The organism is Sorangium sp. So ce406 (assembly GCF_051474675.1).
Taxonomy (GTDB): Bacteria; Myxococcota_A; Polyangia; order Polyangiales; family Polyangiaceae; genus Sorangium; species Sorangium cellulosum_G.
The window spans coordinates 1,038,088-1,153,430 of the sequence record NZ_CP150340.1 but is presented as its reverse complement, the minus strand read 5'-3'; the positions used below and the strand labels follow the sequence as shown (position 1 = coordinate 1,153,430).

87 protein-coding genes are annotated in these 115,343 nt (G+C 71.9%); 41 read left to right on the top strand and 46 right to left on the bottom strand.

Going from position 1 to position 115,343, the window contains the following annotated elements:
• Nucleotides 1–230: 230 nt before the first annotated feature.
• Entirely contained in the window at nt 231–1,082 is an 852-nt protein-coding gene (locus WME96_RS04285) for a hypothetical protein (protein WP_437288903.1), read from the bottom strand.
• Nucleotides 1,083–1,595: 513 nt separating this feature from the next.
• Here WME96_RS04285 and WME96_RS04280 point away from each other — a divergent pair.
• A complete protein-coding gene (locus WME96_RS04280; protein WP_437288902.1) occupies nt 1,596–2,018 on the top strand; it encodes a hypothetical protein in 423 nt (140 codons plus the stop codon).
• Between the two features lie 96 nt (nt 2,019–2,114).
• On the opposite strand, the gene WME96_RS04275 is transcribed toward WME96_RS04280, so the two are convergent.
• Entirely contained in the window at nt 2,115–4,358 is a 2,244-nt protein-coding gene (locus WME96_RS04275; protein WP_437288901.1) for a trypsin-like peptidase domain-containing protein, read from the bottom strand.
• Between the two features lie 718 nt (nt 4,359–5,076).
• Here WME96_RS04275 and WME96_RS04270 point away from each other — a divergent pair.
• The 3 genes from WME96_RS04270 (at nt 5,077) to WME96_RS04260 (ending at nt 8,776) form a co-directional block, all read left to right on the top strand.
• Nucleotides 5,077–6,087 carry a hypothetical protein gene (locus tag WME96_RS04270; protein ID WP_437288900.1) on the top strand — a complete coding sequence of 337 codons (1,011 nt, stop codon included), beginning with the start codon at nt 5,077–5,079 and terminating at the stop codon, nt 6,085–6,087.
• Nucleotides 6,074–7,555 carry a hypothetical protein gene (locus WME96_RS04265; protein WP_437288899.1) on the top strand — a complete coding sequence of 494 codons (1,482 nt, stop codon included), beginning with the start codon at nt 6,074–6,076 and terminating at the stop codon, nt 7,553–7,555. The genes WME96_RS04270 and WME96_RS04265 overlap by 14 nt, the downstream gene beginning before the upstream one ends.
• A 957-nt stretch (nt 7,556–8,512) precedes the next feature.
• A complete protein-coding gene (locus tag WME96_RS04260; protein ID WP_437288898.1) occupies nt 8,513–8,776 on the top strand; it encodes a hypothetical protein in 264 nt (87 codons plus the stop codon).
• Between the two features lie 357 nt (nt 8,777–9,133).
• Here WME96_RS04260 and WME96_RS04255 read toward each other — a convergent pair whose 3' ends face one another.
• Together WME96_RS04255 and WME96_RS04250 are read right to left on the bottom strand one after the other, a co-directional pair.
• Nucleotides 9,134–10,216: a hypothetical protein gene (locus tag WME96_RS04255; protein ID WP_437288897.1), complete on the bottom strand. Its 1,083-nt coding sequence runs from the start codon at nt 10,214–10,216 to the stop codon at nt 9,134–9,136.
• Between the two features lie 158 nt (nt 10,217–10,374).
• Nucleotides 10,375–12,021 (bottom strand): protein kinase domain-containing protein, encoded by a 1,647-nt coding sequence (locus WME96_RS04250; protein WP_437288896.1) that lies wholly within the window; start codon nt 12,019–12,021, stop codon nt 10,375–10,377.
• A 245-nt stretch (nt 12,022–12,266) separates the two neighbouring features.
• On the opposite strand from WME96_RS04250, the gene WME96_RS04245 reads away from it, so the two are divergent.
• Together WME96_RS04245 and WME96_RS04240 are read left to right on the top strand one after the other, a co-directional pair.
• A complete protein-coding gene (locus tag WME96_RS04245) occupies nt 12,267–12,713 on the top strand; it encodes a hypothetical protein (protein ID WP_437288895.1) in 447 nt (148 codons plus the stop codon).
• Between the two features lie 46 nt (nt 12,714–12,759).
• On the top strand, nt 12,760–14,802 hold the full coding sequence (locus WME96_RS04240; RefSeq protein WP_437288894.1) for a DEAD/DEAH box helicase: 2,043 nt from the start codon (nt 12,760–12,762) through the stop codon (nt 14,800–14,802).
• Between the two features lie 120 nt (nt 14,803–14,922).
• Here WME96_RS04240 and darG read toward each other — a convergent pair whose 3' ends face one another.
• The 9 genes from darG to WME96_RS04195 form a co-directional block, all read right to left on the bottom strand.
• Entirely contained in the window at nt 14,923–15,984 is a 1,062-nt protein-coding gene (gene darG / locus WME96_RS04235) for a type II toxin-antitoxin system antitoxin DNA ADP-ribosyl glycohydrolase DarG (RefSeq protein WP_437288893.1), read from the bottom strand.
• 23 nt (nt 15,985–16,007) lie between these two features.
• Nucleotides 16,008–16,658 (bottom strand): type II toxin-antitoxin system toxin DNA ADP-ribosyl transferase DarT, encoded by a 651-nt coding sequence (gene darT, locus WME96_RS04230; protein ID WP_437288892.1) that lies wholly within the window; start codon nt 16,656–16,658, stop codon nt 16,008–16,010.
• Between the two features lie 158 nt (nt 16,659–16,816).
• Nucleotides 16,817–17,653 (bottom strand): acyl-CoA desaturase, encoded by an 837-nt coding sequence (locus tag WME96_RS04225; RefSeq protein ID WP_437288891.1) that lies wholly within the window; start codon nt 17,651–17,653, stop codon nt 16,817–16,819.
• A gap of 17 nt (nt 17,654–17,670) precedes the next feature.
• Nucleotides 17,671–19,164 (bottom strand): B12-binding domain-containing radical SAM protein, encoded by a 1,494-nt coding sequence (locus WME96_RS04220; RefSeq protein WP_437288890.1) that lies wholly within the window; start codon nt 19,162–19,164, stop codon nt 17,671–17,673.
• A 16-nt stretch (nt 19,165–19,180) separates the two neighbouring features.
• The gene (locus tag WME96_RS04215) at nt 19,181–19,912 is read right to left on the bottom strand and encodes a CPBP family intramembrane glutamic endopeptidase (RefSeq protein WP_437288889.1); all 732 of its coding nucleotides are present in this window, start codon (nt 19,910–19,912) and stop codon (nt 19,181–19,183) included.
• A gap of 673 nt (nt 19,913–20,585) precedes the next feature.
• Nucleotides 20,586–21,146, bottom strand: a complete 561-nt coding sequence (locus tag WME96_RS04210; RefSeq protein ID WP_437288888.1) for a hypothetical protein — start codon at nt 21,144–21,146, stop codon at nt 20,586–20,588.
• A gap of 358 nt (nt 21,147–21,504) precedes the next feature.
• Entirely contained in the window at nt 21,505–21,747 is a 243-nt protein-coding gene (locus tag WME96_RS04205) for an anti-sigma factor family protein (RefSeq protein WP_437288887.1), read from the bottom strand.
• Between the two features lie 6 nt (nt 21,748–21,753).
• Nucleotides 21,754–22,530, bottom strand: a complete 777-nt coding sequence (locus WME96_RS04200; RefSeq protein ID WP_437288886.1) for an RNA polymerase sigma factor — start codon at nt 22,528–22,530, stop codon at nt 21,754–21,756.
• A gap of 98 nt (nt 22,531–22,628) precedes the next feature.
• Nucleotides 22,629–23,480, bottom strand: a complete 852-nt coding sequence (locus tag WME96_RS04195) for an alpha/beta fold hydrolase (protein WP_437288885.1) — start codon at nt 23,478–23,480, stop codon at nt 22,629–22,631.
• A 424-nt stretch (nt 23,481–23,904) separates the two neighbouring features.
• Here WME96_RS04195 and WME96_RS04190 point away from each other — a divergent pair, with 424 nt between their 5' ends.
• Nucleotides 23,905–24,555: a 7-cyano-7-deazaguanine synthase gene (locus tag WME96_RS04190; protein ID WP_437288884.1), complete on the top strand. Its 651-nt coding sequence runs from the start codon at nt 23,905–23,907 to the stop codon at nt 24,553–24,555.
• A 4-nt stretch (nt 24,556–24,559) separates the two neighbouring features.
• On the top strand, nt 24,560–25,840 hold the full coding sequence (gene bioA / locus WME96_RS04185) for an adenosylmethionine--8-amino-7-oxononanoate transaminase (protein ID WP_437288883.1): 1,281 nt from the start codon (nt 24,560–24,562) through the stop codon (nt 25,838–25,840).
• Between the two features lie 91 nt (nt 25,841–25,931).
• On the opposite strand, the gene WME96_RS04180 is transcribed toward bioA, so the two are convergent.
• Nucleotides 25,932–26,861 carry a LysR substrate-binding domain-containing protein gene (locus tag WME96_RS04180; RefSeq protein ID WP_437288882.1) on the bottom strand — a complete coding sequence of 310 codons (930 nt, stop codon included), beginning with the start codon at nt 26,859–26,861 and terminating at the stop codon, nt 25,932–25,934.
• 240 nt (nt 26,862–27,101) lie between these two features.
• Between WME96_RS04180 and WME96_RS04175 the strand changes: the two genes are divergently transcribed.
• A complete protein-coding gene (locus WME96_RS04175; protein WP_437292270.1) occupies nt 27,102–27,476 on the top strand; it encodes a VOC family protein in 375 nt (124 codons plus the stop codon).
• Between the two features lie 125 nt (nt 27,477–27,601).
• Here WME96_RS04175 and WME96_RS04170 read toward each other — a convergent pair whose 3' ends face one another.
• A complete protein-coding gene (locus WME96_RS04170; RefSeq protein WP_437288881.1) occupies nt 27,602–28,801 on the bottom strand; it encodes an aromatic amino acid transaminase in 1,200 nt (399 codons plus the stop codon).
• A gap of 311 nt (nt 28,802–29,112) precedes the next feature.
• Here WME96_RS04170 and WME96_RS04165 point away from each other — a divergent pair, with 311 nt between their 5' ends.
• Nucleotides 29,113–29,958: a GFA family protein gene (locus WME96_RS04165; RefSeq protein WP_437288880.1), complete on the top strand. Its 846-nt coding sequence runs from the start codon at nt 29,113–29,115 to the stop codon at nt 29,956–29,958.
• Between the two features lie 180 nt (nt 29,959–30,138).
• Here WME96_RS04165 and WME96_RS04160 read toward each other — a convergent pair whose 3' ends face one another.
• Complete coding sequence (locus WME96_RS04160) at nt 30,139–30,609, bottom strand: hypothetical protein (protein ID WP_437288879.1); 471 nt, start codon at nt 30,607–30,609, stop codon at nt 30,139–30,141.
• A gap of 112 nt (nt 30,610–30,721) precedes the next feature.
• Between WME96_RS04160 and WME96_RS04155 the strand changes: the two genes are divergently transcribed.
• The 5 genes from WME96_RS04155 (at nt 30,722) to WME96_RS04135 (ending at nt 36,525) form a co-directional block, all read left to right on the top strand.
• Nucleotides 30,722–32,206 (top strand): sigma 54-interacting transcriptional regulator, encoded by a 1,485-nt coding sequence (locus tag WME96_RS04155; RefSeq protein ID WP_437288878.1) that lies wholly within the window; start codon nt 30,722–30,724, stop codon nt 32,204–32,206.
• A 197-nt stretch (nt 32,207–32,403) separates the two neighbouring features.
• Nucleotides 32,404–33,330, top strand: a complete 927-nt coding sequence (locus tag WME96_RS04150; protein WP_437288877.1) for an alpha/beta fold hydrolase — start codon at nt 32,404–32,406, stop codon at nt 33,328–33,330.
• Nucleotides 33,331–34,245: 915 nt separating this feature from the next.
• Nucleotides 34,246–34,632 (top strand): hypothetical protein, encoded by a 387-nt coding sequence (locus WME96_RS04145; protein WP_437288876.1) that lies wholly within the window; start codon nt 34,246–34,248, stop codon nt 34,630–34,632.
• A gap of 113 nt (nt 34,633–34,745) precedes the next feature.
• The gene (locus WME96_RS04140) at nt 34,746–35,534 is read left to right on the top strand and encodes a DUF5819 family protein (RefSeq protein WP_437288875.1); all 789 of its coding nucleotides are present in this window, start codon (nt 34,746–34,748) and stop codon (nt 35,532–35,534) included.
• Between the two features lie 4 nt (nt 35,535–35,538).
• Nucleotides 35,539–36,525 carry an HTTM domain-containing protein gene (locus WME96_RS04135; RefSeq protein ID WP_437288874.1) on the top strand — a complete coding sequence of 329 codons (987 nt, stop codon included), beginning with the start codon at nt 35,539–35,541 and terminating at the stop codon, nt 36,523–36,525.
• Between the two features lie 74 nt (nt 36,526–36,599).
• Here WME96_RS04135 and WME96_RS04130 read toward each other — a convergent pair whose 3' ends face one another.
• On the bottom strand, nt 36,600–36,989 hold the full coding sequence (locus tag WME96_RS04130; protein WP_437288873.1) for a hypothetical protein: 390 nt from the start codon (nt 36,987–36,989) through the stop codon (nt 36,600–36,602).
• A 580-nt stretch (nt 36,990–37,569) separates the two neighbouring features.
• Here WME96_RS04130 and WME96_RS04125 point away from each other — a divergent pair.
• On the top strand, nt 37,570–38,433 hold the full coding sequence (locus WME96_RS04125; protein WP_437288872.1) for a hypothetical protein: 864 nt from the start codon (nt 37,570–37,572) through the stop codon (nt 38,431–38,433).
• Between the two features lie 78 nt (nt 38,434–38,511).
• Here WME96_RS04125 and WME96_RS04120 read toward each other — a convergent pair whose 3' ends face one another.
• A complete protein-coding gene (locus WME96_RS04120; protein WP_437288871.1) occupies nt 38,512–41,094 on the bottom strand; it encodes a bifunctional serine/threonine-protein kinase/formylglycine-generating enzyme family protein in 2,583 nt (860 codons plus the stop codon).
• Nucleotides 41,095–41,577: 483 nt separating this feature from the next.
• Between WME96_RS04120 and WME96_RS04115 the strand changes: the two genes are divergently transcribed.
• The 3 genes from WME96_RS04115 to WME96_RS04105 all read left to right on the top strand — a co-directional run bounded on the left by WME96_RS04115 (nt 41,578) and on the right by WME96_RS04105 (nt 46,554).
• Entirely contained in the window at nt 41,578–42,729 is a 1,152-nt protein-coding gene (locus tag WME96_RS04115) for an STAS domain-containing protein (RefSeq protein WP_437288870.1), read from the top strand.
• A gap of 401 nt (nt 42,730–43,130) precedes the next feature.
• Complete coding sequence (locus WME96_RS04110) at nt 43,131–43,739, top strand: nuclear transport factor 2 family protein (protein WP_437288869.1); 609 nt, start codon at nt 43,131–43,133, stop codon at nt 43,737–43,739.
• Nucleotides 43,740–44,208: 469 nt separating this feature from the next.
• A complete protein-coding gene (locus WME96_RS04105; RefSeq protein ID WP_437288868.1) occupies nt 44,209–46,554 on the top strand; it encodes a trypsin-like serine peptidase in 2,346 nt (781 codons plus the stop codon).
• Here WME96_RS04105 and WME96_RS04100 read toward each other — a convergent pair.
• The 3 genes from WME96_RS04100 to WME96_RS04090 form a co-directional block, all read right to left on the bottom strand.
• Nucleotides 46,551–46,826: a PRC-barrel domain-containing protein gene (locus tag WME96_RS04100; protein WP_433933479.1), complete on the bottom strand. Its 276-nt coding sequence runs from the start codon at nt 46,824–46,826 to the stop codon at nt 46,551–46,553. The genes WME96_RS04105 and WME96_RS04100 overlap by 4 nt on opposite strands.
• Nucleotides 46,827–46,920: 94 nt before the next feature.
• The gene (locus WME96_RS04095; RefSeq protein WP_437288867.1) at nt 46,921–48,075 is read right to left on the bottom strand and encodes a PAS domain-containing sensor histidine kinase; all 1,155 of its coding nucleotides are present in this window, start codon (nt 48,073–48,075) and stop codon (nt 46,921–46,923) included.
• A gap of 182 nt (nt 48,076–48,257) precedes the next feature.
• Nucleotides 48,258–49,736: a hypothetical protein gene (locus WME96_RS04090; RefSeq protein ID WP_437288866.1), complete on the bottom strand. Its 1,479-nt coding sequence runs from the start codon at nt 49,734–49,736 to the stop codon at nt 48,258–48,260.
• Between the two features lie 650 nt (nt 49,737–50,386).
• On the opposite strand from WME96_RS04090, the gene astD reads away from it, so the two are divergent.
• On the top strand, nt 50,387–51,859 hold the full coding sequence (astD, locus tag WME96_RS04085) for a succinylglutamate-semialdehyde dehydrogenase (RefSeq protein ID WP_437288865.1): 1,473 nt from the start codon (nt 50,387–50,389) through the stop codon (nt 51,857–51,859).
• On the opposite strand, the gene WME96_RS04080 is transcribed toward astD, so the two are convergent.
• Nucleotides 51,846–52,373 carry a DUF6326 family protein gene (locus WME96_RS04080; protein WP_437288864.1) on the bottom strand — a complete coding sequence of 176 codons (528 nt, stop codon included), beginning with the start codon at nt 52,371–52,373 and terminating at the stop codon, nt 51,846–51,848. The two genes, astD and WME96_RS04080, sit on opposite strands and share 14 nt — an antisense overlap.
• Before the next feature lie 43 nt (nt 52,374–52,416).
• On the opposite strand from WME96_RS04080, the gene WME96_RS04075 reads away from it, so the two are divergent.
• A complete protein-coding gene (locus tag WME96_RS04075) occupies nt 52,417–53,304 on the top strand; it encodes a LysR family transcriptional regulator (RefSeq protein WP_437288863.1) in 888 nt (295 codons plus the stop codon).
• Nucleotides 53,305–53,381: 77 nt separating this feature from the next.
• On the opposite strand, the gene WME96_RS04070 is transcribed toward WME96_RS04075, so the two are convergent.
• The 5 genes from WME96_RS04070 to WME96_RS04050 form a co-directional block, all read right to left on the bottom strand.
• Complete coding sequence (locus WME96_RS04070; protein WP_437288862.1) at nt 53,382–54,671, bottom strand: cytochrome P450; 1,290 nt, start codon at nt 54,669–54,671, stop codon at nt 53,382–53,384.
• 112 nt (nt 54,672–54,783) lie between these two features.
• A complete protein-coding gene (locus WME96_RS04065) occupies nt 54,784–55,476 on the bottom strand; it encodes an ROK family protein (RefSeq protein ID WP_061615177.1) in 693 nt (230 codons plus the stop codon).
• Between the two features lie 236 nt (nt 55,477–55,712).
• Nucleotides 55,713–56,819 carry a pectin acetylesterase-family hydrolase gene (locus tag WME96_RS04060; protein ID WP_437288861.1) on the bottom strand — a complete coding sequence of 369 codons (1,107 nt, stop codon included), beginning with the start codon at nt 56,817–56,819 and terminating at the stop codon, nt 55,713–55,715.
• A 74-nt stretch (nt 56,820–56,893) separates the two neighbouring features.
• Nucleotides 56,894–57,499 carry a hypothetical protein gene (locus WME96_RS04055; RefSeq protein ID WP_437288860.1) on the bottom strand — a complete coding sequence of 202 codons (606 nt, stop codon included), beginning with the start codon at nt 57,497–57,499 and terminating at the stop codon, nt 56,894–56,896.
• Nucleotides 57,500–57,884: 385 nt separating this feature from the next.
• Nucleotides 57,885–61,082 (bottom strand): DNRLRE domain-containing protein, encoded by a 3,198-nt coding sequence (locus tag WME96_RS04050; RefSeq protein WP_437288859.1) that lies wholly within the window; start codon nt 61,080–61,082, stop codon nt 57,885–57,887.
• Between the two features lie 335 nt (nt 61,083–61,417).
• On the opposite strand from WME96_RS04050, the gene WME96_RS04045 reads away from it, so the two are divergent.
• The 8 genes from WME96_RS04045 (at nt 61,418) to WME96_RS04010 (ending at nt 75,431) form a co-directional block, all read left to right on the top strand.
• The gene (locus WME96_RS04045) at nt 61,418–64,960 is read left to right on the top strand and encodes a kelch repeat-containing protein (protein ID WP_437288858.1); all 3,543 of its coding nucleotides are present in this window, start codon (nt 61,418–61,420) and stop codon (nt 64,958–64,960) included.
• Between the two features lie 76 nt (nt 64,961–65,036).
• On the top strand, nt 65,037–65,987 hold the full coding sequence (locus tag WME96_RS04040; protein WP_437288857.1) for an aldo/keto reductase: 951 nt from the start codon (nt 65,037–65,039) through the stop codon (nt 65,985–65,987).
• Nucleotides 65,984–66,829 carry a 3'(2'),5'-bisphosphate nucleotidase CysQ family protein gene (locus tag WME96_RS04035; protein ID WP_437288856.1) on the top strand — a complete coding sequence of 282 codons (846 nt, stop codon included), beginning with the start codon at nt 65,984–65,986 and terminating at the stop codon, nt 66,827–66,829. The genes WME96_RS04040 and WME96_RS04035 overlap by 4 nt, the downstream gene beginning before the upstream one ends.
• Before the next feature lie 6 nt (nt 66,830–66,835).
• Nucleotides 66,836–67,984, top strand: coding sequence for an NAD(P)/FAD-dependent oxidoreductase (locus WME96_RS04030; protein WP_437288855.1), 1,149 nt, complete (start codon nt 66,836–66,838; stop codon nt 67,982–67,984).
• A gap of 84 nt (nt 67,985–68,068) precedes the next feature.
• On the top strand, nt 68,069–68,911 hold the full coding sequence (locus WME96_RS04025) for an SDR family NAD(P)-dependent oxidoreductase (RefSeq protein WP_437288854.1): 843 nt from the start codon (nt 68,069–68,071) through the stop codon (nt 68,909–68,911).
• A 222-nt stretch (nt 68,912–69,133) separates the two neighbouring features.
• Nucleotides 69,134–70,888 carry a hypothetical protein gene (locus WME96_RS04020; protein WP_437288853.1) on the top strand — a complete coding sequence of 585 codons (1,755 nt, stop codon included), beginning with the start codon at nt 69,134–69,136 and terminating at the stop codon, nt 70,886–70,888.
• 210 nt (nt 70,889–71,098) lie between these two features.
• Complete coding sequence (locus WME96_RS04015) at nt 71,099–73,039, top strand: sigma 54-interacting transcriptional regulator (RefSeq protein WP_437288852.1); 1,941 nt, start codon at nt 71,099–71,101, stop codon at nt 73,037–73,039.
• A 298-nt stretch (nt 73,040–73,337) separates the two neighbouring features.
• Nucleotides 73,338–75,431: a hypothetical protein gene (locus tag WME96_RS04010; protein WP_437288851.1), complete on the top strand. Its 2,094-nt coding sequence runs from the start codon at nt 73,338–73,340 to the stop codon at nt 75,429–75,431.
• Between the two features lie 240 nt (nt 75,432–75,671).
• Here WME96_RS04010 and WME96_RS04005 read toward each other — a convergent pair whose 3' ends face one another.
• Nucleotides 75,672–77,165, bottom strand: coding sequence for a hypothetical protein (locus WME96_RS04005; protein ID WP_437288850.1), 1,494 nt, complete (start codon nt 77,163–77,165; stop codon nt 75,672–75,674).
• Between the two features lie 624 nt (nt 77,166–77,789).
• Between WME96_RS04005 and WME96_RS04000 the strand changes: the two genes are divergently transcribed.
• Nucleotides 77,790–78,191: a DUF7793 family protein gene (locus tag WME96_RS04000; RefSeq protein ID WP_437288849.1), complete on the top strand. Its 402-nt coding sequence runs from the start codon at nt 77,790–77,792 to the stop codon at nt 78,189–78,191.
• Nucleotides 78,192–78,244: 53 nt separating this feature from the next.
• Nucleotides 78,245–79,312: a PAS domain S-box protein gene (locus WME96_RS03995; protein ID WP_437288848.1), complete on the top strand. Its 1,068-nt coding sequence runs from the start codon at nt 78,245–78,247 to the stop codon at nt 79,310–79,312.
• A gap of 176 nt (nt 79,313–79,488) precedes the next feature.
• Here the strand turns inward: WME96_RS03995 and rsgA are convergent, their stop codons facing one another.
• Nucleotides 79,489–80,601: a ribosome small subunit-dependent GTPase A gene (gene rsgA, locus WME96_RS03990; protein ID WP_437288847.1), complete on the bottom strand. Its 1,113-nt coding sequence runs from the start codon at nt 80,599–80,601 to the stop codon at nt 79,489–79,491.
• A gap of 547 nt (nt 80,602–81,148) precedes the next feature.
• Between rsgA and uvrB the strand changes: the two genes are divergently transcribed.
• From uvrB to WME96_RS03970, 4 genes are all read left to right on the top strand, one after another.
• The gene (uvrB, locus tag WME96_RS03985) at nt 81,149–83,356 is read left to right on the top strand and encodes an excinuclease ABC subunit UvrB (protein ID WP_437288846.1); all 2,208 of its coding nucleotides are present in this window, start codon (nt 81,149–81,151) and stop codon (nt 83,354–83,356) included.
• 181 nt (nt 83,357–83,537) lie between these two features.
• Nucleotides 83,538–84,722, top strand: a complete 1,185-nt coding sequence (serB, locus tag WME96_RS03980) for a phosphoserine phosphatase SerB (RefSeq protein ID WP_437288845.1) — start codon at nt 83,538–83,540, stop codon at nt 84,720–84,722.
• A gap of 412 nt (nt 84,723–85,134) precedes the next feature.
• Nucleotides 85,135–86,154: a LacI family DNA-binding transcriptional regulator gene (locus WME96_RS03975; RefSeq protein ID WP_437288844.1), complete on the top strand. Its 1,020-nt coding sequence runs from the start codon at nt 85,135–85,137 to the stop codon at nt 86,152–86,154.
• 120 nt (nt 86,155–86,274) lie between these two features.
• Nucleotides 86,275–88,206 carry a glycoside hydrolase 5 family protein gene (locus WME96_RS03970; protein ID WP_437288843.1) on the top strand — a complete coding sequence of 644 codons (1,932 nt, stop codon included), beginning with the start codon at nt 86,275–86,277 and terminating at the stop codon, nt 88,204–88,206.
• Nucleotides 88,207–88,211: 5 nt separating this feature from the next.
• Here the strand turns inward: WME96_RS03970 and WME96_RS03965 are convergent, their stop codons facing one another.
• From WME96_RS03965 to WME96_RS03955, 3 genes are all read right to left on the bottom strand, one after another.
• The gene (locus tag WME96_RS03965; protein WP_437288842.1) at nt 88,212–89,120 is read right to left on the bottom strand and encodes an extensin-like domain-containing protein; all 909 of its coding nucleotides are present in this window, start codon (nt 89,118–89,120) and stop codon (nt 88,212–88,214) included.
• Between the two features lie 93 nt (nt 89,121–89,213).
• Nucleotides 89,214–91,379, bottom strand: a complete 2,166-nt coding sequence (locus WME96_RS03960; protein ID WP_437288841.1) for an ABC transporter permease subunit/CPBP intramembrane protease — start codon at nt 91,377–91,379, stop codon at nt 89,214–89,216.
• Nucleotides 91,376–92,170 (bottom strand): ABC transporter ATP-binding protein, encoded by a 795-nt coding sequence (locus WME96_RS03955; protein ID WP_437288840.1) that lies wholly within the window; start codon nt 92,168–92,170, stop codon nt 91,376–91,378. The genes WME96_RS03960 and WME96_RS03955 overlap by 4 nt, the downstream gene beginning before the upstream one ends.
• 212 nt (nt 92,171–92,382) lie before the next feature.
• Here WME96_RS03955 and WME96_RS03950 point away from each other — a divergent pair, with 212 nt between their 5' ends.
• From WME96_RS03950 to WME96_RS03940, 3 genes are all read left to right on the top strand, one after another.
• Entirely contained in the window at nt 92,383–92,607 is a 225-nt protein-coding gene (locus tag WME96_RS03950) for a hypothetical protein (RefSeq protein WP_061620973.1), read from the top strand.
• Nucleotides 92,608–92,670: 63 nt separating this feature from the next.
• A complete protein-coding gene (gene thiD / locus WME96_RS03945; RefSeq protein WP_437288839.1) occupies nt 92,671–93,498 on the top strand; it encodes a bifunctional hydroxymethylpyrimidine kinase/phosphomethylpyrimidine kinase in 828 nt (275 codons plus the stop codon).
• Between the two features lie 277 nt (nt 93,499–93,775).
• The gene (locus WME96_RS03940; protein ID WP_434045518.1) at nt 93,776–95,461 is read left to right on the top strand and encodes a protein kinase domain-containing protein; all 1,686 of its coding nucleotides are present in this window, start codon (nt 93,776–93,778) and stop codon (nt 95,459–95,461) included.
• 126 nt (nt 95,462–95,587) lie between these two features.
• Here the strand turns inward: WME96_RS03940 and WME96_RS03935 are convergent, their stop codons facing one another.
• The 7 genes from WME96_RS03935 to WME96_RS03905 form a co-directional block, all read right to left on the bottom strand.
• A complete protein-coding gene (locus WME96_RS03935; RefSeq protein ID WP_437288838.1) occupies nt 95,588–96,097 on the bottom strand; it encodes a hypothetical protein in 510 nt (169 codons plus the stop codon).
• Between the two features lie 407 nt (nt 96,098–96,504).
• Complete coding sequence (locus WME96_RS03930) at nt 96,505–97,077, bottom strand: hypothetical protein (protein WP_437288837.1); 573 nt, start codon at nt 97,075–97,077, stop codon at nt 96,505–96,507.
• Between the two features lie 468 nt (nt 97,078–97,545).
• Nucleotides 97,546–98,913 carry a tolB protein gene (locus WME96_RS03925; protein ID WP_437288836.1) on the bottom strand — a complete coding sequence of 456 codons (1,368 nt, stop codon included), beginning with the start codon at nt 98,911–98,913 and terminating at the stop codon, nt 97,546–97,548.
• Nucleotides 98,904–99,728: a TonB C-terminal domain-containing protein gene (locus tag WME96_RS03920; protein ID WP_437288835.1), complete on the bottom strand. Its 825-nt coding sequence runs from the start codon at nt 99,726–99,728 to the stop codon at nt 98,904–98,906. The genes WME96_RS03925 and WME96_RS03920 overlap by 10 nt, the downstream gene beginning before the upstream one ends.
• A 32-nt stretch (nt 99,729–99,760) precedes the next feature.
• Nucleotides 99,761–100,261 (bottom strand): biopolymer transporter ExbD, encoded by a 501-nt coding sequence (locus tag WME96_RS03915; protein WP_437288834.1) that lies wholly within the window; start codon nt 100,259–100,261, stop codon nt 99,761–99,763.
• A 15-nt stretch (nt 100,262–100,276) separates the two neighbouring features.
• On the bottom strand, nt 100,277–101,023 hold the full coding sequence (locus WME96_RS03910; RefSeq protein WP_437288833.1) for a MotA/TolQ/ExbB proton channel family protein: 747 nt from the start codon (nt 101,021–101,023) through the stop codon (nt 100,277–100,279).
• Between the two features lie 170 nt (nt 101,024–101,193).
• Nucleotides 101,194–101,739, bottom strand: coding sequence for an OmpA family protein (locus WME96_RS03905; protein WP_433933413.1), 546 nt, complete (start codon nt 101,737–101,739; stop codon nt 101,194–101,196).
• Between the two features lie 190 nt (nt 101,740–101,929).
• Here WME96_RS03905 and WME96_RS03900 point away from each other — a divergent pair, with 190 nt between their 5' ends.
• Nucleotides 101,930–104,497 carry a glycoside hydrolase family 15 protein gene (locus WME96_RS03900; RefSeq protein ID WP_437288832.1) on the top strand — a complete coding sequence of 856 codons (2,568 nt, stop codon included), beginning with the start codon at nt 101,930–101,932 and terminating at the stop codon, nt 104,495–104,497.
• A gap of 114 nt (nt 104,498–104,611) precedes the next feature.
• Here the strand turns inward: WME96_RS03900 and WME96_RS03895 are convergent, their stop codons facing one another.
• On the bottom strand, nt 104,612–105,619 hold the full coding sequence (locus WME96_RS03895) for a hypothetical protein (RefSeq protein ID WP_437288831.1): 1,008 nt from the start codon (nt 105,617–105,619) through the stop codon (nt 104,612–104,614).
• 384 nt (nt 105,620–106,003) lie between these two features.
• On the opposite strand from WME96_RS03895, the gene WME96_RS03890 reads away from it, so the two are divergent.
• Nucleotides 106,004–106,438, top strand: coding sequence for a DUF6918 family protein (locus WME96_RS03890; RefSeq protein WP_433933407.1), 435 nt, complete (start codon nt 106,004–106,006; stop codon nt 106,436–106,438).
• A gap of 201 nt (nt 106,439–106,639) precedes the next feature.
• Here the strand turns inward: WME96_RS03890 and WME96_RS03885 are convergent, their stop codons facing one another.
• From WME96_RS03885 to WME96_RS03875, 3 genes are all read right to left on the bottom strand, one after another.
• Entirely contained in the window at nt 106,640–107,956 is a 1,317-nt protein-coding gene (locus WME96_RS03885; protein ID WP_437288830.1) for a hypothetical protein, read from the bottom strand.
• Nucleotides 107,957–107,966: 10 nt separating this feature from the next.
• Nucleotides 107,967–110,054 (bottom strand): elongation factor G, encoded by a 2,088-nt coding sequence (gene fusA, locus WME96_RS03880; RefSeq protein ID WP_437288829.1) that lies wholly within the window; start codon nt 110,052–110,054, stop codon nt 107,967–107,969.
• A gap of 176 nt (nt 110,055–110,230) precedes the next feature.
• Nucleotides 110,231–110,698 (bottom strand): Tudor-knot domain-containing protein, encoded by a 468-nt coding sequence (locus WME96_RS03875; protein ID WP_061619282.1) that lies wholly within the window; start codon nt 110,696–110,698, stop codon nt 110,231–110,233.
• Nucleotides 110,699–110,846: 148 nt separating this feature from the next.
• Here WME96_RS03875 and WME96_RS03870 point away from each other — a divergent pair, with 148 nt between their 5' ends.
• Nucleotides 110,847–111,347 carry a YchJ family protein gene (locus WME96_RS03870; RefSeq protein WP_437288828.1) on the top strand — a complete coding sequence of 167 codons (501 nt, stop codon included), beginning with the start codon at nt 110,847–110,849 and terminating at the stop codon, nt 111,345–111,347.
• A gap of 26 nt (nt 111,348–111,373) precedes the next feature.
• Here the strand turns inward: WME96_RS03870 and WME96_RS03865 are convergent, their stop codons facing one another.
• From WME96_RS03865 to WME96_RS03855, 3 genes are all read right to left on the bottom strand, one after another.
• On the bottom strand, nt 111,374–112,621 hold the full coding sequence (locus tag WME96_RS03865) for a patatin-like phospholipase family protein (protein ID WP_437288827.1): 1,248 nt from the start codon (nt 112,619–112,621) through the stop codon (nt 111,374–111,376).
• Nucleotides 112,618–113,457 carry a CPBP family intramembrane glutamic endopeptidase gene (locus WME96_RS03860; RefSeq protein WP_437288826.1) on the bottom strand — a complete coding sequence of 280 codons (840 nt, stop codon included), beginning with the start codon at nt 113,455–113,457 and terminating at the stop codon, nt 112,618–112,620. The genes WME96_RS03865 and WME96_RS03860 overlap by 4 nt, the downstream gene beginning before the upstream one ends.
• Nucleotides 113,458–113,543: 86 nt before the next feature.
• Entirely contained in the window at nt 113,544–115,226 is a 1,683-nt protein-coding gene (locus tag WME96_RS03855; RefSeq protein WP_437288825.1) for an L-aspartate oxidase, read from the bottom strand.
• Nucleotides 115,227–115,343 lie beyond the last annotated feature (117 nt).

The window sequence follows — 115,343 nt, the reverse complement described above, 5'->3', positions numbered from 1 at the left end:
CCGGACGGCGATGCACCAGGAAGTGGAGGGAAGATCGTCGAGCACTGGCGCGTCACCGACGGGCTCGGGCTGATGCGCCAGCTCGGAATCGTCCAGTAAGCGCGGGGAAGCGACGGATGCACGAGCGCTGCGCCGGTGGCGAGGCTCGAGCGCACCCACAGCCTCGCCCCGTCCTCAGCCCTGCGCCGTGGGCCACACAACGACGCTGCCGACATCGCGGCCGTCGACGTTCACCTGCCGTCGCAGACCGGCTCGTCGTCCGTCGGCTCGGGCTCCGGCTCGGCCGGCGCGCAGGTGAAGGTCTCCGGATCGCAGTCGAGGCTCTTGCACTCGCCGGAGAAGGAGCACTCCGCGCCGTCCTCCCGCTGCGCCACGCAGACGCTGTGAAGATCGCAGTAGCGGCTCGCGCACTCGTAGTTGCCCGCGCACGCCTCCCCATCGGGCTTCGATCCGGGCTTGACGCACTGCGGTCCGTTCTCGACGTACTCACATACCAGGCCCTCCTGGCAGTTTTCGGTGAGGTAGCAAGGCTGCCCCTCCGCCGCGGGCGGCGCGGGCGGCGTGCAGACGTCGTCCACGCATACCGAGCCCGCACCGCTGCAATCGTCGTGCTCGGTGCACGCGTCGCCATCGGCTACCTTGCCCACGAACATCGTGGAACACTCGAGGGTCGTATCGAACGGACCGTCGTCGCCCCCGAGGCCGCCTTCGCAGGTGCTCTGCAGTGCAGCAAGGCAGCGCGCGGCCTTTTCGCCGTCATAGCTCTGCCGGCCCGCGTCGACGGACGCCTTCTTCTCGAGGGAGACGAGCGACAGGAGCGGCGCGAGCTCGGCCGAGCACTCCTCCTGGTTCTCGGGCTTGGAGCTCGAGAGCTCGAGGACCTGCGCCTGCTCGTTCGCATCGCAGCACCTGTAGATCCGCTCGCAGTACGCGTCCGCGAACTCGCCCGCGAACGCGTCGAGCGAGACCGGCGCCGTGTCGCCGCCCCCCGACGCGCCGGGATCTTCAGCGTCGCCGCAGCCAACGCCCGCCAACGCGCCGAAGAGCCCCAGCGCGACCGCACAAACCCATGTCGTTTTCATCGCGATATCTCCTGCCTCGCCGCGCCGGGGCATCCTGGGATCCCGGCCGGAGGGGCCTTTGTGTGACTGTGCCGACATCCTGGTGTTTCGCTCGCTCTCCTGGGCAGAGAGGGCCGAACGGCCGGGCAGCCTGCCCGACCATCCAGGAACGCCATCGACCCGTACTACGGAGGAGCAGGCAAGATCTTCCCGCGCCGCGACGTCGCGATGATCAAGCCAATAGAGTATCGCCGCACGATACAATGCGCGCATCGCGTGCCCGCGACGGCGCCAGGGCGACGCCCGGGAGCGCCGCTGCGCCGCCTGCCAGACTGCGGTCGTCAGCCTCTCCGGGAAGACCGAAGTTTCCTGACACCCACAGAAGCGCCTGGACCTCCTCCCCGCCCGGATTGTGCCGTGGCACACGCCATCGAGCGCCTTCCGTTCCCGCGGGGGGAGCCCCATGACAGGCGAGTAGCCGCGCGATGCGCCCGCGTCGCCGGCGAGGACGAGCACGCGCGCGATGGAGGCAACATGAAGACGAACCGGCTCCGTCTGGGGATCTCTGCGCTCCTTGCCCTGGCTTCCTTCTCGCTCGCGATCGCGGGATTCACCGACACGATGGAACCCACGGAGTACGAGCGAAATGTGGACTGGAGGGCCTGTGAGCAGCGGCGTGCCCACGCATCCAGCCAGGTGGAGCGCGTCCGGGCCGCTTACCGGGCATGCGCTACCAGCGCCGATTGCACCCTTGTCGATACGAGCACCGACTGCGGCGGCACCTGCGGTGAGGTGGTCAACAGGGCGGGCGTGCAGCCGATGAGGCGCGTCATCTCCCACCTCAACGCGACCGTATGTCGCGAGCATCGGAGGATGGACTGCCCCTACGGCACGCCTGCGTGCCTCGCGATCAGGGCCGTCTGCGCCGGCGGTGCGTGCACGTTCGCCCCGCTGTAGGCGACGCCGCGCGACCTCGGCGGCGAGGTGCACGCCCTGAAGGGGCCGCACGCCGGGCTGGAGCTCCTGTTCGGCCCGAGCCTGGGCGACGCGGCGCTAGAGACCGCAGTCCGACCAGCCTTCCTCATCCATCCCGCAGGGGAAATCTGGCAGGCAAACGAACGTCTGAATGCCTCTCTCCGGGGTGCACTGGATCAGCACGGATTGCCCATCGATCACGTCGCACATCCCCAGCTCCGGGATGCCGGTGCAGTCGGGCTCCGTGGCGTTCGGCGCGAACCAGCAGCGGGGGCGCGAGCCCGTCCCCTCGGTGCACGAGTCGGGCGCCGCGGCCGCCTCCACCTCGGGGCTGTACGTCAGCACCTGATCGTAGGGCTGGATGAGGCCGGGGATGGCGGTGCCGCGGAACTTCGTCGGGCAGAGCGCCCCCTGGAGCAGGGTGTCGACCCTGCACTGCAGCGGGGGGTTGTTCGCTTCCGTCAACGTGACCTCGTCGGTGTGGGGCGTGCTCAGATCGGGGACAGGACGGGAGTCACCCGGCCTCCTCGCCCAGCGACCGAAGCCCTCGGCGACCGCGGCGATCCGGTAGCACAGGTCCTGCGCGTCGACGCCCTCCCACGCCGCGTCGCAGCGCGCCTTCGCGTACTCGGTCACCGTCCCGCGGAACAGGGCGTTCACCTCGCGCTCGGTGGACCAGAGGCGCGGGAGACACTCCTTGGTCGCGAAGTAATCCGCCTGGCCTTCCGCGCTGCTCACCGTTCCGTACTGCCCCGTCGCCAGCCCTTCGACCTGCCTGTGCTGGGCAGGCGATCGCTTGAAGGGGAAGCCCCCGAGCGCGTGGCCGATCTCGTGGCACGCGATGAACGAGGCGATGTCGGGCGACGACACGCCCTCCTTGCGGAAGTCGAAGCCCAGGTGGATGTACCAGGTGCGATCGGCCGCGATCTCCAGCCTGGTGTCGGTCGTGGTCCCCGCGGTCACCGCGAAGCGGGCCTGGTGATCCCGCATGTGGTCCCGATAAGCGTCCACCGCCCGGTTCGCGAGGTCGAACGCCTGCTCCGTCGTGACGTCGCCCGCGTCGGGGCCTGATTCGACGCGGGCAGCTTCACGGACCTTCTTGAGGATCACGGTCGGGTGATCCGTCGACTGCCACGCTGCGCCGCCGACGTCGCCCGAGCCGGTCAGGACGCACAGGGCATACAGGCCTTCCTCCGCGGGCACGGGGAGCTTCGCGAGGCGCTGGTCCTCGATCGCGATCGGGTCGGAGTATCCCTCCGCGGCGCGGCAGTCGACGCTCGCTGCCGGGCCCACCTTGTAGCGGTAGTGCGTATCCGCCGTCGAGGAGAGGCGGACGTCCCAGCCGCTCGGCTCGGGCGGCTCGCCGAGCGTCGGCGCGGTGACGCGCGACGGCGCCCTGCTCGGGGAGTCATGGCCTCCCGGATCCAGCGCGCATCCGGCGGCCGACAGATCGAAGCGGCCGTCGGCGTCGAAGCACCCGGCGATCGCCGTGACATCCGCGACGTAGCCGGCGCCCTCGACGCTGCGCTCGGGCTTGCCGTCGCCGACCTCGCACGGGTAATCCAGGTAGCAAGGGTCCACCCGCCCGGCCGACTTGAAATGCGTGGTGAAGACCCCGAAGACCCTCCCGCGCCGGTCGAGCGCCGGGCCGCCCGAGGCGCCGGCGCCCATGCCGCGGCAGTCGTTCACGTGCATGTCGTACCAGTGCCACTGGTGCTCGATCACGTCGGGTCGTCTGTCGCCCTCCGCGCAGCGCGCGCGGCGCACGTACGGCTCGGTGTAGTAATCGCCCCCGTCCTGCTGCAGCGGTACCACGGCGAGCTCGATCGGCTCTCCCGCCGCCGGGGGCGCGTCGGCCAGCGGGAGCGGCTCGATGCCGAGCGCCTGGAGCTCACCGACGGTGTGGTCGAGCTCGACCAGGGCGAGGTCGGTCCCCTTCATCGTGACGTACGCGATCCGGATCCCCATCGCATGGACCAGCTCGTCGTCGGGCGTATCGTTGAAATAGTTGAACGTGAAGATCAGGGCGCCCTCGGGGTCCTCGTCGACGCTCACGTCGAAATACATCGGCGTATCCAGAGGAAACTTGACGCAGCGACCTGCGGTGAGCGCGTAGGCGGGCGCGTCGACGTCGTCGCCGGTCTTGATGAGGAAACCGGTGCAGTCGTGGTACAGCGACCCGACGGCCCGGAGGTAGGCGTTCCTCGGGTCGCGACCGGCGACCAGCCCCGTCGTCCGGACCGCCCCCTCCCATGCCCGGGCCGGCTCCTCCCCGAGGAGGGGCGGCCTCTCCCCCATGAAGGGCGGCTCCTTGTCGGTCACGGGCGGTTCTCCCGACGTCGCGGGCGGCGGACCGGATCCTCCTGCGTCTTCCGGGACAGAGAGATCCGCGCAAGCAACGAAGGTCAACGCGGCCACGCCGGCGAGCGAGGCTGCCGCCGTGCCGCGCTGCCGATGCCTTCTGATGCCCTGGTTCGTGTGCACGTGCAGACCTTCGTCGGGGAGAGTTGGATGGCCGCCCGGCAGACCCCGGGGAGGCGCGCCTCGACCCGGAGCATACAGGTGACCGCTCGCCGCCAGGACCCGGGCAGCACACAGGGCTTGATGCCGCCTCGGGGCGCGCCCCTTCAGATTATTTCCGCGGCGTTCCCGACCCGCCCGCCGCCCGGCGAGGGTGTGGTGGTGCCACGGTGAATGCGCCGAGGTGTGACATTTGTCGCCGGGATGGAATCGTCGAGCGCGTCCTGCGGCTGGCCACGCGTCTCCCGCGGGCGCGCGCCGCGAGCCCGACGGTACGTCGGTGACCGCCTTGCCCGGGGTGCTGTTGCACATCGGTGCGGCGGAGTGCGGCCCTGGCAACGCTCCTTCGAGCGGCGCGCGACGTTCCGGACACGGCACCGTGGGCCAGCGGCGACGCCCGGACTCGGCTGGTCGGCCAGGCGCGCTGTGATAGCACTTAGGCCAGCGGGCCCGGGGCCCGCGGGCCGTCCGCCGGGAACAGCGACTCGGTCGACGCTGTCACGGGGCGAGGTGTGTCAAAATGGCTGTAGATTTATCGATCCTCTTCGGGCTCGGGACGCTCGGTTGCGGTGCCGGCATGGCCTGGCTCGCAGCCCGGACGGCCTCGTTCAAAGGACAGCTGCGCGAGGCCGCCCGGAACACAGAGGCCCTCCGTCAAGCCAGCGCGCAGCTCGAGCAGATACGAACAGAGCGCGCCCAGGACCGAGAGGCGCTCGACCGCGCCCGGAGCGAGGAGCGCCAGAAGGTCGAGTGGCTCGACGCGCAGCAACGAGAGATCGAGTGGCTGCGGAGGGAGCTGGACGCCCGGCCCAAGGTCACGCAGAAGCGGTACAAGATCCTGACGCTCGGCATCAAGGGGACCGGGAAGACCTCGCTCACGTTGAAGTGGGCCAACCCCCTCGTCGACCTCGGCAAAATGCAGGGGACGAAGATCGAGCGTTACGAGCGGACCGTGAGCCACGTGTCCACCAAGGAAGAGCTGACCGAGCACATCTTCGAGATCGGCGACTGGGGCGGAGAGCACCTCGTCGAGGCCCAGCACGAGCTCGTCGTGGAAGAGGTCCATGGCCTTCTCCTGGTGGTCGATCTCGCGGCCAAGGACGGACGACAGGTGGATCCGGCGCGCATCGAGGATCAGATCCGCGAGTTTCAGCCGCAATCGCTGCGCTACTTCTTCGGCTCCAAGACGCTGACCGCGTGCAAGGCGGTCGTCCTGTTCATCAACAAATCCGACGTCCTCTCCGGGACGCCGGCCGAGATCGAGCTGGAGGCGCACAGGCACTACCAGCCGCTGATCAGCGCGATCGAGCGGCTCAAGAACCACGTCGACACGCGGGTGCTCGTGGGCTCGGCGAGCTACGGCCACAGCACGCACCACCTGTTCTCGCACTTCGTCGAGCGCATCCTGCCGAAGCACGCCTACGACGGTCAGCTCCTCCAGCGCATCAAGCAGGATGTCGTCGCGCCGGCGGCCGTCTCCCAGACAGCGCGACTCTCGCCGCCCCAGGTCGGATCTCATGCGCAGAAATGAGATGAGCGCCGCTGGTTACGAGCCGCCGCGTTATCGCGCCGCGGACGACGCGGCGTGGTATCATGTGCTCCACGGGAACGTCCCGGAGCACCAGATCGATCTCATGTACGGCCCGGAGATCCCCCAGGGCCTGCTCACCCCGACGCATTTCAGCCACATGGCGCGGCTGATGAAATACATCGAGCCGCAGACGAACGGCACGCACGCGTTCGCGATCGGCAATCTCTCGCGCGACGACACGCAGCACGAGGCGGGTCACGGCGCGATCGCCCTGATCTTCGCGTTCCGGATCGGCGGCGCGACGGATCACGCGGGCAGGGGGCACCCGCCGTTCGCCCATGGCATCGCCGCCGTCGATCGCGAGGTACGCCCGGCGTCGCTGCTCGAGGCGGCGGCCGCGTTCCACCGTCACACGATGAACGGAGGCGACTCCGAGCCTCCCGCGGGCGCCTTTTATCGGGCGTACGTGCGCGCGGTCCTCGAGCATCCGGACGGCGTGTCCCGGGTGCTGGCGCGCTATGTCGAGGCGTTCGACGATCTCCCGCGCTTGCCGCGGAGCGACCTCTCCTGGGTGTGGGCCGCGGATCCGGGCGCGCAGCCGAGGCGGGTGGTCGTCGTGCACGGGGACGACGAGCCGTTCGGGGCCGTCGCGGGCGTCGCCTCGAGGCTCGCGGCGGTGCTGTTCCGCTCGAACATCAAGTGGACGGCGATCACCACCGGTCGAGAGGCCGATATCCCGGGTGGGCTCTCGGTGCGGCTCGTGGCCGAGCGCGACGTCGCGACGGAGGATCGCCACGGCCATCTGCTGCGCATCGAGGAGGTGCCGGAGGACGCGGCGGAGATCGCCCGGACGGTGTTCGGCGCGAGGCCGTATGGAGCGGAGCCGGAGAAGCTGAAGCCCGTGGGCTGGCGCGAGCGCTACGCGGCGCAGGGCGCGCAGGCTGCCGGTGCGCCCGAGGGCGCGGCGCGCACGGACGCGGAGGCCGTGCGGCGCGAGCAGGCCGCGGCTGACGAGCAGGCCGCGGCCGATGGGGCGCGTGGCGGCGGGCGCGCCGAGGCGACGGAGGGGGAGCAGGCGCAGAAGCCGCCCGTCGTGGAGAGGGCGGCCTGGCGGAGCTGGATCAAGGGGGCGGTCGTCGGCGCGAGCGCGACGCTGGCCGCGGTGGCGTCGGTGCTCGGCGTCCTGTCGGAGCTGGCGGGCGACGAAGAGAAGAGAGCGGATGTTGCGGCGCGGCCGGCAGCGGTGATTGAGGGCGAGGCGGACGTGGCGGCGCCAGCGCCTTCGCCGGCGAGGGTGGCCGCGAGCTCACCGGAAGCGCCGCCGGCGGCTGCGCGAGGCACCAGGACGGCGCAAGGCCGGGGGTCGCAGCGAGCTCCGGCGAGGTGGACTCAGCGCAGGACGCCGGCGCCGGTCCCCGCAGAGACCGCGGAGCCGACGGTGTTCGACAGCGCACCTGTGTTCAGATAGGCCGCTGGCCTCGATCGAGGCGCGGGAGAGCGTGGCTACTGCGCGCAGCTCGTGTTCGTATCGAAGCGCCAGCACGCGGCGGCGCCACCGGGCGCGCCGGCTTCGGCGGAAGAGCCTCGTCCATTCAGGCCGCCGGTGCCCGCCCTTCCGTGGATCAACGGATGCAGCGACGGTATCGTGTGAGGGGCGGTTGCGTAGGCGACGCCGATCGCATACCCGCCGCGCCCGCCGCCTCCTGGACCGCCAGAACCGCCACGACCACCGTCCCCTCCAGCTCCCGCGTAGTCCTCATCTGGGTCGCTCGTACAAACGCCGGCTGTTGCGCCGCTCCCTCCTCGTCCGCCCTGTTGCCCTGCCGCCCCGTTTCCCCCGTCACGCCCGTTTCCAACCTCGACGCTCACCTCGTCAAGGACCAGCAGTGTTCCGAGGCTCACGATTCCGATGCTGGACCCTCCGGCTTTCCCGCCTGTGCCGCCGACGCCGCCGCAACCGCCCGCGCCTCCACCCCCGCCGCTCGCGCCAGTTCCGATTCCTGCGGATCCATCTCGCTGCGGGCAGAAGTTCAGTACGTTGGACCCTCCTCCCCCTCCTCCTCCCTGCCCCGGTGTCCCGATCCCACCGGGAGCACCGTCGCCGCCCAGGATGCCGGCAAGCGCCAGCCTCGCATCCTTGCCGCCGCCGCCAGACTGCCCGGGGCCGCCCCGGGTACCGGGAAGGCCGACTTCACCGAGTCCTTGCCGAACCAAGCCCCCCTTGCCAGTCTGCATCGCTTCCGACATCGGCTTGCCGTCCACACCTGATGCCCCGGAGTGCAAGAGCCCCGTCCCCCCAGGGCCGCCCGCGCCACCGCTGGTGTCCACGACACCGCACATCGTCACTCCGGGGGTTCCCCCCTTCGGGGCAGCCACGCACGCATTCGCCGCATCCCCCGCCGGCGCGTCCTCCCCGGCCGTCGCCGTGCCCGTCGGCGCCTCGCCGTTCGCGCCGGGCATCGCGTCGCCGGCCACGGCCTTGACCTGCTTCAGCGTCGCCGCGATGTTCGCCACGGCAACAGCGATGGACGACCCACCAGGCTGCGTCGCCGGCGCTGCCTTGATCTCGAACCCCTGCACCTTCGCCCCAGCCGCCGCTTCCGTCAACGTCAACGCGACCTGCCCCGGCGGCCCCTCGATCGTGCTCTTCGTTCCCGGGCTCTCCTTCCACGCCTCATCGCACGTGTAGTCCCCGCGCACCTCGATCCCCGCGCGCAGCGTCACCGCCTCGGTGAACGCCTTAACGGCGCACGCGCACACCGTCCGGGGCTCCGTCATGCTCGCCGCGCGGTCGATCGCCTCTTGCAGGCTCGCGTACGGATCCTCTCCTGTCCCCAGGCCTCCCGTCTTGTCGCTCGCCTTCGCGAACACCCCGCACGTGTCCGGCGAATCCGCCTCCCCCGGCCCACAGTGCAAGCACGGCGGTACCTCCTCGCACGCCGTCGCGCACAGCGCCGCGCCGAGCACGGCGGCGCACCGGAATCGACGGACCTCCTCGAACAGACCATGTCGCATGCTGTCGCCCCTCCAGTTCACTCCTCGGATGTCACCATCGCGCGCGCAGCGAGACGCCTGCCCCGGGCGCCAGCGCCACGGGAACGGCCGTCACCGCTGGCCCTCCGCCGGCCCGCAACGATCCGTACAGCGCATAGCCCACGGTGGCCGCGCCGAGCGCGCCGGCCGCGATGAAGACGCCGGTCGAGACATTGCGCAGGCCCGCGGCCTCGGTCCGGTGCTCGTCCACCGCGAGGCACCCGGTGTAATGGAGCGCCGCAGGTCCGCTCGAATAGCAGGAGTCCGCGCCGGGCACCGCGGCGTTGCTGCCTGACCGCGCGCTCCGATCCGCGAGGACCCTCAAGACGACCGCCGTCCCCGCCGCGAGCCCCGTGGCCGCGCCGCCCGCCGCGATGAGCGCCATGCTCGGCCCGGAGGCGCCGTGATCTGGAGCCGCGGGCGGGCGCCGCGGAGCCGCGGGCGGGCGCCGCTGCGGCGCCCCGGGCTGAATCGCCGCCGCCGCGGCGCGCTCCACGAACCGGAGTTCCACCTCCTGCGACGCTCCCGGCGCCAGCGCCGCCGAGGCCTGCGCCGGGGTCTCGCCCTGCAGCCGCGCCTCCAACCGCCTCTCCCCCGGCTCGACGTACACCTCCCGCCCGAGCGGCGATGTCCCCACGGGGACGCCGTCGACGAGCACCGTGGCCCCCGCGCGGCTCACGACGAGCGTGAGCGTCGCGACGTGCGCCTTGGCCTCATCGAGCATCTGACGCCCGAGCGCCCGATCGGGTTCGCTCACGCCCTCGGCTTCGCGCAGGAAGAACGCGATGTGCTCCGCAGCGTCGCGGTGCTTTCCGAGCTTGAGCTCCGCCCGCGCGAGGTTCGCCGCGATCTGGAAATGCTGCTTGAGCCTCCACGCCTCGAGGAAGGCTGCGTACGCCTCCGGCCAACGCCCCTCCCTCGCCGCCGCGACGCCCATGTTGTAGCTGCTCACAGCCGGTGTGCTGCCGTCGCGTGGTGCGCCCGGCTCACCGCCGGTCTGCGCCAGCGCGACCGCACCCGCGGTCACCGCGCAGAAGAACGCGCCCAGCGCCGCTCCGGCCGCGCGCCGGACAGAAGTCGTCGAAACACCCGCCATGGTGTACCTCCCGCGCGTCGATGACATGGATTCATGAAGGCGCCCGGTCGGCGAAGGAGCACCGCCGTCCCGTTCATCTCGCCGCCCCGCCCGCCCCTGCGGCGCGGCAGGCCCAGGAGGTCCACCGGACCGCCTCCCCGGGAACTCGCGACGTCTCATCACAACGGGTGATAGGGGCCGCGCGTTCGCGCTGCCTTGTCGCGACAGAGGACCCGCTCGAATCCCTTCTTTCCCGCGCAGGGCTCGGCCTTCGGCGGTCTGGCCAAGGGACGGAGGGGCATAGGCGGCTTCTCGGCGCTCGTGGCAGCAGGCCGTGCGTCCACACGCGGCTTGGATGATGGCACCGGCACAGCGGGTTCAGGCCCGAGGCCCGATCCCTCCGCCGACATCGGCGTCGCACCTCCCTCGGCTCCCGCGGCAGGCGGCAGCGCCAGCTCCGCCGCGCTCGGCGCCGACACGGAGGGCGCAGACGCCAGCTCGCGCGGCTCCGGCGGCCGCTGCGGCGACAGCGCCGGCGACCCGGAGCTCTCTCCCACCGGCGCCGCGGGCGCCCCCGGCGCCTCCTCGCGAAGCGCACGCCTCTCCGGCAAGACCAGCGCCGCCGCGACGAGCGCGCTCACGGCAGCCACCGCGGCCGCGGCCGCGACCCGGGTATTCCGCTTCGAGCCGCCGCCTCGCGTCGGCGGCGCAGGCGCTCCGGGCGGGATCACCCCGACAGCGAGGTTCACCTGGGACGAGCTCGTGATCAGCGGCGTCGTCGAGCTCCCGGGATCGCGTCGATGGCTCGCTGCCGCCCTCTCGCTGTCCGTGGCGCTCGCAGTACCGTCGGCGCCCGAGGTCCGCGACGAAGGTGCCGCGGACAGCGGGCCTCGCGCGACGGCCTGCGGCGGCGCCGCCTCCGGCGCTCCTCGCGCGCCCTCTGGCCCGGACGGGAGCGCCCCTCGCGCCGTCGCGATCCGATCCAGCAGCTCGGCCACCTCCGCCGCCGTCCCGAACCGCTCCTCGCGGTTCCGCCGCATGCAGCGGGCGACGATGTCCACGAGCCGCCGGTCCGCGCGCCACAGGACCCGCGCCAGCGTCGGGATCTCGCCCGTCAGGATGGCGGCGAACACCTCCCTGGCGTCCCCCCGGAACGGCCGCTCCCCGGCGAGCATCTCGAACAGGACGACGCCGAGCGTCCAGATGTCGGTGCGATGATCGATGTTCCTTTCCGCCCTGACCTGCTCCGGGCTCATGTACAGCGGCGACCCGACCATCCCGCCTGGCATGGTGTGGAGTCCGTCGTTGATCGACAGGTTCTTGGCGACGCCGAAGTCCAGCACCTTGACGACCCACCCGTCCACGCCCGGCTCCCGGTGCAAGAAGATGTTCGAGGGCTTCAGATCCCGATGGACGATGTGGAGCGCGTGCGCCGCCGCGAGCCCCCTCGCGACGTCCCTGCCGATGGCGGCGCCGATCTCCGGCTCGACCCGGCGCCTCCGTAGCAGCAGGTCGGCCAGCGTCTCGCCCGAGAGCAGCTGCATCACCAGGAACGGCTCGCCGGCGTCCGTCTCGCTCATGTCATAGACATCGACGATGTTGCGGTGCTGGAGCGCTCCGCAGCTCCGCGCCTCCCGCTCGAGGCGGACCCGGAGCTCCGGCTCCGCGCGGATCATCCGCTTGAGCGCCACCTCGCGCCCCGTGGCGATGTTGATCGCCGACCACACCGAGCCCATGGCGCCCTCGCCGATCTTCGCGACGAGCCTGTATTTGTCATTGATCGTCGCTCCCGCGCCGGCGGGCGGGTGCGCCTTCAGCGTTGACATAAGCCTCTCTCGCGGCGGAGCCAGGGCGCCATGAACGGACCTCATCGGGTGAGCCGCGCTGAATGTGGGTCAGTCCTCGGCGCGGTTGCTCCGTCTCCAGGCGTCCTGCGGTCGATCGCGGTCCGGTCTCGCGCTCGCCGCGGAGCAGACACGCCGCGTGCCACGGGCAGGCGTGCAGCGCCATCGCACCGCCGTGGATGTTCAGGGCGCGCCCCGGACCGCGAGCGGCTATACCAGGAGCGCTCATGTCGATCCGCCAGCGCGATTACCTCCTCCGCATGATCGAGCAGCTCGCCGAGGCCGTCGGCCGGATCGCCGGGCTCCGGCGCGCCGGCCAGCTCGACGAGGCGGAGCTGCTCGTCCGCACCACCGCCGACGGGCTCTTCGGCCCGATGCGGGACATGCTCGACAGGCTCGACGCCGCGGGCGCGGCCACCCTGCTCGGCGACCACGAGAAGATCGGCGCGTACGCGTCGCTCTGCGCGGAGCAGGCCGAGATCCTCGAGCTCCGGGGCCGGGCCGCGCAGGCGACCGCGGAGCGCAGGCGCGCGCTCGAGCTCTACCTGGAGGCGGTGGGCCGCGCGCCCGAGGGCAACCCGCGCGCGCGGGATGGCGCGCGCGCGCTCCTCGGCCGGGTGGACGCCGCGCGCTTGCCGGAGCGGTACCGCGCCCTCGCCGCGAAGCTCGGCTGACGGATTGCCATGACGCCGGCGTGAACCCATGAGACGGGGAGCCCCCGTGGAACCGATCACTTCGTCTGTCAGCTTCGCCGCGCTCGGCATCGGGCCTGCCCTCCTCGGCGTGCTCACCGAGCTCGGCTACGAAGAGCCCACCCCCATCCAGCGCGAGGCGATCCCGCACCTCCTGACCGGGCGCGACCTGCTCGGGCAGGCCGCCACCGGCACCGGGAAGACGGCGGCCTTCGCGCTGCCGCTCCTCCAGCGGCTCGAGATCGGAGGCGAGCCGCCCAGCCGCCCCGTGGCGCTCGTGCTCGTGCCCACGCGCGAGCTCGCCATGCAGGTGGCCGAGGCGATGCACCGCTACGGCCGTCGCCTCGGCGTGCAGGTGCTGTCGGTCTACGGCGGCCAGCCGTTCGGGCAGCAGCTCCGCGCGCTGCGCCGCGGGGTGCACGTCGTCGTGGCCACGCCGGGCCGCGCGCTCGACCACATCGGCCGCGGGACGCTGCTGCTCGACGGCATCCGCACGGTCGTGCTCGACGAGGCCGACGAGATGCTCGACATGGGCTTCGCCGAGGCGCTGGAGGCGATCCTCTCGGCCACGCCGGCCGAGCGGCAGACCGTGCTCTTCTCCGCGACGCTGCCCCCGCGCATCGCCGCGATCGCCGGGCGGCACCTCCGCGACCCGGTGCGGGTCAAGATCGCGGCCGAGAAGGCGGCCCCCGGCGAGCTCCCCCGCGTCCGCCAGACGGCGTACATCGTGCCGCGGGCGCACAAGCCCGCCGCCCTGACGCGGGTGCTCGACGTGGAGGACCCGTCGTCGGCGATCATCTTCTGCCGCACCCGCAACGAGGTGGACGAGCTGAGCGAGGCGCTGCGCGCGCGCGGCCACGACGCCCAGGCGCTCCACGGCGGCTTCTCGCAGGAGCACCGCGATCGCGTGATGGCCCGCTTCCGCGCCGGCGCGGCCGACCTGCTGGTCGCCACCGACGTGGCCGCGCGGGGGCTCGACATCGAGCACGTCTCGCACGTCATCAACTACGACGTCCCCTGCGAGGCCGAGGTGTACGTCCACCGCATCGGCCGCACGGGCCGCGCCGGCCGCGAGGGCGCGGCGATCACGCTGGTCGAGCCGCGCGAGCACTACCTGATCCGCAACGTCGAGCGGCTCACGGGCCAGCGCATCGAGGCTGCCACCCTCCCGACGGTGGCCGACCTGCGCGCGCGGCGGCTCGAGCTGACGCGCGCCTCGCTGCGCGAGGCGCTCCTCGAGGGCGGGGCCGAGCAGTTCCGGGTCGTGGTCGAGCAGCTCGCCGAGGAGTTCGACGTCATGAACATCGCCGCCGCGGCGGTGAAGCTCGCCCACCGCGCGACGGAGGGGGACCGGCCCGAGGACGAGGCGGAGATCCCGTCGTTCCGGCCGCCTCCGCCGGCGCCGGGGCGCGCCTACGACGACCGAGCGCGGCGCGGCCCTCCGGGCGCGCGCGGTCGCCCGGGCGAGGCCCGGCCGCGGCGCGATGGAGGGGAGGCCGACGGCAACGTCGCGCGGCTCTACATCGGCGCGGGGCGGGCCGCGGGCATCCGCCCGGCGGATCTCGTCGGCGCGATCGCGAACGAGGCGTCGCTGAGCTCCCGCGACATCGGCGCGATCCAGATCGCCGACGGCTTCTCCGTGGTGGAGGTCCCGGCCGACGCGGCGGAGACCGTGATCGAGGCGCTGCGCGCCACCCGCATCAAGGGCCGCAAGGTCCAGGTCCGCCGCGACCACCACGACGCCCCGGGCGAGGCGCGAGGCGGCGACGACGAGGCCCGCGGCGGCGGCGGCGCGGACGACGACGTCAGGCCGCGTCGCAGCGCGGCCGGCGCCCGACCGCGGGCCAGCGCGACCGACGAGGCCAGGCCGCGGGTCGGCGCGACCGACGAGGCCAGGCCGCGGGCCAGCGCGGCCGGGGCCCGACCGCGGGCCAGCACGACCGACGAGACGCGCGGCGCCGCTGCCAAACCCCGGGCCCGCGGCGCTGCCGCCGAGGCCCGGGACGGCGCGGCCGAGCCCCGCGGCGGCGCGGCGGGCATGGCTCCCCCGCGGCGTCGCCCCCGGACCTGAGCTCCGCGGCGGAGCGCGCCCGCGCTCGCTCGCGGTCGCGCTTGTCCTGCTGTCCACCTCGAGGCCGAACGCTTCAGCGGAGCAGGAGCAGCTCCGAGCCCGTCTCGCTGGTGTCGGTCGTCAGCCGCTGGCCGTCGGTGTGCCGGACAGCAGCCATCCCTTCGAGGCCAGAACATCCCATGTGAGCCAGATCTGACGCGCGGAGAACGCGCGCTTACGTTCGTTCCAGCGGTGCACCGCGTCGACGGCCGCAGCCGGTTCCGCGACCACCTCGCGCGTCACGACCCAGTGCACGGTCGCCAGGAGCTCCAGGCCGAACGGCGATTCGAAGCCTTCGACCAGATCGGCTACGCGATCGAAGCGTGCTCGGGTCTCCGGATGCCCTGCCAGAAACGCGGCGGCGTCGGAGGCGGCGCCGGGGACGAGCTGGAGCTGCTTCTCGGGCGCGTCGCCGCCGTCCGCGTAGCCCGTCACGAGGTGCCCTTCGATCCGGGCGAGCACGTGACGGAGGTTCTCGGCGTACGGGCCGAACGGCGCCTTCTCGTAGCGAAGGCGCAAGGGCTCGCCAGCCTCCTGCATGAAATACATGAGCTTGTGCACCTCGAGCAGCGAGACGAAGGGGTCCAGGAGCCCGCGGAGGTAACGCTCCATCAAGCCCACGAGCACGGCTCGGCCGGGCGTCATCTCCGGAGGGTCGGCGGACCGGGTCATCTGCCCGGCTGCCGGTGGACCCGACGGCTCGTACACGAGCACCCGGACATCGGGGAGAACCTCGAACGCTCTCTCGATCCTTGGCCGCACGTCCGCCCAGGCGAGCCCGCCGAGGCCGCACCCGAGCGGCGGAACGGCGATCGAGCGGATGTGGAGGCGCTTCACGTCAGCGATCAGCGCTTCGAGCCCGGCGTCGATGTCCGCCAGGCGGCTCTTGCCTTTCCAGTGCCGCTTCGTGGGGAAGTTGACGATGTACCGCGGGTTGGCGGGCTGCCCGGTCTCCACGACGAGCATGCGCCCGGGCTGCACGTCGCCGCGTTTGCACGCGGCTGCATACTCGGCGAAGTTCCTGGGGAACGCGTGCTTGAACTGGAGCGCGATGCCGCGCCCCATGACCCCGACGCAGTTGACCGTGTTGACCAGCGCCTCGGCGTCGGACTTGAGAATGTCGCCTCTGGTGAGCTCGATCATGACCGCGTTCTTCCTGGACCCGTCTAGTAATACCAGTTCCGCTGGACGACGGCTCGGGGTTGGTGCGACCCGGCCGAGATCGCCGCGCGCGCTCGCGCCTGTACGGCCGGCGAGTGTACGCCGACGGTGGTGACCAGCGTCCACGGGCAGAACCCGTGAATGAGGAACTCTGCTTGCTTGGCCTCCTTGACGGAAGCCGAACGGAAGTCGGTGGCGTGGATGGACGTCCAGTCGAGCTGATGCAGATCGTGGAGGCTCGCCAGGAACTGGGTATAGTAAGCGCCCGCATTGGACAGGCTGAACGCCCAGTGCCGGCCCGCTGTGGTCGCCCAGGCGACGACGTCGTAAAGGTCGGCCTCCAGATGGACGATGGGCCCCTGGCCGCCACGGTAGGTCAGCTCCGGATTGTTCCCGCAGTGGATCACGTAGAGCATGATCGACCGCGGGCAGAAGTAGAAAGGAACGTAGTCGCCGACGTGGTCCCCAGGATGACAGTGCACGGGCAGCGAGAGACGCCGCTGCTTGATCTTGGACATGCCGATCGCGGCCGACGGGCCGCCGCGGGCGATCATCGCAGCGTCGGAGATGAGGCCGCCATCTGCAATGATGCCTGGAAGATTGTCCACGTGGGTGATGTGGTAAATCTTCGGCCGGGGCGGCGGCGTGTTCGTCACGGCGGCGGAGCATCGCTCCGATGATCGTGGCGTTCAAGGTGGAGGAGAGCCCGAACCGTACGCGCTTCGCGGCAACGTGTTCGCGATGGCGGATCGGCCACGCTGGCGGTCCTGTACGCCGAGCGTCTGGAATGGCGGCCGCGGATCCGGCGCTGGGTTCATCCGCCCCCCGCCGCCCGCCCCCGCGCGCCCTCCCGGCCCTCCGGCCCCGGCTGGATGTCCCAGGCGAGCCCCAGCGCCGCGAGCGCCCGGATGAACAGGAACGCGAGGTCGTGCTGCCCTGGCGCCATCCCGTAGCGGGCGGCGCGCGGGAAGGCGTGGTGGTTGTTGTGCCAGCCCTCGCCGAAGGTCAGGACCGCCACCCAGCCCACGTTGCGGCTCCCGTCGCGGGTGTCGAACGCGCGGCCGCCGAAGCCGGGCGCGTGACAGGCCGAGTTCACCAGGTAGGTCGCGTGCATCCAGCCCACGAGCGGCAGGAAGAACACGAACGGCACGGCGCCCCAGCCCAGCGCGAGGCTCACGAGCAGCACCGCCGCCACCTGCGGCGCGAACCGCCACCGGAGCAGCCACCGGTAGTACGGATCGCCGGCCAGATCGCGGCAGTACTTCTCCGGATCGCGCGCGTCGGTCGAGCCCTCGTCGATGATCCACCCCATGTGCGCGTACCAGAGCCCGCGCCGCGGCGAGTGCACGTCGCCCTCCCGATCGGTGTGCGCGTGGTGCCGCCGGTGCGTCGCCACCCACGCGATCGGGCTGCCCTGCCCGCTGATCATCGCCACCGACACAAGCGCGTACTCGACCCACCTCGGGCAGCGGAACGCGCGGTGCGACAGCAGCCGGTGCAGGCCGACGATGGTCGAGAGGTGGAGCGCCGCGTACAGCGCGGCCGCGAGGGCGACGAAGCTCGCCCGGATCGGCAGCAGCAGCCCGAGGGCCGCCAGCGCGTGCACCAGGGCGAAGTAGGCGATCGCGGCGCCGTTCGCGCGGCCCTTCATCGCGGCCCTCTTCCCCCTCACGCCGCCACCGCGGAGCCGCGCGCCCGCCGCGGCCGGATCCGCGCCAGCCCCCGCGGATCCGCCCGGCAGGACGAGGCGTCGACGCGCTGCGGCTCGAGGTCGAGCTCCCGCATCCTCGCGGCGTCCCACGCCTCGATCGGGTCGCGCCCGGCGATGTAGCTGCGCGCGCGGTTGGCGAGCGGCGCGCGCAGGCTCAGCACCTCGGGCGCCGACATCACGACGCACGCCTTGTAGCGGGGCAGATCGCTCGTCATCAGCCGGCCCCACAGGTGGCGACCCACGCTGGGCAGGCTCCCCAGGGCGCGGCTCAGGCGCTGGAAGTGCTCGATCGTCTCGGAGGGGTGCAGCCTGGCCGGGCGGTGACAGAGGGTGTACCCGTCGAGGTCCCGGCTTGTCACCCCGGGCAGGAGCCGGCCCTCGGCCGCCACCTGCGCGAAGAAGGGCGTCTCCGGGTAGGGGCAGACGATCCCGAGGAAGGTCGGGCAGTGATCCCCGAGGTCGTGGAGGTACTCGGGCACCCGCGCGAGGTACTCGTTGGTGTCCCCGTCCGCGCCCACGAGCAGCCCGAAGGACAGGACGATCCCGCTCGCGGACGCCCGCTGCAGGACCTCGCGCACCTCGCTCAGCTTGTTCTGGTCCTTGTTCATCGAGCTGATCGAGTCGGGGTTGAGCGACTCCAGCCCGGTGTAGGCGTAACGGCAGCCCGCCCGCCCCATGAGGCGGACCAGCTCCGGATCGCGCAGCACGTTGAAGGTGAGCGCGCAGCCCCAGATCTTCTTGAGCGGCATCAGCGCCTCGCACAGCTCCCGCAGGTAGCGCGGCGAGCCCCCGAGGTTGTTGTCGAGGAAGGCGAACGTATCGCCGGTCACCCCCGGAATCCGCTGGTTGAAGGTCATCCGTTCGCGGATGTCGCGGATCACGTGATCGATGGGCCGATAGCGGTACTGCTCGTGCCCGGTCAGCACGCAGAAGTTGCAGGAGAAGGGGCAGCCGCGCGACGCCTCGATGCCCGGCAGGCGAACGACGTTGTTCCGGTAATCGATGAGATCGTAGCGGTAGGTGGGGATACGGTCGGGCGGCACCGGCGGGAGCGCGTAGACGGGCTGGAGCTCGCGCCGCTGGAAGTCCGCGACGAGCGCCGGGACGTTCGACTCCGGGTCGCCCGCGACCACCGCGTCGAAGTGCTGGAGCGCGTCCTCGCGGAAGTGGCTCGCGTGCCGGCCGCCGGCCACGGTGGTCATGCCCCGCCGCCGGAACAGCGCGGAGAGCACCTTGGTGTGCTCGTAATAGGCGTGCAGGTACGAGAAGAACACGAGGTCCCAGTCGCGATCGAGGGGGATATCCGTCTCTTTCTCGTTGTAGAGCTCGATCTCGGCGCCCGGCGGGCACAGGGCCGCGATGAGCTCGGGCACGGAAGACTGCATGATCGAGCGCTCCTTGCGGTGAAGGCGGCTCGGGTGCGTGTACGTCGAGATGATCGCGATGCGCATCGAGGGGGCTCCCGGTTCAGTTGAGGCCGACGGCGACGCTCGCGAGGCCGAGGGCGGCGTGCGCGAGGGTCACCCCGATCAGGGTGCGGTGCCGCGCGTAGAGCGCGCCGAAGAGAAGGCCGATGGCGAAGGTGAGGAAGGCGAAGCCGAGCGAGACATGGAGGTGGTAGACGCCGAAGAACGCCGAGGTGAGCGCGAGGTGGACGGCCCGGCCCGAGCGCGGCAGGAAGCGCTCCAGGGAGGTCTGGATCACGCCGCGCGCCACGAACTCCTGGAGCAGGCAGTGGGGCGCGTAGAGGACGAAGAAGAGCGCCGTCCAGGTCGCGTCGTAACCGGCGATCGATCCCCAGGTGACCAGGGGCTCGCCGCGGGTCCACGCGCCGAGCCGCAGCGCGAAGCAGGCGGCCGTGAGGGCGAGCGCGACGACCAGCGACTCCGCCAGGCTGCGGCGCAGGCCGGTCGTGGTCACGCCCATCCGCGCGAGCGGCAGCGACTGGCGGCGCACGTACCACGCCACGGGGACGAGGAGGACGAGCAGAAGCCCCCAAGAATACGCCATGTGCAGCGCCGGGGGCAGCCCCGGGACCACCGTTTGCTGGACCACGCGCGACATGAGGAGCAGCGCCGCTGCGAGGGCGATGAAGGAGAAGATCTCACCGCGGAGCTGGGGCGCGGCGGCCCCGCCGGCGGGCTCGAGGCTGCGCGCGCGCGCCTCGGGCGCGGTGATCGCCGGAGCGTTCATGGTCATACCGGCGCTCTGAGCAGTCGACATGCCACGAGACGCCCCGCGGACGGCGCCCGGCGCGCACGGGAGATCCGCGGCTGGTGAGAGAGCGGGGTGCGGCGCGGATTACCTTCCACGGACGGGCGCCATGCGCGGAGGCAGCGCCGATTGAGCGAACACGGCGCAACCCGGACGGATGTCAGCCTACCGTGGTGAGGCGCTGGAGGCTCCCTGGCGCTCGGTCGACGCTCCGGTCAGGCAGGGATCCGTTGTCGGATCTCCCCACACCTACGCTCGGCCTGCCGGGGGGAGCCGCCAGGGACAGGCGATGGCGCGCCAGGGACAGGCGATGGCGCGCCGGCTTGTCCCTGGCGCGTCACCTCATGTCCCTGGCGGTGGCCTCCGTGTCCCTGACGCGGTCGCCGCCTGTCCCTGGCAACCTTCTCCGTGTCCCTGACAGGTCGCCGCCTGTCCCTGGCAACCTTCTCCGTGTCCCTGACAGGTCGCCGCCTGTCCCTGGCAACCTTCTCCGTGTCCCTGACAGGTCGCCGCCTGTCCCTGGCAACCTTCTCCGTGTCCCTGACAGGTCGCCGCCTGTCCCTGTCAGCGGGGTCCGTGTCGCTGAAGGCAACGACGACCTGACCCATGGGGGACTGGCTCGTGGACCGGGAGCTGGGGGCCCCCTCCGGCGCGCTGCTCAGATGCCCGAGGTCGACGCGAGGCAGGCGTCGAGCTCGGGGGTGTCCCGCCAGCCGCACTGGCCGGACGCGTCGCGCTCGCAGACGCCGTGCCTGCCGTAGCACGCGTACTCCTCGCGCCACTCGCACGTCGTGAACACCTCCTCGTCCGCGCAGACCTGCCCGCTGCAGCCGGTGACAACGCAGGGCTCGTCGCCGGGCGGCACCTCCCCCCCGCCGCCGAGGCACGCAACGAGCTCCGGCGTCTGTCGCCAGCCGCACTGGCCGGACGCGTCGCGCTCACAGATGCCGTGGTCGCCGTAGCACGCGTACTCCTCGCGCCACTCGCACGTCGTGTACACGGTCTGGTCCGCGCAGACCTGCCCGCTACAGCCGGTCGGCCTGCAGCGGCCGGGCTTGCTCCCCTTGATCCCCCCGGGCGCCGCCGAGACGAGCCCGGCGGGCTCGCTGTCCACGGCGTCGATCTCGGGACCAGCCTGGCCGCACGCCCCGGCGAGCAGCGGGGCGCACAGGAGGAGCACCGTGGAGACAAACCGATGACGCGTGGTGAAAGAATTCATCAAGGACCTCCTTAACAAACAAAAACAAAGTACGGAGTGCCCGGAAGGGGCGAGTCCCTGTCCTTACATCCCGCGGCGGCCTCACGCAACCCGCGGCGTTGTTCTCGCGAGCCAAGTGTCTCGGGCTCAGCGGCTGCACAAGATCCGTACTGCCCCTTTGACGGCGTGATCCGGTCATGCCGCATGTTGCCAGGCTGTGTATTTCTTCTTCACCGCGCCGCCGGGCAGCCGAATGGCTGGACGACCGGAATGGGCGTTCGGCAGATACTGGAAGACTACCCCATTGCAGGCGGGCACGCCCCTCGCCCTGCGGCGCCGCGCTCGGGCCTGAGCCCCACCGCCGCCCGGAAAGCTCAGCTCAATCGGCCGTGGTCTTCCGCCTCTGGAACTGGGCGAACAGCGCGGCGCGGACCTCGTCGTGCAGCGGCTCGCCCGGGATGCCCCGGAGCGCGTCGATCGTCAGGTCCATCTGCCGCAGGTACGTGCGGCACCGCTCGCACCACGAGAGGTGCTGCGCGCAGCCCTCCTCCTGCTCGGAGGAGAGCGCCCCCTCTTTCCTGTCGGTGATCATCTCCGTCAACTGACAGCACGTGACGAGCATGCGCGCTCACCCCCTCGCCATGTATCGCTCCAGGGCGGCCCTGAGCTTCGATCGGCCACGGTGCAGGAGGACCCGCTGGTTCGCCTCGCTGATGCCGAGGATCTCGCAGACCTCGTCCGAGGGACAACCCTCCACGTCCCGTAGCTGGACAACCGCGCGCTGTGCAGGCACCAGGGCCTCGAGCTCCCGCTGGAGCACGACGCCGATCTCCTTGCGCAACAAGAGGCCTTCCGGGCTCTGCTCCGTCCACGGGGCGGGCGGATTCATCCAGTCGCCCGTGCCGTCGAACCGGGCCGGGTCGACCGCCGGCTCGCTGCCCTGATCCCCGTCCTCCGTCCAGGAGACAGGGACCGTGCGTTTCTCTCGCGTACCCCACGTCCTGGCGCGGTTCGTCAGGATCCGGAACACCCATGTCTTCAGCGACGAGCGCCCCTCGAAGCGAACGAGCCCGTCGAAGACCGCCGCCCAGGTCTCCTGGACGACCTCCTGCGCGCCCGCGGGGCCGGCGAGGGTCCGGGCCAGCCGGTGCATGGGTGTGTGGAGCCCGATCACGAGCTGCTCGAAGGCCTGCTCGTCGCCCGCGAGCAGCCGGCGGACGAGCGCGGCGTCATCCGCGGACGCCACGGCGGAGGCCATCATCGCGGTGGCCGCTGGCGCCTCGGAGGAGGCCGCGCCGTCCAGCGCGCCCCCCGCGAGGAGCGGGCCCGGATCGGCCGACGCGCGCTGCGCCGAGGGGGCCGCAGCGCCGTCGCTGGCCGAGGGGTCGTGGGACACGTGGAACACGGTACCACGCCGCCCGGCCGCGCATCAATCGACGCCGGGGCGGCGCGCGCCGTGGTGGCGGCGCGCCTCGTGGCGGCGGGCAGCGGACGCCGCCCGGGTCACAGCGATCGCAGCGCGTCCGCGACTTCCTTCGGCTTCGTCAGAAAGGGAGCGTGGCCCGCGTCGATCGAGATGACCCTCTCGCAAGGCAAGGCCGTGTACTGCTGCTTCTGCTCGGCAGGGCTGATGGCGAGATCCTGGAGCGCCTCGATGTACACCCGCGGGACGCTCCCCCACCGCTCCTCCGTGACGTGAATGGGCTCGCCGAACGGCTTCGCGGGCTCCTCGCGCAGGTGGCTCTCGAGCTGCGCGATGTCCTCCGGAGAGCAGTCCTGGCAGAACGCGTCCGCGGCCCACCCCTCCTTGAACGAGAGCGAGGTGCCGTCGCTCGACGGGACGGCGTACGCCTTGATCTCCGCCCCCTCGTCGTCGGCCCACTCCTCGTTCAGCGACTGACCGTCCTTCATCAGGAACGCGGTCAGATAGACCAGCGTCTTCACCTTGTCGGGCCGCGCCTCGGCCGCCTGGCTCACCACGATACCCCCCATGCTGTGGCCGACAAGGACCACCGGGCGCGAGGCGCTGTCGATGGCCTCCACGACGGCATCGGTATAGACCTGCAGGCCGGCGTCCGCGAGGGGCGTTGGATCGTCGCCGTGCGCGGGGAGATCGAGGGCGATCACCTCGTTTCCGCCGGCCTCGAGGAGCGGCACCACCTTGTCCCACGCCCAGCCGCCCACGAAGGCGCCGTGGACCAGGACATACGTGTTCTTGTCCGAGCCCTGGGGGCCGTCGCCCCCCGCCCCGCCGTCCGTGTCCCCGCCCCCGCAGCCGGGCAGCGCGGACGACAGCAGCGCCGCGGCCGAGATCATGGTGCCAAACCGCAAGACCTTGCGAAGCAGACCGTTCATGGATGTCTCCTCATCGTCGCAGGCTCTCCTCGAGCGCGACGTCACCGGTGTTCCGGCGTGCGACGGACACGCGCGCCCCTGCGCCCGGGCGTGTTCCCGGCGCCGCGGCGGCTCATCCCGCTACGAGCACAGTCTCGGAGGGGGCCCGAACGTTACGGCCCGATCGCGAAATCGTACGGAGGGGGGTGTGACCTCGCTCCCCCGCCCCGCCGCCCGGCGCCGCGGCGCCGCGGCGCCGGGCGGTGCGCAGCAGGCGGGAGGCGGCCGCGACGCTCGCGCGCGCCAAGGCGAGCCGGCCCTCGGCCGCGACGGGCATCGCACCTGCGCCAGAGGACGTGCGCCCGCGCCCGCGGGGTCAACCCGCGAGGCCAGCCCGGCCCGAAACCCCTGGCGCGCACGCGCGCGATCAACGATCCTCCCGCCCATGCAAGCACCAACGATCGTCCTCACGACCGGCGGCGCCGACAGCACCACGTTGCTCCACCTCACGCACACGCGCGCGCGGGTCGTCCCGGTGTTCGTCGATTACGGCCAGCGCGCCGCGCACCGGGAACACCAGGCGGCCGAGCGGCAGTGCGCGGCGCTCGGACTGACGCTCCGGCGCTTCGATATGGGGGCCGTCGGCGCGGCGTTCCGGGCAGAGCAGCAGGCCAAGCTGCACATCCCGTTACCGCACCGGAACCTGGTCGTCCTGAGCCTCGCGGTGTCCTACGCGGCCCAGATCGAGGCGGCGGCGATCGCGATCGCGGTCATCCGGGACGACGTCGATGGATACGCCAGCGCCTCGCTGCGGTTCCTCGAAGCGCTCCGCGGCCTCGTGTCCACGCTGGGCCCGGTGGCCATCGACACACCGCTCATCGGGTTCGACAAGAGCGCCGTGCTCGCCGAGGGCGTCCGGCTCGGCATCGACTTCGCGCAGACGTACAGCTGCATGCTGGGCTACGAGCGGCATTGCGGGCGATGCCCGCAATGCAAGAAGCGCCGCGCGGCGTTCATCGCCGCCGGCATGCCGGAGAGCCCCGGGTTCTACCTCGACGACGCCCGGGCGACCGAGGGAGACACCCCCGGTGCATGACGCGGTGAATCGAGACGATCTCGTCGCGCGCGACCGCCGCTGCGTGATTCACCCCTACGCCGCGCCCATCTCGAGCGCGCCACTCTTCGCCGTCGAGCGCGCGGAGGGCGTCCGACTCACGCTGACCGACGGCCGCGAGCTCGTCGACGGCATGTCGTCCTGGTGGGCCGCCATCCACGGCTACGCGCACCCGGCGCTGATGGCGGCCGTCCGCGACCAGCTCGGGCGGATGAGCCACGTCATGTTCGGGGGGCTCACCCACGAGCCCGCTGTCGCGCTGTGCGAGACGCTCGTGGCGATCACGCCCGAGCCGCTGACGCGCGTCTTCCTCGCCGACTCCGGGTCCGTGTCGGTCGAGGTGGCCATCAAGCTCGCCCTGCAGTTCTTCCTGGCGCAGGGGCGGCCCGAGAAGCGCCGCCTGGTCAGCGTGCTCGGCGGCTACCACGGCGACACGTTCGGCGCGATGGCGGTCACCGATCCCGTGGGCGGCATGCACCACCTCTTCCGCGGCGCGCTCGCGCAGCACCTGTTCGCGCCGGCGCCCGGGCCGGCGTTCGACGCGCCCTGGTCGCCGGACGCCCTGGGCAGCATGGCCGCGCTGCTCGAGCAGCACGCGCGCGAGGTCGCGGCCGTCATCCTCGAGCCGATCGCGCAGAACGCCGGCGGGATGCGTTTCTACCACCCGCAGTACCTGCGCGAGCTGCGCGCGCTCTGCGACCGCCACGGCGTGCTGCTCATCCTCGACGAGATCGCGACCAACTTCGGCCGCACCGGGGAGCTGTTCGCCTGCCACCACGCGGGCGTCGCGCCGGACATCATGTGCCTCGGCAAGGCGCTCACCGGCGGCACCATGACCCTGGCCGCCGCGCTCTGCACGGAGCGCGTGGCCGAGACGATCGCCGGGAGCGCGCCGCACGCGTTCATGCACGGCCCGACGTACATGGCCAATCCGCTCGCCTGCAGCGCCGCGCTGGCCAGCGTCCGCCTGCTGCTCGGCTCGCCGTGGCGCGCGCGCGTCTCCGCCATCGAGGCGCAGCTCCGCCGCGAGCTCGCCCCCTGCCGCGCGCTCGATGCGGTCGCCGACGTCCGCGTGCTCGGCGCCATCGGCGTGGTCGAGCTCAAGCAGCCCGTCGACATGGCGCGCGTCCAGCCGGCCTTCGTGGAGCGCGGCGTCTGGCTGCGTCCGTTCGGGAAGCTGGTCTACACCATGCCTCCCTACATCATCGATCCAGAAGACCTGTCGCGCATCACCGGGGCCATCGTGAACGTGGTGTCCGAGCTCTGAGCCGCACACGCAAGTCCCGTCGCGGCCAGCACTGAAGAGGATCGCCACAGACGCCCTCGCTGGTTCCGTGCGCCAGGAATCCCGGCAGGAACTAGCCCGCCGAGGCGCGGATCTTCGGCGAGCCACGAGGGCCGTGACCACCGCGGCCGAGCGCGTCGCCGAGCGCCTCGAGGAAGACACGCACGCGCGGGACGGACGCCCGGCGCGCCGGCGTGAGCGCGTGCAGCGGTGGGCCCTCGGTCGCGAACGGCGCCAGCACCTCCACGATGAGCCCCGCTTCGAGCAGCGGAGCGGCCATGAAATCGAGGACTTGCGCCACCCCGATCGCCTGCACCACCGCGTCCATGAGCAGATCGCTTTGATCGAGCACGATGCGCGAGGGCGTCGCGACGTCGACGCCGCCATCGCCCGCACGAAAGCGCCAATCGACGACCTTGCCGCGCAGCACGAACTTGATGCACTCGTGCCGCGCGAGGTCGGCCGGCGACGTCGGGCCCCCCCGGCTCGCGAGGTAGGCAGGCGCGGCGACGGTGATCCAGCGCGGCGTGCGCAGCGCGCGCGCGACGAGGGATGAGCTCTCGAGCGATCCCATGCGCAGCGCGACGTCGATCTCCTCCTCCGCGAGCGGCAGGAGGCGATTCGTGGCGATGAGCCGGATCGAAAGCCGTGGGTAACGCGCCGACAGCCGCGCGACGACCGGCAGGACGCTTCGACCGAGCACCGGCGGTAAGGTCACGCGCAAGGTGCCGTGCGGCTCTCTCTGTGCCCCGGCGACCTGCTCGCGCCCCGCCTTCAGCTGCGCGATGGCCGCACGACAGCGCTCGAGGAACACGGCGCCCTCAGGCGTGAGCGCAACATGGCGCGACGTGCGCTCCAGGAGCACGACCCCGAGCTCGGCCTCCAGCCTGGCCACGGACTTGCTCACGGCGGCGGCCGTGACCCCGAGGCGCGCGGCCGCGGCGCGGAACCCCCCCGCCTCCGCCACGCAGACGAACGGCAGTACGCCGGAGAAGAGGTCCACTCGGCGAGGATAGGTCGTTAACCTGTGGTTGACAATGCTTTGACCGCGCTCCGGATGGCCATCGACGCGCGCGCGCTTATCGTGTCCATCGAGGAACGGAGAACGCGAAACCCCATGTACTTCAACGGAAGTTCGGCGCTCGCCCGGACGGCGTCCAGGGCCCTGTCGGTCCTGTGGCTCACGCTGCTGTCGGGCTGCGCCGCCTCATCAAGCACGTCATCGCGAGGAGAACTGAGGCCCATGAGCACGGTCAGCGTCCGCTACATGATCGACGACGTCGACGCCGCCATTGCCTTCTACACGGTGCACCTGGGCTTCGCGCTCGAATCGGACGCCCGCCCCGCGTTCGCCGCCGTCACCCGCGGCGACCTGCGGCTCCTTCTCAGCGGTAAGGCCAGCTCCGGCGCGCGGCCGATGCCCGACGGGCGCCAGCCTGTCCCCGGCGGCTGGAGCCGCATTCAGCTGCCCGTGGCCGATCTCGCCGCCGAGGTGGCCCGGCTCCGCGCGGCCGGGCTGCGGTTCCGCAACGACATCGTGAGCGGAGTCGGTGGCTCCCAGATTCTGCTCGATGACCCGTCCGGCAACCCCATCGAGCTCTGGCAACCTGCCCGTTGAGGGCTCCTCCGCCGGGCACGTCGCCTCGGACGCGCCCGGCGGATGGCCGCCCCCGAGCCAGGCGCCGGGGCCTGCGCTCGTGCATGGGGGCGGCGCTCGAGCGCAGGCCTGCGCGGGCGCGGTGGCTAGAGGACCGAGGCGATGCTGTCGGTGATGTACTCGAGGTTGCCCTCGTTCATCGCCGCGACGCAGATCCGCCCGCTGTCGACGATGTACAGGCCGAACTCCGAGCGCAGCCGGCGCACGCGCTCGAGCTCGATGCCCGAGTACGAGAACATGCCCTTCTGCCGCGTGATGAAGGAGAAGTCGCGCCCCGCGCCCTTCTTCGCCAGGAGCTCCACGAAGCGGCCGCGCATCGCGCGGATGCGGTCGCGCATCTCGCCGAGCTCGCCCTCCCACTGCCGGCGCAGCTCCGGGTCGCCGAGCACCAGCGCGACAAGCTGCGCGCCGTGGGAGGCGGGGTTCGAGTAGTTGGTCCGGATCACGCGCTTCAACTGCGAGGCGACCCGCTTCGCCTCATCGCTGCTGCTGGTGACCAGGCTGACCGCGCCCACGCGCTCGCGGTAGAGCGAGAACGACTTGGAGAACGAGCTCGCGATGACGCAGGGCAGGTCCGCGCGGGCGAAGGCGCGCACGGCGGCAGCGTCCTGCTCGATCCCGTCACCGAAGCCCTGGTACGCGAAGTCGATGAACGGCACGAGATCGCGCTCGCGCACGATGCGGACGACCTCATCCCACTGCTGCGCGTCGAGGTCCACCCCGGTCGGGTTGTGGCAGCAGGCGTGGAGCAAGATCACCGTGCGCGCCGGCGCCTCGAGCAGCGCGCGGCGCATGCCCGCGAAGTCGAGCCCGTGCGTGGTCGGGTCGTAGTAGGGATACTCGCTCACCTTGAAGCCGGCGGCCTCGAAGAGCGCGCGGTGGTTCTCCCAGCTCGGCGCGCTGATCCAGAGCGCCGAGTCCGGCAGGAACCGGCGCAGGAAGTCGGCGCCGAGCTTGAGCGCGCCCGTGCCGCCGAGCGCCTGCGCGGTGACCACGCGCCCGTCACGGACCGGCGCGGAGCCTTCGCCGAGCAGCAGCTCCTGGACCGCGCGCGTGTACGCCGGGGCGCCGTCGATCGGCAGGTAAGACTTGGAGTCCTCCTTCTCGTACCAGCGCTTCTCGGCCTCCCGGATGACCTTGAGTACGGGCACCTTGCCCTGCGCGTTCTGGTAGACGCCCACGCCGAGGTTGACCTTGCGCGGGTTCTGGTCCTTCTGGAAAGCGTCGGTCAGGCCGAGGATCGGGTCAGCGGGGGCGAGCGGAATGTCGGAGAAGATGGATGCCATGGTTTACCTCACACCGCCGCGCGGGCGGTCGGAGACGCTCCTTACCGCGGCCTGAGGCGGCGCGCGAGCAGGAGCTGGGTCGTGAGGCGCGGGCCGGCTCCGGGGCCGCGCCGGAGGCCGCCGAGGTGGGCCAGCTCCCCGCTCGGCCTCGCGTGCTTCGTGATGCCGGCGCGGCGCTTCGGCCCCGACGCCTGTCGAACGCTGGCATCGACGAGGAAGCGACCTTCGAGCAGCCCCGGCCGTGCTAACGTGCGCGCCCGGGTCATCGCTCCGGCGCACGCGGAGCACGCACGACAACGGGAGGTACGGCCATGACCAGGGGCGCGTGTCTATGCGGAACGGTCCACTACGAGATCGACGGTCCGTTTCACGCCATGCTGCACTGCCACTGCTCGATGTGCCGCAAGTTCCACGGCTCGGCGTTCGCCACGGCCGCGGTCGCGCCGCTCTCGGGCTTTCGCTGGCTCGCCGGCGAGCACGCGATCCGCGCGTCGTGCGCGAGCCGTCATCGGTCCTTCTGCGCCACGTGCGGCTCGGCCGCCCCGCTGCTCGCCCCCGAGCGGCAGCTCGCCCTGGTCCATGCCGGCAACCTCGAGGGTGATCTCGGCATCGCGCCAGAGTTCCACCAGTTCGTCCGCTCCAGGGCGCCCTGGTACACGATCACGGATTCCCTGCCGCAGTTCGAGGAATGGCCGCCCCCGAGCCAGGCGCCGGTCGTCTCGCGCCCCGTCGTCGCGCCCAGAGAGGGCGTCACCCAGGGGAGCTGCCTGTGCGGCGACGTGGCCTTCGAGTTCGACGGCGCGCCCCTCCGCATGATGAACTGCCACTGCTCGCGCTGCCGCCGCGGGCGCAGCGCCGCGCACGCGACCAACGCCTTCGTCGCCCTGGACACGTTCCGCTGGGTCCGCGGTGACGCGCAGGTCGCGAGCTACAAGGTGCCCGAGGCGCGGTTCTTCGCCGTGGCGTTCTGCACGCGCTGCGGCGGCGCGGCGCCGCGGCTGTCGCCCGAGCGCGGCTTCGCCGTGGTGCCCGCGGGCACGCTCGACACCGATCCCGGCATCCGCCCTGCAGCCCACATCTTCACCGCCTCGAAGGCGAGCTGGTTCCCGATCACGGGCGACCTGCCGCAATACGCCGAGCTCCCGCCCCAGGCCTGACGACGAAGAGAGACGGCGCGCAAGGAGAAGAATTCGAACCACAGAGGCACAGAGGGCACAGAGGCGAGAGAGGAGAGAAATAGAGACTCATCTCTCTTCTTCTCTATCTCTCCCCTCTGTGCCCTCTGTGCCTCTGTGGTTCCTTCTCTCTCTCTCTCGTGAACCAGAGGACTCAGCCCGTCACTTGGCGCCCGCGAGCTTCAGCACCGCGGCCCGCTCGACGTCGGTCGGGTCGCGCTGGCAGTCCTTGCCGACGCCCTGCAATGCGTCGAGCTGGCGGACGAGATCCCCGGGGTCCACGCTCAGGCAGCCCTCCTCGAACTCCGAGCACTCGGCGACGGAGAGCGCTGTCCCCGCGACGTAGCGGCAGTCGGGGTCCTCGGGCGGGTACCTCAGGAAGGTGGAGGCATGGTCCAGGAGGCACGCGGCGTCGGACGGCGTGTTCGCCTTCTTGCAGCGCGCGGCGGCGATGCGCGCCATCCGCTCGAGGTCGGCCGCCGGGTACGTGCGGACCCGAGGGGGAGCGGGCCGCGCGCTCGCGTCGCCGGCGGTCCGCGGGCCCGCGGCGGGCTGCGCCGCTTCGGAGCACGCGCACGCGACGAGGGCGCACGCGACGACGAGGACGAGCAAGGAGGTTCCCCCGGGCCTCATGCAGCGACACGTATCACGCCGGCTCCAGCGCCCGCAATCCAGCGCGGCCCCCTCCGGCTCCCGCGGGCCAGCCCCGGCGCGCGGGTTCGGCTATCCTGGCGACCTGATGCGTATGCGCCGCTCCGATGCCGCCGATCCCCCCGGCGCCCACCACCACCGCCTGGATGCTCCCCTGGAGCTCACGGTGTTCGCCGGGGGCCGCGTGACCCGGCACCCGCTGCCCGACGAGGGGCGGGTGTCGCTCGGCCGATCCAAGGAGAACGACGTCCCGATCGACGACAGCTCCGTCTCGCGCCGGCACGCGATCATCCACCTCGGCCCGACGATCGCGATCGAGGACCTCGGGAGCGCGAACGGCACCCGCCTGCGCCGCGAGCGCAGCGCCGGGCCGACGACCAAGCTGCTCGAGCTCCAGCTCGAGCCGGGCAAGACCATGGAGCTGTCCGTCGGCGACGCGGTCAACCTCGGCTCGGCGCTGATCGTGATCGTGCCGCGCGAGGGCGCGACGAGCGCGGCGCCGGCCCAGGGGCCGGGCGAGCCCATCGTGATCGACCCGGCGATGCAGCGGCTCTACGCGCTCGCCGAGCGCGTGGCAGGCTCGCCGATCACCGTGCTCCTGCTCGGCGAGACGGGCGCCGGCAAGGAGGTGCTGGCCGAGCACATCCACAGGCGGTCGCCGCGCGCGCAGGGGCCGTTCCTGCGGCTCAACTGCGCGGCGCTGTCCGAGTCGCTCCTCGAGAGCGAGCTCTTCGGCCACGAGAAGGGCGCCTTCACGAGCGCCGGCCAGGCGAAGCCCGGCCTGCTCGAGACGGCCGAGAAGGGCACCGTGCTGCTCGACGAGGTGGGCGAGCTGCCGCCGTCCATCCAGGTGAAGCTGCTGCGCGTGCTCGAGGACAGGAAGGTGATGCGCGTCGGAGGCCTGAGCCCGCGGCCCATCGACGTCCGCTTCCTCTCGGCCACGAACCGCGATCTCGCCGCCGAGGTGAAGCGCGGCGCTTTCCGGGAAGACCTGTTCTTCCGGCTGAACGGCATCGCGCTGACCATCCCGCCGCTCCGCGCGCGCGTCGCCGAGATCGCGCCGCTCGCGCGCGCGATCGCCGAGCGGACCGCCGGCGCGCTCGGGCGCCGGGCGCCGGCGTTCGCCCCCGAGACGATCGCGGCCCTGGAGGCGCACCCCTGGCCCGGCAACATCCGCGAGCTGCGCAACGTGATCGAGCGCGCGGTCGTGCTCTCCGGCGGCGACACAGTGCTGCCGGAGCACCTCCTGCTCGACGCGGCCGCCGCGCCGCCCGCGGCGGCTCCCCTGGCGCCGACCGTGGACACGAGCGTCGCGCCCGCCGCGGCGGCCGTGGGGACCGTGGCGCCCGCGAAGGCGGCCGACGACGACGCCGGCGCCGCGCGGTCGGGCCAGAGCGCGGGCGACCTGCGGCGCGAGCTCGACGCGATCGAGCGGCGCCGGATCGTCGACGCGCTGGAGCAGTGCGCGGGCAACCAGACGCAGGCCGCGGCGCTCCTCGGCATGCCCCGCCGCACCTTCGTGGCCCGGCTGGACGCCTACGGGATCCCGCGGCCGCGCAAGCGCAAGAGCAACGAGTGACCCGGATCGTCCCGGCCGCGCCGCCCGGAGCGACGCGCGCCGGAGCACGCCGGCACGGCGCCGGAACGCCCGCGCGCCGGGGAGCCCGCGCCGCGATCTCCCTCCCCTCATTACCTGGCAGGTAATCGACCGCCGCCCTCGCCGTGGTTCAACTCCACCTCGCGACGCACAGCGAGCAACGAGGAAGGAGACCCGCGATGAATGAACAGAACATCGGCACGCCGCCCGCAGCACCGGTGAAGGCGGAAGTCGCCCCGCCCGCGAGCCCGGCACAGCCGTCCGCGCGTGGGACGCGCCGGGGGCCGCAGCACGCCGCCGGCCCGTTCGTCGAGGCGCAGGACGGCGCGCTGCTCTTCTACCGCGACTGGGGCGCGGGGAAGCCCGTGCTGTTCCTCTCGGGATGGGCGCTGAGCAGCGACATGTGGGGCTACCAGATGATCGACCTCGTCGACAACGGCCTGCGCTGCGTCGCCTACGACCGGCGCGGCCACGGCCGCTCGAGCGATCCGGGGCGGGGCTACGAGTACGACACGCTCGCCGACGACCTCGCCGCCGTCCTCGAGCAGCTCGACCTGCGCGAGGTCACGCTGGTGGGCCACTCGATGAGCGGCGGCGAGATCGCCCGCTACCTCTCACGCCACGGCGATCGCAGGATCGCCCGCGCCGTGTTCCTGGCGCCGACCACGCCGATGATCCTCCGGGCGGCCGACAACCCCGACGGGCTCGACCGGGACCTCATCGAGCACGTGCGCGCGGCGATCCGCGCCGATTACCCGCGATGGCTGGACGACAATACGCCGCCGTTCTTCGTGGACGAGACGCCGCCCGCGACGAGGGAATGGGTGCGCTCTCTGATGCTCCAGTGCTCGATGAAGGCGGCAATCGACTGCAACCGCGCCATGGCCGAGGCCGATTTCCGCGACGAGCTGCGCCGGATCCGGGTGCCGACCCTCGTCCTCCAGGGCGACCGCGACGCGTCGGCGCCGCTCGCGCTCACCGGCCAGAAGACGGCGGCGCTCGTCCCGGGCAGCCGCCTCGTCGTGTACGAGGGCGCGCCGCACGGGCTGTTCGTCACCCACCGCGAGCGGCTCAGCCGCGATCTGCTCGCCTTCGCGCGAGGCTGAGCGGGCGCGGCCCGGGACCGAGCCGCGCCCGCTGCCCGCGCTCAACCGCATTTGCAGACCGGGGCGCCGCCCGCATCACAGTAACAGTGGCACGATCCATCCGGGCACGAGACCTCCTTATCGCCGCCCGGGCAGGTCACGACGCACGAAGCGATCGAGTCCTCCTCGACGCCCGTCGCGACACCATCTCCGCTCGCGCTCGAGAAACCGCGCTCCTCCGCGTCGTTCGACGCCCCCGCCGCGTCGCCCACAGACCCGCCGCCCGGGCTCGCCCGGAGCTCCGTCGAAACGGGCACCACTGACATCACGAACAATGACAAAAGCGTAGGAACCATCTTCACTCCTCCTGGTCAGCGATGCGCTCGTGGACGGACATCGTTGATCGCCGAGACGTGAAGCACGCGGCGTGCCGGCTCTCGCGGTCCGCGGCCGACATCGCAGCACCGCGGCGCGCATCGGAGCTCTGACCCGCGCGCATTCACGGGCTCGGACGGCGGAGCCAGGTCGGCTGCGCGGGTCGAGCTCGCCTGTCACGCTGCATCACCGCCGCGAGCGGCGAGATCCCAGGGAGAGGCGCGTCGCGCCGGATCGATCGTTGCGCGTAACGGATTGCTCGAACGAGCAAGACGCGTCGGGCCGAGCGCGCCGCCCGGAGGTCGAGCGCGCCGCCCGGAGGGGGTATCGCCCGCGCATCGGCTCGCGCCGCCGGCGGAGCGCGCGCGCGGCGGGCGGAGGGAGAGATCGGCACGAGTCGTGCTCTCTCGGTGACGCTGAGTCCTGACATCACCCGTGGACTGGCTTCCTGCGCGGAGCGCCGCCGAGCCCCTGGTTCGTGCGGGGGAGCCGCGCTCGAACACCGCGGGTGGCATGTCGGGCCGCTGCAACCACCACACGATCGAAAAGAAAGAGAAGAACATGGTACGCAAGATCATCACAGCAGTCACCGGGTTGTCGTTGTTCGTTGGCGTGGCGATGGCGCACGCGGCGACGCCCGCCGCCTCGAACCTGAAGCCCCGCTCCGGCCTGCGCGCCGAGGCGAGCGCCGCGACGCCCGAGAGGGTGGCGTACTACGGATTCCCCGCGGCCAACGTGGCCACCACGACGCAGGTGGGCATCGCGGGCATCGCGATCGGGACCTCGGGGGCCGTCTCCCAGTCGGCGGTCGCCCAGGCCGGCGGGATCGGCAACTTCGGCCTGGCGGCGGCCAACGCGGGGGGATTCCGCGGCTATGGCGGCTGGAGGAGGGTCGCGATGAACGACGCGCCGGCGCCCGGTCAGGCGGACATCCTCTTCGACAACTAGCCTGCTGCGAGCGGCCCCGCCGGGGCCGCTCGCAGCCATTCACCGCCTCGCGCGGCGCTCCTGCCGCGCGGGGCTCTCTCTCCGACGACCCTGAACCCGGGATGGACGAATCCATGCGCCGTTTCCTCCGCGTGCTCTCGACGTCCGCGCCCGCGCTGCTCGGCGCGGCGCTCTGTTTTCATTTCGCGATGACGCTGGCGTACCTGACGCCGCAGAACCCGCTCAAGCTCCGCTTCGCGCGGCTCATCGACGGGTACATGAACCCTCTCCTGCAGCAGAACTGGCACCTCTTCGCGCCCGACCCCATCACCGACACCCGCCTCCTGATGGTCGCCTGCCGCCTGCGCGCGCCGGACGGGAGCACGACCGAGACCGGGTGGACCGACATCACGACCCCCTACTGGGAAGCCCACCTGGAGAACCGGCTCGGGCCCGCGACGCGCGTCGGGCGATCGGTGACGGGCGCGGCGCGCCTCATCTACAGCGCCGATCCGGCGTCGCTGCAGATGGCGAAGAAGCTCGACGAGCGTCGCGCTCGCGCGCTGGAAGGCGGAGGCGGCCCGGGCGCGCCCCAGGAGCAGGAGGTCGACAGGCTCCGGGACCAGGTGAAGAGTGAGCAGGACGCCGCCTCTCGGCTGGGCCGGATCGTCCTGACGCGGGCCGGCTCCGCGCACTGCGACAGCCTCTACGGCCCGGACCGCACCACCGCCGTGCGGATGCGCATGGCGGTGCTGAGATTCCCGCGCTTCTCCCGGCGCGACCTGCCCGACGCCGGGGGCGAGATGGCGTATTACGATCTCGACTGGGCTCCGTATCAACCGGTGGCGCCTCTGGAGGTGGCGACGGAGGGCGGCCCCGCGCCGCCCGCGGACGACCGGACAGCCGCCCTGGAGGAGAGGTAAACCCATGCTGAGCAAGCTGAACGCGCGCTGGCGTCGCATCGTGGAGCTCGCGAGCCAGGAGCGCTGCCTGATCGGGGCCAGCCTCTTCCGGATCGCCGCCGGGCTGACGATCCTCCACCTCTACCTGGCCAACTACCACCAGCGCCATTACCTCTACGGACCCGAGGGGGTATGGCCGTTCGCGCGCTCGCTCGAGGAGGCCCACAGCGCCGGCGCGTTCTCGGTCTACGTGCTCAGCCGATCGCCGCTCTACTTCGAGGTCGTCTTCCACCTCGGTATCCTGTTCGCGGCGCTGTGGGTGGTCGGCTTCCGCACGCGGCTCATGTCCCTGCTCACGTACGTGGGGCTCTGGTCGTTGCACCAGCGCAACCCGGTCCTGCTCGACGGCGGCGACAACGTGGTCCGGCTCGCGCTCCTCTACGGCATCTTCGCCGAGCTCGGCGCCTACTTCTCCCTCGACGCCGACCGCCTGCGCGCGCAGCGGGAGCGCGGCGGGGACCTCCAGCGCATCAAGGCGATGGCGCACAACGCGGCGATCCTCGCCTGCGCCGTCCAGGTGTGCCTCGTCTACGGGGTCGCCGGGCTGTACAAGGTGCAGGGCGAGCTCTGGCAGAACGGGACGGCCCTTTACTACATCACCCGCGTCGGCGAGTTCACGTGGCCCGGCCACAGCGAGGGCCTCTACCGCAGCGTGGCGCTGGTGACGGCGATGACCTACGCGACGGTCGCGTTCCAGCTCAGCTTCCCGTTCCTGTTCGTCCTGAACCGACACACACGGAGGCTCGCGCTCGCCGGCGCGTTCCTGTTCCATTCCGGCATCGCGATCATGATGGGGCTCGTGACGTTCGCCGCGTTCATGATCAGCGTCGAGCTGGCGCTCGTCTCGGACAGGGAGTATCGGGCGATCGGCGCTTTCGCGAGGCGGCTGCTGCCCCTCGAGGCGCCCTCGCTCCGGCGCGTCCTGCCCGGACGCCGGCTCCGCGCGAAGTAGCGCGGCGCGCTGCGGGCGCGATCAAGCCCCGAGCGCGAGGGGGCGCGCCGCGTCGCGCTCGGCTGGACAGGGCCTCACTTCGAGCCGAGGAGCCTCAGCAGCTCTTCGCGCTCGTAATCGGTCGGCTCGCGATTGCAATCCTTGCCGGCGCTCTGGAGGGCCTCCATCTGGTGATCGAGGTCCTTCGGGTCCACGCTCTGGCACCCCTCATTGAAATCCGAGCACTCGGCGACGGAGATCGCCGTCCCGGACACGTAACGGCAATCCGGATCCTCGGGCCGGAACTTGAGGAACGGGGCGGCCTCGTTGAGGAGACACGCCGAGTCCGAGGGCGCATTCGCCTTCTTGCAGCGCGCGGACGCGACGCGGGCCACCCGCTGCAGCTCCTCCTTCGGGTAGCTGCGGGCCCGGGGACGAGCAGGGGCCGCCGCGGCGGCGGCCGGAGCCGGCGCACCGGCAGCCATCTCGGACCCGCCCATCGAGGACGAGCGCTCCCCCAGGCCTTCCGGCGTCGAGGGAGACAGCGGTGAAGAGGACGCGCACCCACAGGCGAGGAGCGCGGTGACTGTGATGAGAAAGCTTCCCCCAACCTTCATAGGCGACACATATCACACCCTGGCTCGCGCCCGCAATGCATAGCTCGCGCGCCGCGCGGTGGTTCATCGCTATCCGCCTGCGCCGGCGGGTGAAGAATTGCAGTGCGAGCACCCGCAGCTCGCCCTCGCGCCCGACGTCCACCACGACCCCGCTCCGGCCACGCGCGTCCCGGCGGTGCGCCGTCCCCGACCAGCGCGCCTCGCGCTGGAAGCGCGGCGCATCGGCGCTCGAGCGCTCGCGCAGGACCTGACGCCGCTTGCGCAGGTCCTGCTCAACTCGCGCGGGGGCTACTCGAACCGCGGCGCCGCGGCGCGATCACGCCCCGGATCCGGCCTGGATCCCGGTATCCTCGCGGTGGCACAGCGCCTGCAAAGCCCCGGTCGCCGCGCGCAACGGCCGCCGTCACGGCAGGAGAGCGCGCAGGCAACCCTCGAAAGGAAGCCCTCCATGGTACGTGCATTGTTTGCTTCGGTGGCCGTCTCGCTTATCGCTGGTTGTGTCGCGGAGTCCGCAGGAGAGATCGACCAGCAGGACCTCCTGCCCGCGGACGCGTGGGTGTCGGACGCGGAGCTGTCCGGCTGTCCGCAGGAGCAATGCCGGGTGGACGAACCGGTCACCATCCCGGACGTACCACCGACCGACCAGGGAGATGATCACGACATGAGCAATGAATCGGACACGGGTGACCCGGAGAACACCATAGGAGACCTCCTGCCGGACGGCACGCAGGTGCCGATCGAGACACAGATTCCCGTCGACTCGAAGCTTCGCTTCCTGGATCCCAGGACCAGCACTCCGCTCCTCCACGTGGCGGTGACGGGCTCGAACCCTCCCCCCAACTTCGCGGCGAAGGTCGAGTACTGGTCGAGGCTCAGCCCCTTGAAGACGCCCACGCTCACCATGGAGTCGTTCGGGTTCACGAACCGCCCGGGCGCGCCGGGGTACCCCGCGGAGTTCCAGAGCTGGCTCGCCGGGGGCAGCGTCATCGCGACGGCCCAGGAGGTGACGTCGCAGCAGTGGAGCAAGGGCGTCTACGTGCCGGAGTCTCCGAACAGCGCGCTCTACTGGGCGGTCGATCCCGACCAGCCGTCCACGCACCGGATCGGCCTGCTCGTGGAGCGCGGGAGCGCCGACGAGCTGCTCAGCATGACCTGGTACAAGATGACGCAACCCCAGAACGGGCTGATCTTCCAGAAGGTCCCGACCAAGCTGACCTTCACGCAGGTGTTCTCGGGCGACGACCCGTCGATCGATCCGAGGCTCATCAACCCTCAGGCCACCTGGTACCACTACCATTGCATCACGAGGTAGGCGCGAGCGCCCCGCGCGCCTGAAGCCGCCGGGGCGCGCCCGGACAGGCCTCCTCCGCGCAGGACGACCCCCGGCCGCTCAGCCGGGCAGCGAGCGCGCCAGCCGGAACCCCATCCCCCCGAAGCGATCCCCGGGCTTGCTCGCGAAGCGCCCCGCCGCGCGGCAGAAGTTCGGCGACGTCGACCACGCGCCGCCCCGCAACGCGCGGAAGTCCGGGTCGGCGTCGTCGGCCGGGTCGAGCAGCACGACGCCGCCCTCGGTCCGCGGCCCCTCGCGCTTCCACGCGTTGATGCACCAGTCCCGCACGTTGCCCGCCGCGCCGCGCAGCCCGTAGGGGCTCTCGTCGAGCGGGAAGTCGTCGACGGGGCGGCGGCCGGCGACGCCCTCGTGGCTGCCCAGCATGCACGCCCAGGTCGGCTCCAGGAAGTCGCCCCACGGCATGCACCGGCCGTCGACGCCCCGCGCCGCCTTCTCCCGTTCGAGCTCGTTCAGGAGGCGCCACGGCGCGCCCGTCTCGGCGGCATACCACGCGGCGTAGCGCATCGCCGCGCGCCAGTGGACGAAGGCGACAGGCATCCTCGGCTCTTCCTGGACGTCGGTCGGGATGCACCCGAGCCGGAAGCGCCCGTCGTCGCACCGCTCGAAGCGGAGCGAGTCCGGGCCCGCGCCCGGGACGGCGCGGCCCAGCGCGAGGCGCGGACAGCACTCGAGCGCCTCGTCCTCCCGCCCGGCCGCGACGAGCGCGTTGAGGAAGTCGAGGTACTCGGCGTTGGTCACGGGGTGCCTGCGGACGACGAAGCCGTCGCACCAGAGCCGCCGCCGCGGGAGGCTGTCCCCGGCGTCGGGATCGCCGCCGGAGAGGAACCAGCCGGCCGGCACGTAGACGTCGTCCTCGCCGAGCTCGCCGAGCCGGAGCAGGCGGACCGGGCGCGGCGCCGCCTCGCCGGGCCGGACGCCGTCCCAGCGCCGCCCGCGCTCGATGAGCACGGGGTACGAGGCGTCGTGGTGCCCCGGCGCGCGCAGCTTCAGGAGGTAGCTGCCGCGCGGGAGCGTCACCTCGAGGGGCGCGGGGCCGAGCTCGCGCGCGGGCTCGGGCGCGAGCCTGCGGTCGCGCTCGACGTAGCGGTGGAGCGAGACCTCGGCCCCCGCGGGGGCGGTCGCCAGGGCGAGCGCGCCGTCGCCCGCGAGCAGCACCGCGTGGCGGCCGCGGTCGTGCTGCCGGAGCAGCGCCTCGGCGCGCGCGGCGGCCCGCGCGTCGCGCGCCTCCTCGGCCTCGACGAGCTCCTCGGCGTAGTGGTCGGCCAGCGCCTCGTGCGCCTCGCGCAGGTCCGGCGCCTCGTTCAGCGCGGAGCGGAGGATCTGCATCCACTCGAGCTCGCCGAGCGACGCCGCCCGATCGAGGCGCTCCGCCTCGTCCTCGAGCCGCCAGCCGCGCGCCTTCTGCTCGGCGGGGTCGAACGAGCTCAGGCCGTCGAGGATCGCCCGCGCCTCGTCGCGCAGCGCGCGCGCCCGCGCCCGGGTCGCCGCGAGCTCCGGCTGGATCGCGCGCGCCTTCTCCACGATCGCGAGCGCTCGCTCGCGCCGCCGCGCGCCGTCGAGCCAGCTCCGGACGTCGGCCGCGAGCGCGCCCGCGTCGGGGTACCGGGCCTCCGGGGCGAGCGCCATCGCGCGGGCGCAGATGGCCGCGAGCTCCGCGGGGACGTCGTGGGGGGCGAGCGCCTCGACCGGCCGGAGCCCGCCGGAGAGGAGCGCGCTCCAGACGGCCGCGAGGTGGCCGTCGTAGGGGTGGCGGCCGGCGAGGATCTCGTAGAGCACGACGCCGAGCGCGTAGACGTCGGTGGCCGCGCCGAGGCGATCGCCCTCGCCGCGCGCCTGCTCCGGGGCCATGTAGAGCAGCGTGCCGAGCACCTCGCCGGGCTGCGTGAGCGGGGCCGCCTCGATGACGTCCGCCCCGCCGGCGTCCCCGGGCGACCCGAGCGGCGGCGCTGCGGGGCGCCCGAGGCCCCAGTCCATCACGAGGACCTCGCCGAACTCGCCGATCATGACGTTGGCCGGCTTGAGATCGCGGTGGATCACGCCGCGGCTGTGCGCGTAGGCCACGGCCTCGCAGACGCGGAGGAACGTGTCGATCGCCCGCCGCAGCGCGACGGGCGAGAGGCTCCCGCCGCCGGCCGCGTACGTCTCGGCGATGACGTCGCCGAGCGTGCGCCCGCGCACCTCCTTCATCGTGAACCACAGCCGCCCGTCGGCGAGCGCGCCGCAGTCGTGCACCGGCACGATGCCCGGGTGCTGGAGGGCCGCGGTCAGGCGCGCCTCGGCGAGGAAGCGGGCGCGATCGGGCGTGGCGTCGCACGCCTCGGCCGACTGGACCTTCATCGCGAGGACGCGCCCCATGATGCGATCGCGCACGCGGCGCACCTCGCCCATGCCCCCGCGCCCGATGCAGCCGAGGTCCTCGTAGCGCTCCTCGGCGGAGAGGCGCTCGGGCGCCGTGACGGAGATGGGCGGCGGCTCGCGCGACGACGGGCTCGCGGGGGTCACGCGCAGCCGGAACGTGACGTCCGTCGCGGCGTCCGCCGGCGGCGCGCCGCCGGGCTCGGCCGCGGCCGGCGCGCACGCGGTCTTCGTCCGCTCCATCTCCTCGCGCTGGCTGCGGTTCATGCCCCGTCGACTCCGCGGATCGCGCCGGGAAGCTCCCCGAGGCGAGGTCCGCGGCGACTCTATCTTCCGCTCGCGCGGGCCTCAACCCGACGGGGCGCTCGGGGCGCGGGCGAGGCAGCGCGCGCCGCCCACGGCGGCCCGCGCGCTGAAGGAGCGCCCGTCCAGGCGAGCTTCTGTCCAGCCCCGGCCCGAGGCGACGTGTTCAGCAGGACGCCGAGCCCGCCGGTGAGGCCGAGCACGAGCGAGCCGCCGGCCACGAGGTATCCTCCCCGAGACCCGTTGATGCTGGCGAGCCTCACGACGAGCTCCGGGGCCAGATGCAGATAGACGTGCTCCGTGGGCCTTTGGACGGCCCGAGATCGACCACGCCGATCCACCACCTACAGACACGCACTTGGAACCGAACGGAGCCAAACGACGCTGCTCGGAGCCACCGCGCAGCGCCGGCGGGCGCTCTATATCTCGACACTGGCCGCTTGACCGATGTACTCTGCCAAGTCGGACATGGCCCAGCCAGACAGCGCGACCAGCACGATCGACGACTTCTTCTCGCATTGCACGGAGCTGGTCTTCATTGCCGGCGAGAGCGGCAGGCTCCTCCGGATGAGCCGCGCGCTCACCGAGGAGATGAGCCCCGAGCTCCTCGAAGCGGGCTCGCAGGCGGACATCGGCCTCCTGGTCCACCCGGAGGACAGGCCCGCGTTCGACGCGGCGTGGGGGCGCCTGCGCGCCGCGGTGAAGCCGGTGGACATCGTCCTGAGGCTGAAGACGGCGGACGGATCGTTCAAGTGCTTCCAGTGCACCGCGCGGTGGGTGCCCGAGAAGGAAGAGGTCTATGGAGCGCTCCGCGACGCGGAGGAGCGGATCAAGAGCGAGATCCAGCTCAAGCTCCTCCGGGCGCTCAACGACCATCTCCCTGTCTGCTTGTGGGCGATCGACCGGAAGGGGGTCTTCGTCCTCCACGACGGGAAGGGGCTCGAGTCCGCGGGGCTCAAGCCCGGGCAGTTCATCGGGCTCAACGTGTTCGACCTCTATCCGGAGTCGGGCACGGCGGTGCTGCGCAAGGCGATCGACGGCACGATGTCCTACTTCGTGAACGAGATCGACGGCGTCCACTGGGAGGCCTGGTACCTGCCCATCCTGAACGATCGCGGCGAGGTCACCCACGTCGCGGGGGTCACGCTCGACATCACGCCCGCGAAGCGCACCGAGCAGGAGCTCCGCGCGAAGCTCGATCTCATCGAGCGGCAGCGGCAGGTCATCCGTTCGCTCTCGACGCCGATCATCCAGGTGTGGGACCGCGTGCTCACGCTGCCCCTCGTCGGCATGTTCGACAGCGCGCGCGCCGCCGACGTGATGGAAGGGGTCCTCCGCGAGGTCGTCCGGACGCAGGCGCGCTACACCATCCTGGATCTCACCGGGATCGAGGCGATGGACACGGAGACGGCGAACCACCTCATGAAGCTCACCGCGGCCATCAAGCTCCTCGGCGCCGAGGGGATCATCACGGGGATCCACCCCGCCATCGCCCAGACAATCGTCGGGCTGGGCGTGGATCTCTCGTCGATCGAGACGCGCTCGACGCTGCGGCAGGGGCTCGAGTACTGCATTCGCAGGATGGGCCGCGAGCGCTGATACCGCCGCTCGCGCTGGGCGTCCCCAGGTGGTGAGCTCGCCCACCGGATCATCGAGATACGATCCGTCAGCCCGCCCACCGGATCATCGAGATAAGACCGGGCCCCGCGTCCGCGGCGAGCCGGGCGCAGCGCTCGCCGCGGCGCGGACGGTCTGACAGCGTGCGCCGACGTCGCCGGGGAGCGCCGCACAGGCGACGGGCCCGCACGTGCGCTGGAGCTGTGGAGTTCGAACATCGGGAGTGTGACATGAGCCCTGGCACGAGAGCACCGAAGAACACCGAAGCACAACGAAACTCGCGCGCCTGCTCCGAACTCCGCTTGACGGATTTGTTAACACATTTGTAGAATGATCTTTCATTCTCGGCGACGTGGGGGCATTCAACGAATGGAGTGAGTTCCATGAGCACGAACAGCGGTGGTTTCAGCGGTTTTCTGCGTCGTGTCTTTCCTGTCGTCTCCACGCTCGCGCTGGCGGGCGCCGTCACCTTGACGCTCGCGAGGCCCGCGGAGGGTACGCGCTCGAATGGCCTCCCGGAGCTCAAGGCGCTGCAGGAGATCGAGCAGCTCGAGTACTGCTACGCGGCCGGGACCGACGCGATCGGCGGCGGCGATCTGGCGAAGGGCAAGGAGATCTTCTCGAGGTGCTTCACGCCGAACGCCCCCGTCCTGATCTGGGAAGCCGGCGCCGCTCCGGGTGATCCGCCGGTCGTGTCGGTGCCCAGCGCCGAGGCCTGGGCCGACTTCATGGGCGTCCTGTTCGCGGAGTCCGGCTACGTCGACACGCAGCACCTGATCAGCAACATCCGTATCGACATCCTCCCCGGCGGCAACCGCGCGAAGATCACCTCGTACCTGATCGCGACGCACATCGTTGACCCCCTCGGCAGCGTCCAGGTGGCGCACGGCACGTACGAGAACGAGGCGGTGTGGACGCCCTCGGGCTGGAAGCTCAGCAAGCGTACGTTCCGCACCAAGGCGTTCATGCCCCTCGAGGCGCCGGCCCCCTGAGCGGCGCCGCGAGCGCCCGCTCGGGCGCGAGGGCGCGCCGCGGCCGCTTCACGCGGGCGCCCACCGCTCCGCGGACCCGATGGATCCGCAGGATCGCTGACAGCATCCACCTCGCGGCGTCCGCCGCAACGCCTACGACATGCCCGCACACCCCCGCCGCCGCGAGCGGCCGCGCCAGCGCGTGACCCGGCGCGGGGGCCGAAGCCGCCTGGCAAAATAATCTGAAGGGTCGCTCCCCGTGGCGACATCCAGCTCATGTGTCGCCCGGATCCGGGCCGTACCGTGGGCCGCGTCACCCTGCGACTGCCCACCGCCCGACGGAGCGTCCTTTCTTCGTAGAACTGGAATCCGGGCCGCTGCGGCCGACAGCGCGAGCACCATCGATGGCTCGAGCGCGTTCAGCGTCTCCGCCATTTCAAGGTCAGCAATCTCATCGGACGAGGGCCTGCAGATGTACAAGAAACATGGCATGAGGAAGCGTGGGTATCACGGCATGGCGACGGCATCGCTCGTCAGCGTGGCCACGTTGAGCCTCTTCGCGTGCTCCGATCTCCCTGGCCAGCCGGCCCCCGACGGCTCCGATCCGCCCGTCACGACCGGGGATCCGCCCATCACGACGGAGAAGCCGCCGCTGACGGCGGACCCGACGCCCCCGGCGGCGGGGCCCCCGGCGACGGCGGAGCTGGTCGACGGCGACGACCCGGCGAACGCCTATCTCCGCGCCGTCGGCTCGCTGAACTCGAAGTGCACGGGCAACTTCATCAGGACCAGCGACGACCCTGACGCGCCCGCCTACGCGCTCACCGCGGGCCATTGCGCCAGGTACCCCTTCGAGACGTCGATGTACTTCGACGTCGGCGTGGACGTGCCGCCCGACGGCGATATCGGCTTCAGGTTCAACTATTTCGAGGGTGTCCCCACCGAGGAGTACGCCCGCGCCAGCGCCGTCCGGATCGCGTATGTCACGATGAAGGGAGCAGACCTGGCGCTGATCGAGCTCGACCACACCATCGGTGAGCTCCAGGCGCTCGGCGTCGAGCCGCTCCCGCTGGCCGACGCGCCCCCGGCGGCGGGAGACCCCATCGAGATCGCCGGGATACCGCTGGAGCACGACGGAGGCGATTACCTGGACACGTACGTGCGCCGCGCCCGCTGCGCGGAGGGCGACAGGAGGCCCGACGTGGTCGAGCACGCGTGGCTCTGGTACGACATGCACGTGAACGACTGCCACGGGCTGGGCCCCGGCGCCTCGGGAGGCGTGGCGCTCGACCAGCACGGCAGGGTCTTCGGCGTCTACAACAGCCATTTCAAGACGGTCAGGCCGCTCGACACCTGCTACCTGGACTATCCTTGCGAGGTCGGCGGCGGCGAGCCCGAGCGCGGCGTCGAGGGCACCAGCTATGTCGTGGACGCCACGACGATCGCCGCGTGCTTCGATTCCGAGGGCCGCTTCGATCTGACGAACGCCGGCTGCACGCTGGACCCCGGGGGTCATGCGTCGTTGAGCAGGACGCCGTCGCGCATCGCTCCGCTGACGCATGACGAGAGACCCGAGCTGGGCTCCTGGGATGTCCACCTCGCCCCGACGTCCGATACCCATTACCGGTACAAGGTCGGCCCGGTGGAGAGCGTCGACTGCCGCTCCGCCGACGGCTACTCCGACCCGATCGCGATCGAGGACCAGCCGCTCGCGACGCTCCCGCTGCCCTCGCTCGAGGGCCTGTACGCCCTGTGCGTCCTGACCGGCTCGGGCGACGTCGGCGGCGCGGCGTGGCAGCCGGCGGATCACCCGACGGTGATCCTCAAGAAGGTCCGCAAGGTCGTCGGTGCCGAATCGGGCCCCGATGCGGGGGACGTCACGACGGAGCAGGCGTTCGACCTCGCGGTCCAGGCGGCCGATGCATATCGAGGCCACGCGGAGGATCACCAGGCGCGGTTCTCGGTGGAGGTTGGATCCGAGTACCTCACCAGGCTGGACATCGCGGCCGATCGCATCTGGCATGTCCATCTGGGCGTGGACCTCCGCAGGCCGGGCGTGACGCCGCCCGACGTCGCCTCGCTCATCATGTGCCATGAGGTCGGCCATGCCCTCGGGGGCTTTCCCTTCAAGCAATCCACCGTGCAGCAAACGCAGGTCGAAGGTCTGGCGGCGGGGCAGTACGGGACGGTGAGCAGCGCGGAGAGCCAGGCAGACTACTTCGCGACCAAGGAATGTCTCCCGAGGCTCTGGTCCACCGAGCCCGCGGTGAACGCCCTGTTCCGCGAGACGGTGACCGAGCACGCGAAGGCGGCTTGCGACGCGGCCTGGGACGGCGTCGAGGAGCAGGACATGTGCTATCGACTCGCCGCGGCCGCCGAGGCCTTCGGTCGCTGGCGGGGGGTGGACCCTGCTCCCCGGCTGAGCACGCCCGACACCACCGAGGTGATGGTGACGAAGGAAGAGTACCCGTCCGTGCAGTGCCGGGTGGACACCCTGTTCCAGGGAGCGCTCTGCCCGACGAAGTTCCGCGGCACCGCCATCCCCGGCCTCATCCCGCCGTACGAGCAGGTGCTCACGTTCAGCCCCGAGGTGGAGGCGGCCGCGGCGCCCGACGCGTGTACGGAGGGTCCGGGCTCGCGCCCCCGCTGCTGGTTCGCGCCGAACGCCACGGCGGTCGACTGCTCGGGCATCCCCGAGCTCGGCATGTGCGATGTGATCGACGGCCAGTCCGTCCTGGTGCAGTGCGACCCGGAGAACGGCGTTCAACAGTTCGTCTGCCCCCCGACCGCCCCCTGCGGCGTGGAGGAAGACGGCTTCGCCGGCTGCGGTCTCTAGCTGGGAATCACCAGGTTCCGCGCCTCCGTGCGCAGCACGACAGCCTGCCCGAGGCTCTGGATGGCCTCGGCCGGCACGTCGAGGAACCCCGCGTGGAAGAGGCCGTGCTGCACCCCGAGCACGTCGGCCGCCTCGTCCCGGAGCTTGACGCGCACCCCCGCCAGCTTGAACGAGTCGCTGTCGAGGTAGAGCTGCTCCACCTCGCCGATCACGCTCCCCTCGGCGTCGACCACCGAGTGCCCCCGCACATCCTGCTCGTACGTCAATCGCATGGCGCTTGCTCCGCGCATGGCGAAAGCACGACGCAGGCCACCCGGCCGCCGCGGCGCCGTATCCCCCGCGCGCACCGCCGCGAGCGCGCCGCGATCAGCCCGGTTCCTGGTAAGGCCGCGAGTCGAGCGGCAGCTCCAGGGTGAAGGTGGTCCCGCGCTCCGCGCTGCTCTCCAGCGTCACCCTTCCTCCGTGCGCCTCGGCGCACCCGTGCACGAACGTCAGGCCGAGCCCCTGCCGGTCTCCCGCGCTCCGGGCGCGCGGCGCGAGCAGGCGCGCCTGCTCCTCGGCCGGGATCGGCGACCCCTGGTTGTGCACCGCCACGGCGGCCCCGTCCGAGGTCCTCTCGACAGCGACGACGACCGGCGCGCCGGTCTCTCCGTACCTGAGCGCGTTGCTCGCCAGGCTCCCGATCGCGCGGCGCAGCTCCTCCGCGCCCCATATCCCCTCGACGCGCGCCTCCCCCCGGAGGTCGATGCGCTGCTCGTGGAAGAACGCGAGCTCGTCGGTCACCTCGCGGGCGATCGCCACGAGATCGCACGCGCCGAGCAGCAGCGGGAGCCGCTCGCCCGCGTGGAGCCGCTGCACGTCGGTCAGCGTGCGGATCATCTCGTTCATGCGGCCCAGGCAGCGGACGATCCGGCCGGCGAGCGCCTGCGGGTCGCCCGCTGCCCGGCTCATCATGACGATCTCGGCGGAGTACATCGCTGCGGCCATCGAGCTCCGCAGGTCATGGGTGATGAGCGACAGGCACTGTTCGCGGACCAGCTCGAGCTCGCGCACCCGCTCGCCGGCCTCGCTGAGCTCCCGGGCGGCCTGCGCCTCGCGAGCGCGCGCCGCGACCTGCTCCGTCGTGTCGAGGATCTGCACGATGAGGCCCCGCTGGCAGGCCCGCTCGTCGAGGAGCGGCGCCACGATCGCGGTGCCGTGGAAGGCTTTCCCCTCCCGGCACGCGAGCGCGACGTCCGCCGCCACGTCGGTGACGCCGTCCCGATAGACGCGCTCGAGCAGCGCCTCCAGCGCCTCCGCGCGCCGGAAGAGGTCGGGCACGCGGGCCCCCACGAGCGCGCCCGGCGGGCGCCCGACCAGCGCGCAGAACGCGGGGTTCGCGTGACGAATCGTGTGCTCTTCCGTGACGGTCAGGAGGGTCGGAAGCGGCGACCGCTCGACCGAAGGCCGGTGCAGCCGGACGGGGTCGTCATGATTGTCAGGTGCCTGCGCACCCTCGCTACGGCGCGACGGGTACATCATCCAGGTCCTTCCTTGATGGGTCGTCGCAGCGGGCGCACGACGTGCCGTATAGCACGGCGCCCCCCTCGACCGGGGTGCCTGGCGGCCTGTTCATGTCCGAGGATGGCAATCCGCCATCCTCTCTTCCGTAGAGCTCGCCAGAGCGCGAGCCCTGGCCGGCGATGCGTCCAGTGCGCCTGTCGCTAGCTGCGCAGGGCGGCGGTCGCCTGGGGTCGCAGCGCCGGGCGCGGCCGCCTGGCGACCTCGGCCTTGCGCGGCACGGACGGCGTGGCGTCGGCCCTCCAGGGCTGGAATCGCGCGTCCTTCCACATCACGAGGCCGCCGAGCAGGGGCGCCTCGGCGGCCGCTCCATCCTCGGAGCGCAGCCAGACGAGCGGGCGCGCCTCGAAGACAGGCTTCGTGCACGCGATGTCCTCGAACGCCGCGGACCAGGAGCCGGTGTTGCCGAAGAACACCCCGTCTTCCCAGCTCCCTTCCGGGTTGTGGGTGTGCCCGAAGATCACCGCCTTCGCGCCGTGCGCCCTGGCCACGAGCCGCGCCGCGCGGTTCACGCCCTGCCAGACCGCGTCGAGCGTGGGCTTCGGGACCGCGCACTCGTACGCCACGAGGAGCGTCGGGGCGAGCAGCGCCGCGGCCGTGAGCCCCTCGGGCATCCAGCACAGGCACGCCAGCGCGGCGAGGATCCCCACCAGGACGAGCCCGAGGCGGTCGAGCCAGAGCTCGCGCGCCACCCGGCCGAGGCAGTCCTCGGCGGGCCGCGCGAACAGCCGCGCGTGCTTCGCCACCGCGGGCAGCGGCGCCCCCGTCTCGCGGGCCGCCGCGCGGAGGCCCGCGCGCCGGAGCGCGCGGCGGCACGGGTCGCGCCGGCGCACGAGCTCGATCATCGTGCGGAGCGCGCCCACGGCGAACGCGAGCACGAGGGAGCGGCCCGAGAACAGGTAGTACCGCGCCCAGTGCGCGAGGTAGCCGAAGCCGGAGAGCATGAACGACGCGTCGACGTGCGGGTTGAAGTACCCCATGCGCGACACGAGCAGCCGGCTCACCAGCGAGCCCATGGTCGGCTGGATCTCGCCCGGCTTCCGCCCGAACGGCGCCATCGGGTAGCGATAGCTACAGTACGAGTCGTACTGATTGCCGTGCTCGACGACGACCCCGTCCTTCGTGCGGTGGAACCAGGCGCGGAAGACCACCCGCGCCTCGAGCGCCGCGCGGCGCGCTTCGCCGGGGCGATCGGGAGCGTCGCTGCCCCGGGCGGAGAGCGCGTCGAGCGCCGCGTCGACGATGCGCCGCTTCACCGCGTCGCGCACCTCGGGCAGCGTGAGCTGGATGTCGTGGTTGCCTGCCACGAAGACAACGGTGTGCCCGTCCGCGACGACGCGGCCGACCGCGGCGACGAAGATCGGGTGATCGCGGAGGATGGCCTCCATCGCCGGCACGGCGTGCTCGGCGGTGCGCGGCAGGTCGTGGACCACGCTCTCGTTGTCGATCACCCGCGGCGCATCCAGGTCGAAGATGTCGCCGTTCAGGACGAGCGTGAGCTCGTCGCGCTCCGTGTTGAGCCCCCCGGAGCCGCCCGTCCCGTTCCGCACTTCGCCCCGGAGCGCGTCGAGCATCGCCGCGATCTCCCCGTCGGGGGAGTACGGCGCCTGTCGATAGCGCATCCAGAGGCCGGCGGTCGGCTCGAGCTCACATAGATGGATGTCTGAAATAGCCACCGTGTGATGCATCGGCGGGGAAACTGACATGTCCTCGATTCCACGCCAGCCACGGGACCGTCAAGACTTGGTGTCACGCACCGTGGTGCCCGCCCTGAAGCGGTGCGCCCCGAGCGTGTTTCGAGGCGCGATCACGCCTCGCACACGCGTTCGCCACCGTGCATTCCTGTGAATGTCGCGAGTTCGCCACGAGCGCTCTCGGGGTGCTCGAGCAGAAGACGCATCGAGCTCTCCCTTCAGGGATTCTCACGAATCGAGCCACCGAGTCCGCGAGCCCCATCTGTTGGGGGTGCATCGAGCCAGCGCACGCTCTGTTGGGGTCACTCGCCCGCGGGCGCGCCTGCGGCGGATGCGTCCGGCGCAGGCGCGTGGGGCGCGGGGGGCGTGCAGGACGTCCAGCGAGCGTCCTCATCCGCATGGGGACGCCGCGAGGGAGCGCTGCGCTGCCGGGGCGCGGGCCCGCGCCGGGGGGGGGGACGGACCGCGCTCGCTGCGCCGGCCTCTGGTACGGTGCACACTGAGGACAGGCGAACGCAGTCCCTCGTGTCTGGACGGACTGCTGAGCCCGTGTGGTGTTCCGCGAGGGAGAAGTGATCATGTCGACCCATTTCATCGGCGGCGGCTGGGTGGCTGGCGCGGGGGAGCCGTTCGCGAGCCGGAACCCGGTGACGCAGGCGATCGTCTTCGAGGGGCGCGCCGCGGCGGAGGAGCAGGTGGACGCGGCCGTGAAGGCGGCGCGCGGCGCGTTCAGGGCGTGGCGCGATGGCGGCATCGAGGAGCGGGTGGCGCTGGTGAAGCGGTTCGCCGGGCTCCTCGGCGAGCACAAGGCGCGGCTCGCCGACGTGATCGGGCTCGAGACAGGAAAGCCGCGCTGGGAGGCGCTCACCGAGGTCCAGACGATGATCGGCAAGGTCGACGTATCGCTCATGGCCTACAAGGAGCGGACGAGCGAGCGGCAGGCCGAGGCGGGCGACGCGACGGCGGTGGTGCGGCACCGTCCGCACGGGGTGGTCGCGGTGTTCGGGCCTTACAACTTCCCGGGCCACCTGCCGAACGGCCATATCGTTCCGGCCCTGATCGCGGGCAACTGCGTTGTCTACAAGCCCTCGGAGCTCACGCCGAAGGTCGCCGAGGAGACCGTGCGGCTCTGGCAGGAGGCGGGCGTCCCGGCGGGGGTGCTCAACCTGGTCCAGGGCGGGAAGAGCACCGGCGTCGCCCTGGCCGGTCACCCGGACATCGACGGCCTCTTCTTCACGGGGAGCTCCGCGACGGGCAAAGCGCTGCACCGGCAGCTCGCGGCCCATCCGGACAAGATCCTCGCCCTGGAGATGGGCGGGAACAACCCGCTGATCGTCCAGGACGTGGCGAACACGGAGGCGGCGATTCACCACATCCTCCAGTCGTCCTTCATCTCGGCGGGGCAGCGGTGCACGTGCGCCCGGCGTCTGCTCTTGCCATCGACGCCGGAGGGCGACGCGCTGCTGGAGCGCCTGTCCGAGGCGGCGGGACGGCTCAAGGTGGGGAGGTACGACGACGCGGAGCAGCCGTTCATGGGCGCGGTGATCTCGCTCGCCGCCGCGGATCAGCTGTTGCGGACGCAGGCGCGGCTGATCTCGCTGGGCGGCAAGGTGGTCCTGGAGATGCGCCGGATCGAGGAGGGAACGGCGCTGCTCTCGCCGGGGATCATCGATGTGACGGCGATCGAGGATCTCCCGGACGAGGAGGTCTTCGGGCCGCTCCTCCAGGTGCAGCGCTATGCGAGCTTCGATGAGGCGCTGTCGCTGGCCAACCGCACGCGCTACGGGCTCGCGGCCGGGTTGTTCTCGGATCGCAAGGACCTCTACGAGCAGTTCTGGCGGGAGTCGCGGGCGGGGATCGTCAACTGGAACAAGCCGCTGACGGGGGCGTCGAGCGCGGCGCCTTTCGGCGGCATCGGCAGCAGCGGGAATCACCGGCCGAGCGCGTACTACGCGGCGGACTACTGCGCTTATCCGGTGGCGGGGCTGGAGGCGGGAAGCGTGGGGCTCCCGGGGCAGCTGGCGCCGGGGATGAGGCTCACGACGGGATAGCCCCCTGCACCGCTCGCCCGCCGTCGGGGCGCCCCGACCCGTAGCTCGGCTCCGCGGGCTTTGCGCCCCACTCCGAGCGCGGCTCCCACCGCCAGGCCAGGACCACGATGAGCGTTGTGCACGCGATCTCGATCGTCGCAAAGAAGCGATAGTATCCGGTGGTAGGACCGAGCAAGAGCGTCCCTGCGACGACCGTGGTCTTGATGACGCCGGCGACGATGTTGGCCCACCGGTTCGCCCGATGCGGCAAGACGCGCGACAAGAGCGTCATCGCGATCGGGATTTCCATGAGCACGGCGGCGCCGAACAGGAACTCGCCGGTGATCCGGAGCGAGTTGACCTCGCCGCGCAGGAACTGCGTCAGGAGCGTGGAGTCCATCAGCCCCACGACGTCGGCATAGAGGTAGTTGAACATCGCGAAGACCCACAGCGCCGAGAGGAGGCGTTTCATGTCCCGGGGCGGCGGGTGGATCGCGGCGGACGGCGTCGAGAGCGTGCGTTCCGTGTGCGGCATGCGGCCAACGTAGCGGGTCGTCCGCGTTCAGCCGATGATTGAATTGGCAGATTCGCTGTGCAACGATGCACAGGTGGACTGGGACGACCTGCGGCACGTGCTCGCCCTCTCGCGGCACCGGACGCTGAGCCGAGCTGGCGTCGAGCTCCGGACGACCCACACGACGGTGGCGCGCCGCATCCGAGCGCTCGAGGAGCGCCTGGGGGTCCGGCTCTTCGCGCAGACGCCCGACGGCTACGAGGCCACGGCGGCGGGCCAGGACGTGGTGGAGGTCGCCGAGCGGACCGAGGCCGAGCTGCTCGCGCTCGAGGCGCGCGTGCTCGGCCGGGATGCGCAGCTCCAGGGGAAGCTCCGCGTGTCCACGATGGACATGCTCTTTCGCGTGTACCAGCCGGCATTCTCGTCGTTCAACGAGCGCTATCCGGGCATCGAGCTGACGGTCGCCGTCGGCGACAGTGAGGTCAGCCTGCGGCGTCGCGAGGCGGACATCGTGCTGCGCATGACGAGCTCGCCCTCCGAGCACCTCGTCGGACGCAAGGTCGGCCGCATCCAGTTCGCTGTGTACGCGAGCAAGGCCCTCGTCGAGCGCGCGGGACCGGAGGCGAGCTACTCCGATTTCCCCTGGATCCACTGGGACGAGCGGCTCGACCCGCGCTGGCTCGACGCATGGCTGGCGGCGAACGTTCCGGACGCGCGCATCGCGATGCGGGTGGATTTCAGCTCGCTGGCGATCCAGGAGGCGGTCGCCGCGGGCATGGGCGCGCACTTCCTCGCCTGCATCGCGGCGGAGGGCGACCCGCGGCTCGCGCGCATCGGCCCGATCGATCCCGCGTACGACCGCGATCTCTGGCTCCTCACGCTCCCCGAAGTGAAGAACGTGAACCGCATCCGCGCGTTCATGGATCACATGACCGAGGCCCTATCGGTCTGACGCCGCGCTCGCACGCGAGCCGCGCGAGAGCTCACGCGCACCGTGTCCTCCAGGCAATGTGGGTACCCGCGGTGCGGTTACGGAGAGGCCTTCTCCTTCCCCAGCTCCACCGGAATCGCCGTGAGCCCCCGCACCCCCGGGTTCATCCGCCAGGTCAGCCCCCCGGACGCGAGCTCCGCGTTCGGGAACCGCCGCAGGAACGTGGCGATCGCCGCCTGCGCCTCCACCCGGGCCAGCGCCGCGCCCGCGCAGTAATGGACGCCCAGCCCGAAGGAGATGTGGCGGATGTCCGTGCGGTGGAAATCGAGCCGATCCGGCTCGGGGAACTGCGCCGGATCGCGGTTCGCCGCCCCGAGCACCAGGAAGGCGCGATCGCCCTTCGGGATCGTCACGCCGTCGAGCTCGATGTCCTCCAGCGCCATCCGGCTCATCCACTGAACCGGGGAGTCGTACCGGAGCAGCTCCTCCACCGCCGGCCCGATCAGCATCGGCGACCCGCGGAGCTCGTCGCGCGCGGACCGATGGAGCAGCAGCGCGAGCAGGCCATTGCCGATCAGGTTCTTCGTCGTCTCGTGGCCGCCGAAGAGCAGCATGCAGCACGTCGACAGCAGCTCCTGCTCGCCGAGGATCATCCCCTGCTCCTCCGCGAGGATGAGCTGGCTGAGCAGGTCGCTCCCGGGGCTCTGCCGCCGGGACGCGATCACGCCGCGGAAATAGTCCTCCAGCTCGGCCACGGCGGTCAGCGCGCCGCCCGCGATCTCGAGCGTCGGCCGGCCCGCGCCGAGGAACCCGCCGAGCGCGTTGGACCAGCCCTTCAGCTTGTGGCGATCCTCGGCCGGCACGCCGAGCACCTCGCCGATCACGAGCAGCGGCAGGAGGTCGCCGAGGTCGCGCAGCACGTCCATCTGCCCCGCCGGCGCCACAGCGTCGAGCAGACCGTCGACCAGCGCCTCCACCCGGGGGCGCAGCCCCTCGACGAGCCGCGGCACGAACGCCTTGTTGATGAGCGAGCGAATGCGCGTGTGCTCCGGCGGATCGAGCAGCAAGGCCCACGACGCCAGGTTGCGGCGCAGCGGCTCGAGCCGCTGCCGCACCTCCTCGGGCAGCTTCGTCACGAAGGCGCTCGAGCGCTTCGCCGACAGGCGCGGGTCGCGGAAGCCCGCGGCCACGTGGTCGTACCGGGTGACGAGCCAGCCGTTATAGCCTGCGCTGAAGTACACCGGCGCTTCCTGGCGCAGCCTGGCGTACACGGGGTACGGGTTCGCGAGCGTCTCCGGCGATTGAAGGCGGAAGGGGTCGAGATCGGCGTCCGCCGCCGGAGTGGCCGCGGGCGTTGCGTCGGGCTTCGGTGCGTCGGGCGAGTTCATCGGGCCAGGGTACGACGGTCGCGACCGCTTGGGAACCGGCGCGGCCACCCCCGCGGTCGTCCGCACCGCGCACCGCGGGACGGGTCCCCGCCCCGCGGCCCGCGCGGGGCGGCTACGCCCAGAGCTTGATGCCGCCGAGCAGGCCGGCCACGTTGTCCACCACGACCACGTTCTCGGGCAGGCGCGAGGCGTCGAGCAGGCGCGCATTGCCGCCGCCGAGGTAGAGCTTGCGGTAATTGAAGATCGGCTCGATCTGCGCGATCATCTGGCGCACGCGCTTGTTCCAGCGCTTCGGGCCGATGCGCTTGCACTCGGCGTCGAACACGCGGTCCTCGTACTTGAGGTCCCGCTTGCCATAGGGGTGGTGGCCGAGCTCGAGGTTCGGCACGTAGTGGCCGTCGATGTACAGGGCGCAGCCGAGCCCGGTGCCGAAGGTGAGCACCATCTCGAGCCCCTTGCCCTCGATGACGGCGAGCCCCTGGATGCCCGCGTCGTTGGCGACGCGCGCCGGCCTCCCGAGGCGGCGCTCCACGGCCTCGGCGAGCGGGTATCCCTTCCAGCCCTCGTTGTCGAGGTGCGGCGCCGTCTTGGTCACGTTGTCCATCACGACGCCGGGGAAGCCGATCGAGACCCGATCGAACTCCCCCTGCGCGCGGGCGAGATCCGCGATGACGTCGAGGATGGGCTCCGGCGAGGCCGGCTGAGGCGTCGGCACGCGCACGGGATCCGTCATCGGAGTCCCCTGCTCGTTGAGGATGGTGGCCTTGATCCCTGTCCCGCCGATATCGATGCAAAGCGTGCGCATGGATTCCTCTGTCTCCTCCCGGAGAACTGCCTCCGGGGCTGCCGCGGGCGTCTGCGCACCCGCGATCGCGGCGGCCATCATCTTGAGCTCTGGCGGAGTGTCAACTGGCGCCGCACCGCGCCCCCCGGCGCGGCGCTCCGCCCCTCTGTTCCGGCCGCCGGCGCGCCCCCCCGAGCGCGCCCGAGGCGCCCTCGCCGCGCCCCGAGCCCCGGCCTCCCGCGCTCCCGGCGCGCCGCTCAGCAGCCGTCGCAGGCGACGTTCGGCGGCTGCGCGCCGTTCACGAGGTCGTCGAGCCACCTCACGAGCCGCGTCCCGCCCGACTCGACGGTGTAAAATTCCGGCCGCCAGAGGATGCAGTGCGCGGTGCCCGGCGCGAGGAACGAGCTGAAGTTCGACGTCGACTCCTCGATACGGGCGATGGACGCCTTCATGGCGTCCGACCAGGCCTGGTCGCCGCCGCCGCCCATCGCCTTGAAGAAGAAGATCTGGTCGTCGTCGAGGACGGTGTTGTACTGCGACAGGCGCATGTCGGGGTAGTGGCCGCCGATCACCTCGTAGAGCGAGGACAGCCGCTCGAGCTCGGCCGGGTCGAAGCCGGGTATCCATGTGGGATAAACGCCCTCGGGCTTCCAGGACGGGAGGCTGTCCCGGAAGAAGCTCTCGGTGATGATCCCGGCGCCGCTGTCGCCGAACTGGATCACCGAAGCGTCCTTGTAGTGCTCCCGCACGTGCGCGGACCACATGATCGAGCCGTACGCGCCCGCGCTGCAGCCGGTCACGAAGACCTTCTCGGGCGCGGGGACGTTCTCGTACACCCAGTCGAGCGCCGCGCGGACGTTGACGGCGCCCTTGTGCCGGATGGTGACGGCCTGGCTCCCCTCTCCATAGGTGGCCACGTTGTCGCCCCAGTGGATATCCCCGGTGCAGTACGGGATATAGACATGGTGCCAGTCCCTGAAGGGGTTGTCCGGGTTCTCATGATCGTAGATCCCGGTCGCGCCCTGCTGGCTCACGACGTTCACCTCGTCGGTCACCGTCTCCTGGAAGAGCGAGCCCGCGACGGAGCACGTGGTGGCGTTCCAGCACGCGCCGCCCCCGCGGAACTCGACGATGACGCGATTGACGGTGCCCGGGCGGACGAAGTACTTGAACGGATCGCCGCGCGAGCACGTGGTCTCGCCGCCCGGCTCGATGGTGTTCCATCCCGGCGCCAGGCTCAGGATTCCAGCCTTCGGCGCGCCGTTCGGGCTTTCGTCCTTGGCGGACGGTCCACCACAGCCGACGAGGACGAACAGGCACAGCGGTAGTTGAGCAGGAAGAAACGAGAGGGTCTTGATTCGCATGATTGTGGAGAATAGCACTCCGCGACTCCAGGGCTTCTCTGCCGGAGCTGTCCCTCGCGGAATGATGCCCTGCGCTACCGCGGCGGAGCGGGCTCTGCCCAGAGCTGGGCCGCGGCCGCGCTGACGGCGCGCCGGATCGACCCCTCGTCGAGGCGGGCCCTGTCCCGCGGCGCGAGCACGGCGCAGATGGCGAGCGCCGCGATGTAGAGGGCGCCGATGAGCCCGATCCAGCGCAGACCGGACGCGCCCAGCCGCGAGATGATCTCGATGGGCACGATCTGCGCGCGGATCTGGACCGGCCCGATCACGAGCACGGCGCGGTCCCCCTCCTGGAGCTCGATGTCGGCGGGGCCAGTCAGCAGGCGCCCGAGCCCGTCGGCGCCGTGGAGGCGCGCCCGTGTCCGGCGCGGCACGTGCAGTACATAGCGGGCGCCGGTCACCTCCGCGATGACCGGGGCTGCTCTGTCGAGCTCTGCGAACGGCACGCGCGCGATGGAGGAGGGCGTGTCGCCGATGTGGGCGCGCCCCTCGGCGAGCATGTGCCGGACGCCGATCACGTCCTTGCCTCGGACGGCGACGAGCTCCAGCGCGCGCCGCGCGGCGGCGCTCGTCGCGGGCGGCCGCGATCTCCGGTCGCTCGCAGGTTCGGCCCTGGTTGCCTCATTAGGCCCTTTCGCCATGTTCTACAGCCCCCTCATCGACCACTGCTGACAGGGTTCGACTCAGCATGTCACCCGGAGACCTGCCCTCGGCGGCGCCGCCCTGCGCGCCCGCGCATCACTCCCCTTCCCCAGCTACCGTCAGGTTCCCTGGCACGGAGCGTTCCGCGGCCAAGCGCGCAAAGACGTGGCGCCCCGGCGGTCTCGTCCAGCACGCGGGTCGAGCCGAGGCGCCGCGTGCCCGGCGGGGCGGAGGCTTGACGAGGGCGTCCCGACGGCCGGAAGGTGGACCGACCGGAGCTCGCGCTCGACCTTGACGTCCGGCGCGAGCGCGACGCGAGGGGTGGTGGCGTGGAGGGGCGCGCGCTGCGCGGGGGCGCAGCGGCGCGCTGGACTGCCTAGCTGCTCACGGCGTCACGTAGCAGACATCGAGGCGCGGCCGCTCGGCGGCGCTGGACTCCTCGCTCGACCGGAGGGTCCGCTTGCCCGGGCCCACCTCGCGCAGGAGCACGCCGTGGTTGTCGAGCGCGCCCGAGATCCAGTCCTGGACGAGGGCCGTCACGTCGCAGGACACGGTGGCCGTCCGGTTGGCCGGCACCGCGAGCGAGGCCTCGACGGCCGCGTCGAAGGCGCCGTTCAGCGTGTTGTACGTGACCGTGGCCTCGGACCACGGCGCCGTGATCGCGTGGACCTCCAGCGTCGCCGCCGTGGCGGCGTACTGCGCCCTCACCGAGAACGTCGCGCTTTCGATGGTCGCGTCCGCCGGGATCGCGCCGAGGTCGAAGGCGACGAGGCCCATCTTCACGCCACCGCCCGAGGTGCCGGTGAAGATGCCTGGGTACGAGCCCGAGCTCGTGTTCGGCTCCGAGGACGAGATGAAGGAGTCGGCGGCGCCGCCCACTCCGCCGCGGTGGATCGCGACGCAGATCGGATCGCAGGCGTTCCCGTCGCCGTCGCCGTCGTCGTCGCCCTGCCCCGGGTTCGCGTCGCCAGGGCAGTTGTCGCACAGGTCGCCGACTCCATCGGCGTCCGCGTCCGCCTGATCGGCGTTCGCCGCGGCGAGGCAGTTGTCGCACGCGTCGCCGGCGCCGTCCGCGTCCGCGTCCGCCTGGTCGGTGTTCGCCGCGAGCGGGCAGTTGTCGCGGCTGTCGCTCACCGCGTCGCCGTCGGTGTCGACCCACGCGGGGATCTCGACCTCGAACGAGGCGCTCGCCGTGTTGCCCGCCGCGTCGGTCGCGCTGCAGGTGACGGTGGTGAGGCCGACCGGCAGGACGTCGCCCGGCGCCGGCGAGCAGCTCACGTCGAGGGGGCCGCTCACCGCGTCGATCGCGATGGCGGTGAAGGCGAGCTGGGCGCCCCACGGGCCCTCCGGCTGCACGGTCATGGAGACAGGGATGGAGAGCACCGGCGCCCGCGTGTCCTCGACGACGACGGCGAAGGTGCCGTAATCGAGGTTGCCGGTGGCGTCGAGCGCGTAGCAGTGGACGATGGTCACGCCGATCGGCAGGGTGGTGCCCTCGGGCGTCGTGCAGATCACGGGGACGGCGCCGTCGACATCATCGATGGCGGAGACCGTGAAGATGGCCGCCGCGCCGTTCGCGCCGGTCGCCTCGATCACGAGGTCTTCCGGCACGGAGAGCGTCGGCTCGGTCGTGTCGCCGACCGCGCCGGTGCCGCAATCGAGCCGCAGATCCAGGTCGAAGACCGGCGGCGGGATGAGCATGACGGCGCTCTCGACGTACGGCAGCTCGGCGTTGTCGGGCGCGTGGCAGCCGGGCTTCTCGGCGCGGACCTTGTAATAGCCGGTGAGGACATCCCACCCGAAGTGCCCCTCCGCGTCGGAGATGCTCGGGTTGGCGCGGTTCATCGGCGACATGATCGCGCTCCCGTCGGGCACGACGGTGAACGAGCCCGGCGCGCCGGTGTCGGAGCGGAGGAGCGTGACCGTGGCCCCCTCGACCGGCGCGCCGCCCACGGTGCGGATCCACCCGCTCGGGTCGATGTAGATCGGGAAGCTGAAGCTCGAGGCCGTCGGGCCGCACTGCGTGCGGATGAGGACGGTGGCCGCGCCGTGGTTGGGATAGAAGGGCGGGATCACCGCGCGGAACTGGCCCGCCTGGTCGAGCTGCATCGGGCCCGCGGCGAAGGTGAGGGCGCCGAACTTCACGTCGTAGCTCGCCGTCCCGCCGGCGCAGCCGGGCGCGGTCAGGGTGGTGGGATCGTGCCAGTAGACGACGGGGACGTCGCCGCCGCCCACGGAGGAGGGCTGGAGATCGACGCCCGCGGGCGGCGCGCTCGGGCTGCCGAGCCGGAGCGACAGATCCTCGTAGTCGATGACCTCCAGCGGCAGGTCGGTTTGAGCCTGGATCAGGTTCGACCCCGTCGGCGGGAACGCGGTGATCGTCAACCTGGTCCCGCTCGCCGTTTCCCCGTCGAGCGGGATGCGGTCCGCCAGGAAGAAGCCTGCGTCGTCGGTCGTCCCGTACCACGGGCAACGGCGCTGCTGCTGCTGCGGTGTGCTCTCGCAGATCTGCACGGGCGCGCCCGCCACCGTCACCTCTTGCCCCAGGTCGTTCAGCGCCGTGACCTTCACACGGATGCTCGCGCTCCCGGTGTCCAGGGCGCCGTTCCTGACCTGGTGCGTGTAGCGCCCGGCTTGCTCGATGCCTCCCACCGATCTCGAGACGAGCGGGTACGAGGCGTCCGAATCGACGAAGATGTCACCGACGTCATTGTCCGTGTCACGCTGCGCCGTGACCTTGTCGAGTTCGTAGGGCCTTGCGCCGGGGGGCGTGGTGCCGTCGGGGAGTATCCCGGGAGCATAGCCGATGCGCGCGGTCTCACCCCCGAGCCCTCCCATGCCGCCGCTCGCAGAGCCGGCGTTCCACTGGATCTGGTCGTAGTTGAAGATGATGTCGAAGTCCCCCTTGGCGCGATAGGACTTGTTTTCCACCGGAACGCAGCCCTGGTCGGCGGGGTCGCAGACCACGGGCGGAGTGCACTCCGGCGATGTGGGATTGCACCTCTGACAGGCCGGGTCGGCGGGGTCGCAGATCACGTCGGTGCACGGCGGCTCGCCGGCGTCGCACGTGTGAGCGTCCACGAGCAGGAGCTGGAAGAGATTCAGTCGGTCGGTGCTGGCCGAGAAGTAACCGACGCCCGCGGCGCTGCCCGAGCTCGGGTCGTAGCTCGCCCACACCGCGCAGAACGCCGGCCGGTCGTCGCCGGGGAGCTTCTCCACGACGCCCCAGTGCACGAGCCCCGACCCCGGGCCCCTCGTGTCGACGTCGGCGAAGAAGGGCGCGATGATGGCGCGATTCGTGCTCTCGAGCGGGAACGGCGTATAGGCGTTGAGCGGCCCGTCGAAGGTGATGTTGCCGTTGTTGTTGACGTAAACGCTGTTGTAACGGATATCGTAGAAATTGACTTCGAACGGAAGCCCTTGCACGCCGCTCGACCCGTCGTCGTTGGGTGGCAGCGTGTTCTCGAAGCAGCCCTCGTCATAGATCACCGCGTTCGGCCCGACGGCGAGCGCCTCGCTGGGTAGACACCAGCAAAGCACCAGAGCGCCGGCGGTCCCCCACCGACCAACATTGCGCATCATCCTGTCCTCGCTTCGCCTCACACACAAAGAGGCGCGATGATAATGCATGCTCCCGGGGGTCGATGGAATCCTTTTTTGTCTCCTGGACAACGTTCATTCGCAGCGCGCGGTTACGTACGCGGGAATCTCGCGGAGCTCGTTTGAAGGACAATGGAATTCGCTGTCATATGAACGAGCGAATCGTCGCTCTCCGCCTCGGCGTACTCCGCTCACGATGGAATCGCGCGGGAGGCGCCTGCACCTTGACGCCGTTTCGAGCGCCTGGCTCTCATGGCGGCATGTGGCGCGTGCCCATTTCGCCGTGCGAGACCGTGTCAGCCCGTACTGGCCTCCTCATGGGATCGATGCTCGCGGCGCTCGCCGCCGCGTGCTCGCCTCCGGAGCCGCCGGCGGTCGAGGTGCTCTCGGCGCGGTTCCCCGCCGTGGCAGCGCGCATCGTCGATCGAGGTGACGAGCTGGTGGCGCGGGGCGCCGTCTTCGCCCTGGCGGAGGATCGCGCCGCGGGGCGCCTGGCCGTCGAGGTGCCCCACGACGCGGCCGATCCGGTCCGCTTTCGGCTCCCCGGCGCCGACGGGTGCGCCGGCCCAGCGGCGGTGTGCCCCGACGCTCTGGACATCCGGGTGCGCGAGGCGGGCGCGCGGGGAAAGGTGACGCGCGCGGGCCGCGCGCTCGCGCTCCAGCGGCCTGGAGGGACCTCGTTCTGGACCGTTGAGCCCGGCGCAGCCGAGGAGTGGCTGCTGCTCGAGGCGGACGCTGTCCGGCGCGGCGCCCCCGTGGCCTCATGGCATGTCGAGGGGGCGACGCTGCGCCAGACGGGCGACGTGGTGCTCGCGGTGGACGGGGCCGGCGTCCCGCGGCTGCGCGTGACCGCGCCGGAGGCCTACGCCAGCGGGGGCGAGCGCCCCGTCGGCGTGCGCCTGTCGGTGGACGGCGCGACGCTCGCGCTGCACGTCGACGCGGACGGAGAGGCGGTGCTCGTCGACCCCCTCTGGGAGCAAGTCCCCGCCACGATGAGCGCAGGGCGCCGGGAGCACACCGCGACCCTGATCGCGGACGGCGCGAGGGCCGGCCAGGTCCTCATCGTGGGCGGGTACAACGGGGCTGCCGCGCTGAACACCGCGGAGCTGTATGACCCGCTGACGAACAGGTGGTCGCCAACGGCCACGATGGGCGCCACGGGACGGTACCAGCACACCGCGACGCTGCTGGGCGACGGGCGCCGGGTGCTCGTCGCGGGCGGGCGCGCCGGAGCGAGCGTCGTGGGGACGGCGCAGATCTACGATCCCGACGCCGATACATGGACGAGCGCCGGGGAGATGGGCAGTCGCGCGTCCCACACCGCGACGCGCCTCGACGACGGCGACGTGCTCGTCGCAGGCGGTATCGACGGGACCAACGTGATCGGCGACGCGCGGCGCTACGACGTCGAGAGGGGCGCCTGGTCGGCCGCGGGGACGATGAGCGCGCGCTACACGCACATCGCCGTCGGGCTGACCGATGGCACGGTGCTGGTCGCGGGCGGGTACTCCACCGACTACCTGGCCACCGCGGAGATCTACGACCCGGCCGCCAACGCGTGGTCGCGGACCGGCAGCCTGACCACGGCGCGGCGGTCGCACAGCGCGACGCTCCTGCCGGACGGCGACGTCCTGGTGGCCGGCGGCAACAACGGGGCGCACCTGACGAGCGCGGAGCGGTACGACGCCGTGACGCGGACATGGCTGCCCGCCGGCGACATGCCTGCTGCGCGCAGCAACCACGCCGCGGCGCTGCTCCTCTCGAACAGCGCGGTCCTGGTCACCGGCGGCTTCAACGGCAGCTATCTCGCCTCGACAGCGCGGTACGACGTCGCGCGCGGGGCGTGGTCGGCGGCCGAGGACATGCGGGCCGCCCGCGGCTACCACACGCTGGTGACGCTCGGCGACGGTCGGCTCCTGGCCGCGGGAGGGCGGAGCACCACGGCCGCCCTGGCGAGCGCCGAGCTCTATCTCCCCCAGTCCGCCGACGGCGCGTCCTGCCTCGCCGACGGCGAGTGTCTGAGCGGCCACTGCGTCGACGGGGTCTGCTGCAACAACGCATGTGGCAGGGGCGATCCCGGCGACTGTCAGGCCTGCAGCGCCGCGGCCGGCGCCGCGGTGAACGGCGTGTGCGGGCCGCGCGCCTCGGGTCAGGTGTGCCGCGCCTCGGCCGGGAGCTGCGACGCCGAGGAGCGCTGCAACGGCAGCGCCACCGCGTGCCCCGACGACGCCTTCGCGTCCGCAGCCACCGTGTGCAGGCGGGCGGCGGGCCCCTGCGACGCGGCCGAGACCTGCACCGGCAGCTCCACCGCGTGCCCCGCCGACGCCTTCGCGTCCGCCGCCACCGTGTGCAGGCGGGCGGCGGGCCCCTGCGACGCGACCGAGACCTGCACCGGCGCCGCCGCCGACTGCCCCGCGGACGCCTTCGCGCCGGCGACCCAGGTCTGCCGGCCGGCGGCGGGGCCCTGCGACGCGGCCGAGACCTGCACGGGCAGCAGCGGCACGTGCCCCGCCGACGCCTTCGCGTCCGCCGCCACCGTGTGCAGGCGGGCGGCGGGCCCCTGCGACGCGACCGAGACCTGCACCGGCGCCGCCGCCGATTGCCCTGCGGACGCCCTCGCGCCAGCGACCCAGGTCTGCCGGCCGGCGGCGGGCCCGTGCGACGCGGCCGAGCGCTGCACGGGCAGCAGCGGCACGTGCCCCGACGACGCCCTCGCGGCGCCGGAGACCGCGTGCGCGCCCGGCGCCTGCACCGACGACGCGACCTCCAGCGTTCCGCCGAGCGTCTGCACGGCGGAGGGCACCTGCGTCGCGCGCGCTGCCGTGGACTGCGGGCTCTACGTCTGCGCGGGCGGCGCGTGCCTGACCGGGTGCTCGAACCACGAGCAATGCGACGCCGGCGCCTACTGCGACGCCCCGGTCTGCCGGGCGAAGAAGCCGCTCGGCGCGCCGTGCGCGGCGGCCGTCGAGTGCGCCGAGGGCGCCTGCGTCGGCGGCGCCTGCTCGCTCGACCGCGACCGCGACGGCGTCGTCGACGCGGTCGACAACTGCGTCGATACGCCGAACACCACGCAGACCAACAGCGACGACGACCGCGAGGGCAACGCGTGCGACGACGACGACGACGACGACGGCAAGCTGGACGCGGACGACGCCTGCCCCACGGTCGCGGACGCGGGCAGCACGACGGACCAGGCCTGCGGCTGCGACAGGCCCAAGCAGGACGGCGACGCCTGTGACGACGGCGACCCCTGCACCCAGGTGGACACCTGCCGCGAGGGGCGCTGCGTCGGCGGCGACCCGTTCGTCTGCGAGCAGCCCGACCCGAGCACGTGCCGGTTCACGGCGTGCGACGGGCAGAACGGCGCATGCGTCGAGCGCAACAAGCTCGAGCAGTCGCCGTGCCCCGGCGGGATCTGCATCGCCGGCGGCTGCTTGATCGAGACCCCTGCGGGCGGCGAGGGCGGTGGCCCGGGAAGCGGCGGCGGCGGGGGGCTGGGCGGGGTCGAGCCAGGGGCGGGCGGAGCCGCTGGCGGCGCAGGCGGGGCCGGCGCCGAGCCTGGCGCCGGCCCGGACGGCGCGGCGACCGGCGGCGCTGGAGGCAGCTCAGCCGGCGCCGGGGAGGCCTCCGGCGAGGCCGGCAGAGGCCAGCTCCGGCTCCGCGGCGGCGGCTGCGCCAGCAGCCCCGGCGCGAGCGGCGGCGGCGCGGAGGGCGGCGGGTACGGCCCGCTGTGGCTCGCCGCGGGGCTGCTCCTCACGCGTCTTCGACGTCGCGCGCCGCGCATCCGCCGTGGCGCCGCGCCGCGGAGAGCCCCGCGCCTCGTGAGCCGGGCGACCTCCGCCCCACGGATCCCAGCCTGAGCGGCTGCCGGCCGTAAGGCGCGGCCCGGCGCCCTATTTCGTGGCGCCCCTCCCGCGCTGGTGTAGATCGCCGCCCGTGAGGAAGCGCCCCCTCGGCAAGACATCCCTCGAGGTCTCGGAGCTCGCCCTGGGCACCTGGGGCCTCTCCGGCGACGGCTACGGCCCGGTCTCCGAGGCCGAGGTCGATCGCGTCATCGACCGCGCGCTCGCGGTCGGCATCGACCTCTTCGACACGGCCGACGTCTACGGCCGCGGCGAGATGGAGCGCCGCCTCGGCAAGCGGCTGAAGGGCGCCGGCCCGACGTTCGTCGTCACCAAGATCGGCACCGATCTCGACGAGCTCCCCCCGAAGAAGCGCTTCGATCCGGCGCACCTCCGCACCGCGTTCGAGCGGTCGCAGGAGCGGCTCGACCGCGACGTGGTCGACGTCGTCCTGCTCCACAACCCCACCGTGGCCGCGATGCGCTCGAAGGAGCCCCTCGCCTTCCTGAGGGACCTCAAGCAGGCGGGGAAGATCCGCGCCTTCGGCGTGAGCGCCGGCTCCGCGGACGTCGCCCGCTCCGCGCTGCGCGACGAGGTCGACCTCATCGAGATCGCCTACAACGCCTTCCTCCCCGGCGACCTCCACGAGGTCGCGAGCGACGTCTCCGAGAGCGGCGCCGGCGTCCTCGCGCGCTCGGTGCTCGCGCACGGGCTCCTCGCCGGCCAGTGGAGCCCCGACCGCGAGTTCTACGCCGACGATCACCGCATGCACCGGTGGAACCGGGACGAGCTCAGGACCCGCATCCGCCAGCTCGACGCGCTCCGGCCGCTGGTCAGCGGCCCCGTCGTCTCGCTCCGCTCGGTCGCGCTGCGCTTCGTGCTGGCGAACAACATCGTCTCGTCCGCCGTGCTCGGCCCCCGCTCGGTCGCCCAGCTCGACCAGCTCGTGCGCGAGGCGGGAATGCCCCCCTACCTCCACTTCACGACGCTCGCGGAGCTCTCCGGGCGCCTCAAGCAGGCCGGGATCGAGGTGTCAGCAGGATGAACCAGAACGACAGGGAGCTCGACGAGATCGTCCGCATCGCGCGCGCCGCGGCGGCGGTGGTGATGGACGTGTACGCGACGCCGTTCACCGTCGAGATGAAGGGCCCGGGCGATCCGGTGACCCGGGCCGACCGCGAGGCGAACGCGCTCATCTGCGGCGCGCTCGAGGCCGCGTTCCCCGGCGAGGCGATCCTCGCCGAGGAGAGCGTCCCCGCCGCCGAGGAGCTCGCCGCGCGGTTCCAGCGGGAGCGGGTGTTCTTCGTCGACCCGCTCGACGGCACGCGCGAGTTCGCGGACAGGAACGGCGAGTTCGCCGTGATGATCGGCCTCTCCGTGCGCGGCCGCGCGTCGCTCGGCGTCGTGGTGATGCCCACGACCGGCGAGGCGCTGGCCGGCCGCGCCGGCGGCGACGACGGCGACGGGGCCTTCGCCTTCCTCGAGGCGAAGGACGGCAGCCGCCGCCCCCTCCGGGTCTCGTCAGTGAGCTCGCCGGCCGACGCGTCCCTCATCGTCTCGCGGTCGCACCGGCCGAAGGAGCTCGAGCCGCTCCTCGCGCGGCTCGGCGTCACGCGGGTCGTCCCGTGCGGCTCGGTCGGCGTGAAGATCGCGCGGATCGCGACCGCCGAGGTCGACCTCTACCTGCACGGCGGCGGCGGCGCCAAGCTCTGGGACAGCTGCGCGCCCGAGGCGGTGCTCCGCGGGGCCGGCGGCCGCTTCACCGACCTCTCCGGCGCGCCCATCGACTACACCGGCCCCGGGCTCAAGCTCGCCCGCGGCATCATCGCCTCGAACGGCGTCCTCCAGGACGCCGTCGTCGCCGCGGCGAGGTCGGAGCTCGGCTGAGGCGCGATGCGGTCCGAGGCGGAGATCGTCGTCGTCGGCGCGGGGATCATGGGCCTCGCCATCGCCTACAACCTCGCGCGCCACCACGGCATCACGGACGTCGTCGTCGTCGACCGGGGCTACCTCTGCGGCGGCGCCAGCGGCCGCAACGGCGGCGGGGTGCGGGCGCAGTTCTCGAGCGAGGGCAACATCCGGCTCATGCAGGAGAGCATCCGCATCTGCCGTGATTTCGCCCGCGAGATGAAGATCAACGTCTGGTTCCGGCAGGGCGGCTACCTCTTCCTCGTGCGCAGCGAGGCCGGCCGCCGGACGCTCGAGAAGAGCGTCGCCGTGCAGAACGCGTGCGGCCTCGGCACGCGGATGCTCACCGCCAACGAGGCGCGCGCCATCGTGCCGGAGCTCTCCACCGAGGGCGTGGTCGCGGCGAGCTACAACCCGGACGACGGCGTCGTCTTCCCCTGGCCGTTCGTCTGGGGCTACGCCGAGCGCGCGCAGAAGCTCGGCGTCGACATCGCCACCTTCACGAACGTCCTCGGCTTCCGCACGCGCGGCGCGCGCATCGACGCCGTGGTGACCGACCGCGGCGAGATCCGGACCCACAAGGTCGTCAACGCCGCCGGCGCGTGGAGCCCCGAGGTCGCGCGCCTCCTCGGCGTGGAGCTGCCGAACCGCCCGCACCGCCACGAGATCTGCTCGACCGAGCCGCTGAAGCCCTGGCTCGGCCCGCTGGTCGCGGACCTCTCGAACGGCCTTTATTTCTCGCAGTCGATGCGCGGCGAGATCGTCGGCGGCGTCTCGAACGAGGACGTCCCCGAGGGCCTCGACATGGGGTCGAGCCACAAGTTCCTCGCGCTGTACGCGCGGGCGCTCGTCACCGCGTGCCCGATCCTCGGCAGCGTGAAGGTGCTGCGCCAGTGGGCCGGCTGTTACGATCTCACCCCGGATCAGAACCCGATCGTCGGCGGCGTCGACGAGGTGGAGCACTTCTACCAGGCGTCCGGCTTCATGGGCCACGGCTTCATGATCGCGCCCGTGATGGGCAAGCTCATCGCGCAGCACATCGCCGAGGGCACCTCCCTCCCCCTGTTCGACCGCTGGAACCTGCGCCGCTTCAAGGAAGGCCGGCTCCTCAGCGAGGCGATGATCATCGGCTGAGCGGCTCCCTGCCGCCGCCCCGCGCCCGCCGCGCCAGCCGCGCCAGCCCCCCCCGGCGCGCATCGCCTATACTCGCCCCCTCCCATGGGTCACCTCATCCTCGTCACCGGATCCTCGAGCGGCATCGGCCTCGCGACCGCGGTCGCCTGCGCGGCCGCGGGCCACCGGGTCGTCGCCACGATGCGCCGCCCCGAGAAGGCCGCCGCGCTCCTCGCCGCGGCCAGCGCGCGCGGCGCCTCGCTCGAGGTCGAGCAGCTCGACGTCGCCGCGGAGAACGCGGCCGACAGGGTCCGGGAGATCCTCCAGAAGCACGGCCCCGCTTACGCCCTCGTGAACAACGCCGGCATCGCCGTCGGCGGCGCCTTCGAGGAGCAGGCCGACGGCGACGTGCGGACGCAGTTCGAGACCAACGTCTTCGGCCTCATGGCCGCGACGCGCGCGGTGCTCCCGGCGATGCGCGACGCCGGGCGCGGCCGCATCATCAACGTCTCGAGCGTCTCCGGGCTCGTCGGCCTCCCCGGCGTGAGCATCTACGCGGCCACCAAGCACGCCATCGAGGGCTTCAGCGAGGCCCTGCGCTGGGAGGTCGCCCCCTTCGGCGTCCACGTCTGCCTCGTCGAGCCCGGCACCTTCAAGACCGAGATCTTCTTCGAGAACCAGCGCCGCGGCGCCCACATCGCGCCCGACGGCCCCTACGCCGCCATGACCAAGACGCTCGAGCGGCTCGTCCTCGAGGACGCCGCCAGGGCCCCGGCGCCCACGCCGGTCGCGGCCGCGATCCTCCGCCTCATCGAGGCCCCCTCGCCGCCGTTCCGGACCCTCATCGGCCGGGACGCACGCGCGCTCGTCGCGCTGCGCCGTGTCATCCCCGACCGGCTGTTCGCCACGGGGATCCGCCGGTTGGTCCAGGTACCCCGCTCGCGTTGACACGTTCTCTGACGACGAATAGCTTCGGCTCCGCCGCTTCCGTCACGGGGCGGCGACACGTCGTGGCCGAAGGGGGGCCGCGCCCCCTGCCGCGCGCTGTAGTTGCCCGCTGTCGTCCCCTCAGGCTAACGAAGGCTCGTTGCTGACCGCCTCCCCTGCTGCGCGCGCAGCGCGGCGGCGAGGTCAGGCCGGCAGCATCACCGAGGTCCCGGAGGAAACACCATGTCCCGCTCAGCACGCAGCATCCTGCCGCTCGTTCGCTCGCTCCTCCTGGGGGCCGCCACCGCGTCGTCGATGGCGCTCTCCGCAGGCATCGTCGCCGGGTGCGCCGACGAGAACGACCCCGAGACGCACGTCAAGCGGCTCGACGACCCGGCGACGCTCACCCCCTCGGTCAACCGTCTCGTCCAGTTCTTCGAGGACGCGATGACGCGCGACAACAAGGACCGGACCGGGCCGACGGTCAAGCCGCTCCTCGACAAGATCATCGAGCCGATGACGCAGAAGTGCGTGGGCGGCGACCTCGACGAGCGCACGCGATCGAAGCTCATCAAGTTCATCTCCGACACGCGGGACCCGCGCGGCGAGGCCTGCCTCATCAAGGCGCTGAAGGACTACAAGCCCGAGTCGACCGAGGAGGACGTCCGCTGGGCCGTCCGCGGCCTCGGGGCCATGAAGTCGAAGGCCGCCGCCGGCCCGCTCATGGAGGTGTTCGTCAAGCTCCAGCACGGCAAGCCGAAGGGCTCCACGATCTCGCGCGACGTCCACGACGCGATGGTCGACATCAACGACCCGTCCTGGGAGGGGCAGCTCATCACCATGATCGAGCGCCCGATCAGCGATCCCAAGGACGTCGCCACGATGCGGAACGAGCTGTTCTGGCAGATCACCGCGGCGGAGCTGCTCGGGTGGCAGCGCAGCGAGAAGGCGGTCGTGCCGCTGCTCAAGGTGGTGCTCTCGCCGGTCAAGGCGGACGCCGCCACCACGGCCATCCTCGCCCTCACCAAGATCGGCAAGCCCGCCATCCAGCCGGCCATCTCGCTGCTCCAGGGCGAGCAGAAGGAGCTCATCGAGTACTCGAAGGTCGAGAACCTGAAGGGCGCCGGCGACAAGGCGAGCGCGGAGCAGAAGAAGGCCGCCGAGACCGCCCACGTCGCGGCCGCCGCGCTCGTCCTCGCCACCATCGGCCGGGAAGAGTCGGTGAAGCCGCTGCTCGCGGCGCTCGACAAGGCCGAGGACGTCCCGCGCGCCATCATCGCGCGCGAGCTCACCAAGGTGCCCAAGACCCCGGAGACGATCGCGGCCTTCCAGGCGGCCTACGAGAAGACGCCCGCGGGGCTCGAGATCCCGCCGGCGGGCATCAACGCCCGCGTGATGCTGGCGGAGGCGGCGAGCAACTTCTTCGACGCCAGCATGGTGCCGTGGATCGTGAAGACGGCCGTCGAGTCGCGCGGCGAGGAGGACGACGTCGCGCAGATCCGCGACGTCTCGCTGCAGACGGCGCTCAAGCTGATGAAGCCCGATCAGGTCGCCGACGTCGACCGGCTCGCGAACACGCGCACGAGCGGCGGCGGCACGGTCGGCAAGTCGATGGAGAAGGAGATCAAGCTCGCGAAGGACCTGCTGGGCTCCTGCGGCGCCAAGGTCGAGTGTTACATCGGCAAGCTCAGCGACCCGGCGTCGCAGGCGAAGGAGACGCAGTTCCAGGGGATCAAGTCCGCCTACATGGTCGGCGTCCTCGGCTCCCCCGATGTCCGGCAGCAGATCATCGACGCCATGCCGAAGATCTCGAACGCGGCCGTGCGCTTCGTGTCGGTCTCGGTCATCGACGCCCTCTCGCCGAAGGGCGACGCCGACGTCGCGACCAAGCTGCAGAAGATCGTCGACGAGGGCGAGGCCTCGAAGGACGCCGAGAAGATCTCCGGCAACGCGCCCTTCAAGACGGTGATCTACCGCCTGACCGCCCGCGCCCAGTGACCACGGCGGCCGCGCGCCCCGTCCCGGCGGCCAGCCAGGGACGGGGCGTTTCGTCCAGTAGCTCACGATTTTTCTAGTATCACAAGAACCCGTACTGCCCGGACCCGCGGATCCGCCGGGGAGGCGGGCTCCCCGGTTTTTCCTGGCATCTCCACCGTCTTGACGGTTTACTCCGGCCCCTCTTCACGGGTCTTCCTGGCTGAACGAACCATGATCGTGCTCGAGGTAACCCAGGGTCTCGCTGCCGGGCGCACCTTCGAGCTCCAGGGCGAGCTGATCACGCTCGGGCGCTCGCCGGACAACCGGGTCGTGCTGGACGACCGCCACGTCTCCGGGGCGCACGCGCGCATCGTGAGCAGCGCCGAGGGGGTGATCCTCGAGGACCTGCGCTCGACGAACGGGACGAGCGTGACGCGCCGGGGCGAGCGGCTCGAGCTCGGCCCGGGGCGCAGCGCGGTCGCGCTCCAGACGGGGGACGTCATCGAGCTCGGCTCGGGCGACGCGGTGACGCGGATGGTCGTGACCATCCCGGAGGAGGCCGACGACGCGCGGGTCGTCTCGATCCGGCGCCTCGACGAGATCGAGCCCGCCCAGGCGAAGATCGAGCGCGATCCGAGCGCGCTCTCGGCCATGTACGCGGCGCAGAAGCGCATCGGCGCCGCGAACGATCTCGACCAGGTGCTCGCGGAGATCGCAGACGCGGTGCTCGCGCTGGTGCCGAGCTCGACGCACGTCACCGTGGTGCTGCGCGACGACGACCAGGAGCCGGGGGCGGCGCCGGCGGCGTTCGTCCCGGTGCTGACGCGCGTCCGCTCCGAGTCCGGCCGCGGGGCGCCCCCGGCGGGGCCGGTCCCGATCACGCGCAGCGTGTACCGGAAGGTGATCAAGGAGCGGGCGGCGGTGCTCGCGGCCGACGCGCCGATCGAGGTCGGCCAGACCGAGTCGCTGATGGGCGCCTCGATCCGCAGCACCCTCGCCGTGCCGCTCTGGAAGGGCGAGGAGATCATCGGCGTGCTCCAGGCCGACAACCGGAGCGTGCCCGGGATGCTGAACGCGGGCGACCTGGAGACGCTGCTCGTGCTGGCGGCCAACGCGTCGCTCGCGGTGGCGAACGCCCGGCTCATCAAGCGGCTCGTGCTCGCGGAGGAGCGGCTCCAGAAGGAGAACAGCTTCCTGAAGGGGCGCGAGGAGAAGCGCCGGGGCGGGGGCGCGGTCGACATCATCGGCAAGAGCGAGGCGATGCGCCGGGTGATCGCGCAGCTCGACAAGGTGGTCGACACGCGCGTCACGGTGCTGATCGAGGGCGAGACGGGCACGGGCAAGGAGCTCATCGCCGCCGCCGTGCACTACCGCTCGCGCCGCCGCGACAAGCTGTTCGTCGCGCAGAACTGCGCGGCGCTCGCCGAGAGCCTGCTGGAGAGCGAGCTGTTCGGCCACAAGAAGGGCTCGTTCACGGGCGCGACCGAGGAGAAGAAGGGCCTGTTCGAGATCGCCGACGGGGGCACGCTCTTCCTCGACGAGATCACCGAGACCCCGCTGTCGCTCCAGTCGAAGCTCCTGCGGGCGCTCCAGGAGGGCGAGATCCGCCCCGTGGGCGCGACGAGCCCGAAGCACGTCAACGTGCGCATCGTGGCGGCGACGAACCGGAACCTCGAGGACGAGGTGGCCCGGGGGCGGTTCCGCGAGGACCTCTACTACCGGCTCAAGGTCTTCCCGATCCGCCTGCCGCCGCTGCGCGAGCGGCGCGACGACATCCCGGTGCTCGCTGGGCACTTCCTGGAGCGGTACGCGGACGAGATCGGCAAGCCGTGCGGGGGGTTCAGCCAGCAGGCGATGGAGCTCATGGTGGCGTACGACTGGCCGGGCAACGTCCGGGAGCTCCAGAACGAGGTGCAGCGGATCGTCATCCAGCTCGATCCGGGGTCGTTCGCGACGCCGGAGCTGCTCTCGCCGCGGATCCGGCAGGTCGAGGGGCTCGTGGCGCGGGCGGGGACGCCGAAGGGGTCGCTCAAGGAGATGATGGACGCCGTCGAGAAGTACTTCCTCCTCGAGGCGCTGCGGGGGCACAACAACAACAAGACCAACGCGGCGAAGTCGCTCGGGATCACGCGCGAGGGGCTCCACAAGAAGCTCCGGCAATACGGGATCTGATCCCGGGGGGCGGGGGAGCCAGCGGGAGGGGGGGCTGCGCGCGGGGCGGGCGGGGGGCCCTTCCCACGAACTCGCGCCTCGTGGTGGCTATTGCCATGTGAACGGGTGACGAGAACCAGGGGCGACTCGCTTCGATGCGGGCCGGCGCTCGGGTTCGTGGGGCCCTTCCCCCGCCCACCCCGCGCGCAGCCCCCCCTCCCGCTGGCTCTTCCTGTTGGGGGATTGCAGGCTTGGTACCGCGGGTCGTTTCGGGCGCGTTGCGTTGGCGGGCGGGGCGCGGACGGGGCATGAGACTTCGATGTTCCGGAGCGCGGGGTGGATGGGGGGCGCCGTGGCGGGGGTGCTCGTCGGACTGAGCAGCACGGCGAACGCGTGGTATTTTCCGGAGCACGTCGTGCTCGCCGAGGAGGGGCTGGCGTGGCTGCCGGGGGGCGCCAAGGCGGCGCTCGGGGAGGCGGTGAGGGAAACGGCCGCGAGCTCGCTCGTGTGCGAGCGGCTCGATGAGCCGTTTTACGCCACGACCGCGCTGAAGCGGGACGCGTGTATCCCCTATGCCACGCTCGCGGCGCTCGCGGGGGACCACGCGAGCACCGCGGGGGAGCTGTGGAGTCTCGTGCGAAGAGACGGAGCCGGGGAGACGGGACAGCGGCTCCAGTTCGGCGCTCGGACCCAGTGGCGCGACTTCCTCCGCAAGCTGCGGCAGGACGACGACGCGGCGGCGCTCGCGGACCGGAGCGACCTGGTCCGAGATCTCGATATCTATCTGCTCGGGGTCGACGGCGATTACGTGGCGCGCGCCAAGCAGAACATCACCCACTTCCAGGCGGCGGGGGAGCCCCTCACCCGGGTCACCGAGGACGTCGCGCGGAGAGGGCGAGTCGACAACGCGCTCGGCCAGTTCATCGGCCACCACCTGCGCTCGCTGCAGCTCGCGACGCGCGCGCGGGAGGCGCCGGGCGGCGCGAGGGCGGCGCTGCGGCGCGACGCGCTCCTCGAGCACGCCTATGCGCTCCACTTCCTCCAGGACGCGTTCGCCGCGGGCCACGCGGTGATCACCGCGCAGCAGCGGAGAGCGCCGGAGGATCGCATCGGCACGCACGATCACTTCAACCGCATCGGCGTGTCGGTGACCCGCGTGCTCAACGCCGCGCCCTGCCCGCTCCTGCGGGCCGGCGTGGACGACACGCGCACCCCCGGACTGCCCCCCTGCTGGGAGACGACCGGCGACGGCTTCCTCGGCACCTCGCCCGCCAGCCAGGACCGGCTCCACGCCGCCGAGGCGACCGCGCGCGCGCAGGTCCAGCTCGCCATGGCGCTCGATCCGCGCTGGGTCGAGCGGCTGCTCGAGCCGGCCGCGTGCGGGCAGCCGGCGCCGGCCCGCGACGCCCGGGCGGCCGCGCGCGACGTCGATCTCGCCATGAGCCTGCTCGACCCGACGCCGGCGTGGTCGCTCGGCCCGGCGCAACGCCGGGCGCTGCGCCCGACGTGCGAGCGGGTGAGGCACGTGCTGCGGAGCGCGCTCGCGGCGCTCTCCCGGCTGCGCGAGCGCCGCGGCGTCCCGGCGTTCTCCGGCAACACGAGCGAGGACGTCCCCCGCCTCGTGGAGCCCGACGCGCTCGGCCGCCCCTTCGCGCTCTGCACCCGGCCGGCCGCGCGCGCCGACCCGGGCATCGACTGGTTCGCGAGCGTGCTTTGCAGCGATCCGGAGCGCGTCGTCCTCGGCGCGCCCGACACGAGCCTCCTGCGCCCCATCCTCGCCGTCTGGCCCGTGCCCCAGGCCGAGGCCGGGAGCCTCGAGGGCGAGGACCCGATCGCCCGCGGGTTCAGCTACCAGGTCTGGCTCTCCGCGCCCCTCGCCCTCCGCGGCGCCTCCGACGAGCAGCCAACGCAGGTCTCGTGGAACCCCTCGTTCCTCATGGGCATCTCGTACCGATGGCAATACGTCCTGTCCGGCCGCCCCAACGCCGCGCTGTTCGAGGCCAACGTCGGTCTCCAGACCACCGTGCGCAGCGGCGGCCGCTCCCATTTCGGGTCCTCCGCCCTCACGGAGCTCAGGACGCCTGTCCTTTCCATGATGTTCTGGGCCCTGGCCAACGGCGTCACAAGGGCCTTCGACGGCGGTCGCGGCCTCGCCGACACCGCCGACGTCATCGAGCTCATGCCCTGCGGAGCGCGCTTCTATTTCGATCTGACCAGCTCCGACAGGCCGTTCTTCGACGGCTTCGACGTCGAGGGGCCCGCGCTCCTCCTGCCGCTCGAGCGGGACCTGCTCGGCACGCAGGGCGTCTCGCGCATGCCCCTCGAGATCCGATCGCGCTTCGGCTGCGCGCAGCGGTGCCAGGCGTTCTCCGTGTCCCTCGAGCTCGCGACGGGCGTCTCCAGGCTGTTCTGATCGCCAAAAGTGCGCCCATAGAAATACAGCACAGACAGAACCAACTCTTCTCGCTGCGGCCACGGATCAGGCCCATGCGACGCGCCGCCGACACATGAGCCCTCGGTGTGAGCTCGCCCGAGGCGACACTATCCAGGAATGAGAACCGCGCCGTTCGCTGGTCGAGATCGGCGCGGACCTCGACGGCGTCGCGACGTTCGGGTCGCTCTTCTTCCGTCTGCTGCTTCGACGTCGTCGAGCTCAGGGGATCTCGATGCCGAGGTTCGTCTCGAGGAAGGCGGAGAGCGCGGCCTGATCGGGCTCCGAGAGCGACGAGAACGTCGCGAGGTGGTTGCCGTTGGTCACGTCGAAGCGGACGTTGCCGCTCATCGCCGTCGGGGTGACGGCGCCGACCGCCCACGGGTCCTGGTCGGAGTAGACGAAGGCGACGCCGTCACCGAGGCGGGCGAACTCCTCGAGCGAGCTGTTCTCGGCAGCGTCGAACTCCGGCGCGGTCACGCCCTCGGGCACGAGCCCGCGCTCCATGTCGATGAGGTCGGCGGGGATGAGGCCCTCCTCGACGAGCGCGGCGCGCGGCAAGGCGGGCCAGCCGCTGCTCTGCTGCACCTCGTAGAAGTAGGCGCCGAAGAACGACAGGTACGCGTCGGACATCGGGTAGGTGCCGAAGATGGATGTGACGCTGAAGAACGCCGACGTCAGCTCCTCCGCCGTCGCCGTCGCCGGATCGGGCAGGCCGGCGCAGTCGTCAGGGGTGCCGAAGTACTGCCAGAACAGCCACGGGTAGGAGAGCGCAGCGGCCTCGAAGGCGCGCGCGGGCTCGACGCGGGCGAAGGTGTCGCCGAGCTCGTCGGCGGCCGAGGCCAGCACGGCGGGCTCGACGGCCGAGCGCTGGGCGCCGAGGGCGGCGCGCTGGATGGCCTCGAGGCGATTCTGGCAAGTGGCATCGACGGTGTCGAAGAACGCCAGGAAGCGCGCGTCCTCGGGCACCATGAACGGGGCGCCGAACGCGACGGTGGCGTCGACGTCGTCGGGGTAGTGCTGACGGAAGCTCACCATGTCGACGCCGCCGTTGCTGAAGCCCGAGCCGAGCCACGCGCTCGTGTACAGGTCGTGCAGGCGCACCACGACGTCGTGGGCGTCGTCAGCGACCTGCTTGCGCGTGAAGTGGGAGAAGTCGTCGCCGTTGCCGTTGTGGAAGCGCTTGTCCAAAACAAGCTGGTTTCCCTCGAGGAGCGTCGTCAGCTCATCCTCGTCGAACCCGAGGAAGTTGCTGTATCCCGTGGAGATCAAGTTCATGGGCAGGTCGAAGCCGCGGTGGATGAGCGTGAGGTGATGCTCGTGGGTGCCCGACTTCGCGTCCTGGTGATCGTTCAGCTGCAGGAGCGTGAGGTCGTAGAGCTCGGCCCCGTCGTCGCTGGTGCCGGCCGGGCTGACGATGAAGCCGGCCGCCTCGAGCGCCGCGGTCACGCTGATGCACGATTGCGCTTCGCCGTCGACGCCGACGCAGGCGTCGCAGGCGGGGTCGTCGACGCCGGTGCCCGGGTCGGCCGAGCCGGCGCCGTCGCAGTCCGGATCAGGCGCGCCGCAGCCGCAGTCGCAGCCGTCGGAGCCGTTGAAGCGCAGGGCGTCGCAGGTCCACTCCGGCGGCGGCGCCCCGGTGGTTCCTCCTTGGCTGCCGCAGCCGGAGGCGAGGGGGAGAAGAAGCAGCGGTACCAGCAGTGCAATCGATTTCACGTGAATGTGTCCTTCGGCTAGGGATTCAGGAGACGAGCTCTCCACCCCGCGCGCACGCGGCGGGACGACAGATGCAAGGGTGGGGAGGGTTCAGCGACGACGACCGGCGCGCGGCTGCAGGCAGCCCCGATCTTCAGGGGCCCTCAGAATACGGAGGCGCGATGACCGCTCCTTGGTTCTTCTGCTGGCTGTCGTTCGGTCGTCATGCGGATGGCGCGCGCCGTACCCCAGCCCATACCATATGCCGGTAGCGTTCCCGCCACTGGGGCTCGCGAAATCTGCGAGAGCTCCGTACGCCACGGGCGTGCGCCTTGGGCGAGAGTCGGTCGCATGGCCCTGTGTTCTCGAGGTTTCGTGACGACCGCGCCCGCCGGGTCTCCGCTTGTTGGCGCGTCAACAATCTGCCCGCTGCATGGCGTGAAATGTGGGGCCCGGGTCGCGCACCGCCCCTGTCAAGAGCTTGGACTCGGGGCGGAGGTTGGTGTTACAACCAAATCGTCTCGGGGACGTGATGAGCGCGGGGCCGCGGAGGTCGCGCCGGGCGACCGGCGCGGGCGGGACGCAGCGCGCGGCCCGCGCACCGCCTCTGGCCGGCAGGCGAGCACGAGGGGGAGAGGGGGGAACGTGGACGAGCTGGGAGACGAGCGTCTGAGGACGCGAACCGGGGAGTTCTCCTTCGACAAGGAGAGCAGGATCATCCGTTTTGAGACCCACGAAGGCGCGGTCCAGACGCTCGCCGACGCGAAGGAGAACGTCGCTGCGCTCAGGCGCTTCAGCAAGGGCACGCCGTACGCGTTCCTGTGCGATATCACGAGGTGCAAGGCCACGGACCTGGATGCTCGCACCTACTACGGCGCGGACGAGGGGAGGCAGGCATACCGCGCGATGGCGCTCGTGGGCGGGCGCCCTGTCGGGCGGATGATCGGCAACGTCTTCCTCACCGTCTACGGCAACCGTGACAGGCCCATCCGGCTCTTCGCGGAGGAGCGGGACGCGATCCAGTGGCTGAAAGGGTTCACCGGCTGATGGCCCGCGATCCACGGGACGATCCACGGCTCGCAGAGCTCTGCGAGCTCGCCGTGAGCCTCCTCCCCGCCGAGGAGGGGCGCGGCGCCCCCTCCCCGACCTCCGGGGCGGACGCGCTCGACCGGGCCCTGGCCGCGCTGCGGTCGCTCGCGGCGGCGCGCTCGGACGCGCGCGCGATGAACGAGCGGCTCGAAGGGCTCCTTGAGGTGATCGTGGCGCTCGTCGGGTTCGACTACGCCAGGAAGGCGCACGTCAGCGACAGGAACGACCTCATCGACGGCATGGCCGCCGGCCTGAACATGCTGGGCGAGGAGCTCGCCACCTCGACGGTCTCCAAGACCTATGTGACGAGCATCATCGAATCGATGCTCGATCTCCTCGTCGTCGCCGACCGGGATCGCGGGATCCGGAGCGTCAACCAGGCCGCGTGCGACCTGGCGGGCTATGCCCGGGAAGAGCTCGTCGGCAAGCCGATCGACCTCGTGTTCCCCGGGCTCTCGGCCGGCGCGCTGATCGACGCGGGCGGCGCGCGCGACGAGAGGGTCTGTTTGCGGAAGGACGGGCGCGCCGTCCCGGTGTCGTTCCTCGCCTCGGTCATGCGGGCCGACGGCGGGCAGATTCACGGCCTCGTGTGCGTGGCGCGGGACCTCCGCGAGAGCAAGCAGGCCGAGGAGGAGCGCTGGCGGCTCCGCGAGGCCGTGCATCGCCAGACAGTCCTCGTGGAGGAGCTCTCGACGCCGATCATCCCCATCACCGACGGGCTCATGGTGGTCCCGCTCGTCGGCACGCTGGACGAGCAGCGGCTGTCGCGGATGACGGAGGCGCTCCTGCAGGCGCTCTCGGCCCGGGCAGCCAGCGTGATCATCGTCGACATCACCGGCGTGCGCACGGTGGACGAGCAGGCCGTGCACGGGCTCGTCCGCGCGGTCCGCGCGGCGCGGCTCCTCGGGGCGAGGGTGCTGCTCAGCGGCATCCGCCCGGAGGTGGCGAGGACGCTGGTCGAGATCGGGGCAGACCTCGACGGCGTCGCGACGTTCGGGTCGCTGCAAGGCGGGATCGTCCACGCGTTGAGGGGCGTCGCGGAGCGGGGCCAGCTCGGTCCCGGCGTACGCATCACGTGACCGAGGCTCACGGGAGCTCTCATCCCAGGCCGTGCTGGGAGGTCAGCCGCCTGTCTGCCGCCTGTTTGCCGGGGCGATAGAGCACCGCCAGGAGAGGCAGGAGCGACAGGAGCGTCAGGATATCCTCCCTTCTCTCCTGGCGCCCCCGGCGCCCTGGCGGCCCTGCGACGGCCGGTCTATCGCTTCGGGTTGGCGCGCATCTGCTTCGAGATCTGCTTCCAGCGCCGCTTCTCCTCGCTCCGGGCGCGCGCGTCCTGCTGCAGCGCCACGTGGCGCCGCTCCGCCCCGAGCTTGCGGTAGGCGCCGAGGCGGTCCGGGTCGAGGTCGCCCGCCTCCACGGCGCGGAGCACCGCGCACCCGGGCTCGCCTTCGTGCGCGCAGTCACGGAAGCGGCAAGTTCCGGCGAGGGCCTCGACGTCGTCGAAGCCCGCCGGGCCCGCCCCGTCCGCGGACCAGAGGCCGAGCTCCCGCACCCCCGGCGTGTCGATGAGGAGGCCGCCGCCGGGCAACGGGAAGAGCTCCCGGTGGGCGGTCGTGTGGCGGCCCCGCTCGTCCGACGCCCGGATCGCCCCCTCGCGCTGGATCTCCGCGCCGAGCAGGCGGTTGCTCAGCGCCGATTTCCCCACGCCCGACGAGCCGACCAGGGCGATCGTCTCCCCTGCCCCGATCTCGGCGCGGAGCGCGTCGAGACCCGCGCCGGACAGGGCGCTGACCAGCGCGACCGGCGCCGTGGGGGCGACCTCCCGCGCCGCCTCGATGAACCGCCCCGGATCGGGGCAGACATCTGCCTTGTTGAGCACGAGCACGGGGCGCGCGCCGCTGTCGAGGACCGCGTCGATGTACCGCTCCAGGCGGCGCAGGTTGAAGTCGGCGTTCAGCGACGTGACGATGAACACCTTGTCGATGTTGGCCGCGATCACCTGGGCCTCCACCGTGGTCCCCGCGGCCTTGCGGCGCAGGCAGGTGCTCCGCGCGAACGTGTGCACGATGTACGCGGGCCCGGCGTCGTCGCCGGGCCTCAGCCCCACCCAGTCGCCGACGGTGGGGAGCGCCGCGCGGTCCGCGGCCTCGTGCGCGAGCCGCCCGCTGACGACCGCGACGCGCGGGCCGTCCGCGGTCTGCACGTGGTGCCGCGCGGCGGAGGCGAGCAGGACGCGCGCGGGCTGCACGGCGTCCTCCAGACTGGCGAGCTGCCTCGCGAAGAAGGGAGTCCATCCGAGCCCGATCAGGCCGGGCTGCGGTTCGTGGTGAGAAGACGGATCAACGAGAGAGTCGGAGTTGATGGACATGACGGGACGAGCGCTCCATGGCGTTCGGCCGCGCGCAGGCTGCGGCGCGCGGCGGTCGACGGACAAGGGCGCGGCGGCGCGCGAGCGCGCCCGCGCCGGCCAATCACGCGCGGGGCCGCCACGGCGCGGAGGCTCGTCGACCGATCAGGACGTCACGCCAGAGAGGGCGCGCCCGGCCAGGGCAGATGCCCTGCTGGACGAGCGCAAGCGCGAGGCGCGCGCGCGCCGGAGAGGGCGTGCGCGCGTGCAGGCGACGGCGTGGGGACGAGCTTCAGCGAACCGCGGCGGACACGACGGCGGCGGCGGGGTGATGTGTGTGCTGTGTCTTGCCACTCATGACCTGACCTCCGTTCGGCGTGCGTCACAACGACGCGGCGCCACCTAGAATCCGCCAGCGGCGCGCCGCCGTCAAGCACCGCCGCGCCCGCCATGCCCGGGACCTGACCTGGGCCCGCGAGCCGGCGCCCGGCGGCCTCCGGCCCTCCCCGGTCGGCGGGGCGGCGGGAGGTTGCGAGGAGCCCCTGGCCGCACTAGGGTCCTCCGCTCCATGCCCACACACTTCGAGCTCGTCTCCGAATTCAAGCCGTGCGGTGACCAGCCTCGCGCGCTCCAGGAGATCTGCTCCGCGTACGAGCAGGGCGAGACCTTCCAGGTCCTCCTCGGCGTCACGGGCAGCGGCAAGACGTTCACCGCCGCCAAGGTGATCGAGAAGCTGCAGAAGCCGACGCTCATCATGGCGCCGAACAAGACGCTGGCGGCCCAGCTCTACGGCGAGATGAGGGAGCTCTTCCCCAACAACGCCGTCCACTACTTCGTCAGCTACTACGATTACTACCAGCCCGAGGCGTACGTCCCGACGAGCGACACGTACATCGAGAAGGACGCGATCATCAACGACGCGATCGACCGCATGCGCCACGCGGCGACGCACGCGCTGCTCTCGCGCCCGGACGTGATCATCGTCGCCTCGGTGAGCTGTATCTACGGCATCGGGTCGGCCGAGAGCTACCACGGCCTGCTCATCAAGCTCGAGCGCGGCACCGAGATCCGCCGCGACGAGCTCCTGCGGCGGCTCGTCGACATCCAGTACACGCGCAACGACGTCGACTTCCACCGCGGCACGTTCCGCGTCCGCGGCGACGTGGTCGAGATCTTCCCCGCCTACGAGGAGTCGCTGGCGATCCGGGTCGAGTTCTTCGGCGACGAGATCGAGGCGATCAAGGAGGTCGACCCGGTCCGCGGCAAGGTGGTGGGCCAGCTCGACCGCTACGCCGTCTTCCCCGGCTCCCACTACGTCACCGAGCAGCAGCAGCTCCGGCTCGCGATCCAGGCGATCCGCGAGGAGCTGCGCGAGCGCATCGATTACTACGACAAGGCCGTCCGCTTCCTCGAGAAGCAGCGCATCGAGCAGCGCACGATGTACGACCTCGAGATGCTCGAGCAGATGGGGTTCTGCAACGGCATCGAGAACTACTCGCGCCACCTCTCCGGCCGGAAGCCCGGTGAGCCGCCGCCGACCCTGATCGACTATTTCCCCAAGGATTTCCTGCTGATCATCGACGAGTCGCACCAGACCATCCCGCAGGTCGGGGCGATGTTCCGGGGCGATCGGGCGCGGAAGGAGACGCTGGTCGAGTACGGGTTCCGGCTCCCCAGCGCGCTCGACAACCGGCCGCTGAAGTTCGAGGAGTTCGAGCAGCACTACGCGCAGGTGCTCTTCGTGAGCGCGACCCCCGGCGACTACGAGCTGCAGAAGTCGGCCGGCGCGGTGGTCGAGCAGATCATCCGGCCGACCGGGCTCATCGATCCGCAGATCCAGATCCGGCCGGTGTCCGGGCAGGTCGACGACCTGCTCGCGCGCATCCGGGAGCGGGTGGCCCGCGGCGATCGCGTGCTCGTCACGACGCTGACCAAGCGGATGGCCGAGGATCTGACCGAGTACTACACGGAGCTCGGCATCCGCGTCCGTTACCTCCACTCGGACGTCGACACGCTCCAGCGCGTGGAGATCCTCCGCGATCTGCGGCGCGGCGAGTTCGACGTGCTGGTCGGCATCAACCTGCTGCGCGAGGGGCTCGACCTGCCCGAGGTGTCGCTGGTCGCCATCCTCGACGCCGACAAGGAGGGCTTCCTCCGGAGCCCGCGCTCGCTGATCCAGACGATCGGCCGCGCCGCCCGCAACGTGCACGGCGAGGTCGTGATGTACGCCGATCGCATCACCGAGGCGATGAAGCGCGCGATGGACGAGACGAACCGGCGTCGCGCGATCCAGGAGGCGTACAACAAGGAGCACGGGATCACGCCGGCGACGGTGAAGAAGGCGATCCTCGACCTGTCGCCCACGTCGGGCACGCGCGACTACTACGCCGTGCCGAAGGGGCCGGCGAAGCCGGCGGAGGCGGCGCGCGCGGCGATGGATCTGGTCGACCAGATCGACGCGATCCGGCAGGAGATGTTCGCGGCGGCGGAGAACCTCGAGTTCGAGAAGGCGGCGCGGCTGCGCGACCAGCTCCGCCAGCTCAAGGCGCAGCAGGGCGACGGCGATGCCGGCGTCGCGCGCGAGGTGGCCGAGGAGAAGCCGGCGCGCTCCGGGCGGACGGCGAGCCGGCGCGGCGCGGCGGCGGGCCCGGCGGCGGCCAAGGGCGGCGGCGGCGGCGGGCGCGCGGCGGCGGGCGCCAAGGGCAGCGGCGGGCGCGCGGCGGCGGGGACCAAGAGCGGCGGGCGAGCGGCGGCCGGGCGCGGGCGTTACCGGTAGCGACGGAGCCCGCGGCGGAACTGAGGCCCTCATGGTGCCGATCAGGTCGTCGAGCACTCGAGCTCATGAGATAGCCCTGCCGGTGGGCACGTGATGGCGAATCGGCTTCAGCCCTGTTTCTCGGGGTCGGTGGATGCGATGGGCGTTGGACCGGGGGCACGGGCCTGTTAAGGGGCCTGCGATGGCCGTGCCCTCCGATCCTATCCTCGTCACCGTCTCGGGCAGGGACTACCCCGGCATCACCGCTCGGCTCACCGGTATCCTCAGCGACATCGGCGCCACGCTGCTCGACATCGAGCAGGTGGTGGTGCACGGGAACCTGAACCTCGCGCTGCTCGTGCTCTTCCCGGAGACGCGCAGCGGGCTCAAGGAGCTGCTGTTCGCCGCGAAGGAGCTCGGCGTGGCGCTCGACTTCAAGCCGCTCGACGGGGGCGCCCCGGCGCGGGCGCCCGGCAGCCGCTACGTGGTGACGGCGATCGGGAGGGAGCTCGGCGCCAAGCAGCTCCACGACGTCGCCGCGACCCTGGCGGCGCACGACGCGAACATCGAGAAGATCGCGCGGCTGTCGGTCGAGCGGCTCTCGTCCGTGGAGATCCAGGTGCTGCTCCGGCGCGAGGAGGAGGCCGACGCGCTCAAGCGGGCCCTCTTGGCGCTCGCGATGCAGAACAGCTTCGACCTCGCCCTGCAACGCGAGGGGCTCTTCCGGAGGAGCAAGCGGCTCGTCGTCATGGACATGGACTCGACCCTCATCCGCATCGAGGTGATCGACGAGCTCGCGCGGGCCAAAGGGGTCGTGGAGCAGGTCGCGAAGATCACCGAGCGGGCCATGCAGGGAGAGATGGATTACGACGAGTCGCTCCGCCAGCGGCTCGCGCTGCTCCGCGGCCTCGACATCGGCGTGCTCCGGAAGCTCGCCGCAGAGCTCCCCATCACCGAGGGCGCCGAGACGCTCATCCGGGTGCTGAAGCGGCTCGGCTACCGGACGGCGGTGATCTCGGGCGGGTTCTCGATCGCAGCAGAGGCGCTGAAGGTCCGGCTCGGGATCGACTACGCCTACTCGAACGCCCTCGAGGTCGAAGGCGGCAAGCTGACCGGACGGGTCACAGGCCCCATCGTCAACGCGCAACGCAAGGCGGAGCTGCTCGAGACCATCGCCCAGGCAGAGGGCGTGCTCCTCGATCAGACCATCGCCGTGGGCGACGGCGCCAACGACCTCCTCATGCTCCAGCGCGCCGGGCTCGGTGTCGCGTTCCGCGCGAAGCCCAAGCTCCGGGAAGCGGCAGACACCTCCCTGTCCGCGAGCGGCCTCGACGCCATCCTCTTCCTCCTCGGCATCACCGAGCGCGAGCTCCTCGAAGTGACGTGAGCGGCACGAGACATCGAGTCTCGACCAGGGACAGAAGAGACGTGTCCGGCGGACGCAGAGCCCCGCGACGGGAGCGAGCGGCGCCTGATCCAGCGCGGCGTGGATCCTCGACGGCCGCGCCGGGCCACAACCTTAACCGATTCAGTTTGCGGCTGGCCGGTCGGCCATGGGCTGGTGATGCCGGCGCGCCGGCCGGAGCTCTCGCGCGACCGGCGCGGCCGCTCGTCGGCCGCGCCGCCGGCGCCGGGATGGATGTGGGAGCGCCTGCGCCGACCCGGCGGTCTCCGGCGGAGCTCGGCGCCTGTGAGAGCGTCGGCTCGCCTCGGGGCCGCCGTGCTATCCAGACGAGGCCTGGCGATGGAGCCGGTTCACCCGGCGGGATCGATCCGCCGCCCGGCAGCGGAGGTGAGGCGTGAAGCGTCCGACGATCACGGACATCGCGTGGCGTGCAGGGGTATCCAAGGGAGCGGTCTCCTACGCGCTCAACGGCAGGCCCGGCGTGTCGGAGCCGACGCGCGAGCGCATCCTCGCGATCGCGGCCGAGATGGGCTGGCAGCCGAGCAACGCCGCGCGGGCGCTCTCCGACGGGCGGGCGGGCGCGGTCGGCCTGGTCATCGATCGGCCCGCGCACACGCTCGGCATCGAGCCGTTCTTCATGCAGCTCATCTCGGGCATCGAGGCGGAGCTGTCCGAGAAGGCGGAGGCGCTGCTGCTCAAGGTGACGGAGGATCGCGCGGCCGAGGTGGAGACCTACCGCCGCTGGTGGGCCGAGCGGCGGGTCGACGGGGTGATCCTTGTCGACCTGCGCGAGGACGATCCGCGCGTGAAGCTGGTCGAGGAGCTGAAGCTCCCCGCGGTCGTGATCGGCGGGCCGGTGGGCAAGGGGCAGCTCTCGGGCGTGTGGAGCGACGACGGCGGCGCCATGAAGGCGGTGGTCGACTACCTCGCCGCGCTCGGCCACCGGTCGATCGCGCGGGTCGCCGGCCCCGCGGAGTTCGTGCACACCGCGATCCGCACGAGGGCGTTCAACGCCGCCGCCCGCCAGAGGCGCCTCGAACGGGCGGTGACGGTCCACGCCGACTACACGGGCGAGGCGGGCGGCCAGGCCACGCGCCGGCTGCTCGCGGAGGCCACGCCGCCGACGGCGATCGTCTACGACAACGACGTGATGGCCGTGGCCGCGCTCGCGGTCGCGCACGAGATGCGCGTCCCCGTGCCCGAGCGCCTCTCGATCGTGGCGTGGGACGACTCGGCGCTGTGCCAGCTCGTGCACCCCGCCCTGACCGCCGTGCGCCGCAACATCGCCGAGCACGGCTCCCGCGCCGCCGCGCTTCTCCTCCGCCTCGTCGCCGGCGAGCCGATCGACGACGCCGAGTGCAGCGCGCCGACCCTCGCGACGCGCGGCAGCACCGCGCCGCCCGCGCCCCCCTGACCCGCGCCCATCGCCCGCGAGGCGGCGCGGCCGTCCCTCGAGGACGTGGACACTGAACCGATTAAGTGCTCTTCTCGCCGCGCGCAGCAGGGGCGCGAGCAGACCAGCACGAGAGGGAGCATGCACCGCAATTTCGCCAAAGTCGCTGTCCGCAATCGAGCGGTCGCCTGGCTCGGGGCCAATTTCTGGTCGAGGCGCGGCGGCCCGCTGATGTGGAAGAGCTACGATCCGGCCCTGATCCGCGAGGAGCTCCGGGTGCTCGCCGACCACGGCCTCACCATGACCCGGTCGTTCTTCTACTGGCCGCACTTCATGCCCGAGCCGGACCGGGTCGACGAGGAGTGCGCCGCGCGGTACGACGATTTCCTCGAGGCCCACACCGAGGCGGGGCTGACCACGATCCCGACGCTCCTCGTCGGCCACATGTCCGGCGAGAACTGGGATCCGGTCTGGCGGCGCGGGCGCGACCTCTATGGGGACGTGTGGATGGTCGCCCGGCAGGCGTGGTTCGCGGAACAGATGGCGCGGCGCTTCTCGGGCCACCCGGCGGTGGCCGGCTGGCTCATCTCGAACGAGATGCCGATCTACGGCGAGCGCGAGCGGTCCGTGCGCGAGACCGTCACGAGCTGGGCGAGCCTGCTCGTGCAGGGGCTGCGGGCGGGCGGGGCGACCCAGCCGATCTCGATCGGCGACGGCGCGTGGGGCATCGAGGTCACGGGCAACGACAACGGGTTCTCCGTCCGCGATCTCGGCGCGCTCGTCGATTTCGTCGGCCCTCACGTGTACCGGATGGAGAACGACATGGTCCGCCAGCACTATGGCGCCGCGTTCATCTGCGAGCTCACGGGCTTCCTGGGCAAGCCGGTCGTGCTGGAGGAGTTCGGGGTGTCCTCGGACTTCGTGTCGGACGAGAACGCCGCGCACTATTACCGGCAGGTCCTCCACAACACCTTGCTGGCCGGCGCCACCGGCTGGATCGGCTGGAACAACACCGATTTCGACCTCATCCACCAGGACCCGTATCGCCATCACCCCTTCGAGCTCCATTTCGGGCTGACGACGACCGACGGTCGCCCCAAGCCGCAGCTCGCGGAGATGGCCCGTTTCGCGAAGGAGCTGGCCGACATCGACGTCCTCGGCTGCGAGCGCGAGCCGGCCGACGCGGCGCTGATCGTGCCGTCGTACCTGGAGGGCGCCTTTCCGTTCACCGAGGCCGAGGACCGCAGCTATCTGTTCACCATGCTGCGACAGGCCTACATCGCGGCGAAGGAGGCGGACGTGCCGGTCGGGCTGACCCGGGAGCGGGACGGGATCGCCGAGGACTGCCGGCTGTATCTCCTGCCGTCCACCAAGCAGCTCACCGCGCCGACCTGGCATCTCCTCGAGCGGCTCGCCTCGGAGGGCGCGGTCGTCTACGCGTCGTACTGCCACGGCACGCACGGCTCGCAGCGCGGTCCGTGGTACGCGCACCTCAATGCGATGTTCGGCGTCGAGCATCAGCTCCGCTACGGGATGGTCGACCCGATCGAGGACGCGCAGGCGACGCTCACCTTTGAGCGCCCGTTCGGCACGATCGCGGAGGGCACAACGCTCGCGTTCCCGGTGGCCGGCACCGAGCACAGCCGCGCTTACCTGCCGGTGCGTCCCCGGGGCGCGGAGGTCGTGGCGGTCGACCAGCGCGGCCGGCCGGCGCTGCTGCGGCGCCAGGTCGGTCGCGGCAGCATCGTGCTCTGCACCTATCCGGTCGAGCACTTCGCCGCGGCGACCCCGCGGGTCAATCCGGAGCCGACCTACCGGCTCTACGACGCGCTCGCCGCGCTCGCCGGCGTGCGGCGGCCGGTGACCGTGGACGACCCGCGCGTCGCGGCAGACACCCTGCGCCACCGCGATGGACGTCGCTTCGTGTTCCTGGTGAGCCAGTCGGATCAGCCGCTCTCGGTCAAGCCGGTCGCGGCCTCGGGGCACCTCGTCGAGCGGGGCGGCGAGACCCCGGTCCACACGGTCGAGCTCGCGCCATACGACGTGCAGATCCTCGAGCTGCGCGCGCAGTAAGCGGCTCAGTACCAGCGGGGCGTTCCGCAATCCACGTGCAGGTGGTCCCGGTGGCTCGCGTCGAAGTCCGGCCCGAGGACGCGCGACGCGGCCCCATCCGCGCGCAGCCGCCGGGTCACGCTCCTCAGGAAATGCCCCTCCCGGGTGCTCGGGTCATTGCCATACAGCACGTAATCGCGGAGCACGCTGATCGCGCGCCCGCGCTTCGGGGTGAAGCGCGCGATATCGAACGCATTGCCGAACGAGTGCTCGCTCAGGCCCTCGCTCCACTTGCGCATCCTGCCGACCACTTCCCGGCAGGCGTAGCTCCCCAGCGTGCTGACGCGGGTGATCGGCGAGCCCAGGTGCGCCTCTGCCTCTTCCTGGATGACACGCTCGATATCGACCAGCCGCAAGGCCAGGGAGCAGTCGATCTGCAGCGGCGGCGAATACACGATGCCGGTCGGGCCGCGCGTCAGCAGCACGCCGCGCGGGATGCCGCACCCCTTCTTGTTGGGCTTCTGGGTGTCAGGGATCGGCTGGAACCGCGCGCCCGTGCTCTTCAGCGCGTCGCGGCAGTCCGCTCCCGCGGCCGCGGCGATGTGGTTCCACTGCCGCTGCGCGCGCGGCGGCCGCTCGCGCAGGCCGGTCGCGTCAGCGAGGTGATCGACCCAGGCGCCCGCCCATCCGGACGACGCGGGCGCCGGCGCCGCGGGCTCTCCCCCGGCGACCGGCGGCGCCGCGACGCCGGGCGCCGTCGCCGGCGAGGCGGATGCACCGCCGGCGACGCCAGACGCCGCGCCAGGAAGTGCCGGCGCCGGGGGCGCGATCAGCGCGGCTCCACCGAGCTCGGAGGGCGTCGGGCTCCCGTGGGAACAGGACAGCACCGAGATCACCGCCGCCGCGGCGAGCCCCGGAAGCAAGCGTGCGTGCACACCGATCTCCGTACCTCAGAGGGCGAACCGCGCAAGACAAGCGATCTGCCCATCTCCGGATCGCGGCTCACACCGCGCACCGGTTCGCCCGTGTCAGGCCGCCGTCGCGCCGCCTCCGGCCGCCTCGCCCCCGCCGCGCGCCGCTTCGCCCGACTCGTCCGGCGTCCGCGTCCCCCGCAGCAGGAGCAGCCCGGCGAGGCTCACCACGACCGCGGCGGCCGTGAGGCTCCACGGCACCACCTCTCCCTCCATGACGCCCTGCGTCCACGGCGGCTTGAAATAGAGCAGCGACACCGCGATCCCGTTGTTCAGGGCGTGAAGGAGCGCCCCGGCCAGCACCGAGCCGGTGCGGTGGCGCGCGTAGCCGAGCGCGAGCCCGAGCGAGAACGTCGGCAAGAGCCGGTACACCGAGCCGTGGGCGAGCCCGAAGAGGAGCGCCGACACCCCGATCGCCACCGCGGGCCCTGCGCGGCGCAGCCCCGCGTAGACGAGGCCGCGGAACAGGAGCTCCTCGCAGACGGCCGGCGTCACGGCGACGAGCAGCAGCACGACCAGGTACGGCTGCCCGCCGAGCAGCACGAGCTCGCCGAGCTCGCGGGCGAAGCGCTCCGGCGCGGGGAACCACCGGAGGACGGTGCCGCCGAGCGCGATCCACGCCGACACGCCGAGGAGCAGCGCCCCGGCGAGGCCCCGCGCCGAGGGCGCCCGGAGGCCGAGCGTCGCCCGCGGCGCGTAGCCGAAGCCGGCGACCAGCGCGAGCGTCGGCAGAAGGAAGAAGCCGACCTGCGAGACCGCGAGCTGGAGCGCCACGCTCGCGCGCTCGATGAGCAGGCTGCCGTAGAAGAAGAGCACCTGCACGCCCGCGAACGCCGCGAGCGAGAAGCCGACCGTCGGCGTCCCGCCGGCCCGGCGCCCGAGGCCCAGCACGGCGCTCGCCGACTCGTGGCCTCCGAGGAGCACGCTCTCGCGCGCGAAGACGTGCGCGGCGAAGAGGAGCGCGAGGCAGGCGTAGAGCGCCGAGGAGATGAGCGCCGCGAAGAGGAGATCGACCGGCGCCTCCCCGAGGAACAGCGCCTTGATCAGCACCGCGATGTTGAGCACCGGCGCGTAGGCCGTCCACGGGTTGAGCTCGACCACCGGCAGGGCCGTGATGCCGGCGAGCAGCGAGAGCGGCAGGTACGCCGGCATGAGCGCGTTCTGGCCGTCCTTGAAGTCCTTCGCGAACACGGCGAGCGCGAGGAACAGCGCCGAGAACAGGAGCGTGACCGGCACGAGCAGCACGAACGTCAGCGCGAAGATCCAGGGATCGACGACCATCACGTCGGGCAGCATCCGGCTGACGGTGAGCGACAGGCTCACCACGTTGCCGAGCGCGGTGAGCAGGGAGATGACCCACACGGCCAGGAACTTGCCCGAGATGATCTCGATCGATCGCACCGGCGCGCACAGGAGCGTCTGCATCGTGCCGCGCTCCTTCTCGCCCGCCGTGAGATCGATCGCCGGCAGGAAGCTGCCGAGGAGCGACATCAGGATCAGCATCATCGGCATCATCGAGCCGAGGATCTGGCCGACCTTGCGGCTGTCCGGCGCGACGTCGCGCGGCACGACGTCGTAGGCGCTCGAGAACCCCTCGGGCAGCCCGCGCGCCGCCTCGCGATCCGCGACGATCGCCCTGCGCGCGCGCCGCAGCGCGTCCTCGAGGCGCGCCTCCGCCATGGCCGAGTCGGCGCGGACCGAGTCGAAGTAGATCGCGACGGCGCCCTTCCCGCCGCGCTCCAGCTCGGCCCGCAGCGTCGGCCACGGGATGAGCACCGCGTCGACCTTGCGCTCGCTCACCGCGGCGCGCGCCGCGGCGAGCACGGGGTTCTCCGGCTCGGTCCACCGCGGCCGCGCGTCTTCCCCCTCCTCCTTGTCTGGCCCCGGCTCCGCCCCGGCTTCCGGGTCCGCCGGCGGCGCGAGCGCCCCCGAGGCGAGCCCCTCGCGCACGTCGGGGGGCGCGCCCTCCCACGGCGCGAGCTCGATCTTGCCCGCCGACTCCAGCCGCCTGTGCAGGTCCTCGGCGAGCTCTCCCCACACCGCGATCCTCGACGAGCGCGCCTCGCGCGCCGCCGCCTCGGAGCCGATGAGCTTGCTCATCCCGAGCGCGAACAGCGGATAGAGCAGGACCGGGATGACGAGGAGGCGCACGAGCGTGCGTCGATCCCGGAGCGACTCGACGAGCTCCTTGCGCAGGATGGTCCAGACGATGGCGAGCCTCACGGCGCCTCCCCTCCCCCGGCCGGCGCGCCGGCGCGCTCTGCCGTCTCGCCCGCCCCGCGCGAGCGGCTCCGCGCCGCGTGATGGAGAAAGGCGTCGGTCAGGTTCGCGGTGCCCGTGCGCTCGAGCAGCTCCGGCAGCGCGCCGGTGTCGGCGATGCGCCCCTCGTGCAGGAGGGCGATGCGATCGCAGAGGTACTCGGCCTCGCCCATGATGTGCGTCGAGAAGAGGACGGCCTTGCCCGCGGCGCGCTCGCGCCGGATCGACTCGACGATGAAGCGGCCGCTGAGGACGTCGAGCGCCGTCGTCGGCTCGTCGAGGATGAGCACCTCGGGCTCGTGGAGGAAGGCGCGCGCGATGTTGGCGCGCTGCTTCTGCCCCGCGGACAGCGTGCTGCACGGCCGCGACGCGAACGCGTCCATCTCGAGGTCGGCCACCAGCGCGTCGATGCGGCGCGAGAGCGCTGCCTCGCTCATGCCGTACAGCCTGCCGAAGTAGCGGAGCACCTCGCGGGGCGTGAGGCGCTGGTAGAGCTGGGTGTCGCCGGAGAGAAAGCCGATGCGCTGCTTCGCCTCGAGCGGCCTCGCCGCGAGGTCGACGCCGCCGATGAGGACGCGCCCCGCGGTCGGCGACAGGATGCCGGCGAGCATCCGCAGCGTCGTCGTCTTGCCCGCGCCGTTCGGCCCCAGCAGGCCGACGACCTCCCCGGGGCGCACGGCGAGGTCGATCCCGTCCACGGCCGTGAAGTCGCCGAACCGCTTCACCAGACGCTCGGCGAGGAGTGCGGGGCGCATGGCGGCATGTCCTATCCGGTCCGCAGCAGCGCGCAAAGCGCCGGTCCCGCCGTCGTCCGCGGGACCTCGGAGGAGCGCCCCGGCGCGACGGCCCCCGGCTCACGCCGCCCGGTCGTCCTCCGGGCGGCCGCTCCACGGCACGCGCACCTCGACGTGCGCCGCGGACTCCCTACACTACCCGTCCAGCCCTCATGGATCCGAGCACCTCTTCCATGCCCTACCGCAATCGCACCACGACGGAGCGGGTCCAGTGTCCCTGCGGGCACGGCCGTGATCACTACATGGTGAGCGCCGAGGCGGAGTATCGCATCCTCGGCTACATCCAGCTCGCCTTCGGGATCTCGGCCCGCCCGACCAAGGTGAAGTACAGGTGCCGGCGCTGTGACACCGTCTTCTCGACGACCACCGATCCTGCGGTCCTCGACAAGCACTACTGACGCCGGGCAGCGGATGATCGACATCGACACCTCGCCGGCGGCCGCCTGCGGTAGAGGAGCTCCATGAAGGGTCGCGTGCTCATCGTCGCCGGGTCCGACTCCGGCGGCGGCGCCGGCATCCAGGCGGACCTCAAGGCGGTCACCGCGCTCGACGCGTTCGCCGCGACGGCGATCACCGCGCTCACCGCCCAGAACACCCGCGGCGTCGCCGCCGTCTTCCCGGTCCCGCCCGACTTCATCGGCCGCCAGATGGAGCTCGTGCTCGACGACATCGGCGCGGACGCGATCAAGACCGGCATGCTCCACTCGGCCGAGGTCATCGACGAGGTCGCGCGCGTCTACGAGCGCATCGGCCGCGGCGCGCCGCTCGTGGTCGACCCCGTGATGGTCGCCAAGGGGGGCGCGCGGCTGCTGGAGCCCGAGGCGGAGGGCGCCCTGCGCCGCCGCCTCCTGCCGCTCGCCGCGCTGCTCACGCCGAACATCCCCGAGGCCGAGGCGCTGACCGGCACGGTCATCGACAGCGTGGACGCGATGCGCCGCGCCGCCGCGCAGCTGCTCGCGATGGGCCCGCGCGCCGTGCTGCTCAAGGGAGGCCACCTCCCGGGCGCGACGGTCGTCGACGTCCTCCAGACCGCGCCGGAGCCCGGCGCGGTCGGGGCCGCGGCGGGCGAGCGGCTGTTCGAGGACGCGCGCATCGAGACGCGCGCGACCCACGGCACGGGCTGCACGCTCGCCTCGGCCATCGCGGCCGGCCTCGCCCAGGGCCTCGCCCTCGTCCCCGCGATCGCGCGCGCGCGCCGCTACCTCCGCGAGGCGATGCTCGCCGCCCCCGGGCTCGGCCACGGCCACGGCCCGGTGAACCACGCCCACACGGTGCGGCCGTTCTCCTGAACACGGCGCGGCGAGCCCCACGCCCCTGTGGAGGACCGCGCGGCGCGGCCCCTCGCGGCCCGCGCCGCGCGCGCTTCCCCGCGGCGCCCGCGCCTCCGGCGCCGCCCGCGCGGCGTCCCCGTGGCGCGCCGGAGGGGCCAGCCGCAGCGTCCGTGCAACGACTCGTTGCGCCCGGGGCTCGAATGGACGACCCTGCGCGCAGTCCGTATCGGCGTGCCGGCGTGTCAGCTTCGGCGCCGGCGCGGAGCTCTTCCTCACCCTTTGTGCGCCCGTGGCCGTGACCAAAGATCCCCTCCCTCCCATCGACGTCGGAACGGTCATCAACGACCGCTACGAGGTCCTGAAGAGCATCGGCAAAGGCGGCATGGGCGAGGTGTTCTTGGCCTTCGATCGCCTGACGCAGCAGCAGGTGGCGCTCAAGGTGGTGCCCGAGGCCTCCGCCATGCCGGGCGACGACGAGGCCCTGCGGCAGGAGGTGATCCTCGCGCAGAAGGCTCGCCACCCGAACGTCTGCCGCGTGCACGACCTCGCGCCGAGCCCGTGGGGGCCCATCCTCGTGATGGAGTACATCCCCGGGCAGACGCTCCACAACCACATCCGCAAGCGCAAGGCGGCCGGCGGCTTCAGCGCCGACGAGTTCCGGAAGATCTCGACCGACGTCTGCGCGGGCCTCGCCGCCATCCACCAGCAGGGGCTCGTGCACGGCGATCTGAAGCCCGGCAACGTGATGGTCGCCGACGATCGCGCCGTCATCCTGGACTTCGGCTTCGCGAAGGAGCGCGCGCGCGCGGCCGTACGCAAGCCGGGCGCGCCGCCGGACGGCGGCACGCCCCACTACATGTCGCCGGAGCGGCTGCGCAACGGCGGCGCGAGCCCCGAGGACGACGTCTACGCCGCGGCGCTGACGCTCTGGGAGATGTGGACCTGCCGCGTCCCCGAGCCCGGCTACAAGCCGCGGCTCAAGACGATGAAGCAGCAGATCACCTTCGACGTGCCTGCCGCGCTCACCAACGACGAGATCCGGCAGATCTTCCGCGCGCTGAACCCGGATCCGCAGATGCGCCCGCAGGCGCGGCACATGCGGTTCTTCAACCCGACGCAGACCACGACCGCGCCGATCCAGCTCCCGCGCGAGCGCATCGACCCCGGCCCCGCGCCCGGTCGGGCCATCAAGACGCAGTTCACCCCCGGCGCGCAGTCGCTGCTCATCACGTACGCCACGAACGCGCCCGACAGCGTCTCGACCCTGTTCCCCCTGCAGAAGCCGGTGCTCTCGATCGGCCGCCGCAGCGATCAGGATCTCGTCCTGGCCGAGGCGACCGTCTCCGGGTCGCACGCGCTGCTCCGGTGGCAGACGGGCTCCTGGCTCGTCGAGGACCTGAACAGCACGAACGGCACGTACGCGGACTTCCCCTTCGAGCGCAAGGCGCAGGTGTCGCTGCTCCACGGGGCCGAGGTGCAGCTCGGCGAGTGCCGCCTCATGGTGGTCACGTTCGGACCGGACTCCCCGCACCACGATAAGGCGAAGCGCTACCTCGCGCGGCGCGACGGCCTCACGGGGCTGCTCGTGCGCGAGCACCTGATGAAGGCCATCGACGAGGACGGCTTCTTCGCCGAGTGGGCCGAGGTGCCGATGCAGATCGCGCGCTTCGAGCTCCGCGGCCAGAACGGCCTCGTGAGCCTGCGGCCGACGATCCTCGAGATGCTCGCGCTGCGCAAGGCCGCGCTCCAGGTCGTCGACCTGACGCAGACGCTGCTCTTGAGCCTGACGCCGGCCGCGGCCGGCCGCACCGGCCCGCTCACGTTCGTCGTCTCGATCGTGGGGCCCAACCTCGACGAGGCGCAGCACGTGGTCGAGCAGGTCGTCGCGCAGGTGCAAGGCACGCTCCCCGAGACGCTCGAGCTGACCGCGACGCTCGTGAAGTGCGAGCCCGGCCGCCCCGCCCGCACGCTGATCGACTGAGGGCCCTCCGCGCAGCGCGGGGGCTCTCGCGCTGCGGGGGCCATCGCGCTGAGCCGCCGGGCCGTCGCGCAGCCGCGCGAGCCCTCGCGCGCAAGGGACCGCTCCGACCCCGGAGCGGCAGCGCGCCTACTGGGACGAACCGGCGCAGGCGTCGCTCGATGCGGCGGCGCGATCGAGCACCACCTGGCCGACCGACTTCCGGACGTCGATCTCACCCTGCCAGATGAGCTCCGCGCTGCCCTGCGCGTCGACCACGTCGCGCAGCAGCCGCACGAAGACCTTCCCCGGGACGACCTCCGGAATCGCCATCGTGAAGTCGAACGCGCAGACCGTGTCGCACCGCGGGTTCGCCGCGTCGGGCTCGTCCCGCTCGGTGATCTCGTAGATGCTGTCGATCCGCTCGACGTGCATCGCGCGCTGGCCGCAGCAGTTGAGGAGCAGGCGGCTGTCCGCGATCGTCAGGGTTCCGCTCGACCGGTCGTAGCGCCAGCGCAGCACCTCGCTGCTGCAATAGCTCTCGTCCCCCTCGACCGCGAGCCTTCGCTCCGGATCGACGAAGCCGCCGGCCTCGCTCACGACCCCCACCTGCGCGGGCTCCGTCTCCAGGCACGCGCCGAGAAGAAGCAGCGATCCCACCGTTGCAAGCGCAGTACAGACCCCCACGTAGCTCATGCCCAGACTTCCTTGCTGTCCCGCCACACTGTCAAAATACGCCCAAAATGAACTGCCAGGGCTTTTAAATAAGGACGTCCGGCGCGCTCTCGGCGTCGACGCCTCGGACGCAGCCTCAGGCCAGCGAGCGCATGGGCCGCGCGCGCACCGCACCCCGGAGCAGCCGCACGCACATGCGCATGTGTTGTACTCGTTTCTCTTCCGACTGTCCAGGCACTCGTGGTAGAATACGCTCGGTTCTCCGACCATCAACGTCATGGTCGGTCGACCTGCTCGGTCATCCCACCATGTGTCGGTGCCCGCAGATGTGCCCGCGACCCCTTGCCGGTCGCGTCGGACTCAGCACCTGACGAGGGACGCGGGAGCCGTGGTCATCGTGCGGCGACGGTCGTGGGGCGACGGCGCGGCGGGCTCTGCTCCTGGCAGCCGGAATCGGCGGGGGAGTCGTCGAGGACCACCGCCCCCGCGGCCACATCGAGATCGAGAGAGCCGCTCCAGACCACCGCGGGGCCGCCCTGCTGATCGACGACGTCGCGCAGCAGCTTCACGTAGACCTCGCCCCTCGGGACGTCCTGCACGCCGACGGAGAGGTCGAACGCGCACTGCTCCTGGCAACGCCCCTCGCCGCCGTCCGGCTCGTCGCGCTCGGTGATCTCGTAGAGGCTGTCGATCCTCTCGACGTGGATCGCGCGTTTGCCGCAGCAATCGAGCATCAGCCGGGAATCCGCGAGCCGCAGCGTCGAGGCGGCCTCGTCGTATTGCCAGCGCAGCACCTCGGCGCCGCAATAGCCCCCATCCTCCGCCGAGGCGAGCCGGAGCTCCGGGTCCCGGAAGCCCCCCTGCTCGCTGATCCTGGTTTCTTGAACCGCCGCTGCCGAGCTGCAGCCACCGACGCAACAAGCTCCCGCGATCGCAAGGGCGGTCCAGATGCGGCTCGACACCATGCTCTTCTCCATTTCTGTTTCGCTCGCTGACCGGGGCGGCTTGCTGCAATTTTCCAGCCAACTCCCCCGTGAGCAGTCCGGAGGCTAACCGCGACCGACGCAGCGGGCCAAAGAAGCGGAATGGCGGCCGCGGCATCGCCCCGCCTCGCGCTCCGCATCGGCCCGCAGCAGCGCGCAGGAACTGCCCACCTTAAAGACGTGTCCAGGCAGCAGAAGTTGCTGAGAAACAGGACGGTCGTGGCGCCAGCGGTGCGGGCGCTCACCGGCGCGGAGCGCGCCGGATGTCCACGCCTCGCCTTCGGCCAGCGGGGTTTTCGCGGAACAGGAGCGCTCGGCAGATCGAGCGTGCCGGACGCCTTGATGCGGCGTGCAGCGGCGGCGCGCCGTGCGCCGCGCCTGCGCACCACCGGGGGGCTCGACGTCGGTTGGCGGCCGCGGCGGTCGCGGACAGCAGCGCCGTCGGTCGGGTCAGTTCTTCGCCTCGACGGCCTTGCCGGGCGGCAGCGGGTCCCAGCGGAGCGAGTCGCCGAGCAGGTTGGAGATCCGCTTCGGGCGCTGTCCGTCGACGCGCATGATGTAGAGACCTGGCCCCTCCCCGGATGTGCGCGTGGAGAAAAACGCCACAAGTCGCCCGTCGGGGCTGCAGGCCGGGTATCCGTTCCGGCCCTGATTCTGGGTCAGCCGCGCGAGGCCGCCGCCCGTCTCCCCCGAAACGACGAGGTCGGTGTTCTTCCCGACGCCCACGGCATAGACCGCCTTCACCCCGTCGGGGTGGTTGCAGAACGTCGGCGCCGACGCGAAGAGCCCGTCCGGCGAGATCGCCTTGCCGCCCACGTAGATGCGCTGTCCGTACCTGCCCTCGCCGGAGAAGGCGAGCTTGCCGGTCGGCGAGAACGCCGGGTGGAGCGCCATCCCCACGTCGGACACCGGCTTGATGCTCTGGAAATCGGGGCCCGAGAACAGCTTGATCGTCGACCCCACCCCGATGCTGAGCGCCACCTGGGACCGGTCCTTGGAGAACGCGATGCCGTACACCGAGCCCTTCACGGGCAGCGAGATCGGGCCGCCCGCCGGCGTGAAGATCTTGTACTCATCGCCCTTCACGCTCGCCGCGTAGTGCAGCTGCTCGTTCTTCCCGAACGCGGGGGCGATGGCAGTCTGATCGGGCGGCGAGATGGCCCTGGCGTCGTGGCCATCGGCGTCGATGGTGAAGACGCGGCGCAGCGAGCCGGAGCCCGAGGCGAACGTCATGTGGCTGGCGAAGCCGCCGTTCTGGCCGGTGAGGGCGCCGATGAGCTGGTCCGCCACCCGGTGCGACTCGAAGCGCACGTCGCGGAGGGGCACGATGAACCTCTTGTCGAACACCGGGGCCTGCCCGCGGTTCACGAGGAACGCCTGGCCGACGAGCTCGGCCTTGTCGGGGCCGACCTTCTTGCCACGCACGCTCACGACCGCCTCGACCCCCTTCGCGGACCACGCCTTCACGTCCACCGGGCTGTCGGAGAGGTAGAGGCCGTCCGGCGCGGCGCTGTCGGGCAGCACCTCGAACTCGCCGCACAGCTCGAGATCGCGCCGGACCACGCTGTGGAGCGTCACGTCCTCGGGGTCGGAGACGAGCGACGGCAGGACGCCGATCTTCGGGAGCGGGCGCGACGCGCCGGCCACGACCGTGATGTGGCCGAGCAGCTCGTCCGGGTTGGGCGGGGCCGTCGAGGCCGGCGCCTGCGCGGGAGAGGGCGCCTGCGCTGGAGCAGGCGCCTGCGCTGGAGCAGGGGGGGCAGCGAGCGCGGCGGCGGCGAGCGCCAGGGCGCCGAGGGCGTATCGAGCTAGTCGCATGTGTTCTCCCTACAGACGAACGTGACGCTCACCTGCTTCTGCCCGAGATCGGGATAGTTCTCCGGCGGCGGCGGCAGCGCCTGCCCCTTCGCCCCCTCGAGCGTCGCCTGCGCGGCCGCGTCGAACACGGGGTTCCCGCTCGGCGTCAGCGTGTAGCTCACCATCTGCCCGTCCGACAGGACGATCACCGCGCGCGGCCGGTGCTTCGTGAGCTCCTCCGGCGGGAGCCCCGAGCCGCTCACGCGGAACCTGCTCGAGAACCAGCCCGCGATGCGCGCCAGGTAGAGGTCCACCGCGCGCGCCTTGAGGGGGTCGGTCTCCGTCCCCTCCTTCACGCCGTCCGCGTGCCCCTCCTGGTCGACGTTCGGGGCCGGGGCGGCGTCGGTCTTCTGATCGAGCTCGATGTCGACCTGCTTGGCGATCTCGGCGTCGGGCGGCGGCGGCGCGGTGCCCGCGTCGGCGATCTTGACCTCCGGGGGCGGGATGTCTTCCACGGTCTTGCCCGCGTCCGGCGACACGAACGCCTTCTGCTCGACGCGCGGCTTGGGCGTCTGGCGCACCCACCGGTCCGGCAGCTTCATCCGGTCCCGCTTGCCGCCCAGCTTGAGCAGCGGCGTGTCCATGTCGAGCACCGGGATGACCTTCACCGGGACGCTCGGGCCCTTGTCGATCTCGGGCGCGGCCGCCGTCTGCGAGAGATCCGCCAGGCTGATCGCGACGGCCGCGCCCGCCTGCACGGCGACCGCGACAGCGACGGCGATCGCGATGTCCCGCGGGCGGAAGTCGCTCCTCGGCCGGCGCTGCCCTGAGGGCATCCTCGGTCCTGGCGCGCGCGCCGCGGCCGCGCTCACGGCGCCGCCCCGCCCGGCCGCGCCGCCCCCTTGGCGTTGCCCGTCGCCGCCCCGCCGGGCTGCGGCGACGCGCCCTCGGGCTCGAGCTCCGGCTGGACGAGGAGGTTCAGCCCCTCGACCCCGGCGGCCCGGGCGGCGGCGACGACCCGCGCCACGGCGCCGTAGCGGGCGTCCTTGTCGGCGCGGATGTAGAGCTCCTTCTCCTTCTGCACGCGGCCGTTCGAGGCGAGCACGCCCTCGATGTCGGCGGTCGCGTCGTCCTCGCCGAAGAGGATCTTCTCTTCCTTCGTGACGGTCACGACGAGCTTCGTGTCCTTGGTCGGCGCCTCCTCGGCGGAGACGTTGGGCAGCTCGACCCGGAGCCCGGCCGTGAGCAGCGGGGCGGTCACCATGAACACCACGAGGAGCACGAGCATCACGTCCACGAGCGGCGTGACGTTGATCTCGCTGAAGCCGCCGCCGCGCCGCCTGCGCCCCCCTCCGACCGACATCGCCATGATCGGCCCCGCCCCTCAGCTCTTCGGCATCACCGGCGTGGGCCGGTCGCTCGACCGCTGGAGCGCCAGCGGGATGGACTCCTGCATCCCCCGCGCCATGGCGGAGAGCGACGCGATCTCGACCCAGCCCTCGCTCGCGGCTTCCAGCGCGGAGAGCAGGTCGTCGATGCGCTTGTTGATCGCGTTGTAGGCGATGACGGCGGGGATCGCGGCGAACAGCCCGATCGCGGTCGCGATGAGCGCCTCGCCGATGGCCGGGGCGACGACGGGCAGCGACGCGCTCTTCTGCTGCCCGATGCGGAGGAACGCGTCCATGATCCCGTAGACGGTGCCGAACAGGCCGATGAACGGCGACGCGGCCGCGATCGACGAGAGCGTCGGCATGAGCGAGCTCGCCCGCTGCGTCTCGGTCACGATCGCGCGCTTCGCGATGGAGTCGAGCAGCTTGCTGGTCCCGACGCGGCGGCTGAGCTCCAGCACAACGCGGGCGCCCGGCGCGTCGGCGTGCCGCTGCGCGAGCGCGAAGAGCTGATCGGGCGAGTGGGCGTGGGCCGACTCCTGCTCGAACCGCGCCTGCTGCGAGGACAGCCGGGCGAGCTGGAGGACCTTGAGGACGGCGATCACCCACACGAGGATGGCCGCGAAGATCAGCAGCCAGACGACCAGGAAGACGGGACCGGAAGCGTGGAGGATCAGGGAGACGGGGTCGAGCTTGATCGGGACCGCCGTCGCCGCCTCGGGGACGCTTTGCTGGAAGGCCATATCGATCTCTTCGGTCAGGGAATCGGCTCGTCAGGGGATCCGCGGGCGGCCCCGTTCAGTGCGGTTTACGGCCGCGGCCCCCTCTGTGGCCCGGGAGCGCGGCCGCGGCCCTCTCTTCACGTCGTCAATCAACGCCGCGCGGAGGCAGCGCCGCGCACGCCGCGCCGGGCTCACTCCGCCAGCAGGATGTCGACTTTTCGGTCGCGCGCCCAGCCCTCTTCGTCCGTGCCGGTCGCCTCGAACTCGCCCTTCGACGAGGTGGCGATGCGGCCCTGCTCGACGCCCTTCGTGCTGAGGTACTCCGCGACGCTGCCGGCGCGCTTCTGGCCGAGGCCGAGGTTGTACTCCGTCTCACCCCGGGGATCGGCGTGGCCGATGAGCTTCATCCCCTTGCCCTTGAGCGGACCCGAGGCGAAGCAGCGCGCGAGCGCGTCGAGCGCGCTCGCCGCCTCGCCCTCGATCTGCGTCGAGTCGAACGCGAAGCGGGCGGTCGGCAGATCGCCGCAGGCCTTCAGGATCTTGTCGTCGATACGGATCGACCCGCTCGTCGGCTTCGCGGTGTCCTGCTTCGGGGCAGGCGCGGCGGGCTGCGCCGGCGGGGGAGGCGCGACGTCGCCGCCGACGTTCGGCGGCGGCTGCGGATCGGAGCCACAGCCGGCCGCCAGCGCTGCAAGCGGCGCCAAGACCACGAGGATCAACGCAGGCAGTTTTGTCATGGGCATGCCGTTACCACGCCGCGGAGCGCGTTGCAGCATTTTGAGCTGTCGCTGGCGGGCCGGCGCGCCGGGATGTTGAGCATTCCTGTAAAGTGCCGCGATGCATCGCCCGGACCTCGCACGGGAATATTTGGACCACCAACGATCTGACCGGCCTCGCGCCCCGGGAATCCGGGGCGCCGCGGCCCTCTTGCTCGGCGTCGCGGCGGCGGCGACGGTCGCGCTCGCCGCGCCCGCCGCGGCGCGGGCCGAGGTGCCGGTGAAGCGCACGTTCTTCAAGCTGCCGTCGTCGAACGGGTTCGGCGCGGTGCTCCTCGACCTCAACCAGGCGCGGCTCACCCACTTCCGCGAGCACCTGTTCGGCACCGAGGAGCCGCTCCTCGACGAGCGCGGCGAGGAGGTCTGGATCGGCAACCAGCCGCAGGTCGTGCCCACGCGCGACCTGCTCTACGACGCGTACTTCGGGCTGCGCTCCGAGGGCAAGCAGCGGTGGCTCACCGAGGTCCCCGTCGACCTCGACGCGAGCGGCTACGCCGGCTGGACCGAGGGCCAGCGCGGCGGCACCGGCGTCGTCACGATGGTGCAGCGGGTCGGCAACCTCGAGTGCACGCAGTTCTTCTTCGCGCCGCAGGGCCTCGAGCAGGCCGGCTTCGTGATGGCGATGCGGGTCCAGAACCTGGGCGACGCGGCGGCAGAGGACGTGGCGGCCTTCTCGCTGCACAACCTCCACCTCGGCTTCGGGCGCCCGGGCGTGATGGCCGACATCGGCGATTCGGGCGAGACCGTCGCCTACGACGGGGGCGAGGGCCGGCGCGACTTCCTCGAGCGCGCCTTCGCCGGCGTGGTCGTCGCGCGCGCGCTCGAGCCGGCCGCGCGCCACGGCGCCTCCAGCGCGAGCAGCCCGCCGGAGCTCGACGTCTACCGGATCGTCGAGGCCGGCGCCGTCGCCGACCTGCCGGACCTCGACGGGGCCGCGCCCACCGCGGACGGCTCCGTGAGCGCGTTCCAGTGGGACCTCGGCAGCATCGGCCCCGGCGAGGCGCGGTGGGTCGGCGTCGTGTTCGCGCACCACGGCGACCCCTCGGGCGCGGCGGACCCGATCGTGCAGGGCGCCCTCGACGCGTACCTCGGCGCGAAGGGCGCGGCGGAGGTGGTGGCGGACGAGATCGCGGCGTACCGCGCGTTCCAGGGCGCGATCCAGGTGCCGCCCACGACGACGGCCGAGGAGGAGGTCCTGCTCCGGCAGTCGGCCGTGATGCTCCGGATGGCGCAGTCCCGCGAGAGCCACGCGTTCCTGCGCGAGCACCTGACGCGGGACTTCGAGCCGCGCACCACGCGCTTCGGCGCGACGCTCGGCGGCCAGCCCGCCGCGCTGCCGGCGACGGTCGCCCACCGCGGCCGCGGCGCCGTCCTCGCGAGCCTCCCGCCCGGCGAGTGGACGGTCGCCTGGATCCGCGACGGCGCCTACGCCACCGTCGCGATGGCCGCCCTCGGCATGAAGGCAGAGGCGCGCGACGCGCTCGGCTACTACCTCGGCGCGGAGGCGGGGCGGTTCCAGGACTGGAACGAGCTCGCGCCGTACGACATGCCGCCGTACCAGATCAGCCTCGTGCGCTACCACGGCTTCGGGGTCGAGGAGACGGACTTCAACGGCTTCGGCCCGAACCTGGAGTTCGATGGGTTCGGCCTGTTCCTCTGGGCGCTGCGCCAGTACGAGGAGCTCACCGGAGACACGGCGTTCGTGGACGAGCACTGGGCCACCGCGTCGGGGAAGGTCGCGGACGCCCTCGTCGCGCTGCTCGATCCGGAGACCGGTCTCATCCGGAAGGACTCGTCGATCTGGGAGACGCACTGGAACGGGCGCGAGCGCTCGTTCGCGTACACCAGCATCACCGCGGCGCGCGGGCTGTGCGACGCGGCGGCCATCGCGGAGCGCCGCGGGGAGGCCGACCGGGCCGCCGGGTACCGCGACGCCGCGAACAAGCTGCGCGCCGCGATCGCCGCGCGGCTCACGGACGCCTCGGGCGCGCTCGGCGCGAGCCTGGAGGAGGTCGTGTCCGGCGCGGGCTACTGGGACGCGGCGGTGCTCGACGGGATCGCGATGGGCCTGTTCGATCCGCGGGGGCGCATCGCCGCCGCCACGCTGGCCGGGCTCGACGAGCACCTGCGCGCCCCCGCGGGCGCGGGGTGGTCGCGGAACGACGATCGCACGGATCACGCCGGCGCGGACGACCTGAGCCCCTGGGGCAGCGAGTACGACAGCGCCGAGTGGGTCGTGACCGATCTGCGCGGCGCGGTCGCCGCGCGGCTCATGGGCGACGACGCGCGCTCGGAGCGGCTGCTCCGGTGGGTGCTCGATCAGTCGGCCGCGAACTACCTCGCCATCGCGGAGACGTACGACGAGACGAGCGGCGCCTACAAGTTCAACGCGCCGATGATCGGGTTCGGCGCGGGCGTCTATGCGCTCGCGCTCGCGGCGCGCGACGGGCTGGTCGTCGGACCGGCCTGCGGCGCGTACTTCGACGAGGGCGACGCGAGCGGCAGCGGCGCTGGGGGCGGCGGCGCAGGAGGGGGCCCCGCGAGCGGCAGCGGCGGCGCCGGCGGCGCGGGCGGAGCAGGCGGCAGCGGCGTGCTGGACGACGCCGGCTGCGGGTGCCGGCTCGCGCCCGCCGAGGGCGCGGGGCGGTGGCCGCTGCTCGCGGCGGCCGCCGCCGCGGTGGGCCTCGCGCGGCGGAGGCGCGCGGGGGCGCGGCGCTGACGTGGGCCGAGCGCGCGGCGCTTCACGTGGGCCGAGCGCGCGACGCTGACGTTGGCCGACCGCGCGGCGCTCACGTGGGCCGACCGCGCGGCGCTCACGTGGGCCGACCGCGCGCTACTCGTCGGCGTCCTCCGTCGGCTGCGCCTCTGCGGCGGCGGGGGGCGGCGGATCGGCGACCGCGGCGGCCATCGCGTCCGCGAGCGAGACCGGCGGCGCGGGGCGCGGCGCCTCCTCGGACGCAGGCGCCGCCGCGGGCTGCCGCGCGGGCGTACCCCTCGTCGAGGCGCCGGCGCCGGCAGCAGCGGCCGCGCCGGCTCCAGCGGCGGGGGTCGCGCGCGCGCCGCCAGCGGACGCCGCGCCGGCGCTCGCCTTCACGGCGGGGCGCGGCTGCGGCGCCGCGCCGGGCGCGACGCTGGCCTCGCCCTCGCCCGCCGCAGACCCCCGCGTCTCCGGCGCGCGCGGCGCTCTCCTGACGTGGGCGGGCGCCTCGACCGACGCGCTCACCGCGCGCGCGACCTCCCCTGCCCGGGAGACACCGCGCTGCGCCCCGAGCGGCAGCGCTCCTCCCGTCGCGCGCGACCTCTGGCCGACGACCAGCGCGAGCACGACCGCGATCGCCAGGGCGCAGGCGAGCGACGCCGCCACGATGGCGCGCACGCGGGCGCGATCCCACGCGCGCGCGCGCGGCGCGACGGGCACGAGCGCGTCGTGGAGCCGCAGCACGTCGCGCACGCTCGGCGGCGCGTCGACCACCGGGCTCTCGGCCGGCCCCATCGAGCTCGCCCCCGACGCCCCCGGGCTCGCGCCTGGCGCGACCGGCGCAGCCGCCGGCGCGATCGCCGTCCTCGCGGCGGGATGGGCCGCGACGAACGACTTCAGGGCGAGCGATCGGAGATCCATGATGGTGGGGTCGTCGTCGTCCCGCGGCACCGAGGGCGCGCTCGACCGCCGGAGCGGAGGAGGAGGCCGGACCGAGCGCTCCGACGCCGGCGGCGCCCCCGTGACCCTCCCCTGCGCGCGGAACATCGCGCCGCCGCAGACCCAGCACTCGAGCGCGGACCCGCCGCGCGCGTCGCTCGAAACCGTGGTGACGATCCCGCAGACTTCGCAGTAGACGTCCATGAGCCCCCCGCGGGCCCCGCCACATGACAGCGGCGAGCGCCCACCACACCGAAACTGTGATTTAGATTACATCCCGAGTATGGCGTGCCTGCGGCGGCCGTGCATGCGGTCTCGGCGCTCGCGCACCGGAGGATCGCGCGCAGGCCAGCGCTTCGCGACCATCCCGGACGGCCGAGGAGGCGTGAGAGCCGTCCAGGACCGAAGGGTTCCCGTGCGGGCGCTTGCGATGCCTCCCCCTGAGAGGCTGTGGTAAGAGCCGCGCTTCGATGTGGTCGGGAGCGGGCCGCCGGTCCGCCCGACGGGGTCGGGGCTCCCTGCCGGGGGTCACGCGGACAAGGGTTGGGGGGCCACGTCTGGCCCCGAAGCGCCCGGAGGATATCGAGAATGGGTCTCAGCGAAGCGCTGCTCGACGCGAACAAGAAATCCAAGGTCATCGCCGACTGCTGCACGCTGGTCGACGAGGAGGTGGCCTCGAAGGGCGGGCTCTCCGGCCTCGCCGTCAAGGCCGGCTACGCGGCCGTGAAGGGCATCAAGCCCGGCTTCATCGCCCAGGTGGTCGAGAAGCTCCTGCCCGAGTTCGCCAAGAAGCTCGACCCCATCTGGACCGAGGCCACGAGCAGCGGGAACGCGAGCTCGTACCTGACCACGAACCGCTCGCGCGTCGCCGACGCGCTCCTCAGCGTCACCGACGACAAGGCGAAGACGTCGACGAGCGGCGTGGTGCGCGGCACCTACGAGAAGCTGCGCGGCTCGGCGAAGAAGAACGTCGAAGACGCCGTCCCCCGCCTCGCGCAGCTCATCCAGAAGCACGCGTCCTGAGCGACCCGGCGCAGCAGGTCGGCGCCGGCCTGCTGCGCGTTCCGTGGCGACATCACCAGCCCGGCCGCGCGAGGGAGCTGCGCCTCCGCGCGCGAGGTCACCGGCTCGACCGCGACATGGAGAGGAAACGCCCCTCGCGCGCGGCGGACGCCACGCGCGAGGGAGAGGTCACGCGCGGGCGGGGTGCCCGCGCGCCTCGGTTCAGCCAGGGTCGCCGAAGCTCCGCGCGAAGAGATCGCGGATCGCGTCGCGGCCGGCGTCGTTGAGGTCCTGCGTGCCGATGCCGGCGAAGTTCTCGCTGGTGATGCTCGGCTGGCGCGCGATCTCCCACGCGGAGCCGCTCCAGCGGAACCAGCCGCGCTTCTCCTGATCGTAGACGAACAGCGGCTTCTTCCAGAGCCGCGCGAGCTCCGCGCCCCAGCCGGTGCCGCCGCGCACGGTGCCGTCGTCCTGGAGCGTCCCCACGACGAAGACCTGGCTGGCCGCGTTGATCTGGTGCCAGATCGTCTGGAGGATGTTGCGCACGAGCGGGATCTCGCTCAGCACGCGGCCGAGGCGCCGCGACACGTAGACGAGGCTGAAGTCGCCCTTGCGCAGCTCGTCGTCCCCGAGGACGACCACGCCCCGCTGCCGCTCGAGGAGCCGGTGGCCCTCGAAGCTGTAGTTCATCTCCTGCACCCCGTACCGCTCGGCGCACGCGCCGAACTCGGCCTCCGCCCCCCTGGCGCCGCCCGAGTGCAGGCGGAACTGCCGCGGGTCCTTCGGCCGCTCCGAGGGGGGGCGCACGTCCTCGTCCACGACCCGCATCGAGTGCGGATCGAGGCGCAGGTGGAGATCGGCGAGGTCCTTGTTGCCGTGGTCCTTGAGCAGCCGGAGGCGAACCACGTCGCGCTCCGGCTGCAGGTAGACGACCACGCCGACGTGGCGCTCGACCTTCTCGATGGCCGCCGGCAGCTTGCCCGGCGCGCCCGGCTCGTCGATCTGGGCCGCGACCCACACCTCGGCCGAGCGCTCCTTCGCGAGCCGCGCGAGCGCCTCCATCGCCGCCTCCGACGCGACCGCCACGTCGAAGCCGTCGACGATGATCACGTCGGGCTCGAAGTGGGCGACGCCGCGCGCGAAGCCCACCGTCTCGAGCACCTTCTCCACCCACAGCCGCGCCGCCTCCTCGGTCGAGTCGGTCGAGGCCTTCACATGTCCGAGGTGCGAGTAGATCTGCCGGTGCCGCTCGACCTCGAGCCGGACGGCCTCCGGCTCCGCCAGCCGCATCGACTGCGCGAGATCGTGGAAGATCTCGTCGTAGTACGCGCGCACGTGATCGACCGCGTTCTCGTGCGAGATGTGCAGCACCCGGCGATCCCGGAGCAGGTCGTCGAGCGCGATCTGCACGAGCAACGCCGTCTTGCCCACGCCGGGCCGAGAGACGATGACGCCGACGTTGCCGCGACCGAGCCCGCCGTGCATCGACCCCTCGAAGACCCGCATGGGGCTCCGCTCGTTCACCTCTTTGCGGTACATGCCGCCCCCCTCACTTGGCCTTCTTGGCCTGCTCTTCCCGGTACTTCTTGATGAGCTCCTCAGCGAGAGCCGCCGGAAGGGGAGCATAGCGCGAGAACTCCATCGTGAACTCGGCTTTGCCCTGGGTGGCAGAACGAAGGACGGTCGAGAATCCGAACATGTCGGAAAGCGGGACCTCCGCCTCGACCCGGCAGAACGCGTCCGCCTCGGTCGAACCGATGATGATGCCGCGGCGCTGCATGAGGATGCCGACGATGCCGCCCTGGTACTCGCTCGGCCCCTCGACCGCGACCTTCATCAGCGGCTCGAGGATCTGCGGGCCGGCCTTCGGGTACGTCTCGCGCCAGGCGCCGCGCGCGGCCTCCTGGAAGGCGATGTCCGAGGAGTCGACCGAGTGGGCCGCGCCGTCGTTCAGCGTGACCGACACGCCCGTGACGGGCGCGCCGATGAGCTGCCCCTTGGCGAGCATCGACACGAAGCCCTTCTCGACCGCGGGGATGAACTCGCGCGGGATCGCGCCGCCGACGACCTGGTCGTCGAACCGGAACGGCGCCTCTTCCCACGGCTCGATGTAGCCGCCGACCTTGCCGTACTGGCCCGAGCCGCCGGTCTGCTTCTTGTGCGTGTAGTTGTAGTCCACGCGGCGCGTGATCGTCTCGCGGTAGGCGACGCGCGGCGGGCTCGTGACGACCTCCGCCGAGTACTCGCGCTTCATGCGCTCGATGTAGACGTCCAGGTGGAGCTCGCCCATGCCCTGGATGATCGTCTCGCCGCTCTCCGGATCCGCGCCGACGCGGAAGGTCGGGTCCTCCTTGGTGAAGCGGCGCAGCGCCTTCGACATGTTCGCCTGGGCCTTGTTGTCCTTGGGCGTCACCGTCAGCGAGATGACCGGGTCGGGCACGTGCATCGACGTCATCGCGACGCTCACGCTGCCGTCCGTGAACGTGTCCCCGGAGTTGCAGTCGATGCCGAAGATCGCGACGATGTCGCCCGCGCTCGCGCCCTCGATGTCCTCCATCTCGTCCGCGTGCATGCGGACGAGCCGGCCGACCTTGTGGCGCTTGCCCGTGCGGATGTTCGTGACCTCTTTGCCGCGGCTCAGGTTGCCCTGGTAGAGGCGGATGTACGTGAGCTGGCCGAAGCGGCCGTCCTCGAGCTTGAACGCGAGCATCACGAGCGGCGCTTCCGGATCGCTCGACAGCGTGACCTCGGCCTCGTTCTTCTCGACGTCCACGGCCTTGTTGACGATGTCGGCCGGGGTCGGCAGGTAGCGGGTCACCGCGTCGAGCAGGACCTGCACGGCCTTGTTCTTGTAGGCCGATCCCATCATCACCGGGACGATCTGGAGCTTCACGGTCGCCGCGCGGATCGTCTTGTTGAGCAGCTCCTCGGTGACGCGCTCCTCGAGGATCGCCTCCGTGAGCTCGTCGGAGTACATCGACAGCGCGTCGAGCATCTCCTCGCGCGCCGCCTTCACCTCGTCGGCCATGTCGGCCGGGATCTCGCCGACGAGGATCTTCTCGCCGTTCGCGCCCTCGAACCGGTAGGCCTTCAGCGTGATGAGGTCGACGACGCCCTCGAACTTGTCCTCGAGCCCGATCGGGAGCTGCAGGAGCACCGGGTTCAGGTTGAGCTTCTCGCGGAGCTGCGTGCGGACCCGAAGCGGGTTCGCGCCGGCGCGGTCGCACTTGTTCACGAACGCGATGCGCGGCACGCCGTAGCGGCGCATCTGGCGGTCGACGGTGAGCGACTGGCTCTGCACGCCGGCGACGGCGCAGAGGACCAGGATCGCCCCGTCGAGCACGCGCATCGCGCGCTCGACCTCGATCGTGAAGTCCACGTGCCCGGGCGTGTCGATCACGTTGATCTGGTGCCCGTTCCAGAAGCAGTGCGTGGCGGCGGACTGGATGGTGATCCCGCGCTCGCGCTCGAGATCCATCGAGTCCATCTTCGCGCCGACGCCGTCCTTGCCCTTGACGTCGTGGATGGCGTGAATTCGCTTGGTGTAGAAGAGGATGCGCTCGGTCAGCGTCGTCTTGCCCGAATCGATGTGGGCGCTGATCCCGATATTGCGCAGCTTGGACAGATCGCTGATCACAGAAGGCTCCCCGCCGCGCACCCGTGAGGGCGTGCCCGTGGAGGGCGTGCGGCACGCTTTGAACCTCAGCCGGGCGGACGCACTCTTGCGATCGCCCAGTCAGAAATTCGGCGCGGCTCTTAATTCGGCATCATCCCCAGCGCCAGGGGGAAAATGATTCTTCGCGATAAATTCAACTACTTGGCCTGGATCCTGGAAAGCCCGACCGTCTCGTCCCACTCCGGGCCGTAGCCGTCGTAGTGGATGCGGTAGCGCTCCTGCCCCACGATCCCGGTGACGACCGCAGGGTACATCTGCCCGTGCCACTCGACGCGCACCCTGTCGCCGATCTTGTAGACGTTCGTCTGCGACGCCTGCAGCCCCTTGCTCCGGACCTTCGGCGGCGGCGGGGGGTGGACCACGTTGCCCTCGACCAGGCCACGGATCCGTTCACGGGGTACAACTTCATCCCAGATGTCGTCGTATCCCTGGTAGTGGACCTTGAACTTGGTCGGGCTCACCACCTCGATGATCTGCGCCGGGTAGACGTTCCCCTCCCACATCACGAGGACTGGATCGCCGATGGCGTATTGGCGCTTGCAGCCCCCCAGAACCAGGGCCAGGGCCAGGAGGAGGGCCGCAGCGTGGGCGCGCGCTGCGGGCATACGTCCCGCCCGCCTTACCGCCCCCACCGGCGCCCCGCAAGTGGGTTCGCGCCGGGGCCGCGCCGAGGCCCTTCGAGGGGGCGGCGCGCGGCGGTGCCGCCGGCGCCGCGGCGCTGCACCGCGGCACGAACCCGTGTAGAGAACGCCCATGACCCGAGATGCTCGTCCTGGCCAGGGCACCCTCTCCCGCCCCTGCCCGTGCGGCACGGGGCGCTCGTACCGCGATTGCTGCGCCCCCTGCCATCTGGGGGATCGCGAGGCCCCCGACGCCGTGGCGCTGATGCGCTCGCGGTACGCCGCGTTCGCGGTCGGGGACGCCGCGTACCTGTGGCACACGCTGCACATGGGCCACATCGACCGCGGGCGCGACAGGGACGAGGTGCTCCGCGAGCTGAAGGTGACGATGCACCACCTCCGGTACCGGGGCCTGAAGATCCTCGACAGCACGCAGGGCGGCAGCTCCGCGTCGGTCCTGTTCCTCGCCAAGATCTTCCAGGCGGGCGCGGATCGCTCGTTCATCGAGCTCTCCGACTTCCTCCACGACGGCGAGGGCTGGCGCTACCTCCACGGCGTCGCGGTCCCCCGGGCCCGCGTCAACGTTCCGGCCGAAACGCTGACGATCGCCCTGTTCTCGTCGCTCGCCGGCTGAGGCGTCCCCGGCCGGCTGCGTCGGCCTCAGCCGGCCGACGGGCTCGATGTCCGGGCCTCGTGCCAGCCCATCGCCTCGACGACGGCGCGGTTCTTCTCCATCCACACCGCGATGCGCTCGCGCGTCGTGCGGTACGCGTACTCCAGGATGGCGCGCCGCGCGCGCAGGTTGGCCGGGTTGTGGAGGAACAGCATCGCGTCGTTCGGCGCGGGCTCGAGCACGAGGACCTGCATCCTGCCTTCGGCGAGCGTCTGCCCGACCGCCTGGTGGAGCCGCGTGTGCGCGCCGATGCGCATCGCCTGGTTGAAGATCCAGAGCATGCCCTTGTCGCGCACGCTCTCGCGCACGCCGTGCCCGGTCGGGACGGGGCGGTGCGCGGTGGAGACCGGCACGAGCGGGCTCACGACGATCGTGAGATCCGCGCCGGCGTCCTGCGCGAGGTCGAGGTGCGCCACGTGCCCGAGCCCGCCGTCGAGGTAGTGGCGGTGGTCGATGCGCACCGGCGAGAAGAACAGCGGGAGCGCGAGCGACGCCGCGCAGGCGAGCGACACGGGGACGTCGTCGAGCCCCTCGGCGCCGAAGACCACGCGATCGCCCGAGTCGAGGTCGTGCGTCGGGATGCGCAGCGTCCGCGGCATCGCGCGGAACGAGTTCGGGATGCCGCGCCGCAGGAAGAACTCGGCGAGGAACCGCTCGTAGCGATCGAGCCGGAAGAGGCCCGCGGGGAGCGAGTCGTTGAAGCGATCGAGCTGCTCGAAGAGGTACTGCTGCGCCGGCGCGTTCGGGGTCGCGTCGCCCCGGGTCGTGAGCCGGACGATCGCGTGGCGGAGCGCGACCATGCTGGTGCTGAGCGCGCGCCGCCACTCGCCGACGTCGATCTGCAGGAGGTGGCTGCGCTCCAGCGGGAAGAAGTTGTCGACCGGATCGAGCAGCGCGCGGTAGAGCCGCTCGGTCGGGATGCCGCCGGCCAGGGCCGAGGCCACCGCGGCGCCGCTGCCGTGCCCGATGTAGAGCGAGAAGCTCTGGTTGTCGATCCCCTCGACCCCGTCCTCGAGCGCCGCGAGCGCGCCGATCTGGTAGAGCGCGCCCGTCAGGCCGCCGCCCGGCAGGCAGAGGCTGACGCGGGCCCGCCGCGCCCCCTTGCGCGGGGCGGCGCGCCCCTCGCCCTGGCCTTCCACGGTCACGGTCTGCGGGGCGCGGCCGTCGCCGTCCCCCGCTGCGGTCTGCGCGGTTCGGCTCGCGCCGCCGCCTTGGCTCTCGACAGCCGGCATCATGAGAGGTCCTTTTCCCTCGCGCGCCCTGCCCCCTCGGCGCGGTTGCCGAGGGCGCAGGCGAGCGCGATCAACACGAGCGCGCAGGCGGAGCTCGCCGCCACGAGCCACCCCGGCATCGCCGTGGTCTCGGGCAGCGCCGCGCCTGCGGCGGCGGGCACTTCGTTGAAGGAGCCCGCGTCCGCCGCGGTGAGGAGCGCGAAGCACTGGATGGCGTTGTAGGTCGCGTGCAGCAGGATGGGCGGCACGAGCGAGCCGCTCGCGACCCGGAGGACGCCGAGGGCGACGCCGAAGATCCCGATCGGCAGGAACTTCTGCCACTCGACGTGGGCCACCGCGAAGAGCGCGGCCGTGGTCGCGATGACGAGCGGGGCGCCGTGCTTCCAGCGCATCGGGCGGGCGAGCGCGCCGCGGAAGAAGACCTCCTCCAGCGCCGGGCCGAGCGCGATGAAGATGAGGCCGAGGGCGGCGCGCTCGACCGCGCTCGCCTCGACGAAGACCCGGACGAGCTCCGCGTCGTTGATCCCCGACGGCCAGCGCCGCTCGATCTGCTCGTAGAGGGCGGCGATCGGCCCCTCGAGCGCGAAGCCGAGCGCGACCGCGAGCGGGTAGAACGCCGCGTGCGTCCTGCGCAACCCGACGAAGTCGCGGATCGACGCGCGCGGCGCGTGGAGCTGGAGCACGCCGAAGAGCCCGAGCAGGTATGCCGCGGCCTGGCACGCGAAGCTGCTGACGACGTCGAGCTCCGGCGCCGGGCGGAACGAGGCGATGACGCCGAGCAGCCACAGGAACAGGAAGGTGACGCCCGCGACCCAGCCGACGGCCGCGACGACCGACATCGGTCGCTCCGCGTCGCCTCGCTGGAAGATCGGGCCGGGCCCTCCGTCGCTGGGCGGAGGCTCGGGGGAGCCGCGCGATGGATCGGTCATCGTCCTCGGAGATAAGGCAGGACGCCCCGCTTCACGACCGTGTCCGTGGAGAGGCGGTCGTCCGTCCCCGGGTAGTCGATGGTCGTGTGCAGCCCGCGGCTCTCGTGCCGGGCGGAGGCGCAGCCGACGATGAGCTCGGCGACGGTCGCGATGTTGCGCAGCTCGAGCAGGTCCCGGGTGACCAGGTGCTTCCAGTAGTACTCGCGGATCTCCTCCTGGAGCAGGGAGATGCGCCGGGCGGCGCGCCGGAGGCGGGCGTCGGACCGGACGATGCCGACGTAGTTCCACATGGTCCGGCGCAGCTCGTCCCAGTTGTGGGCGACGACGACCTCCTCGTCGCTCGCGACCGCGTTGCCGGCCTGCCACTCGGGCACCTGGGGGAACGGGCTCTGCCGGAGCTCGTCGATCTGGGTCGAGAGGCGCGCGGCCGCCCGGTGGCCGAAGACGAGCCCCTCGAGCAGCGAGTTCGAGGCGAGCCGGTTCGCGCCGTGGAGCCCGGTGCAGGTGCACTCGCCGATCGCCCAGAGCCCGGGGATCGTCGTCCTGCCGTAGAGGTCGGTGGTGATGCCGCCGCACATGTAGTGGGCGGCGGGCACGACGGGGATCGGCTGCGTGGTGATGTCGATGCCGTAGCGGAGGCACTGCGCGTGGATGGTCGGGAAGTGCTCGCGGACGAAGCTCGCCGGCCGGTGGGTGATGTCGAGCAGCACGTAGTCCGAGCCGGTGCGCTTCATCTCGAAGTCGATGGCGCGCGCCACGATGTCGCGCGGCGCGAGGTCCTTGCGCGGGTCGTGGCTCGCCATGAAGGCCGTGCCGTCCGGCAGCCGGAGGATGGCGCCCTCGCCGCGCAGCGCCTCGCTGACGAGGAAGCTCTTCGCTTCCGGGTGGAACAGGCAGGTCGGGTGGAACTGGTAGAACTCCATGTTCGCGATCTCGGCGCCGGCCCGGTAGGCCATGGCGACGCCGTCGCCGGTCGCGACGTCGGGGTTCGTCGTGTAGAGGTAGACCTTGCCGGCGCCGCCGGTCGCGAGCACGGTCGCCCGGGCGAGGTAGGTCTCGACGACGTGCGGCTTCGAGGCCGGGCGGTGGCGGGTCGCGGGCCGCTCCGACTCGGGCGGCCGAGGCGCTCCGCGGTTGAGCGCGGCGTCGGTCTCGTCGAGCACGTAGGCGCCGGCGCAGATGTCCGGTCCGCCGAAGCGGGAGAGCGGGATCAGGTCGATGGCGGTGTGGTGCTCGGCGAAGCGGATGTTCGGGTTCTGCCGGGCCTGCTCGAGGAGCGCGCGCTCGATCTCGAGGCCGGTGGCGTCCGCGGCGTGCACGATGCGGCGCGCGGAGTGCCCTCCCTCGCGCCCGAGGCGCACCTGGCCGTTCTCGTGATCGAACTGGGCGCCGCGCGCGATGAGCTCGCGCACCCGCTCGGGCCCTTCCCGCGCGCAGATCTCGACGACCACCTCGTGACAGAGGCCCGCGCCCGCCTCGAGCGTGTCGGCGATGTGCGCCTCGGCGGTGTCATCCGGGGCGAAGACCGCGGCGATGCCGCCTTGTGCGTACTTCGTGTTGGATTCGTCGCGCGACCGCTTGGTGACGACGATCACCTCACCGTGCTCGGCCGCCTCCAGGGCGAATGTAAGGCCCGCTACACCGCTGCCGATGACGAGGAAATCGGTCGTTATCGCCACGGCCCGGAGGGTAGCAGGAGCGAGGCGCCTGAAGGTAGGCCGTGGTGGGCTTCCTGCGCGCGACGGCGCCGCGGCCGGGCGCTCGGGCGGGAGCCGCGCTCGGGGTGGAGCGCCGGC

Bases quoted from the DNA above. Each gene is read 5' to 3' on its own strand.
- WME96_RS03930 (WP_437288837.1), bottom strand. From the start codon at position 97,077: ATGGTGTCGAGCCGCATCTGGACCGCCCTTGCGATCGCGGGAGCTTGT.
- WME96_RS04120 (WP_437288871.1), bottom strand. From the start codon at position 41,094: ATGAACCGCAGCCAGCGCGAGGAGATGGAGCGGACGAAGACCGCGTGC.
- WME96_RS04045 (WP_437288858.1), top strand. From the start codon at position 61,418: ATGGGATCGATGCTCGCGGCGCTCGCCGCCGCGTGCTCGCCTCCGGAG.
- darG (WP_437288893.1), bottom strand. From the start codon at position 15,984: ATGATCGAGCTCACCAGAGGCGACATTCTCAAGTCCGACGCCGAGGCG.
- WME96_RS03875 (WP_061619282.1), bottom strand. From the start codon at position 110,698: ATGCCCGCAGCGCGCGCCCACGCTGCGGCCCTCCTCCTGGCCCTGGCC.
- WME96_RS04175 (WP_437292270.1), top strand. From the start codon at position 27,102: ATGAGCACGGTCAGCGTCCGCTACATGATCGACGACGTCGACGCCGCC.
- WME96_RS04110 (WP_437288869.1), top strand. From the start codon at position 43,131: ATGAGCACGAACAGCGGTGGTTTCAGCGGTTTTCTGCGTCGTGTCTTT.
- WME96_RS04030 (WP_437288855.1), top strand. From the start codon at position 66,836: ATGCGGTCCGAGGCGGAGATCGTCGTCGTCGGCGCGGGGATCATGGGC.
- WME96_RS04035 (WP_437288856.1), top strand. From the start codon at position 65,984: ATGAACCAGAACGACAGGGAGCTCGACGAGATCGTCCGCATCGCGCGC.
- WME96_RS04150 (WP_437288877.1), top strand. From the start codon at position 32,404: ATGAATGAACAGAACATCGGCACGCCGCCCGCAGCACCGGTGAAGGCG.
- WME96_RS03950 (WP_061620973.1), top strand. From the start codon at position 92,383: ATGCCCTACCGCAATCGCACCACGACGGAGCGGGTCCAGTGTCCCTGC.
- WME96_RS03895 (WP_437288831.1), bottom strand. From the start codon at position 105,619: ATGGACGTCTACTGCGAAGTCTGCGGGATCGTCACCACGGTTTCGAGC.
- WME96_RS04130 (WP_437288873.1), bottom strand. From the start codon at position 36,989: ATGGCTGCCGGTGCGCCGGCTCCGGCCGCCGCCGCGGCGGCCCCTGCT.
- WME96_RS04220 (WP_437288890.1), bottom strand. From the start codon at position 19,164: ATGCGCATCGCGATCATCTCGACGTACACGCACCCGAGCCGCCTTCAC.
- WME96_RS04155 (WP_437288878.1), top strand. From the start codon at position 30,722: ATGCGCCGCTCCGATGCCGCCGATCCCCCCGGCGCCCACCACCACCGC.
- WME96_RS03870 (WP_437288828.1), top strand. From the start codon at position 110,847: ATGACCCGAGATGCTCGTCCTGGCCAGGGCACCCTCTCCCGCCCCTGC.
- WME96_RS04265 (WP_437288899.1), top strand. From the start codon at position 6,074: ATGCGCAGAAATGAGATGAGCGCCGCTGGTTACGAGCCGCCGCGTTAT.
- WME96_RS04105 (WP_437288868.1), top strand. From the start codon at position 44,209: ATGAGGAAGCGTGGGTATCACGGCATGGCGACGGCATCGCTCGTCAGC.
- WME96_RS03865 (WP_437288827.1), bottom strand. From the start codon at position 112,621: ATGATGCCGGCTGTCGAGAGCCAAGGCGGCGGCGCGAGCCGAACCGCG.
- WME96_RS04055 (WP_437288860.1), bottom strand. From the start codon at position 57,499: ATGGCGAAAGGGCCTAATGAGGCAACCAGGGCCGAACCTGCGAGCGAC.
- WME96_RS04145 (WP_437288876.1), top strand. From the start codon at position 34,246: ATGGTACGCAAGATCATCACAGCAGTCACCGGGTTGTCGTTGTTCGTT.
- WME96_RS04020 (WP_437288853.1), top strand. From the start codon at position 69,134: ATGTCCCGCTCAGCACGCAGCATCCTGCCGCTCGTTCGCTCGCTCCTC.
- WME96_RS04090 (WP_437288866.1), bottom strand. From the start codon at position 49,736: ATGCGCTATCGACAGGCGCCGTACTCCCCCGACGGGGAGATCGCGGCG.
- WME96_RS03920 (WP_437288835.1), bottom strand. From the start codon at position 99,728: ATGCCCTCAGGGCAGCGCCGGCCGAGGAGCGACTTCCGCCCGCGGGAC.
- WME96_RS04135 (WP_437288874.1), top strand. From the start codon at position 35,539: ATGCTGAGCAAGCTGAACGCGCGCTGGCGTCGCATCGTGGAGCTCGCG.
- WME96_RS03970 (WP_437288843.1), top strand. From the start codon at position 86,275: ATGCACCGCAATTTCGCCAAAGTCGCTGTCCGCAATCGAGCGGTCGCC.
- WME96_RS03860 (WP_437288826.1), bottom strand. From the start codon at position 113,457: ATGTCGGTCGTCGCGGCCGTCGGCTGGGTCGCGGGCGTCACCTTCCTG.
- uvrB (WP_437288846.1), top strand. From the start codon at position 81,149: ATGCCCACACACTTCGAGCTCGTCTCCGAATTCAAGCCGTGCGGTGAC.
- thiD (WP_437288839.1), top strand. From the start codon at position 92,671: ATGAAGGGTCGCGTGCTCATCGTCGCCGGGTCCGACTCCGGCGGCGGC.
- rsgA (WP_437288847.1), bottom strand. From the start codon at position 80,601: ATGTCCATCAACTCCGACTCTCTCGTTGATCCGTCTTCTCACCACGAA.
- WME96_RS04140 (WP_437288875.1), top strand. From the start codon at position 34,746: ATGCGCCGTTTCCTCCGCGTGCTCTCGACGTCCGCGCCCGCGCTGCTC.
- WME96_RS04125 (WP_437288872.1), top strand. From the start codon at position 37,570: ATGGTACGTGCATTGTTTGCTTCGGTGGCCGTCTCGCTTATCGCTGGT.
- WME96_RS04210 (WP_437288888.1), bottom strand. From the start codon at position 21,146: ATGAATTCTTTCACCACGCGTCATCGGTTTGTCTCCACGGTGCTCCTC.
- WME96_RS03890 (WP_433933407.1), top strand. From the start codon at position 106,004: ATGGGTCTCAGCGAAGCGCTGCTCGACGCGAACAAGAAATCCAAGGTC.
- WME96_RS04100 (WP_433933479.1), bottom strand. From the start codon at position 46,826: ATGCGATTGACGTACGAGCAGGATGTGCGGGGGCACTCGGTGGTCGAC.
- WME96_RS04195 (WP_437288885.1), bottom strand. From the start codon at position 23,480: ATGAACGGTCTGCTTCGCAAGGTCTTGCGGTTTGGCACCATGATCTCG.
- WME96_RS03885 (WP_437288830.1), bottom strand. From the start codon at position 107,956: ATGTACCGCAAAGAGGTGAACGAGCGGAGCCCCATGCGGGTCTTCGAG.
- WME96_RS04215 (WP_437288889.1), bottom strand. From the start codon at position 19,912: ATGACCATGAACGCTCCGGCGATCACCGCGCCCGAGGCGCGCGCGCGC.
- WME96_RS04115 (WP_437288870.1), top strand. From the start codon at position 41,578: ATGTACTCTGCCAAGTCGGACATGGCCCAGCCAGACAGCGCGACCAGC.
- WME96_RS04285 (WP_437288903.1), bottom strand. From the start codon at position 1,082: ATGAAAACGACATGGGTTTGTGCGGTCGCGCTGGGGCTCTTCGGCGCG.
- WME96_RS04080 (WP_437288864.1), bottom strand. From the start codon at position 52,373: ATGCCGCACACGGAACGCACGCTCTCGACGCCGTCCGCCGCGATCCAC.
- WME96_RS04245 (WP_437288895.1), top strand. From the start codon at position 12,267: ATGTCGATCCGCCAGCGCGATTACCTCCTCCGCATGATCGAGCAGCTC.
- WME96_RS04270 (WP_437288900.1), top strand. From the start codon at position 5,077: ATGGCTGTAGATTTATCGATCCTCTTCGGGCTCGGGACGCTCGGTTGC.
- WME96_RS04050 (WP_437288859.1), bottom strand. From the start codon at position 61,082: ATGATGCGCAATGTTGGTCGGTGGGGGACCGCCGGCGCTCTGGTGCTT.
- WME96_RS04065 (WP_061615177.1), bottom strand. From the start codon at position 55,476: ATGCGCACGCTTTGCATCGATATCGGCGGGACAGGGATCAAGGCCACC.
- WME96_RS04060 (WP_437288861.1), bottom strand. From the start codon at position 56,819: ATGCGAATCAAGACCCTCTCGTTTCTTCCTGCTCAACTACCGCTGTGC.
- WME96_RS04025 (WP_437288854.1), top strand. From the start codon at position 68,069: ATGGGTCACCTCATCCTCGTCACCGGATCCTCGAGCGGCATCGGCCTC.
- WME96_RS03905 (WP_433933413.1), bottom strand. From the start codon at position 101,739: ATGACAAAACTGCCTGCGTTGATCCTCGTGGTCTTGGCGCCGCTTGCA.
- WME96_RS04095 (WP_437288867.1), bottom strand. From the start codon at position 48,075: ATGATGTACCCGTCGCGCCGTAGCGAGGGTGCGCAGGCACCTGACAAT.
- WME96_RS03955 (WP_437288840.1), bottom strand. From the start codon at position 92,170: ATGCGCCCCGCACTCCTCGCCGAGCGTCTGGTGAAGCGGTTCGGCGAC.
- WME96_RS04280 (WP_437288902.1), top strand. From the start codon at position 1,596: ATGAAGACGAACCGGCTCCGTCTGGGGATCTCTGCGCTCCTTGCCCTG.
- WME96_RS04250 (WP_437288896.1), bottom strand. From the start codon at position 12,021: ATGTCAACGCTGAAGGCGCACCCGCCCGCCGGCGCGGGAGCGACGATC.
- WME96_RS04165 (WP_437288880.1), top strand. From the start codon at position 29,113: ATGACCAGGGGCGCGTGTCTATGCGGAACGGTCCACTACGAGATCGAC.
- WME96_RS03925 (WP_437288836.1), bottom strand. From the start codon at position 98,913: ATGCGACTAGCTCGATACGCCCTCGGCGCCCTGGCGCTCGCCGCCGCC.
- WME96_RS04070 (WP_437288862.1), bottom strand. From the start codon at position 54,671: ATGAACTCGCCCGACGCACCGAAGCCCGACGCAACGCCCGCGGCCACT.
- WME96_RS04160 (WP_437288879.1), bottom strand. From the start codon at position 30,609: ATGAGGCCCGGGGGAACCTCCTTGCTCGTCCTCGTCGTCGCGTGCGCC.
- astD (WP_437288865.1), top strand. From the start codon at position 50,387: ATGTCGACCCATTTCATCGGCGGCGGCTGGGTGGCTGGCGCGGGGGAG.
- WME96_RS04225 (WP_437288891.1), bottom strand. From the start codon at position 17,653: ATGAAGGGCCGCGCGAACGGCGCCGCGATCGCCTACTTCGCCCTGGTG.
- WME96_RS04015 (WP_437288852.1), top strand. From the start codon at position 71,099: ATGATCGTGCTCGAGGTAACCCAGGGTCTCGCTGCCGGGCGCACCTTC.
- WME96_RS04255 (WP_437288897.1), bottom strand. From the start codon at position 10,216: ATGGCGGGTGTTTCGACGACTTCTGTCCGGCGCGCGGCCGGAGCGGCG.
- WME96_RS03910 (WP_437288833.1), bottom strand. From the start codon at position 101,023: ATGGCCTTCCAGCAAAGCGTCCCCGAGGCGGCGACGGCGGTCCCGATC.
- WME96_RS04010 (WP_437288851.1), top strand. From the start codon at position 73,338: ATGTTCCGGAGCGCGGGGTGGATGGGGGGCGCCGTGGCGGGGGTGCTC.
- WME96_RS03915 (WP_437288834.1), bottom strand. From the start codon at position 100,261: ATGGCGATGTCGGTCGGAGGGGGGCGCAGGCGGCGCGGCGGCGGCTTC.
- WME96_RS04205 (WP_437288887.1), bottom strand. From the start codon at position 21,747: ATGCTCGTCACGTGCTGTCAGTTGACGGAGATGATCACCGACAGGAAA.
- serB (WP_437288845.1), top strand. From the start codon at position 83,538: ATGGCCGTGCCCTCCGATCCTATCCTCGTCACCGTCTCGGGCAGGGAC.
- WME96_RS04190 (WP_437288884.1), top strand. From the start codon at position 23,905: ATGCAAGCACCAACGATCGTCCTCACGACCGGCGGCGCCGACAGCACC.
- WME96_RS04170 (WP_437288881.1), bottom strand. From the start codon at position 28,801: ATGGCATCCATCTTCTCCGACATTCCGCTCGCCCCCGCTGACCCGATC.